General features: G+C 71.1%; 97 protein-coding genes (2 of these 97 cut by a window edge). 67 read left to right on the top strand and 30 right to left on the bottom strand.

Features of this window, described 5'->3' with window-relative positions; all coding sequences use genetic code 11:
• Positions 1 to 777: the 5' portion of an Fpg/Nei family DNA glycosylase gene (locus ACQ5BE_RS00275; protein WP_430294991.1), read on the bottom strand. It extends 147 nt beyond the left edge of the window; the window shows 777 of its 924 coding nt (coding positions 1-777); it begins with the start codon at positions 775 to 777; its stop codon lies off the left edge, out of view.
• Positions 778 to 923: 146 nt separating this feature from the next.
• On the opposite strand from ACQ5BE_RS00275, the gene gcvH reads away from it, so the two are divergent.
• From gcvH to ACQ5BE_RS00300, 5 genes are all read left to right on the top strand, one after another.
• The gene (gene gcvH / locus ACQ5BE_RS00280) at positions 924 to 1,310 is read left to right on the top strand and encodes a glycine cleavage system protein GcvH (protein ID WP_208712321.1); all 387 of its coding nucleotides are present in this window, start codon (positions 924 to 926) and stop codon (positions 1,308 to 1,310) included.
• Positions 1,311 to 1,343: 33 nt separating this feature from the next.
• The gene (locus ACQ5BE_RS00285; protein WP_208712322.1) at positions 1,344 to 1,829 is read left to right on the top strand and encodes an FHA domain-containing protein; all 486 of its coding nucleotides are present in this window, start codon (positions 1,344 to 1,346) and stop codon (positions 1,827 to 1,829) included.
• A gap of 11 nt (positions 1,830 to 1,840) precedes the next feature.
• Complete coding sequence (locus ACQ5BE_RS00290; RefSeq protein WP_413250660.1) at positions 1,841 to 2,566, top strand: MerR family transcriptional regulator; 726 nt, start codon at positions 1,841 to 1,843, stop codon at positions 2,564 to 2,566.
• Positions 2,566 to 3,069 carry a bifunctional nuclease family protein gene (locus tag ACQ5BE_RS00295; RefSeq protein WP_208712324.1) on the top strand — a complete coding sequence of 168 codons (504 nt, stop codon included), beginning with the start codon at positions 2,566 to 2,568 and terminating at the stop codon, positions 3,067 to 3,069. The genes ACQ5BE_RS00290 and ACQ5BE_RS00295 overlap by 1 nt, the downstream gene beginning before the upstream one ends.
• 233 nt (positions 3,070 to 3,302) lie before the next feature.
• Complete coding sequence (locus ACQ5BE_RS00300) at positions 3,303 to 3,896, top strand: MerR family transcriptional regulator (protein ID WP_208712325.1); 594 nt, start codon at positions 3,303 to 3,305, stop codon at positions 3,894 to 3,896.
• A 103-nt stretch (positions 3,897 to 3,999) separates the two neighbouring features.
• On the opposite strand, the gene ACQ5BE_RS00305 is transcribed toward ACQ5BE_RS00300, so the two are convergent.
• Positions 4,000 to 4,827, bottom strand: a complete 828-nt coding sequence (locus tag ACQ5BE_RS00305) for a ParA family protein (protein ID WP_430294992.1) — start codon at positions 4,825 to 4,827, stop codon at positions 4,000 to 4,002.
• A 192-nt stretch (positions 4,828 to 5,019) separates the two neighbouring features.
• Between ACQ5BE_RS00305 and ACQ5BE_RS00310 the strand changes: the two genes are divergently transcribed.
• Both ACQ5BE_RS00310 and ACQ5BE_RS00315 read left to right on the top strand, forming a co-directional pair.
• Entirely contained in the window at positions 5,020 to 8,421 is a 3,402-nt protein-coding gene (locus ACQ5BE_RS00310; protein WP_430294993.1) for a pyruvate carboxylase, read from the top strand.
• Positions 8,422 to 8,578: 157 nt separating this feature from the next.
• Positions 8,579 to 10,045, top strand: a complete 1,467-nt coding sequence (locus ACQ5BE_RS00315; RefSeq protein WP_430294994.1) for a MinD/ParA family ATP-binding protein — start codon at positions 8,579 to 8,581, stop codon at positions 10,043 to 10,045.
• A 27-nt stretch (positions 10,046 to 10,072) separates the two neighbouring features.
• On the opposite strand, the gene ACQ5BE_RS00320 is transcribed toward ACQ5BE_RS00315, so the two are convergent.
• Positions 10,073 to 11,896 (bottom strand): AMP-dependent synthetase/ligase, encoded by a 1,824-nt coding sequence (locus ACQ5BE_RS00320; RefSeq protein WP_430294996.1) that lies wholly within the window; start codon positions 11,894 to 11,896, stop codon positions 10,073 to 10,075.
• A gap of 147 nt (positions 11,897 to 12,043) precedes the next feature.
• Here ACQ5BE_RS00320 and ACQ5BE_RS00325 point away from each other — a divergent pair, with 147 nt between their 5' ends.
• Positions 12,044 to 13,069: an ROK family glucokinase gene (locus ACQ5BE_RS00325; protein ID WP_430294997.1), complete on the top strand. Its 1,026-nt coding sequence runs from the start codon at positions 12,044 to 12,046 to the stop codon at positions 13,067 to 13,069.
• Between the two features lie 9 nt (positions 13,070 to 13,078).
• On the opposite strand, the gene ACQ5BE_RS00330 is transcribed toward ACQ5BE_RS00325, so the two are convergent.
• Both ACQ5BE_RS00330 and ACQ5BE_RS00335 read right to left on the bottom strand, forming a co-directional pair.
• On the bottom strand, positions 13,079 to 13,624 hold the full coding sequence (locus ACQ5BE_RS00330) for a hypothetical protein (protein ID WP_430294999.1): 546 nt from the start codon (positions 13,622 to 13,624) through the stop codon (positions 13,079 to 13,081).
• Positions 13,621 to 14,382 (bottom strand): alpha/beta hydrolase, encoded by a 762-nt coding sequence (locus ACQ5BE_RS00335; RefSeq protein ID WP_430295000.1) that lies wholly within the window; start codon positions 14,380 to 14,382, stop codon positions 13,621 to 13,623. Before ACQ5BE_RS00335 ends, ACQ5BE_RS00330 begins: the two co-directional genes overlap by 4 nt.
• 161 nt (positions 14,383 to 14,543) lie before the next feature.
• Between ACQ5BE_RS00335 and ACQ5BE_RS00340 the strand changes: the two genes are divergently transcribed.
• On the top strand, positions 14,544 to 15,269 hold the full coding sequence (locus ACQ5BE_RS00340; RefSeq protein WP_430295001.1) for a lysophospholipid acyltransferase family protein: 726 nt from the start codon (positions 14,544 to 14,546) through the stop codon (positions 15,267 to 15,269).
• A gap of 62 nt (positions 15,270 to 15,331) precedes the next feature.
• Positions 15,332 to 16,729 (top strand): class II 3-deoxy-7-phosphoheptulonate synthase, encoded by a 1,398-nt coding sequence (locus ACQ5BE_RS00345; RefSeq protein WP_344298149.1) that lies wholly within the window; start codon positions 15,332 to 15,334, stop codon positions 16,727 to 16,729.
• Positions 16,730 to 16,753: 24 nt separating this feature from the next.
• On the opposite strand, the gene pknB is transcribed toward ACQ5BE_RS00345, so the two are convergent.
• On the bottom strand, positions 16,754 to 18,733 hold the full coding sequence (gene pknB, locus ACQ5BE_RS00350) for a Stk1 family PASTA domain-containing Ser/Thr kinase (RefSeq protein WP_430295003.1): 1,980 nt from the start codon (positions 18,731 to 18,733) through the stop codon (positions 16,754 to 16,756).
• 55 nt (positions 18,734 to 18,788) lie between these two features.
• Positions 18,789 to 19,946, bottom strand: coding sequence for a LysM peptidoglycan-binding domain-containing protein (locus ACQ5BE_RS00355; protein WP_430295004.1), 1,158 nt, complete (start codon positions 19,944 to 19,946; stop codon positions 18,789 to 18,791).
• A 229-nt stretch (positions 19,947 to 20,175) separates the two neighbouring features.
• Between ACQ5BE_RS00355 and ACQ5BE_RS00360 the strand changes: the two genes are divergently transcribed.
• A complete protein-coding gene (locus tag ACQ5BE_RS00360) occupies positions 20,176 to 20,529 on the top strand; it encodes an Rv2175c family DNA-binding protein (protein WP_430295005.1) in 354 nt (117 codons plus the stop codon).
• 3 nt (positions 20,530 to 20,532) lie between these two features.
• On the opposite strand, the gene ACQ5BE_RS00365 is transcribed toward ACQ5BE_RS00360, so the two are convergent.
• Positions 20,533 to 21,639 (bottom strand): polyprenyl synthetase family protein, encoded by a 1,107-nt coding sequence (locus ACQ5BE_RS00365; protein WP_430295006.1) that lies wholly within the window; start codon positions 21,637 to 21,639, stop codon positions 20,533 to 20,535.
• 6 nt (positions 21,640 to 21,645) lie between these two features.
• Complete coding sequence (locus ACQ5BE_RS00370; RefSeq protein WP_208712338.1) at positions 21,646 to 21,969, bottom strand: hypothetical protein; 324 nt, start codon at positions 21,967 to 21,969, stop codon at positions 21,646 to 21,648.
• Between ACQ5BE_RS00370 and ACQ5BE_RS00375 the strand changes: the two genes are divergently transcribed.
• The 28 genes from ACQ5BE_RS00375 (at position 21,968) to nrdR (ending at position 52,713) form a co-directional block, all read left to right on the top strand.
• The gene (locus ACQ5BE_RS00375) at positions 21,968 to 22,255 is read left to right on the top strand and encodes a hypothetical protein (RefSeq protein WP_344297716.1); all 288 of its coding nucleotides are present in this window, start codon (positions 21,968 to 21,970) and stop codon (positions 22,253 to 22,255) included. The genes ACQ5BE_RS00370 and ACQ5BE_RS00375 overlap by 2 nt on opposite strands.
• Before the next feature lie 45 nt (positions 22,256 to 22,300).
• On the top strand, positions 22,301 to 23,536 hold the full coding sequence (gene dinB / locus ACQ5BE_RS00380) for a DNA polymerase IV (protein ID WP_430295730.1): 1,236 nt from the start codon (positions 22,301 to 22,303) through the stop codon (positions 23,534 to 23,536).
• A gap of 213 nt (positions 23,537 to 23,749) precedes the next feature.
• Complete coding sequence (locus tag ACQ5BE_RS00385; RefSeq protein WP_413250674.1) at positions 23,750 to 24,115, top strand: DUF3040 domain-containing protein; 366 nt, start codon at positions 23,750 to 23,752, stop codon at positions 24,113 to 24,115.
• A gap of 471 nt (positions 24,116 to 24,586) precedes the next feature.
• Positions 24,587 to 25,018: a division/cell wall cluster transcriptional repressor MraZ gene (gene mraZ / locus ACQ5BE_RS00390; protein ID WP_413250977.1), complete on the top strand. Its 432-nt coding sequence runs from the start codon at positions 24,587 to 24,589 to the stop codon at positions 25,016 to 25,018.
• Between the two features lie 160 nt (positions 25,019 to 25,178).
• The gene (rsmH, locus tag ACQ5BE_RS00395; RefSeq protein WP_430295007.1) at positions 25,179 to 26,168 is read left to right on the top strand and encodes a 16S rRNA (cytosine(1402)-N(4))-methyltransferase RsmH; all 990 of its coding nucleotides are present in this window, start codon (positions 25,179 to 25,181) and stop codon (positions 26,166 to 26,168) included.
• Positions 26,169 to 26,170: 2 nt separating this feature from the next.
• Entirely contained in the window at positions 26,171 to 26,842 is a 672-nt protein-coding gene (locus tag ACQ5BE_RS00400) for a hypothetical protein (RefSeq protein WP_430295008.1), read from the top strand.
• Positions 26,843 to 26,984: 142 nt separating this feature from the next.
• Positions 26,985 to 28,772 carry a peptidoglycan D,D-transpeptidase FtsI family protein gene (locus ACQ5BE_RS00405; RefSeq protein ID WP_430295732.1) on the top strand — a complete coding sequence of 596 codons (1,788 nt, stop codon included), beginning with the start codon at positions 26,985 to 26,987 and terminating at the stop codon, positions 28,770 to 28,772.
• Positions 28,773 to 28,871: 99 nt separating this feature from the next.
• Positions 28,872 to 30,554, top strand: a complete 1,683-nt coding sequence (locus tag ACQ5BE_RS00410; RefSeq protein ID WP_430295733.1) for a UDP-N-acetylmuramoyl-L-alanyl-D-glutamate--2,6-diaminopimelate ligase — start codon at positions 28,872 to 28,874, stop codon at positions 30,552 to 30,554.
• The gene (locus ACQ5BE_RS00415; protein WP_430295009.1) at positions 30,551 to 32,050 is read left to right on the top strand and encodes a UDP-N-acetylmuramoyl-tripeptide--D-alanyl-D-alanine ligase; all 1,500 of its coding nucleotides are present in this window, start codon (positions 30,551 to 30,553) and stop codon (positions 32,048 to 32,050) included. The genes ACQ5BE_RS00410 and ACQ5BE_RS00415 overlap by 4 nt, the downstream gene beginning before the upstream one ends.
• A 1-nt stretch (position 32,051) precedes the next feature.
• Positions 32,052 to 33,161 carry a phospho-N-acetylmuramoyl-pentapeptide-transferase gene (gene mraY, locus ACQ5BE_RS00420; RefSeq protein ID WP_430295735.1) on the top strand — a complete coding sequence of 370 codons (1,110 nt, stop codon included), beginning with the start codon at positions 32,052 to 32,054 and terminating at the stop codon, positions 33,159 to 33,161.
• The gene (gene murD, locus ACQ5BE_RS00425) at positions 33,158 to 34,687 is read left to right on the top strand and encodes a UDP-N-acetylmuramoyl-L-alanine--D-glutamate ligase (RefSeq protein ID WP_430295010.1); all 1,530 of its coding nucleotides are present in this window, start codon (positions 33,158 to 33,160) and stop codon (positions 34,685 to 34,687) included. Before mraY ends, murD begins: the two co-directional genes overlap by 4 nt.
• A gap of 35 nt (positions 34,688 to 34,722) precedes the next feature.
• Positions 34,723 to 36,168 (top strand): putative lipid II flippase FtsW, encoded by a 1,446-nt coding sequence (gene ftsW / locus ACQ5BE_RS00430; protein ID WP_430295011.1) that lies wholly within the window; start codon positions 34,723 to 34,725, stop codon positions 36,166 to 36,168.
• Positions 36,169 to 36,206: 38 nt separating this feature from the next.
• On the top strand, positions 36,207 to 37,310 hold the full coding sequence (gene murG, locus ACQ5BE_RS00435; RefSeq protein ID WP_430295013.1) for an undecaprenyldiphospho-muramoylpentapeptide beta-N-acetylglucosaminyltransferase: 1,104 nt from the start codon (positions 36,207 to 36,209) through the stop codon (positions 37,308 to 37,310).
• Positions 37,307 to 38,719, top strand: coding sequence for a UDP-N-acetylmuramate--L-alanine ligase (gene murC, locus ACQ5BE_RS00440; protein ID WP_430295015.1), 1,413 nt, complete (start codon positions 37,307 to 37,309; stop codon positions 38,717 to 38,719). The genes murG and murC overlap by 4 nt, the downstream gene beginning before the upstream one ends.
• Entirely contained in the window at positions 38,709 to 39,827 is a 1,119-nt protein-coding gene (locus tag ACQ5BE_RS00445) for a cell division protein FtsQ/DivIB (protein ID WP_430295017.1), read from the top strand. Before murC ends, ACQ5BE_RS00445 begins: the two co-directional genes overlap by 11 nt.
• A gap of 183 nt (positions 39,828 to 40,010) precedes the next feature.
• On the top strand, positions 40,011 to 41,246 hold the full coding sequence (gene ftsZ / locus ACQ5BE_RS00450) for a cell division protein FtsZ (protein ID WP_430295018.1): 1,236 nt from the start codon (positions 40,011 to 40,013) through the stop codon (positions 41,244 to 41,246).
• Positions 41,243 to 41,968: a polyphenol oxidase family protein gene (locus ACQ5BE_RS00455; RefSeq protein ID WP_430295019.1), complete on the top strand. Its 726-nt coding sequence runs from the start codon at positions 41,243 to 41,245 to the stop codon at positions 41,966 to 41,968. Before ftsZ ends, ACQ5BE_RS00455 begins: the two co-directional genes overlap by 4 nt.
• On the top strand, positions 41,961 to 42,683 hold the full coding sequence (locus ACQ5BE_RS00460; RefSeq protein WP_430295021.1) for a YggS family pyridoxal phosphate-dependent enzyme: 723 nt from the start codon (positions 41,961 to 41,963) through the stop codon (positions 42,681 to 42,683). Before ACQ5BE_RS00455 ends, ACQ5BE_RS00460 begins: the two co-directional genes overlap by 8 nt.
• A gap of 80 nt (positions 42,684 to 42,763) precedes the next feature.
• Positions 42,764 to 43,279 (top strand): cell division protein SepF, encoded by a 516-nt coding sequence (locus tag ACQ5BE_RS00465; protein WP_413250687.1) that lies wholly within the window; start codon positions 42,764 to 42,766, stop codon positions 43,277 to 43,279.
• 8 nt (positions 43,280 to 43,287) lie between these two features.
• Positions 43,288 to 43,575, top strand: coding sequence for a YggT family protein (locus ACQ5BE_RS00470; protein ID WP_208712354.1), 288 nt, complete (start codon positions 43,288 to 43,290; stop codon positions 43,573 to 43,575).
• A gap of 138 nt (positions 43,576 to 43,713) precedes the next feature.
• A complete protein-coding gene (locus ACQ5BE_RS00475) occupies positions 43,714 to 44,358 on the top strand; it encodes a DivIVA domain-containing protein (protein WP_430295022.1) in 645 nt (214 codons plus the stop codon).
• Between the two features lie 71 nt (positions 44,359 to 44,429).
• Positions 44,430 to 44,993 carry a signal peptidase II gene (gene lspA / locus ACQ5BE_RS00480; RefSeq protein ID WP_430295023.1) on the top strand — a complete coding sequence of 188 codons (564 nt, stop codon included), beginning with the start codon at positions 44,430 to 44,432 and terminating at the stop codon, positions 44,991 to 44,993.
• The gene (locus ACQ5BE_RS00485; protein WP_430295024.1) at positions 44,986 to 45,912 is read left to right on the top strand and encodes an RluA family pseudouridine synthase; all 927 of its coding nucleotides are present in this window, start codon (positions 44,986 to 44,988) and stop codon (positions 45,910 to 45,912) included. Before lspA ends, ACQ5BE_RS00485 begins: the two co-directional genes overlap by 8 nt.
• Before the next feature lie 78 nt (positions 45,913 to 45,990).
• Positions 45,991 to 46,575, top strand: coding sequence for a hypothetical protein (locus tag ACQ5BE_RS00490; RefSeq protein ID WP_430295025.1), 585 nt, complete (start codon positions 45,991 to 45,993; stop codon positions 46,573 to 46,575).
• Between the two features lie 69 nt (positions 46,576 to 46,644).
• Positions 46,645 to 50,196 (top strand): DNA polymerase III subunit alpha, encoded by a 3,552-nt coding sequence (gene dnaE, locus ACQ5BE_RS00495; protein ID WP_430295026.1) that lies wholly within the window; start codon positions 46,645 to 46,647, stop codon positions 50,194 to 50,196.
• Entirely contained in the window at positions 50,189 to 50,767 is a 579-nt protein-coding gene (locus ACQ5BE_RS00500; protein WP_430295027.1) for a hypothetical protein, read from the top strand. Before dnaE ends, ACQ5BE_RS00500 begins: the two co-directional genes overlap by 8 nt.
• Before the next feature lie 9 nt (positions 50,768 to 50,776).
• Positions 50,777 to 52,138, top strand: a complete 1,362-nt coding sequence (gene hisD / locus ACQ5BE_RS00505) for a histidinol dehydrogenase (protein WP_430295028.1) — start codon at positions 50,777 to 50,779, stop codon at positions 52,136 to 52,138.
• 110 nt (positions 52,139 to 52,248) lie between these two features.
• On the top strand, positions 52,249 to 52,713 hold the full coding sequence (gene nrdR / locus ACQ5BE_RS00510) for a transcriptional regulator NrdR (protein ID WP_208712361.1): 465 nt from the start codon (positions 52,249 to 52,251) through the stop codon (positions 52,711 to 52,713).
• Positions 52,714 to 52,821: 108 nt separating this feature from the next.
• Here the strand turns inward: nrdR and ppgK are convergent, their stop codons facing one another.
• Positions 52,822 to 53,631 carry a polyphosphate--glucose phosphotransferase gene (ppgK, locus tag ACQ5BE_RS00515; protein ID WP_430295029.1) on the bottom strand — a complete coding sequence of 270 codons (810 nt, stop codon included), beginning with the start codon at positions 53,629 to 53,631 and terminating at the stop codon, positions 52,822 to 52,824.
• A gap of 47 nt (positions 53,632 to 53,678) precedes the next feature.
• Positions 53,679 to 54,557, bottom strand: coding sequence for a type I methionyl aminopeptidase (gene map, locus ACQ5BE_RS00520; RefSeq protein WP_208712363.1), 879 nt, complete (start codon positions 54,555 to 54,557; stop codon positions 53,679 to 53,681).
• A 52-nt stretch (positions 54,558 to 54,609) separates the two neighbouring features.
• On the opposite strand from map, the gene ACQ5BE_RS00525 reads away from it, so the two are divergent.
• The gene (locus tag ACQ5BE_RS00525) at positions 54,610 to 54,798 is read left to right on the top strand and encodes an SPOR domain-containing protein (protein ID WP_208712364.1); all 189 of its coding nucleotides are present in this window, start codon (positions 54,610 to 54,612) and stop codon (positions 54,796 to 54,798) included.
• Positions 54,799 to 54,814: 16 nt separating this feature from the next.
• On the opposite strand, the gene panB is transcribed toward ACQ5BE_RS00525, so the two are convergent.
• Positions 54,815 to 55,699 (bottom strand): 3-methyl-2-oxobutanoate hydroxymethyltransferase, encoded by an 885-nt coding sequence (panB, locus tag ACQ5BE_RS00530; RefSeq protein WP_430295030.1) that lies wholly within the window; start codon positions 55,697 to 55,699, stop codon positions 54,815 to 54,817.
• A 73-nt stretch (positions 55,700 to 55,772) separates the two neighbouring features.
• Here panB and glnA (ACQ5BE_RS00535) point away from each other — a divergent pair, with 73 nt between their 5' ends.
• Genes glnA (ACQ5BE_RS00535) through ACQ5BE_RS00545 form a run of 3 tightly spaced genes read left to right on the top strand, consistent with a single transcriptional unit; the run spans position 55,773 to position 60,510 of the window.
• Positions 55,773 to 57,113, top strand: coding sequence for a type I glutamate--ammonia ligase (gene glnA, locus ACQ5BE_RS00535; protein WP_208712366.1), 1,341 nt, complete (start codon positions 55,773 to 55,775; stop codon positions 57,111 to 57,113).
• Between the two features lie 9 nt (positions 57,114 to 57,122).
• A complete protein-coding gene (locus tag ACQ5BE_RS00540) occupies positions 57,123 to 60,158 on the top strand; it encodes a bifunctional [glutamine synthetase] adenylyltransferase/[glutamine synthetase]-adenylyl-L-tyrosine phosphorylase (protein WP_430295031.1) in 3,036 nt (1,011 codons plus the stop codon).
• A gap of 22 nt (positions 60,159 to 60,180) precedes the next feature.
• The gene (locus ACQ5BE_RS00545; RefSeq protein WP_430295032.1) at positions 60,181 to 60,510 is read left to right on the top strand and encodes a cupin; all 330 of its coding nucleotides are present in this window, start codon (positions 60,181 to 60,183) and stop codon (positions 60,508 to 60,510) included.
• 125 nt (positions 60,511 to 60,635) lie between these two features.
• On the opposite strand, the gene glnA (ACQ5BE_RS00550) is transcribed toward ACQ5BE_RS00545, so the two are convergent.
• Complete coding sequence (gene glnA, locus ACQ5BE_RS00550; protein ID WP_208712368.1) at positions 60,636 to 62,060, bottom strand: type I glutamate--ammonia ligase; 1,425 nt, start codon at positions 62,058 to 62,060, stop codon at positions 60,636 to 60,638.
• A gap of 235 nt (positions 62,061 to 62,295) precedes the next feature.
• Here glnA (ACQ5BE_RS00550) and ACQ5BE_RS00555 point away from each other — a divergent pair, with 235 nt between their 5' ends.
• Positions 62,296 to 62,730, top strand: coding sequence for an RDD family protein (locus ACQ5BE_RS00555; RefSeq protein ID WP_344297774.1), 435 nt, complete (start codon positions 62,296 to 62,298; stop codon positions 62,728 to 62,730).
• 120 nt (positions 62,731 to 62,850) lie between these two features.
• Here the strand turns inward: ACQ5BE_RS00555 and ACQ5BE_RS00560 are convergent, their stop codons facing one another.
• The 3 genes from ACQ5BE_RS00560 to lipB form a co-directional block, all read right to left on the bottom strand.
• Positions 62,851 to 63,576, bottom strand: a complete 726-nt coding sequence (locus ACQ5BE_RS00560; RefSeq protein WP_430295033.1) for a DUF4191 domain-containing protein — start codon at positions 63,574 to 63,576, stop codon at positions 62,851 to 62,853.
• A gap of 88 nt (positions 63,577 to 63,664) precedes the next feature.
• Positions 63,665 to 64,675: a lipoyl synthase gene (gene lipA / locus ACQ5BE_RS00565; protein ID WP_344297778.1), complete on the bottom strand. Its 1,011-nt coding sequence runs from the start codon at positions 64,673 to 64,675 to the stop codon at positions 63,665 to 63,667.
• Positions 64,672 to 65,355, bottom strand: coding sequence for a lipoyl(octanoyl) transferase LipB (lipB, locus tag ACQ5BE_RS00570; protein ID WP_413250700.1), 684 nt, complete (start codon positions 65,353 to 65,355; stop codon positions 64,672 to 64,674). The genes lipA and lipB overlap by 4 nt, the downstream gene beginning before the upstream one ends.
• Positions 65,356 to 65,501: 146 nt before the next feature.
• On the opposite strand from lipB, the gene ACQ5BE_RS00575 reads away from it, so the two are divergent.
• Both ACQ5BE_RS00575 and ACQ5BE_RS00580 read left to right on the top strand, forming a co-directional pair.
• Positions 65,502 to 67,166: a protein kinase domain-containing protein gene (locus tag ACQ5BE_RS00575; protein WP_430295034.1), complete on the top strand. Its 1,665-nt coding sequence runs from the start codon at positions 65,502 to 65,504 to the stop codon at positions 67,164 to 67,166.
• A gap of 85 nt (positions 67,167 to 67,251) precedes the next feature.
• Positions 67,252 to 70,896, top strand: coding sequence for a S41 family peptidase (locus ACQ5BE_RS00580; protein ID WP_430295035.1), 3,645 nt, complete (start codon positions 67,252 to 67,254; stop codon positions 70,894 to 70,896).
• A 68-nt stretch (positions 70,897 to 70,964) separates the two neighbouring features.
• On the opposite strand, the gene ACQ5BE_RS00585 is transcribed toward ACQ5BE_RS00580, so the two are convergent.
• From ACQ5BE_RS00585 to ACQ5BE_RS00605, 5 genes are all read right to left on the bottom strand, one after another.
• Positions 70,965 to 71,390: an OsmC family peroxiredoxin gene (locus ACQ5BE_RS00585; protein WP_430295036.1), complete on the bottom strand. Its 426-nt coding sequence runs from the start codon at positions 71,388 to 71,390 to the stop codon at positions 70,965 to 70,967.
• 135 nt (positions 71,391 to 71,525) lie between these two features.
• Positions 71,526 to 71,894 carry a hypothetical protein gene (locus tag ACQ5BE_RS00590; RefSeq protein ID WP_430295037.1) on the bottom strand — a complete coding sequence of 123 codons (369 nt, stop codon included), beginning with the start codon at positions 71,892 to 71,894 and terminating at the stop codon, positions 71,526 to 71,528.
• A 130-nt stretch (positions 71,895 to 72,024) separates the two neighbouring features.
• Complete coding sequence (gene sucB, locus ACQ5BE_RS00595; RefSeq protein WP_430295038.1) at positions 72,025 to 73,785, bottom strand: 2-oxoglutarate dehydrogenase, E2 component, dihydrolipoamide succinyltransferase; 1,761 nt, start codon at positions 73,783 to 73,785, stop codon at positions 72,025 to 72,027.
• A 51-nt stretch (positions 73,786 to 73,836) separates the two neighbouring features.
• Positions 73,837 to 75,219, bottom strand: a complete 1,383-nt coding sequence (gene lpdA / locus ACQ5BE_RS00600; RefSeq protein ID WP_430295039.1) for a dihydrolipoyl dehydrogenase — start codon at positions 75,217 to 75,219, stop codon at positions 73,837 to 73,839.
• A gap of 217 nt (positions 75,220 to 75,436) precedes the next feature.
• Entirely contained in the window at positions 75,437 to 76,972 is a 1,536-nt protein-coding gene (locus tag ACQ5BE_RS00605; RefSeq protein WP_430295040.1) for a leucyl aminopeptidase, read from the bottom strand.
• Between the two features lie 190 nt (positions 76,973 to 77,162).
• Here ACQ5BE_RS00605 and ACQ5BE_RS00610 point away from each other — a divergent pair, with 190 nt between their 5' ends.
• From ACQ5BE_RS00610 to ACQ5BE_RS00625, 4 genes are all read left to right on the top strand, one after another.
• A complete protein-coding gene (locus tag ACQ5BE_RS00610) occupies positions 77,163 to 78,122 on the top strand; it encodes a proteasome assembly chaperone family protein (protein WP_430295041.1) in 960 nt (319 codons plus the stop codon).
• Between the two features lie 34 nt (positions 78,123 to 78,156).
• Positions 78,157 to 79,470, top strand: coding sequence for an MFS transporter (locus tag ACQ5BE_RS00615; protein WP_430295042.1), 1,314 nt, complete (start codon positions 78,157 to 78,159; stop codon positions 79,468 to 79,470).
• A gap of 91 nt (positions 79,471 to 79,561) precedes the next feature.
• Positions 79,562 to 80,962 carry a DUF4192 family protein gene (locus ACQ5BE_RS00620; protein ID WP_430295043.1) on the top strand — a complete coding sequence of 467 codons (1,401 nt, stop codon included), beginning with the start codon at positions 79,562 to 79,564 and terminating at the stop codon, positions 80,960 to 80,962.
• 337 nt (positions 80,963 to 81,299) lie between these two features.
• Positions 81,300 to 82,613: an RNA polymerase sigma factor gene (locus ACQ5BE_RS00625; RefSeq protein WP_430295045.1), complete on the top strand. Its 1,314-nt coding sequence runs from the start codon at positions 81,300 to 81,302 to the stop codon at positions 82,611 to 82,613.
• 73 nt (positions 82,614 to 82,686) lie between these two features.
• Here ACQ5BE_RS00625 and ACQ5BE_RS00630 read toward each other — a convergent pair whose 3' ends face one another.
• A complete protein-coding gene (locus ACQ5BE_RS00630) occupies positions 82,687 to 82,905 on the bottom strand; it encodes a DUF7455 domain-containing protein (RefSeq protein ID WP_430295047.1) in 219 nt (72 codons plus the stop codon).
• A gap of 260 nt (positions 82,906 to 83,165) precedes the next feature.
• On the opposite strand from ACQ5BE_RS00630, the gene ACQ5BE_RS00635 reads away from it, so the two are divergent.
• Complete coding sequence (locus tag ACQ5BE_RS00635) at positions 83,166 to 85,271, top strand: DNA gyrase/topoisomerase IV subunit B (protein ID WP_430295048.1); 2,106 nt, start codon at positions 83,166 to 83,168, stop codon at positions 85,269 to 85,271.
• 63 nt (positions 85,272 to 85,334) lie between these two features.
• Here the strand turns inward: ACQ5BE_RS00635 and ACQ5BE_RS00640 are convergent, their stop codons facing one another.
• Both ACQ5BE_RS00640 and ACQ5BE_RS00645 read right to left on the bottom strand, forming a co-directional pair.
• On the bottom strand, positions 85,335 to 86,321 hold the full coding sequence (locus ACQ5BE_RS00640; RefSeq protein ID WP_430295049.1) for a M56 family metallopeptidase: 987 nt from the start codon (positions 86,319 to 86,321) through the stop codon (positions 85,335 to 85,337).
• A 19-nt stretch (positions 86,322 to 86,340) separates the two neighbouring features.
• On the bottom strand, positions 86,341 to 86,703 hold the full coding sequence (locus tag ACQ5BE_RS00645; RefSeq protein WP_208712387.1) for a BlaI/MecI/CopY family transcriptional regulator: 363 nt from the start codon (positions 86,701 to 86,703) through the stop codon (positions 86,341 to 86,343).
• 231 nt (positions 86,704 to 86,934) lie between these two features.
• On the opposite strand from ACQ5BE_RS00645, the gene ACQ5BE_RS00650 reads away from it, so the two are divergent.
• Genes ACQ5BE_RS00650 through cydC form a run of 3 tightly spaced genes read left to right on the top strand, consistent with a single transcriptional unit; the run spans position 86,935 to position 92,990 of the window.
• Positions 86,935 to 88,566: a cytochrome ubiquinol oxidase subunit I gene (locus ACQ5BE_RS00650; protein WP_430295050.1), complete on the top strand. Its 1,632-nt coding sequence runs from the start codon at positions 86,935 to 86,937 to the stop codon at positions 88,564 to 88,566.
• A gap of 11 nt (positions 88,567 to 88,577) precedes the next feature.
• Positions 88,578 to 89,636 (top strand): cytochrome d ubiquinol oxidase subunit II, encoded by a 1,059-nt coding sequence (gene cydB, locus ACQ5BE_RS00655; RefSeq protein ID WP_430295051.1) that lies wholly within the window; start codon positions 88,578 to 88,580, stop codon positions 89,634 to 89,636.
• Between the two features lie 3 nt (positions 89,637 to 89,639).
• A complete protein-coding gene (gene cydC / locus ACQ5BE_RS00660; protein WP_430295052.1) occupies positions 89,640 to 92,990 on the top strand; it encodes a thiol reductant ABC exporter subunit CydC in 3,351 nt (1,116 codons plus the stop codon).
• A 97-nt stretch (positions 92,991 to 93,087) separates the two neighbouring features.
• Here cydC and ACQ5BE_RS00665 read toward each other — a convergent pair whose 3' ends face one another.
• Positions 93,088 to 93,606, bottom strand: coding sequence for a DinB family protein (locus tag ACQ5BE_RS00665; protein ID WP_430295053.1), 519 nt, complete (start codon positions 93,604 to 93,606; stop codon positions 93,088 to 93,090).
• Positions 93,607 to 93,860: 254 nt separating this feature from the next.
• The gene (locus ACQ5BE_RS00670) at positions 93,861 to 96,389 is read right to left on the bottom strand and encodes a DNA gyrase/topoisomerase IV subunit A (RefSeq protein ID WP_430295055.1); all 2,529 of its coding nucleotides are present in this window, start codon (positions 96,387 to 96,389) and stop codon (positions 93,861 to 93,863) included.
• A 53-nt stretch (positions 96,390 to 96,442) separates the two neighbouring features.
• Between ACQ5BE_RS00670 and ACQ5BE_RS00675 the strand changes: the two genes are divergently transcribed.
• From ACQ5BE_RS00675 to ACQ5BE_RS00690, 4 genes are all read left to right on the top strand, one after another.
• Positions 96,443 to 99,187: a GNAT family N-acetyltransferase gene (locus tag ACQ5BE_RS00675; RefSeq protein WP_430295056.1), complete on the top strand. Its 2,745-nt coding sequence runs from the start codon at positions 96,443 to 96,445 to the stop codon at positions 99,185 to 99,187.
• 78 nt (positions 99,188 to 99,265) lie between these two features.
• Positions 99,266 to 99,955 carry a DUF5998 family protein gene (locus ACQ5BE_RS00680; RefSeq protein ID WP_208712393.1) on the top strand — a complete coding sequence of 230 codons (690 nt, stop codon included), beginning with the start codon at positions 99,266 to 99,268 and terminating at the stop codon, positions 99,953 to 99,955.
• Complete coding sequence (locus ACQ5BE_RS00685) at positions 99,956 to 101,152, top strand: alkaline phosphatase family protein (RefSeq protein WP_430295057.1); 1,197 nt, start codon at positions 99,956 to 99,958, stop codon at positions 101,150 to 101,152. It abuts the gene before it with no gap.
• Positions 101,145 to 101,819, top strand: a complete 675-nt coding sequence (locus ACQ5BE_RS00690; protein ID WP_430295058.1) for a thymidine kinase — start codon at positions 101,145 to 101,147, stop codon at positions 101,817 to 101,819. Before ACQ5BE_RS00685 ends, ACQ5BE_RS00690 begins: the two co-directional genes overlap by 8 nt.
• Positions 101,820 to 101,852: 33 nt before the next feature.
• Here the strand turns inward: ACQ5BE_RS00690 and sepH are convergent, their stop codons facing one another.
• Positions 101,853 to 103,322: a septation protein SepH gene (gene sepH, locus ACQ5BE_RS00695; RefSeq protein WP_430295059.1), complete on the bottom strand. Its 1,470-nt coding sequence runs from the start codon at positions 103,320 to 103,322 to the stop codon at positions 101,853 to 101,855.
• A 309-nt stretch (positions 103,323 to 103,631) separates the two neighbouring features.
• Here sepH and ACQ5BE_RS00700 point away from each other — a divergent pair, with 309 nt between their 5' ends.
• On the top strand, positions 103,632 to 103,931 hold the full coding sequence (locus tag ACQ5BE_RS00700; protein ID WP_208712396.1) for a DUF4193 domain-containing protein: 300 nt from the start codon (positions 103,632 to 103,634) through the stop codon (positions 103,929 to 103,931).
• 131 nt (positions 103,932 to 104,062) lie between these two features.
• On the opposite strand, the gene ACQ5BE_RS00705 is transcribed toward ACQ5BE_RS00700, so the two are convergent.
• A complete protein-coding gene (locus ACQ5BE_RS00705; RefSeq protein ID WP_430295060.1) occupies positions 104,063 to 104,545 on the bottom strand; it encodes a DUF3093 domain-containing protein in 483 nt (160 codons plus the stop codon).
• Positions 104,546 to 104,606: 61 nt separating this feature from the next.
• Between ACQ5BE_RS00705 and dut the strand changes: the two genes are divergently transcribed.
• From dut to ACQ5BE_RS00725, 4 genes are all read left to right on the top strand, one after another.
• Positions 104,607 to 105,107 carry a dUTP diphosphatase gene (gene dut / locus ACQ5BE_RS00710; RefSeq protein ID WP_430295061.1) on the top strand — a complete coding sequence of 167 codons (501 nt, stop codon included), beginning with the start codon at positions 104,607 to 104,609 and terminating at the stop codon, positions 105,105 to 105,107.
• Between the two features lie 74 nt (positions 105,108 to 105,181).
• Positions 105,182 to 105,904 carry a DUF3710 domain-containing protein gene (locus ACQ5BE_RS00715; protein ID WP_430295062.1) on the top strand — a complete coding sequence of 241 codons (723 nt, stop codon included), beginning with the start codon at positions 105,182 to 105,184 and terminating at the stop codon, positions 105,902 to 105,904.
• Entirely contained in the window at positions 105,897 to 106,214 is a 318-nt protein-coding gene (locus tag ACQ5BE_RS00720; RefSeq protein ID WP_430295063.1) for an OB-fold nucleic acid binding domain-containing protein, read from the top strand. The genes ACQ5BE_RS00715 and ACQ5BE_RS00720 overlap by 8 nt, the downstream gene beginning before the upstream one ends.
• Complete coding sequence (locus ACQ5BE_RS00725) at positions 106,211 to 106,927, top strand: DUF3159 domain-containing protein (protein WP_430295737.1); 717 nt, start codon at positions 106,211 to 106,213, stop codon at positions 106,925 to 106,927. The genes ACQ5BE_RS00720 and ACQ5BE_RS00725 overlap by 4 nt, the downstream gene beginning before the upstream one ends.
• A gap of 6 nt (positions 106,928 to 106,933) precedes the next feature.
• Here ACQ5BE_RS00725 and ACQ5BE_RS00730 read toward each other — a convergent pair whose 3' ends face one another.
• Positions 106,934 to 107,659: a potassium channel family protein gene (locus ACQ5BE_RS00730; RefSeq protein ID WP_413250726.1), complete on the bottom strand. Its 726-nt coding sequence runs from the start codon at positions 107,657 to 107,659 to the stop codon at positions 106,934 to 106,936.
• Entirely contained in the window at positions 107,660 to 108,331 is a 672-nt protein-coding gene (locus ACQ5BE_RS00735; RefSeq protein WP_430295064.1) for a potassium channel family protein, read from the bottom strand.
• 56 nt (positions 108,332 to 108,387) lie between these two features.
• Between ACQ5BE_RS00735 and ACQ5BE_RS00740 the strand changes: the two genes are divergently transcribed.
• The 4 genes from ACQ5BE_RS00740 to dxs form a co-directional block, all read left to right on the top strand.
• The gene (locus tag ACQ5BE_RS00740) at positions 108,388 to 110,361 is read left to right on the top strand and encodes an APC family permease (RefSeq protein WP_430295066.1); all 1,974 of its coding nucleotides are present in this window, start codon (positions 108,388 to 108,390) and stop codon (positions 110,359 to 110,361) included.
• Positions 110,358 to 111,737 carry a class I SAM-dependent RNA methyltransferase gene (locus tag ACQ5BE_RS00745; RefSeq protein ID WP_430295067.1) on the top strand — a complete coding sequence of 460 codons (1,380 nt, stop codon included), beginning with the start codon at positions 110,358 to 110,360 and terminating at the stop codon, positions 111,735 to 111,737. Before ACQ5BE_RS00740 ends, ACQ5BE_RS00745 begins: the two co-directional genes overlap by 4 nt.
• Before the next feature lie 136 nt (positions 111,738 to 111,873).
• A complete protein-coding gene (locus tag ACQ5BE_RS00750) occupies positions 111,874 to 114,711 on the top strand; it encodes an aconitate hydratase (RefSeq protein WP_430295069.1) in 2,838 nt (945 codons plus the stop codon).
• A 139-nt stretch (positions 114,712 to 114,850) separates the two neighbouring features.
• Positions 114,851 to 115,343, top strand: partial view of a 1-deoxy-D-xylulose-5-phosphate synthase gene (gene dxs / locus ACQ5BE_RS00755; RefSeq protein ID WP_430295071.1) — the 5' end (the start) only. 1,490 nt of this gene lie beyond the right edge of the window; only the first 493 of its 1,983 coding nucleotides appear in the window; the start codon lies at positions 114,851 to 114,853; its stop codon lies beyond the right edge, outside the window.

Genomic DNA, 115,343 nt, shown 5'->3' on the forward strand with positions numbered 1-115,343 from the left:
CACCCGCATGGTCCGCCGCTTCTCGTCCTTGAGCTCCTCGGGCGCGTGTCCCATCGCGTCGTCGACCGCGTCGGAGAGGACCCGGCGGAGCGCCTCGTAGAGGCGTTCCGCGGTGGCATCGTCCAGCGTGGAGGCGATCGCGAATGGTGACAGCCTGGCCGCGTGCAGGATCTCGTCGCTGTAGGCGTTGCCGATCCCCGCAATGGCCTTCTGGCTGCGCAGGAGGCCCTTGATCTGCTGCTTGTGCGAGGCCAGGATCTTCCGGAAGGCCTCGAAGGTGAAGGTGTCCTCGAGCGGCTCCGGGCCGAGCTCGGCGACCGCCAGCACGTCTTCGAGCCGCCGGACGATGTACACGGCGAGCCGCTTCCACGTGCCCGCCTCGGTCAGCTCGATTCCCGTCTCCTCGCGCCCGGCACCGGTGTCCCGGACGAACCCGAAGCGCGCCGCGATGTACCCCTTGCCCCGCGGCATCGTCGGCTCGGGAAGGTGGTCCAGCACGCGCACCCACCCGCTGAGGGAAAGATGCACGACGACGGCGACCGGGCCGGCGTCGTCCGCCACGCCGCCTGCGGCGCCCGGGCCGGGCGCGGTGAGCACGACGAGGAGCTTGCCCCGCCGCGCCACGCCCTCGACACGCCGGCCGAGGAGTGAGGCGTACGGCGGGTCGGCCGTCTTGAGGGCGTTGACGGAGCCGATGGAGACGTGTTCGATCACCGACCCGGCGAGGCGCTCGTCGAGCGCTGCTGCCAGTGCTGTGACCTCGGGGAGTTCCGGCACGGTGCCTCCTGGTGCCCGGCGGTGGGGGACCCCTCCATGGTGGCAGCAAAACGCCACGGGGCAGGGGAACACTGTGCCTATACTTTCAGCGACACCGCACCCAGGGGCTCCGGCAGCGGGGCCCGACGCCGACGAAAGGGCTCCTCATGAGCAACGTCCCCTCTGAGCTGTCGTACACCGCCGAGCACGAGTGGATCTCCATGGAACCCGGCGACGGGGTGGTGCGCATCGGCATCACCGACTTCGCCCAGGACGCCCTCGGGGACGTGGTCTACGTCCAGATGCCCGAGGTGGGCACCGAGGTGAGCGCCAACGCCGTCGTGGGCGAGGTCGAGTCGACCAAGAGCGTGAGCGACATCTACGCCCCCGTCTCCGGCAAGGTCGTGGCCCGCAACGAGGCGCTCGACGGCGATCCCGCCCTCGTGAACTCGGATCCCTACGGCGAGGGCTGGCTCATCGAGGTGCAGCTTTCGGACGACTCCGAGACCGACAAGCTGCTCAGTGCCGCCCAGTACGAACAGCAGGTAGGGTAGTTTTCTGAATCCGGGACGAGCGAGGAGGAACCGATGGTGAGCGACGAGCGTCGAGACATCGGCGCCGACGAGGCAACGCAGCGACAGGAAGCGGCGAACGAGACGACGTCGATCCAGCTTCCACCCATCTCGGGGGAGCCGACGATGGCGCCTGCGCTGAGCTCCGAGGAGGCAGGTGCTGTTGCGGCACTGCCCTTCGGCTCCGCTCTCCTCGTTGCCCACAGCGGCCCCAACTCCGGCGCCCGGTTCCTCCTCGACTCCGATGTCACGACGGTGGGGCGCCACCCGGACGCGGACATCTTCCTCGACGACGTCACGGTGTCCCGCCGCCATGCGGAGTTCCGGAGGGTCGGGCGCGGGTTCGAGGTCGTGGACGCCGGCAGCCTCAACGGGACCTACGTCAACCATGACCGTGTCGACCAGGTGACGCTGCGCAACGGGTCGGAAGTGCAGATCGGCAAGTTCCGGCTCACGTTCTATCTCAGCCCCGCACAGAACCCGGTGCGGCCAACCGCCTAAGGGGGCGGAGCATGGCAGCTGCGCAGACCGAGCGGAGGAGCTCGGGCGCCCTCAACATCGGCGAGGTCCTGGCCACCCTGGCGGAGGAGTTCCCGTCGATGACGGCGTCCAAGATCCGCTTCCTCGAGGACAAGGGGCTCATCGCCCCGCACCGCACGCCCGCCGGGTACCGGCAGTACAGCCAGGGCGATGTCGAACGGCTGCGCTTCGTGCTGGCGCTCCAGCGGGACCAGTACCTCCCGCTGAAGGTCATCAAGGACTACCTCGATGCGATCGACCGCGGCGAACGGCCCGAGGGCCTGCCCCCGGGGGTGAGCGTGGCGCCGCGTGCGGTCTCGGAGGAGCTCTCCGCGCACCTGAGCACGACGCGTCCGCGCTCCCTGTCCGAGGCACAGCTGCGGGCAGAGTCAGGGGCCAGCGTCGCCCTCGTCGAGGCGATGGTCAGCTATGGCCTCGTGGAGTCGGCCGACGGCCGCTTCGACGAGCACGCGCTCCAGGTGGCCCGCGCGTGCGTCGCGCTCGAGGACCACGGTCTCGAGCCGCGCCACCTGCGGCCGTTCCAGGCCTCGGCTGAGCGCGAGGTGGGACTCATCGAGCGTGTCGTGGCTCCGATGGCCTCGCGCCGGGACACCGATGCGCGGGCGAGGGCGGCCGAGGAGGCCCGCGAGCTCAGCGAAGTGTTCCTCACCCTGCACCGCGCCCTCGTGCACGGTCTCATCACGAGGATGGATGGCTGATGATCGAAGTCGAAGTCGTGGGAGTGCGCATCGAGCTCCCCTCCAACCAGCCCCTCGTGCTCCTGAAGGAAGCCCACGGGGAACGCCATCTGCCCATCTGGATCGGCACGGCGGAGGCCAGCGCCATCGCCCTCGCGCAGCAGCACGTCGTCCCCCCGCGCCCGTTGACGCATGACCTCCTCGTCAACGTGGTCCACGGGCTCGGCCGGCAGGTGGTCAGTGCGACGATCGTCGCGGTCGAGGACAGCGTCTTCTACGCCCAGCTCGGGTTCGACGACGGGACGACCATCGAGTCCCGCGCCTCCGACGCCCTCGCCGTCGCGCTCCGGGTGAACTGCAGGATCTGGTGCGCCGACGCTGTCCTCGAGGAGGCGGGGGTCCAGCTCGCCGAGGGCAGCGAGGAGGGAACCGAAGAGGCCGCACCGACCGTTGAGGAGGAGAGTGAGCTGCGCCGCTTCCGCGAGTTCCTCGCCGATGTCGAGCCGGAGGACTTCGACGAATGACCCCCCTCCGCTCCCTCCCCGGGGCGGAGGCCCCGACACGCCCCCGCCCGTGAGCCAGATGTCTTTGCTTTCGCCCCGGCGCAGTTCTAACGTCGGTAGAGACAGGTTCCCATTGCATCCCGGGCGGCCAGAGGCGACACTGGAGACTGCACTCCGACTGTAATTACAGTAGTGCGCTTATGACGATCCCCTCGGTGTGGCGATTCCCCAGGGGAGCCGTGAAGGAGGGTTTTGTGAGTCCCAAGGGAGAGCACGGAGAGCTCGGGCAGATACACGCCCCGGGCGCGGACGTGCCGGTTGGCACGCAGGGTCTCCTCTTCGACGATGACCTGCCCGAGCTTGACGAAGAGGCGGGCTACCGCGGCCCCACGGCATGCAAGGCGGCCGGCATCACCTACCGGCAGCTGGACTACTGGGCCCGCACGGGTCTCGTCGAGCCGACCGTCCGTGGGGCCGCGGGGAGCGGCTCCCAGCGGCTGTACGGCTTCCGCGACATCCTCGTCCTCAAGGTGGTCAAGCGCCTCCTCGACACTGGCGTGTCGCTCCAGCAGATCCGCTCCGCCGTCGGCCACCTGCGGGAGCGGGGCGTCGAGGACCTCGCGCAGATCACGCTCATGAGCGATGGCGCCTCGGTCTACGAATGCACCTCCGCCGACGAGGTCATCGATCTGGTCCAGGGCGGCCAGGGCGTCTTCGGCATCGCCGTGGGCCGCGTGTGGCGTGAGGTCGAGGGGAGCCTCGCGGAACTTCCGAGTGAGCACGCTGCCGACCAGACGTTTCCCGGTGATGAACTGAGCAAGCGCCGCGCGGCGCGCAAGACCGGCTGAACCAACGCTCCGACGCACGACGCCGAAGGGTCGCCTCCCGCAGGAGGTGACCCTTCGGCGTCGTACGTGTGGGGGCAACAGGCCCGTGCGCGCCCCGTGGAGACTAGCGCATCGCCGCCCGCGGGCGGAGTTCCCGGCCGGGGGAGAGGATCGAGGTGAGGAGCTCGTCGTAGATGGCCGCCGTGCCGCGCGCCGCTTCCCCCGGCCAGTGGTGGACGGCGTGGGCGGCCCCCTGGATCTGCTGCCAGTTGGCGAGCTCGGGGACATGCGGGCTCAGGAGCAGCGGCCCGAACATCTGCCTCATCTCCTCGAGCCGGTAGCCGTGCTCAGTGGAGGATGGGCGCACGCGGTTGGCGACGATCCCGGCCGGCGAGAGCCGCGGCGCGTACTCCTGTTTGAAGACCTGGATCGCGCGCAGGGTGCGCTCCGTCCCGGCGACCGAGAACAGGCCGGGCTCGGCGACGAGGAGCACGCGGTTGCTCGCCGACCACGCCATGCGGGTCAGGCCGTTGAGCGACGGCGGGCAGTCCACGAGGACCAGTCCGTAGCCCTCGACTCCGTTCAGCACCATGTCGAGCCGGCGCAGGTCCCTGCGCCCGAGGTCGGGACGGTCGTAGACGGAGCTGAGCGAGCCGCCGTACGCGACGTCGAGCACGCGGTTCTGGCGGCCGGCCAGGGCGGCCGCGCGCCGGACCCAGGCGCTGGGGACCACGTTGTCCTCGAGGAAGGCCCTCCGCGGCGACTTCAGCATCCTGCCGATCTCGAGCTTGCCGTCGGCCGCGACTCCCAGCGCGGTGGAGGCATCAGCATGCGGGTCCAGATCCACCACGAGGGTGGGGATGCCGGCTGCGAGGGCCGCCGAGGCGAGCCCTGTCGTCACCGAGGTCTTCCCGACTCCGCCCTTGAGGCTGCTGATGCTGACTACTTGCACTGGAGGATCCACTACCTTTTCGCTCGCCGACTCCCCATCATCTTAGTGGGACCACTCCGGGCTTTCGGGCCGTCCCACACCATGAGATATGACGTAGCGTGATTCAGGGCACAGAACGTTGTCCTGATACTTTGACCGCATAGACACTAGGCACCACCTAGACCAGTCCTGCGTTGCGACAACAGGAGTCCCATGTTCTCCAAAATTCTGGTAGCGAACCGCGGTGAAATCGCCATCCGCGCGTTCCGTGCCGGCTACGAGCTCGGTGCCAAGACAGTTGCGGTATTCCCCCACGAGGACCGCAACTCCATCCACCGCCAGAAGGCGGACGAGGCCTACCTCATCGGTGAGGAAGGCCATCCAGTCCGTGCGTACCTCGATGTCAACGAGATCGTCCGCGTGGCCAAGGAGGCAGGCGCGGACGCCATCTACCCCGGCTACGGCTTCCTCTCGGAGAACCCCGAGCTCGCCCGTGCAGCCGAGGGCGCTGGCATCACGTTCGTCGGCCCGCCGGCTGAGGTCCTCGAGCTCGCCGGCCACAAGGTCCATGCTCTGGAGGCGGCCCGCAAGGCCGGCATCCCGGTGCTGCGGTCCTCGAAGCCGAGCTCGGACGCCGAGGAACTGCTGAAGGAGGCCGACGAGATCGGCTTCCCGATCTTCGTCAAGGCCGTCGCGGGCGGCGGCGGCCGAGGCATGCGCCGCGTCGACACGCGGGAGGCCCTGCCCGAATCGCTCAACGCGGCGATGCGTGAGGCCGACGCCGCATTCGGCGACCCGACGGTGTTCCTGGAGCAGGCCGTCCTGCGCCCGCGGCACATCGAGGTGCAGGTGCTGGCCGACGCCGAGGGCAACGTGGTGCACCTGTTCGAGCGCGACTGCTCGCTCCAGCGCCGCCACCAGAAGGTCATCGAGATCGCCCCCGCACCCCAGCTGGACGAGTCGATCCGCCAGGCGCTCTACGCGGACGCCATCAAGTTCGCCAAGGCCCTCGGCTACGTCAACGCGGGCACGGTCGAGTTCCTCGTCGACACCGTGGGCGAGCGGGCGGGCCAGCACGTGTTCATCGAGATGAACCCGCGCATCCAGGTCGAGCACACCGTCACCGAGGAAGTCACCGACGTCGACCTCGTCCAGGCGCAGCTCCGCATCGCGTCCGGGGAGACGCTCGAGGACCTCGGGCTGACCCAGGACAAGATCCACCTCAAGGGCGCCGCCCTCCAGTGCCGCATCACGACCGAGGACCCGGCCAACGGCTTCCGCCCCGACGTCGGCAAGATCACCGGCTACCGCTCCGCGGGCGGGGCCGGCGTGCGCCTCGACGGCGGCACGATCTACCAGGGCGCCGAGATCAGCCCGCACTTCGACTCGATGCTCGTCAAGCTCACCTGCCGCGGCCGTGACTACGCCACCGCCGTCAAGCGCGCCCGCCGCGCCCTGGCAGAGTTCCGCATCCGCGGCGTCTCCACGAACATCCCGTTCCTCCAGGCGGTCCTCGACGACGACGACTTCGTGGCCGGCAACGTCGCGACGTCGTTCATCGACGAGCGCCCGGAGCTGCTGAAGGCGCGTTCCTCCGCGGACCGCGGCACCAAGCTGCTCACCTGGCTCGCGGACGTCACCGTCAACAAGCCCAACGGCGAGGCCCGCGTCCTCACCGACCCGCGGGACAAGCTCCCCAAGGTGAACCTGTCCGAGGCGCCGGCCGGCTCCCGGCAGCGGCTCCTCGAGCTCGGCCCTGAGGGCTTCGCCAAGGCGCTGCGCGAGCAGAACGCCGTCGCCGTCACCGACACGACGTTCCGCGACGCCCACCAGTCGCTCCTGGCCACCCGCGTCCGCACCCGTGACCTGGTGGCTGCAGGCCCGGCCGTCTCGGTGCTCACCCCGCAGCTCCTGTCGGTCGAGGCCTGGGGCGGTGCGACCTACGACGTCGCGCTCCGCTTCCTCGGAGAGGACCCTTGGCAGCGCCTCGCCTCGCTGCGCGCCGCGATCCCGAACATCTGCATCCAGATGCTCCTGCGCGGGCGCAACACGGTCGGGTACACCCCGTACCCCGAGGAGGTCACGGTCGCCTTCGTCAAGGAGGCCGCCGCGAGCGGCATCGACATCTTCAGGATCTTCGACGCGCTCAACGACGTGAACCAGATGGCCCCGGCGATCAAGGCTGTGCGCGAGACCGGGACCGCGGTGGCCGAGGTCGTCCTGTGCTACACGGGCGACCTGCTCGACCCGGCCGAGGACCTGTACACGCTCGAGTACTACCTCGACCTCGCGCAGAAGATCGTCGACGCCGGCGCGCACATCATCGCGATCAAGGACATGGCCGGGCTCCTGCGCCCGGCCGCTGCCGCGAAGCTTGTGACCGCCCTGCGCGAGCGGTTCGACCTGCCGGTCCACCTGCACACGCACGACACGGCCGGCGGCCAGCTCGCCACGCTGCTCGCGGCGGTCGAGGCAGGAGTCGACGCCGTCGACGTCGCCTCGGCGCCGCTCGCCGGCACGACGAGCCAGCCCTCGGCCTCGGCGCTCGTGGCGGCCCTCGCGCACACGCCGCGCGACACGGGCATCTCGCTCGCCAACGTCGACGCTCTCGAGCCGTACTGGGAGGCCGTGCGCCGCGTGTACGCCCCGTTCGAGTCCGGGCTCCCGGGCCCGACGGGCCGGGTGTACCAGCACGAGATCCCCGGCGGCCAGCTCTCGAACCTCCGCCAGCAGGCCATGGCCCTCGGCCTGGCCGAGCGCTTCGAGGCCATCGAGGACATGTACTCGGCTGCGGACAAGATCCTGGGCCGGCTGGTGAAGGTCACGCCGTCCTCCAAGGTCGTGGGCGACCTCGCCCTCCACCTCGTGGGCCTCGGCGCGGACCCGGAGGACTTCCGCGAGAACCCGCAGAAGTACGACATCCCGGATTCCGTCATCGGGTTCCTCGGCGGCGAGCTCGGCGACCCGCCCGGGGGCTGGCCCGAGCCGTTCCGCACGAAGGCGCTCCAGGGCCGCACGGTGAAGGTGCGCGAGGAGACCCTCAGCGAGCAGGACTCCGCGGCCCTCGCAGGCGACTCGGCCTCGCGCCGGGCAACGCTCAACCGGCTGCTGTTCCCCGGCCCGACCAAGGAATACCTGTCGAACCGTGAAGCGTACGGCAACCTCGCCGTCCTCGACACGCGCGACTACCTCTACGGGCTGCAGCGCGGCCGCGAGCACGTGATCGAGCTCGAGAAGGGGGTGCGCCTCATCGCCCAGCTCGAGGCCATCTCCGAGCCGGACGAGAAGGGCTTCCGCACGGTCATCGCCACGCTCAACGGTCAGTCGCGGCCCGTCGCGGTGCGCGACCGCTCCGTCCAGAGCAACGTCAAACAGGCCGAGAAGGCGGACTCGACCAACCCGGGCCACGTGGCCGCGCCGTTCGCCGGCGCAGTGACGGTGACGGCGAAGGAAGGCGACATCGTCCAGGCCGGCGATTCCGTCGCGACGATCGAGGCCATGAAGATGGAGGCCTCGATCACCACTCCGGTCGCCGGCAAGGTGGCTCGCGTCGTCGTCGGCGGTGTCGAGCAGGTGCAGGGCGGGGACCTCCTCCTCGTCGTCGGCGCCGAGTAGCACAGGAGAAGGGCGGCGCTGAGCGCCGCTGGACGGAACCGCGGACCGGGCCCCAGTGGCCCGGTCCGCTGCCTGTTCCTGCCCTGAGGCTAGACTGGGGCGCGTTCCGAGCGCGGGCGGCGCTGCCGCCTGCCAGCCACGAGTCGAACGGGAGCCCATGACCGAGCCGAGCAAGCCCCAGACGGCCGAGCACGCCGAGACGCCCGCTGAGGCCGACGCCCAGCCCAGTACAGGCGCACCCGCCGCTGACGCCCGCCCCACCGCCGACGCCCAGCCCACGCCGGACGATGAGTCGATGCGCGGGGGCGAGGCTCCGGCGGCCGTGGAGGACGCAGAGGAGAGCGCGGCGGAGGCGGGGCCCGGGGGAGAGCCCGCCCCTGTGGACGTTGTGACGGTGGCGGACGCCCAGGACAGGACGAGCGCGGAGTCGCTCACGGCGCTCACCGCCCTGACGACGGCGCCGGCCACGGTCGCCGTCCCGCCCGTGCCCACGCAGCCGCCGGGCCAGCGCGACGAGCAGGAACGGGCGACGGCGACGGCGGCCTGGCTCGCGGAGCACCCGCTCGTCACCGCGGGCACCGCCCCCGCTGCGCCTGAGGACCTCGCCCCCGGCTTCGTGCCCACCGGCAGCCAGGACGAGGCCGCCGAACCCGAACAGCCTGCACAGGTTAGCGAGCGGCGGGCCCGCGCGGAAGGGCCGGAGGTGGCCGCGTCGCTCACATCGGACCGGCTCGTGACCAGGACCGCTGCCCCTCCGGCGTCGGGGTGGCGGCGGTGGCTGTACTACGCGACGCTCGGCTCCGTGAACGTGGGCGACTCGGACGCCGTCCGGCTCCAGCGCGCCCTCGAACGCCGGATCGCTGTCCGGCTCGGCGACGAGACCCGCTACGTGCCGATCCTGTCGCGGAAGGGCGGCGTGGGGAAGACGACCGTCACGACGCTCCTCGGGATGGCCCTCGCGGACCTCCGCGAGGATCGGGTGATCGCGATGGACGCGAACCCGGATCGGGGCACCCTCTCGGACCGCAACCCCGGCCGCGCCACCCACACGGCGCGCCAGCTCGTGAAGGACCGCTTCGAGGTGAACTCGTTCACGCAGCTCTCGACCTACACCGCCCGTGAGGGCTCACGGCTCGACGTCCTCGCCTCCGATTCAGACCCGATGGTCGCGCATGCCTTCAACGACGCCGACTACCGGGCGGTCACGGACATCCTGGGCCGCTACTACTCGATCGTCCTGACCGACTCGGGCACGGGCATGGTGCATTCGGTCATGCAGGGGACGCTCGAGAAGGCCGACGCCGTCGTGCTGGTCTCCGGGGGCAGCGTCGATGAGGCGAGGCTCGCCTCGGAGACGCTCTCGTGGCTCGAGGCACATGGGCGGGACGATCTCGTGCAGAAGGCGATCGTCGTCGTGAACATGTCCGCGGGGGACGGGACGCGCGTCAACGTCGACGAGATCGAGGACCACTTCCGCACGCGGGTCAGGGATGTGGTGCGGATCCCGCACGACCGGCACCTCGCCGAAGGGTCGCAGGTCGACTTCGCCAAGCTCCGGCCGGCCACCCGCGAGGCCGCTGTGGAGCTCGCGGCGCTCGTCGTCGAACGGCTCGCCGCCGCGTAGCCGGGGCTGCGCGGCGGCGGGGCCAGCTCAGACGGCGGTGGGCTTGGGCGCGGAGTAGATCTCCTCGACGTACTGGCCGAAGTCCTCCATGACCTGGGCGCGCTTGACCTTGAGCGACGGCGTGAGGTGGCCGGAGTCCTCGGTGAAGTCCGTCGGCACGACGCGGAACGACTTGATCGCCTCGGCCTTCGACACGCTCGCGTTCGCCCGGTCGATCACGGACTGCACGTGTGCGAGGACGGCGGGATGGGTCGACGCCTCGACGATCGAGAGGGCGGCAGGCTGCCCGTTGCGCTCGAGCCAGCCGGGGAGGGCATCGGCGTCGAGCGTCACGAGTGCGCCGATGAACGGCCGGTTGTCGCCCACCACGACGACCTGTGAGACGACGGCGTCCGCGCGGATCTGGTCCTCGAGGTGCGCCGGCGCGACATTCTTGCCGCCTGCGGTCACGATGATGTCCTTCTTGCGGCCTGTGATCCGGAGGTAGCCGTCGCCGTCGAGCTCGCCGATGTCCCCCGTGCGGAACCAGCCGTCGGTGAAGGTCTGCGCATGGAGCTGGGGGAGATTGTGGTATCCCCGCATGACGCAGACTCCCTTGGCGAGGATCTCGCCGTCGTCGGCGATCCGCACCGCGTTGCCGGGCAGCGGGGCGCCTACGGTGCCGATCTTGATGAGTCCGGGTGTGTTGACCGTGATCGGGGCGGTGGTCTCGGTGAGGCCGTAGCCCTCGAGGACCGTGAGCCCGATCCCGTGGAAGAAGTGGCCGAGCCGCTCGCCGAGCGGGCCGCCGCCGGAGACGGCGTACCTGATATGGCCGCCCATAGCGGCGCGCAGCTTCCGGTAGACCAGCAGGTCGAAGGCCGCGTGCTGCAGCCTCAGGCCGAGCGAGGGCCTGCCGTTGTCGGCGTGGGCCTTGGACCAGGCGATCGCGGTGTCGGCCGCCCGGTGGAAGATCTTGCCCTTCCCGCCGTCCTCGGCCTTGGTCAGCGCCGAGTTGTAGACCCGTTCGAAGACGCGCGGGACCGCGAGGATGAACGTCGGCTCGAAGCTCTGGAGGTCGGCCAGGAGGTTCTTGATGTCCGGCGTGTGGGCCACCTTGCACCCGGCCGCGACGCTGAGCACGGAGATGAACCGGGCGAAGACGTGGGCCAGGGGCAGGAACATGATCGTCCTGGCGCCGGGCTGCTGGACCACCTCGGAGAGCGCCGCGGCCGAGTTCTCGGACAGCGCGACGAAGTTGCCGTGGGTGAGCTCGCAGCCCTTCGGCTTGCCGAGTGTCCCCGAGGTGTAGATGATCGTCGCCACGCTGTCCAGCGTCGCGGCGCTGCGGCGCGACTCGAGCTCGTCGTCCGAGACCTTGGCCCCCGCGGCCCTCAGGGCGTCAAGACTTGCCGGCGTCAGCTGCCACACGTGGCGGACCGCGTCCAGCCCCTCGGACTCGACGGCCTGCCGGATCGCGTCCTCGTGGTGGGCGGTCTCCCCGAAGGCAGCGACTGCCGCTGAATCGCCGAGGTTCCATGCGATCTGCGTGGGCGAGGACGTCTCGTAGATCGGGACCGACACGGCCCCTGCGAACCAGATGGCGAAGTCGACGAGCGACCACTCGTAGCAGGTGCGCGCCAGGATGCCGACCCGGTCTCCGGGCCCGATCCCCTCGGCGATGAGGCCCTTGGCAATCCGGGACACGTCCTCGCGGAATTCACGGGCCGAGATGTCCTGCCACACCCCCTGCGCGTCCCGCGTCGCGAAGAGCGGCGGGTTGGCGGGCTTCTCGGCCTGCTCGACCACGAAGTCGGTGATGTTGGCGGCAACGGGCTGGGGGATGAGGGGAGCTACGGTCTTCTCGCGCACGATTTCTCCTTTGTGTCTCCCGGTGCGTGGGAGATGGCTTAACCATATCCAAGGCCCTCAGACGGGTTGTGCCGTGGATCACGGTGTTTTGCTACTGGCGAGTAACTTTAGTCGGGGACGACCCTTCGCGCCACTACAATGGCGCTCGTGCCCAGGCCCCGCTTCGCCCCGACCTTCCGACCGCACGACCCTCGGCTGAGGCGGCGGGGCCTCGCCATCGGGATCGACATCGGAGGGACCAAGGTCGCCGCCGGGGTGGTCGACGCCGAGGGGCACGTGCTGAGCCGGGCGCGTCGGGCCACCCCCGGTTCCCAGCCCCGGGAGGTCGAGCGGGTGATCGCCGAGCTCGTGGACGAGCTGAGCGCGGACCACCGCATCTCGTCGGTCGGAATCGGCGCCGCCGGGTGGATGGACCTCGGCGGGGGGACTGTCCTCTTCAGCCCTCACCTCGCGTGGCGCAACGAGCCGCTGCGGGACAACCTCGAGAAGCTCCTGCGCCGCCGCGTCCACCTCGCCAACGACGCCGACGCCGCCGCCTGGGCGGAATGGCGCTTCGGGGCCGGCCGGCACGAGAGCCACCTCGTGTGCATCACGCTCGGGACCGGGATCGGCGGCGCCATGGTGCTCGCCGGGCGCCTCGAGCGCGGCCGCTACGGGGTCGCCGGCGAGTACGGCCACCAGATCATCGTTCCCGGAGGCCACCGCTGCGAGTGCGGCAACCGCGGGTGCTGGGAGCAGTATGCCTCCGGGAACGCCCTGGGCCGCGAGGCGCGTGAGCTCGCACGTGCGAACTCCCCGGTCGCGCAGGAGCTCCTGCGCGCCGTCGGAGGAGTCCCCGATGCCATCACGGGGGCGGTGGTCACTCAGCTCGCGCGCGAGGGCGACGCCGCCTCCCGGGAACTGCTCGAGGATGTGGGGGAGTGGCTCGGGCTCGGACTCGCGAACCTCGCTGCCGCCCTCGACCCGGGCACCTTCGTGATCGGCGGGGGCCTGTGCGACGCGGGTGAGCTGCTTCTCGCACCGGCCCGGCGGGCGTTCGCCCGCAACCTCACCGGTCGTGGGTTCAGGCCCCCCGCGCGGATCGAGCGGGCCGCCCTCGGCCCGGAGGCGGGACTCATCGGCGCCGCGGACCTCTCACGGGTGAACCTCCGCTCCCACGGCGGGGTGCGCTGAAGCCGCGCCTCAGACGCGCGCCCCGTCGTCGCCGTCGTCCTCCTTGTGCCGCGGCAGCCGCATGATGAGCACGCCGACCCCGGCCACGAACGCCGCGATGAGCAGCGCGATCACGAACCCGGGCACGGCGCGCCACACGAGCGCGAACACGAGGAGGGCTAGCGGGCCGCCGAGCGCACCGCACCAGGCGAGCACGACAGCGGGATCGGCCCCGGCGAGGATGGGCTTCGGTTCCTCCGGCACGAAGTCGCCCACCACGTGCTCGTCCGGTTCCTCGCCGACGGGACCCCGGCCGAGCCGGTGCACCGCGGAAGGCCGTGAGAGCCCGAGCGGATCGAAGTCGCTGAACTGCGCCGGGTCCGCGGCCTTGCCGGCTCGGCCGGCCTCGAGGCCTGCCTCGGCCGCCGCGGCCCGCTCGGCAGCAGAGGGCTCCGCGGGGGCGGGACCGTCGGCCTCGAGGCCGGTCTCCCCTCCGCGAAGGCGCGACACGAGGTCACGCCACGCGTCGTCGTCGGCGGCGTGGTCGGCTCTGTCTGGATCCGGGCGGCCGTTCACGCGCTGCTCCCCGCGGCGTCGGCGTGTCCCGTCGGCGCGGCGAGCCCGGCGACCTCGCGGATGAAGTCGACCGAGCGCCTGAAGACTGTGGGGGCGTCATTGTCGAGCGTCGCCACGTGGTAGCTGTCCCGCAGCCGGACAATGCGGATGTCGTCGCCGCCGTACAGGCGCGCGATCGCGGCAACGCTGCGTTCGCTCGTCACGACGCGGTCGACCGTGGAACGGAAGACGAGCAGGGGAGCACTGGCGCTCGGAAGCGAGGCCACGGTGTCCCTGAACATCAGCTTCATCTGGTGCGCGGCCCGCACGGGAAGGCGGGCGTAGGCGCCCTCGTCGGCCCCGGCGAGCTTGATGTCGTTGGCGATCCCCGGCACCGAGCGCAGCGCGTGCTGGAGCAGCACCGAGACGTATGACCGGGGGTCGTCGACCACGAGCGCGGGGTTGACCACGACGGCGCCCCCGACCTTCTGGCGCGCGGCGAGGCGGAGCGCGAGCGCGCCGCCCATGGACAGCCCGGCGGCGATCACGGTCGAGCAGTCCTGGGCGAGTTCGTGATACGCCGCTTCGTAGGCCTCGTACCACTCGCCCCAGGACCGGGTGGCGAGATCCTGCCACGACGTTCCATGTCCGGGCAGGAGCGGCGCGGAGACGCGGAAGCCCGCTTCCTGCAGGGCGTCGGCCCACGGCGCGACGCCGGCGAGGCTGCCGCCGAACCCGTGGCTGAGCGCGACCCCGATGGGGCCCGAGGGGCTGTCCATGCCATGCATTATGCCCCGATCACGGCTGGCGCCTCCCGTGGGGCACCCTGTGCGCGTCAGAAGAGACCATGGGTCCATCGTGACACTCCGAGTGTGCGGGTGCACGCGCTCCCGTGACACTACAGTGAGAGCAGCACCGGCCCACGGCGGAAGGCCCATCCTTGGTCTACTGGATCCTGAAGCGGATCTTCATCGGTCCGATCGTCAAGCTGCTCTTCCGTCCCTGGATCAAGGGACTCGCGAACGTTCCCGGCGAGGGGGCCGCCATCCTGGCCTCCAACCACCTCTCGTTCTCCGACTCGATCTTCCTGCCGGTCATGGTCCATCGCCCCGTGGTGTTCCTCGCCAAGCAGGAGTACTTCACCGGCACCGGACTCAAGGGGCGGCTCACGGCGCTGTTCTTCCGGGCGACGAACCAGCTGCCGATGAACCGCTCGGGCGGCGAGGCCTCCACGGCCTCGCTCGACGCCGGGGGCGGCGTGCTGCGCTCGGGCGGGCTCCTCGGCATCTACCCCGAGGGCACCCGGAGCCCGGACGGAAGGCTCTACCGGGGAAAGGTGGGCGTGGCGCGGCTCGCGCTGACGGCCCGGGTCCCCGTGGTCCCGGTGGCCATGATCGGCACCGAGAAGGTCCAGCCGATCGGGCAGCGCTTCCCGTCGATCCGCAGGGTCGGGATCGTGATCGGCCGCCCGCTCGACCTCTCGGAGTTCTACGACAGGGCCGAGGACCGCGGGGTGCAGCGCGAGGTCACCGACCGCATCATGCGCCACATCCAGCAGCTCTCGGCGCAGGAGTACGCGGACGTCTACGCCGCCGTCGTGAAGGCCCAGCTGGCCGAGCAGGCGTCGCATGCGAAGCACCGCACCAGGGGAGGCCACGACGCATAGGCGTCAGGCGCGACGCATAGGGTCCAGGACAGTACCGCGATCCGCGGTGGGACTAACCTTGGATCGTGACTGATCTCTCCGTATCGCCCGCGGCCCGCTTCACCAGCACAGCGCAGAGCGGCGCAGCCGACTACCCCGGCCTCGACAACTGGCGTTCCCTGCCGATCTCCCAGCAGCCCACGTGGGCGGACCCCGGGGCCTTCGACCGCGCGGTCGCCGAACTGTCGATCCTCCCGCCGCTCGTGTTCGCCGGCGAGGTCGACGTCCTGCGGGAGCGGCTCGCGGCCGCCGCCGAGGGGCGCGCGTTCCTGCTCCAGGGCGGCGACTGCGCCGAGACGTTCGGGGCGGCGACTGCCGACAAGATCAGCGCCCGCGTGCGCACCATCCTCCAGATGGCCGTGGTCCTGACGTACGGCGCACAGCTTCCGGTCATCAAGATGGGGCGCATGGCCGGGCAGTTCGCCAAGCCCCGCTCGTCCAACGATGAGACGCGCGACGGCGTGACCCTGCCCGCCTACCGGGGTGACATCGTCAACGGCTACGACTTCACTCCGGAGTCCCGGGCCCACGACGCGAACCGCATGCTCCGCGCCTACCACACCTCGGCCTCGACCCTGAACCTCATCCGGGCCTTCACGCAGGGCGGATTCGCGGACCTGCGCCTCGTCCACATGTGGAACAAGGGCTTCACCGAGAACCCCGCCCACGCCCGCTACGAGTCGCTCGCCCGCGAGATCGACCGGGCGATCAAGTTCATGGACTCCTGCGGCGCGGACTTCGAGGCGCTCAAGCGGGTCGAGTTCTTCGCGAGCCACGAGGCGCTCCTGCTGGACTACGAGCGGCCGCTCACGCGCATCGACTCGCGCACGGGCCTGCCCTACGATACCTCCGCCCACTTCCTCTGGATCGGCGAGCGCACCCGCGAGCTCGACCATGCCCACGTGGACTTCCTCTCGCGGGTCCGCAACCCGATCGGGGTCAAGCTCGGGCCGTCGACCACCGGCGACGACGCCCTGCGCCTCATCGACCGACTCGACCCCGAGCGCGAGCCCGGCCGGCTGACGTTCATCACCCGCATGGGCGCAAAGAACATCCGCGAGAAGCTTCCGCCCGTGATCGAGAAGGTCACCGCCTCCGGCGCGCGGGTCCTCTGGGTCACCGACCCGATGCACGGCAACACGGTCACGAGCCAGAACGGCTACAAGACCCGCCGCTTCGACGACGTGGTGGACGAGGTCCGCGGTTTCTTCGAGGTGCACGAGGCCCTTGGCACGATCCCTGGCGGCCTGCACATGGAGATGACGGGCGACGACGTGGCCGAGTGCCTGGGCGGCTCCGATCCGATCGACGAGGACGCGTTCGCCGACCGCTACGAGTCGGTGTGCGACCCGCGCCTGAACCACATGCAGTCGCTCGAGATGGCCTTCCTCGTAGCGAGCGCCCTCTCCAAGAGGGCCTGAGGGAGGCGGTCCCGGCCAAGCCGCTCAGACGACGGTGAGCGTCACGGTGCTGCCCTCCGGCACGTCCGCGTCCGCAGGGTCCTGGGCGCGGACCGTGCCGAAGAAGCCACCGAGCACCTTCTCGATGCGCACGTCGAAGCCCAGCTTCCTCAACGCGTCAGCGGCCTGGTCGGCCTGCTTTCCCACGTAGTTGGGGACCCTGACCAGCTTGGGGCCCTTGGAGATGGTCAGCGTGACCTTGCCGCCCTTCGTCAGCGCCGTTCCGGCGCCCGGGGACTGGGCGGCCACGGCGCCCTTCGGTATGCTGCGGTCGTTGACCTCGTCTGCGCTCACCACCGGGTCCAGGCCGGCCGCGCGCAGCGCCGCAAGTGCCTCAGACTGGCTCTTGCCGACCACTTGCGGGACCGGGATGGGCTGCGGGCCCTTGGAGACCGTGAGGGCGACGGCGGCGCCCCGCCTCAGCGGGGTGCCGGGACCCGGGTCCTGGGCGGTGACGGTCCCCGCGGCCGCGGTCTCGCTGTAGGCCTCGGTCACCGCGCCGAGAGCCATCTGGGCGCGCGCGATGCTCGCCTTGGCCTCGTCGAGGGAGCGGCCGCGCAGGTCCTCGAGCGGGAACAGCTGCGGTCCCTTCGACACCAGGAGGCTCACGCCCTGGAACCTGCGGATCTCGGTTCCCCCGGGGGGCGTGCTTCCGACGATGAGGCCGGCCGCCACACCGTCGTCGAACACGTCCTGGGTCGAGAAGGCGAGCCCGGCACTGTCGAACAGGGGCGTTGCCTGGGCCACCGTGAGCTCCTTGACGCTTGGCACGGTGGCGGCGGCTCCCGGCCCCACGCCGAAGAACCAGCCGGCGAGGGCGGCGATGAGGGCCAGGACGATGACGATGAGCGCCCAGACCACTCCTCGCCGCCGCCCTCCGGGAGCGAGTGTCTTCGTGGGCGTAGCGGCCGCGGCAGCGGCCTCCCGAGCGGCGTCGCGTTCTCGCTTCCGCGCCTGGCGGGGAGTCGCAGGGGCGGGAACCGCCGCATGCGGCATCACGGTGGTGTGGTTGGCTGACACGGCGCCGATGACCTCGGTCCGCGCCGCCGGAAGGACGTCGGTCCGCGTGGAGCCGGTCTGTGGGAGGTGCTCCGTGGAGCCCGCGCGGAGGTCGAGCTGCGCATCGCTCAGGTGGGTGCGGATGTGCCGGATCTCACCGAGGAGAGCCTCTGCATCGACGGGCCGGTCCTCGGGATCCCTCGCCGCGGCCCACTGCACCAGTTCGTCGAGCTCCGGGGACAGCCCGGGAACGAGCTCGGAGGGGGGCGGCACGTCCGCCGTGAGGTGCTGGTAGGCGATCTGGTCCGGAAGGTCGCCGCGGAACGGCTGGCGTCCCGTGAGGAGCTCGTAGAGCATGATCCCCACGGAGTAGAGGTCGCTGCGGGCGTCGCCCCCAGTGCGCTGTACCAGCTCTGGGGCGATGTACGCCACGGTCCCCAGAGTCAGGCCGGTGCTGGTCGACGCCGTCGCAGCCCGCGCCAGGCCGAAGTCCGCGACCTTGATCTGGCCGGAGTCGCCCAGGAGCACGTTCTCAGGCTTGATGTCGCGGTGCACCAGCCCGGCGGCATGGGCCGCTGCGAGGCCCTCGACGACGGCATAGATGAGCGCGAGGGCCTGCTTCGGGGCGAGCGGGCCGGACTCGTTGAGGAGCTGGCGCAGGTTCCTGCCCGGGACGTACTCCATGACGAGGAAGAAGACGTCCCCGTCGTGCCCGCGGTCCAGCACCGACACGACGTGGGGGTGGGACAGCCGCGCCGCGGCCTTGGCCTCGTGCTCGAGGCGCTCCGCGAAGCTGGGGTCCTGGCTCAGGTGGGGATGGAGGACCTTGAGGGCCACCTCGCGCTCGAGGTTCGTGTCGCTGGCCACGTACACCGTTGCCATGCCGCCGATCGCAAGGCGCGACTCCACGCGGTACCGGCCGCCGACGAGCGAGCCGACGAGCGCGTCGCTCAGCTTTCCGTTCACCCCTCGATCCTATGCCGTGCCCGGCGTCCGGCGGCGGCTGGGCTCGATGGCCGCCTCAGCGGAACGTGTCGCGATGGGACTTGATGGCCGCGACGTACGCCTTCGTGTCGTCGTACATGCCGTGCTTGCTCACGGAGTACTGGCCCTGGTAGTAGCCCGCGATGGCAGTGTCCTCGTCCTTGCTGGTGCGCAGCAGGGCCCGGATGATCGCAATGCCGGCCGTGGCGTTGTCGCGCGGGTCGAGCAGGTTGAGCCTGCGCCCGACGAGGTCCGACGCCCAGGTCCCCGAAGACGGCACGATCTGCATGGCGCCGATCGCGTTGGCAGGGGAGACAGCCCGCTGGCTGAAGCCGGACTCCTGGTACGCGAACGCGAGCGCGAGGGCCGGGTCCACGCCCATGGAGCGCGCGGTGCCAGCGATGATCTGCTTCATCTCCTCCCGCCCCGGCACGGGTGCGGCGTTGAGCAGCCGCTTGTTCTCATTCGCCGAGGCGACGACGGCGTCCGGGTACTTGTAGCCGAGGAACGTGTCGCCGACGAGTGGCTGAGGGGCCGCGGACGATGCCGGCGCGACCGCGGCCGCGGGCTGGGCGGTCCCCGGGATCTGGAGCGGCTTGCCCGCGTAGATGACGCTCGTGAGGCTCAGCCGGTTGGCCGCGAGGAGGTCGCCGATGGGCACGTTGAGCCGCGCGCTGATCCCGTAGAGCGTGTCGCCCGGCTTGATCGTGTAGGTCGTGCCAGCGGCCGTGGAGGGCGCCGGTGCCGGCTGGCGCTGCGCCGCGGGCACCTCCGGTGCTGTGCCCGTGAGCCGGAGCTTCTGCCCGGGGTAGATGACCGTGGAGGGGGTGAGCCTGTTGAGCGCAAGCACATCCGCCACCTTCAGCCCGTACCGTCCTGCGATCGACGTCACCGTGTCGCCGCTGCGGATGGTGTAGTCGCTCGGCGCGGCCGTCTGAGCGGGTGCCTGGGCTGGCGCAAGCCGCGATGGAACGAGGGCTGCGATCTCGGACGCGGGGACGACGGCGGCCTGCTGGCCTGCGCGTTCCATCGCAGCGGAGAGCGCCCCGGGGACGTGCACGGCCGGGGACGCCGAGGCGGGAGCCGCGAGCGCCAAGGACGAGAGTGCGACGGCGGGAAGCACCGCAGTGGTCGCGGCGACGAAGGGGAAGGTGGGCTTGGCAGCGGTCGTGCTGGTCGTGCCTGACGTGCTCATCGGTCGTCCTCCTGGAGCGGCGGATGGTGTGTCACTCCTGTGAAAGGAGGTACACCTGATAAAGACGTTTTGTTTGTGAATTCTCTGACTGATGTTACGGGAGTGACGATTGCGAATCTCTCACGAATTACCAAGCGGCACAAGATAAGGCGTCCCAGGCTAAGGTCGCGGCCCTTTTCGGCGGTGGGGCGACTAGGTGCGCGGCGCCGCGTCATGGCACGCTAATGGCGTGAGTGATATTGAGAACCTGGTGTCGGAATGGCTGCCCCTGCCGGGCGTCGCGGAGCGGCTGGGCTGCACGGTCACCAAGGTGCACGGGCTCCTGGACGAGCGCGCCCTCGTGGCGCTTCGCATCGGCGAGCGGAAGATCCGATCGGTCCCCGCCCTCTTCCTGGAGGGGGACCACGTAGTGGACAGCCTCAAGGGCACGATCGCCGTCCTGGCGGACGCCGGCTTCAGTGACGAGGAACTCGTCGCCTGGCTCTACACGCCGGACGAGTCCCTCCGCGGCCGCCCGATCGACGCGCTGCGCGAAGGCCGCAAGACCGAGATCCGGCGCCGGGCCCAGATCCTGGCCTGGTAGGCGTCAGGAAGCCCTGCGGACCGCGGCGCGCCCGAGCGCCTCGAGTGCGCCGCGGACCAGGCCGTCCAAAGGGAGCCTGTCGAGTGCCGAGAAGGCGCGCTCGGCCAGTTCGTCGATGAGCCGCTCGGTGGACTCCAGGGCTCCCGTGGCCGCGACCACGTCGCGGAGCCGGTCGACCTCGGCGAGGGTGAGGGACGCGTTGCCGAGCCCGTGCTCGAGCTCCGTGCGGGCGGCCTCGCCCCCCGCATCGAGGGCGAGGGCGACCAGCACGGTCCGCTTTCCCTCCCGGAGGTCGTCCCCGGCGGGTTTGCCTGTAGTGAGAGGGTCCCCGAAGACGCCCAGGACGTCGTCGCGCAGCTGGAACGCCTCCCCGAGCGGCAGGGAGAACTCCGAGTAGCCCCGCAGCAGGGCCTCGTCCGCCCCGGCGAGCGCGCCGCCGATCCCGAGGGGATGCTCCGTGGAGTACTTCGCAGACTTGTAGCGGATCACCGTCCGGGCCCGCTGCACGGCATCCTCACGCGGCCGGACCGGCCCGGCGACCTCCTCGAGCACGTCGAGGTACTGGCCGGCCATCACCTCCGCCCTCATCGCGTTGAAGAGGCGCCGCGCGGACGAGCCCGACGCCGCCGCCAGGCCCACCGCCGTGAAGGCCTCTTCGCTGAAGGACAGGCACAGGTCGCCCGTGAGGATCGCGGCGGCCTGGCCGAAGCGCTCGGGGTCAAGCGCCCATCCCGAGTCCCCGTGCAGGTTCGAGAAGCGGCGGTGCACGCTCGGGGCACCGCGCCGGGTGTCCGAACGGTCGATGATGTCGTCATGGATGAGGGCCGCGGCCTGGAACAGCTCGAGCGCCGCGCCCGCCCGGACGGGTTCCGCGGCGAGCTCCGCGCCCCCGGCGCCCCGCCACCCCCAGTAGGAGAGCATGGCCCGCAGCCGCTTCCCGCCGGCCACGAGACCCGAGATGGCGTCCATGAGCGGCGCGACATCACCGGACACGCCGGCCATGCTCTGCCGCTGCTCTTCGAGGAAGGCGCCGAGCTCGGCATTCAGTGCTTCGCGGTAGCGCGCCTGCTCGGCCTCGTGGACGGCGGGAGCGGTGCTGGGCTTCTGCATGTGGGCCTACTTGAACGCCGACTGGTTCACAGAGATGCCCACCGTGGCGACAGCCTGGCCGTTCGCCGTCACGACAGTGATGGTCGCGGTCTCCTTGCCGCCCGAACGGACGAAGTCCCGCACCAGTGTCCCTGCGGCGGCGAGGGCCGACGCGGTCCCCGCCGAGGCGCTGGCCGCCGGCACGGCGGTGAAGCCCTGCCGCGTGAGCTCCTGCGTGTAGTACTCGAGCATCTCGTTCGCCGAGGACTTGCTGCTGCCGGCGACGAGGGACGCGACGGCTGGGTCCGTCGAGCCGTCGAAGCTCGTCGCCAGGGGGGTCGCACCGGGCATGAGCGGGATGAGCTGGGACGGGAAGCCGGGCGCAATCGCACTCACGGTCGCGCTCGGCGTCGTGCTCGCTGAAGGCGAGGCGGACGACGACGGCGACGCAGCCGAGGCCGAGGGGCTCGCTGTCGCGGAGGTGCTCGAGGAGCTGCCCCCTGCCTGCGCCCCCGTCGAGCAGCCCGCGAGCGCGAGTGCTGCCGACGTGCAGACGCCTGCCCAGACGAGTCCGATCTTCCTGCCGGTTGTGATCACCGTGTCCCTCTCTTCAGCTGTCAGGTCCCGCCCAGTCTAGTCGGCGGCCACGCTCCGCCCGGCCTACGATGGGTCAGTGGAGACGCTGGGAGAAGCCCCCCGGGGCGAGCCGCTCGAGTCCCAGCGGCAGCGCGGGATCCTCCACGTGGACATGGATGCCTTCTTCGTCGCGGTGGAGCAGCGCGAGCGCCCCGAGCTGCGCGGCCGCCGCGTGATCGTCGGCTTTCCCGCGGAGCGCTCGGTCGTCCTGTCCGCGAGCTACGAGGCACGGGCGTTCGGCATCCGCAGCGCGATGCCGATGTCCGCAGCGCTGCGGCAGTGTCCGGACGCGATCGTGGTGGAGCCGCGCCACCGCCTCTACTACGCGGTCTCCGCGCAGCTCATGGGCATCTTCCGGGACTTCACCGACCTCGTGGAGCCGCTGAGCGTCGACGAGGCCTTCCTCGACGTCTCCGGTGCCGTGCGCCGCCTGGGGCCGCCCGAGCGCATTGCGGCGATGGTGAAGGAGCGGATTCGCGCCGAACTCGGCATCACGGCCTCGGTCGGGGTCGCAGCCACGAAGTTCGTGGCGAAGATTGCCTCGGCACGGTCCAAGCCGGACGGCCTCCTCGTCATCAGGCCGGAGAGGACCATCGAGTTCCTCCACTCCCTGCCCGTCGGAGCGTTGTGGGGAATCGGGGGAAAGACGCGCGAGGTCCTCGCGCGCTTCGGGATCCACACCGTCGAGGATCTGGCGCACACCCCCGAGTCGACCCTCAAGCGCGTGCTCGGCGCCTCGGGCCTCCACGCGAGGCAGCTCAGCTGGGGCATCGATGCCCGGCCCGTCACGCCGGTCCGGCTCGAGAAGAGCCTGGGCGCCGAGGAGACGTTCGCGGTCGACGTGTGGGACGACGGCGACCTGCACCGGGAGCTCCTGCGGCTCGCCCACCGCGTCGCAGGACGACTGCGCGCCGGTGGTCTCGCGGCGGGGACGGTGGCGCTCAAGCTGCGCTACTCCGACTTCTCGACACTCAGCCGCTCCCACACCCTGAGCGTGCCGACTGACAGCGCACAGCAGCTCTACTCTGCAGCGCGGACGCTGCTCGGGGGTCTAGGCCCGCGGCCCTTGGCCGTCCGCCTCATCGGCATCCGGGGGGAGCGGCTCGCCGCCTCGGCGGGGTCCCCTCGGCAGCTGAGCCTCGACCGGTCGGAGGACAACTGGCGCACCGCCGAGCAGGCGCTGGATCGGGTCAGCGAGAAGTTCGGTTCCGGTGCCCTGCGGCCGGCGCGCCTCCTGGCGGCTCCCGATCCGCCCGAAGCCCGCCCACGCGAGGGTGACTAGCTCGGCCCGCGGGTGGGTATCAAGTCTCTGTTGGAACCTACTGGGACGTTCTATCCTTAAAGGACCTCGAATATTGGTTGCAGTGAGTCGGCTGGAGGTTCCCGGTGGGCGGTCGGGTCCGCATCGGCTCGTCCGGCAGGGAACCCAACACCGGATCAGTGCGTTGATGCAGTTGATGGGGCCGTCATCGGCTGTATGCGTGAAGGAGTCGCCATGCCTCTGTCGGAGCACGAACAGAAGATGCTGGAGCAGCTTGAGAAGCAGCTCCATGAGGAGGACCCGAAGTTTGCGGACTCCATGGGCGCGGATGCCCTCCGGACCTTCTCGACGAAGCACATCGTGCTCGGGGTCCTGGGGGTCATCGTCGGCATCCTGGTGCTGCTCCTCGGGGTGAATCTGCAGAACATCTTCGTGGGGGTTCTCGGATTCCTGCTCATGGGAGCCAGCGTCTATTACGGCACCCTGCGTCGGCCCGGGCGGCGACGCAGCGGCCCGGGAGCGTCCAAGAGGACTCGGAACGGCGGGTTCCTGCAGCGGCTTGAGGCCCAGTGGGACGAGCGTCGCCGGGACGAGGCCTGACCCGAGCGACTCCCTGCATGCGGCCGATGGTGCATGCCTACACGCAGTTCGACCTGACTCCTGACTGCCTGGCCTGTTTCCTTACTGCCTGACGCACGCGGTGAACGAGCGCCCCGGACCTGATCGGTCCGGGGCGCTTCTGCGCGCACTCCGCGACCCCTCCACTTTGCTCCCCCCAGGTGCCGGCACCCGCTCGGAGCGGGCTGCCCGGTGGCCTAAACCGATGCTCAGGGCCGTTGGCGGCTCCGCGGCCCCCCACCGCCCTCCACCTGCTGCCAGGCCCGCGCCGCCATCCGTCGCTGCCCGGAATCCCCGAGATTCCGGGCTTTTCTGCGCGAGTTATTTGCACGCTTGGTGCGACATCCGTGTCGCTCCTCGTTGACGGGGGAGGGGAGTGGAGTAAAGTGGGGGATGTTGGAGGGAAGTGGCGGATAGGGACGTTCAGCCTCGAACGGACGGGTGGTGGTGCCGGTGTTGCTCGGTACGTATTCGCCGCGTCTGGACGAGAAGGGGCGCCTGATCCTCCCGGCCAAGTACAGGGACGAACTGGCCGAAGGGCTGGTTCTGACCAGGGGCCAGGAGCGCTGCATCTACGTCTTCAGCCAGAAGGAGTTCGAGAGAGTCCACGAGCAGATGCGGGAAGCCCCTATCTCCTCCCGCCAGGCGCGTGACTACTTGAGGGTCTTCCTGTCTGGGGCCTCCGACGAGGTGCCTGACAAGCAGGGGCGCGTCACGATCCCCCCGAACCTGCGGAAGTACGCGGGTCTGGACCGGGACCTCGCCGTGATCGGCGTGGGGACCCGGGCGGAGATCTGGGACGCCCAGGCCTGGGAGGACTACCTGGCCGAGAAGGAATCCGCCTTCTCGGAGACCGACGACGACGCAATACCCGGGATCCTCTGAATCCCCCGGCGGGCTGAGATCTCCAGCCGCCCGGACGCCCTCCTGGCTCTCCTTCCCCGGAGCCAGGCGGCGATACCGGCGCGGAGGGGGATCTGGGCTCCGCCGGAGCCCGGCCACCGGCCAGCACTGCACGTACGAACCACGACGGAAGGAGCGACGGGTGCCGCAGCACGAGGACAGGCCCACGTCCGAGCGCCACGTTCCAGTGCTCCTCGATCGCTGCGTGAACCTGCTCGCGGGGGGCATCGAGGCCGCGCACGACGCCGGTCGCTCACCTGTTGTCGTCGACGCGACCTTGGGCATGGGCGGGCACAGCGAGGCCATCCTGGCGCGCTTCCCGGACGTGACGCTCGTCGGTGTCGACCGCGATGAGCAGGCGCTCGCCCTCGCCGGGGCCAGGCTGGCTCCCTTCGGCGCGCGCGCCCGGCTCGTCCACGCGGTCTACGACGAGATCCCCGAGGTGCTCGACAGCGTGGGCCTTCCCGGGGCGGACGGCATCCTCATGGACCTCGGGGTGTCCTCCCTCCAGCTCGACGAGCGCGAGCGTGGCTTCGCCTACTCCTACGACGCTCCGCTGGATATGAGGATGGACACGAGCCGCGGCCACACCGCGGCGGACGTCGTGAACACCTACAGCGTGGAAGACCTGACCCGCATCATCCGGGCGTGGGGCGAGGAGAAGTTCGCGGGCCGGATCGCCCGGAACATCGTCGCGGTGCGGGCCGGGAAGCCCATCGAGACCACGGGCGAGCTCGTCGAGGCGATCCGCGCCGTCGTGCCGGCGGCTGCCGCCCGCTCAGGCGGCCATCCCGCCAAGCGGACCTTCCAGGCCCTGCGCATCGAGGTCAACGAGGAACTCGACGTGCTCGAACGCGCTGTCCCCGCCGCCGTCGATTCCCTGCGGCTCGGCGGCCGGATTGTCGTGATGAGCTACCACTCGCTCGAGGACAAGATCGTCAAGGCAGCCCTGCAGGCGCGCAGCCGCTCGTCGGCGCCTCCGGGCTTCCCTGTGGAGCTCGAGGAGCACAAGCCAGAGCTGAAGATCCTGACGAAGGGAACCGAAGTGCCCACCGCCGAGGAGATTGCAGAGAACCCGCGGGCTGCGTCGGCCCGCCTGCGGGCAGCACAGCGCATCAGGGAGAGGAGCTGACGATGAGCGCAGCACAGCGGAAGACGGCGGTTGCGGGCACCTCAGCGCTTGCGTTCCCCGCATCCACCAAGCCTCAGGCTCCGTCGCGGAGGGCGCCGCTTGCGGTCGTGCGCACCCTTCCCGCGCGCCGCAGGGCGCCGTTCGCGATCTTCTGCCTGGGCGTCCTCGCCGCGGCACTCGTGACTGTCCTCATCCTGAACATCTCGGTCTCGACCGGGCAGTACCAGCTCGTCCAGCTCCGGAATGAGCAGCTGACCCTCCAGAAGCAGAACCAGGACCTGACACAGCGTGTCCAGAACTACGAGGCTCCCCAGAATCTGGCTGCGCGTGCGGCACAGTTGGGTATGGTCGCATCGACGTCGAAGGGGCAGATTGACCTGAAGACGCTCGCGGTCACGGGGGAGGCCAAGGCCGCGCAGAAGGGTGGCAGCCAGATCGCCGCGATTGCGGCACCGGCCGTCCCTGGGCAGATTGCGGTCACCCCGGCGCCGGACAGCAAGGACCCGCTCGAGGCCCGGGCTGCCGCGAACGCTGCGGCCTCCGGGACCGCCGCGGCACCCGGCGCAGACAAGGCTGCTGCGGACAAGGCTGCTGCGGAGAAGGCGGCCGCTGCGGCCAAGGCCCTCAACGGCGGCAGCATTCCGGCGCCGGCCCAGCGCGAACCCACGCGCTAGGCCAAGGCAGCCGGCAACCCCGGCCGGCTCGGCAACCCCGGCCGGCCCGAGAGAACGGAAGCCGAGGAAGAGCGTGGCATCGAGCAGCAGGCCGACGGGTCGGAACGCACCGAGCGGTGCGGCACCCCGGGAAGGCGTCGGGATCGCGAAGCGCGCGGCGAAGGGAGCCCTGCGGCTGCGGCTCGGCCTGGCGGTCATGCTCGCCTTCCTCGTGGTGCTCGGGGGCAGGCTCGTGCTCGTCCAGGGCTTCGATGTCGGCGGCCTGGCCGAGGCGGCCCTGAACAAGCGCCTCCAGACCACGGTGCTCCCAGCCCAGCGCGGGCAGATCGTCGACTCGCGCGGCACCGTCCTGGCCACCAGCGTCATCCGCTACAACATCACGGTCGACCAGAGGCTTGCATCGGCGCCTGACTTCACGGAGATCGAGCGCCGCGTCGACAACCCCGACGGCGGCTGGAAGATCGTCAAGGTCTCCCGAGACCAGGCGCTGCAGGAACTCGCCGACGCGCTCGGGAAGCCGGTGGCGGACGTCTCGGCCGCGATCACCGGCGACAAGCCGTTCAACTACGTCGCGCGGAACGTCACGCCGGACACTGAGGACCGGGTGATGGCCGTCGGCTTCCCCGGGATCCTCTCCGAGGGCGTGACCCAGCGCGTGTACCCGAACGGAGCGGTGGGCGGCAACGTCGTCGGCTTCCTCGGCTCCGATGGCAGCGCCCTCGCCGGAGTCGAGCAGACCCAGGACGGCGAGCTGACCGGCAAGGACGGCTCGCGCGTCTACGAGATCGGCGCCGACGGGCTCCGCATCCCGGTGGCGACCGACAAGCTGACGGAAGCGGAGGACGGCAAGACGGTCCGGCTCACGCTCAACTCCGACCTCCAGTACTTCGCCCAGCAGGCCATCCAGACCCAGACGAACAAGTACAGCGCGGAGTGGGGCATCGCGATCGTCATGGATGCCAAGACGGGCAACATCCTCGCCATGGCCGACTCGAACTCGGTCGACCCCAACGACCCCGGCAAGACAGCGGCCAAGGATCGGGGGGCCCGAGCCGTCTCGGCCGCGTACGAGCCGGGCTCGGTGCAGAAGACCCTCACGCTCGCCGCCCTCATCGAGGAGGGCAAAGCGAACCCGCTGAGCCGGTACACGATCCCGCCCACCTACACGATTGACGGCGAGACCTTCGCCGACGCCTTCACACACGGCACCGAGCAGCGGACGCTCGCCGGCATCCTCGGGTACTCGATGAACACCGGAACCGTGATGGCAGGCAAGGAGCTCTCACCGCAGCAGCGCTACGACTGGTTCAGCAGGTTCGGGATCGGCCAGCCGGTGGACATCGGGCTCCCCGGCGAAGCGCAGGGCATCCTGCACACCCCCGATGAATGGGACACCCGCCAGCAGTACACGGTCCTGTTCGGGCAAGGCGTCACCCAGTCCACGCTGCAGACCGTGCGGGCCTATCAGGCCATCGCGAACAACGGTTCCATGCTCCAGCCACGCCTCATCGACGCGTATGTGGACAAGGATGGGCACACCGAGTCGCCGCAGGCGGCGGCGCCCACCCAAGTGGTCAGCAGGGACACCGCGCAGCAGGTCAAGGACATGCTGGAGAGCGACGTGACCGAGGGCGAGGTCAAGCCCGCCGCGATCGACGGCTACCGGGTGGGAGCGAAGACGGGGACCTCGGAAGCTCCCCGCGAGGATGGGGTGCCGGGCTACAGCGGCGTCACGTCGTCCCTGGTGGGCATGGCGCCGATGGAGGACCCAAGGTTCGTCGTCGCCGTCGTGATCCAGAGGCCCAAGGGCGACATCTTCGGCATCGGCAACGCGGACGTCTTCCGCTCCGTGATGAGCCAGGCCCTCCGGCTGTACAACGTCCCGCCGTCCACTGGCACCCCTGCGCGGCTTCCCCAGTACGCGCAGTGAGCGGCCCGGTTCCTGCGGCCGGCGGCCGACGGCGGACGCGTCCGAGCGACTACAGTTGGAGACTCCCGAGCAGTGAAGGTAAACGTGAGCGAGCAGCCCATGCCCACGGGCAGGAAGCCCATTCCAGGCGACTCCCAGCCGGGAGGCGACACCCAGCAGCGCGCCCAGTCCCCGCGTGACCAGGCGGCCGCGTTCCGGCCGGCCAGGGTGGCGCCGATTCCCCTCACCCAGATCGCCCGGCTCCTGGGGCTCCCCGAGGAGACGATCGACCCTGAGGTGGAAGTCACGGGCGCGAGCCTCGACTCGCGGGCAGTGCTCCCGGGCGATCTCTACTTCGCGCTGCCCGGCGCGACCCGCCACGGCGCCGACTTCGCCCACCAGGCGGTCGACGCCGGCGCAGTCGCGGTCCTGACCGACGACCAGGGCGCACGGCAGCTCGCCCTCGACGACGCCCTCGAGCGCGTCCCGGTCCTGGTCCTCGACCGGCCCCGCGCGGCCGTCGGTCCGGTCTCCGCACGGGTTTACCGCAGTCAGGACTCCGGCGATCCCATGCTCCTGATCGGCGTCACCGGGACCAACGGCAAGACGACCACGACCTACTTCGCCAACGCCCTCCTGAGCGCCTTGGGCCACCGCACCGGGCTCATCGGGACGATCGAGATCTCGGCCGGCGGAACGCCGATCCCCAGCCGCCTCACGACCCCCGAGTCGACCGACGTGCACGCGCTCCTCGCCCTGATGCGGGAACGCGGGGTCACTGCGGCGTCGATGGAAGTCTCGTCCCACGCCATCGAGTTCGGCCGGGTGGACGGCGTGCGGTACAGCGCCGTCGGATTCTCCAACCTCACGCAGGACCATCTCGACCTCCACGGCACCATGGAGGAGTACTTCCTGGCCAAGGCGGCCCTGTTCACACCCGAACGCGCCGCCCGGGCGGTGGTGACGGTCGACGACGCGTGGGGACGCCGCCTCGCCGCTGAAGCACCGATCCCGGTCACCACGCTGAGCGTCTCGCCCGACATCCCGGGCACCGGCGCCGACTGGACCGTCGCCGCGGTGCAGCGCCGGGGACTCGGGACAGCCTTCGAGCTGCGCCACCGGGACGGCGACACCCTGCGGGCCCACACGGGCCTTCCGGGGGGTTTCAATGTGGCCAATGCCGCGCTTGCGACCCTGCTGGTGGTCTCCGCGGGAGCAGCCCTGGCGGACGTCCAGTCTGCGCTCGACGCCGCGGACCCGTTCTCGGTCGACGTACCCGGCCGCATGCAGCTCGTGGGAACCGAGCCCGCCGCCGTCGTGGACTTCGCCCACAACCCGGATGCCCTCGAACGGGCGCTCGAGGCCGTGCGCCCGGCCGCCCCCGGCCGCCTCATCGTCGTCTTCGGCGCGACCGGGCAGCGCGATGTGGGCAAGCGCCCCATCATGGGCGCGGTCGCAGCGCGCGGCGCCGACGTCGTCGTCGTCACGGACGACGACCCCCACGACGAGGACGCAGCGGGGATCCGCGCAGAGGTCCTCGAGGGCGCGCGGGCCGAGGACAGCGCCCATGGTCTGGGCCGCCGGATCGACGAAGTGGCGCCTCGCGCCGAGGCGATCCGGCACGCCGTCTCGCTTGCGGCGCGTCAGGACGTCATCCTCGTCGCAGGGCGCGGCCATGAGACCGTCCAAGAGGTGAGCGGGGTGGACCACGCCCTCGACGACCGCACCGAACTGCGGGCCGCCATGGTCGCGCACGGATTCACCGCGGTGGGTGCCGAGCCTATAGAGTCCGGTAAGGAATGATTGACTTCACTGCGGCGCAGATCGCCGAGATCACCGGCGGTCGCCTTGTAGGCGACCCAAGCACTGTCCCCCTTTCCGTCGTCACTGATTCGCGCGAGGCCACACCGGGCGCGCTCTACGTGGCCAAGCCCGGCGAGACCGCAGACGGCCACGCCTTCATCGGGGCGGCCTTCGCAGCGGGCGCCGTGCTCGCCCTGTGCGAGCGGGAGGTGTCCGACTCCTCGGGCGCTTCCTTCCCCTGCGTGGTGGTTCCCGACGCCGTGCTCGCCATGGGAGCGCTTGCCCGCGAGGCGGTCCGGCGCATCAGGGCCGCGAGGGCCGCTCGCGGCGAGCAGCTCACCGTCGTGGGCATCACGGGTTCGGCGGGCAAGACGACCACGAAGGACCTTGTCGCCGGCATCTTCCGTTCCACCTCCGAGGGCTCGGCCACGCCGTCCTCGACGGTGTCCCCCCAGGGGTCGTACAACGGCGAGGTCGGCGTGCCGCTCACGGTCTTCCGAGCGGACGAGCGGACCCGCTACCTCGTCATCGAGATGGGCGCGACCGGCATCGGCCACATCGAGTACCTGGCGCAGATGGTCAAGCCGGACATCGGCGTCGTCCTGTTCGTGGGCACGGCCCACGCCGGGGAGTTCGGCGGCGTCGAGAACATCGCGTTGGCCAAGGGCGAGCTTGTCGAGGCGCTCGCTCCCGAGGGCACGGCCGTGATCAACATCGACGACGCGCGGGTGCGTGCGATGGTGTCCCGGACCGCCGCCCGTCTGGTCCTCTTCACCCAGCACCCCGAGAACGCCGCAGAGTGGTCGGCCCGCGGGACGGTCGTCGCCGCGCACGGCGTGACGGTCGACGCCGGGGGCTCTCCGGCATTCGACCTGGCAGTGGGCGCGGAGGAGCGCGTGCACGTGGCCAGCAGGCTCATCGGCGCGCACCACACGTCCAACCTGCTTGCGGCCGCGTCCGCGGCGTATGCCGCGGGCGTCCCTGTGGCGACGATTGCGGCCTCCCTGTCCGCCCAGGGCCCGGGAAGCCGCTGGCGCATGGAGCGCACCGAGCGCGCGGACGGCGTCACAGTCATCAACGACGCCTACAACGCGAACCCCGAGTCCATGCGCGCCGCGCTCCAGACCCTCGCGGATCTGGGCCGGGGGCGCCGCACATGGGCGGTCCTGGGCGCCATGCTCGAGCTCGGCGAGGAGTCCATCCCCGCGCACACCGCAGTCGGGACGCTCGTCGTGCGGCTCAACATCGACCGCCTCGTGGTGGTCGGCCGGGAGGCGCGCCCCCTGTACGTCTCGGCCGTGAACGAGGGCTCGTGGGGGGATGAGTGCACGTTCGTCGAGGACTCGGACGCGGCCTTCGAGCTCCTCGAGCGCGAGCTCGAACCCGGTGACCTCGTCCTCTTCAAGTCGTCCAACGGCGTCGGCCTGCGGCACCTCGGCGATCGGATAGCATTGGCCGGGCATGGCCGGGCCCACGACACCCAGGATCGAGGCTGACGTGATCTCACTGCTGATCGGCTCCGGCCTGGCCCTCGTCTTCGGCCTCGTCGGAACGCCCCTGTTCATCCGGCTCCTCGTGCGGAAGGGCTACGGGCAGTTCATCCGGGACGACGGGCCCACCACCCACCACACCAAGCGCGGCACCCCCACCATGGGCGGCGCGGTGTTCGTGCTGGCGTCCGTGGTCGCGTACTACCTCACGCACCTCCTCAGCTGGCTCATGAACCCGGGCAGCACGGGGCCGAGCATCTCCGCCGCGCTCCTGCTGTTCCTCATGGTCGGCATGGGCCTCGTGGGCTTCCTCGACGACTTCATCAAGATCTCGAAGCAGAGGAGCCTCGGGCTGTCCGCGCGGGCCAAGCTCATAGGACAGGGACTCGTGGGCGTCGTCTTCGCACTCCTCGTGCTCCAGTTCCCCGACAGCAGGGGCCTCACGCCGGCATCGACGCACATCTCGTTCCTCAGGGACGTCCCCTGGCTGGACCTCGCGTTCGGCGGGACGGTCCTCGGCGCGATCCTCTTCGTGATCTGGTCCAACCTCATCGTCACGGCCGCGAGCAACGGGGTGAACCTGACGGATGGACTCGACGGCCTCGCCGCGGGCGCCGCGATCATGGTCTTCGGCGCGTACACGCTCATCGGGATCTGGCAGAGCAACCAGGCATGCGACTCCCCGCGCGTCGCGGGAAGCGTCTGCTATGAGACCCGTGATCCCCTGGACCTCGCGCTCCTCGCGGCCATCATGAGCTCGGCGCTGGTCGGCTTCCTGTGGTGGAACACGTCGCCGGCCAAGATCTTCATGGGGGACACGGGCTCGCTCGCCATCGGTGCGGCGGTCGCCGGTTTCGCCATCCTTACCCGCACCCAGGTGCTGCTCGGCATCATCGGCGGCCTCTTCGTGCTCATCACCCTTTCGGTGATCCTGCAGGTCGGGTACTTCAAGGCCACGCACGGGAAGCGCCTCTTCAAGATGGCGCCCCTGCAGCATCACTTCGAACTCAAGGGCTGGGCCGAAGTGACGGTCGTGGTCCGCTTCTGGATCCTCGCCGGGCTCTGCGTTGCCGGAGGCCTGGCCGTCTTCTATGCAGAGTGGGTGGCAGGACTGTGACACGGACTTCCTCTGAATCGGCCGAGCGGCTCGCGTCCTTGACCTCGTGGGACGCCGACTGGTCGGGCCTGCGGGTCGTCGTCGCCGGCATCGGCGTCTCGGGCTTTGCCGCGGCGGACACGCTCATCGAGCTGGGAGCCTCCGTCGTCGTCGTCGACGCGGCGACGAGCGAACGCGCCCACGCACAGGCGGAGACGCTGCGGATCGTCGGCGCGGAGGACGTCCTCCTCGGCCCCGATGCCGTCGGACGGCTCCCGAAGGTCGACGGCGCGTGGCCGGAGCTCGTCGTGACGTCGCCCGGGTGGCGTCCCGACCAGGCCATGCTCGCCGAGGCCGCCCGCCGCGACATCGCGGTATGGGGCGACGTCGAGCTCGCGTGGCGGGTGCGGACGCGCCGCGGCAGGAAGACGGCCGACTGGCTCACGATCACCGGGACCAACGGCAAGACGACGACGGTGGGCATGGCTGAGTCGATGCTTCTCGCCGCAGGGCTCAAGGCCGTGGCCGTGGGCAACGTCGGCAAGCCGATCCTCGATGCGATCCGCGAGCCCGTCGAGTACGACGCGTTCGCGGTGGAGCTCTCGAGCTTCCAGCTGCACTGGGCCAATTCCCTCTCGCCGGTCGCGTCAGTGGTGCTCAACGTCGCCGAGGACCACGTCGACTGGCACGGGTCCTATGAGAGCTACCTGGCGGACAAGGCCCGCGTCTACGCGAACACGCAGAAGGCCTGCATCTACAACGCCGAGCAGATCGAGACGGAGCGCATGGTCGAGGACGCCGACGTCGTGGAGGGCTGCCGCGCCGTCGGGTTCACCACCCAGACCCCGGCGGTGAGCATGCTGGGCGTCGTCGACGGGCTCCTCGTGGACCGGGCGTTCATCGAAGAGCGCCGCGACCACGCTGCCGAACTCGGCGCGATCACTGACATCGGGCCGGTGGCCCCGCGGCACATGGTCGCCAACGCGCTTGCCGCCGCGGCGCTCGTGCGGGCGTACGGTGTCGAGCCGGCCGCGATCAAGCGCGGCCTCCAGTCCTACATGCCCGGCGACCACCGCATCCAGAAGGTCGCCGAGGCGGCCGGGGTCACGTGGGTCAACGACTCCAAAGCGACCAACCCGCACGCGGCGTCGGCCTCGCTCGCATCCTTCGCCAGCGTCGTGTGGATCGCAGGCGGCCTCTCGAAGGGAGTCGCCTACGACCAGCTCGTCGCGGAGCACGCGCGGCGCCTCAAGGCGGTGGTCCTCATCGGCGCGGACAGCTCCGAACTCGCCGAGGCTCTCGCGCGACACGCGCCCAGCGTCCCCGTCCTGCCCGTCCCGGCACGGGAGACTGGAGGAAACGGCGGTGCCATCGCCGGCGACGAGGTCATGGCCCAGGCCGTGGCCCTCGCTGCAGAGCGTGCGGCCGACGGCGATACGGTGCTGATGGCCCCCGCGGCGGCGTCGATGGACCAGTTCGACTCGTATGCGCACCGGGGCTCAGCATTCATGGTGGCCGTGCGGGAGCATCTCTCCAAGCATGGCTGAGCCTGAGGCAGGAACGTAGAAGGACGGAGCACGGCATGGCGGGCACAGCGCAGCGGGACCGGGGCGCACCCGCCCCCCTGCAGGGCGCAGCGCGGCTGTGGCTCCGCCTGGTCAAGCCCACGGGGTCCAGCTCCGGCGCGAGCTACTACCTCATCCTCGCGGCCACGCTCGCGCTCACCGCGATCGGGGTCATGATGGTGCTCTCCGCCTCGAGTGTGGAGAGCATCGCCGCGGGGGAGAGCCCCTACACCGCGGCCCTCAAGCAGAGCCTCTTCGGCCTCGCTGGCCTTGCGGGGATGATGGTGCTCTCGCGGATCAACGTCCGCTGGCTCAAGCGGCTGGCCTGGCCCGGCATCGGCGCGACGGTCGTGCTCCTGGTCCTGGTCCAGGTCATTGGACGCCGTGTGCTCGGAAACCGGAACTGGATCGACATCGCCGGGTTCAGCCTCCAGCCGTCCGAGTTCGCGAAGCTCCTGCTCGCGCTCTGGATGGCCACCATCCTGAACAAGAAGGCCGCGCTCCTGGACAACTGGGTCCACGCGCTCGTGCCCGTGGTGCCCGTGGGGCTGGCGGTCGCGCTGCTCGTCATCTGGGGCCATGACCTCGGCACGACCCTCGTCATCCTGTTCGTGGTGATGGCTGCGCTGTTCTATGCCGGGGTGCCGACCAAGCTCTTCGTAGCGTCCGGGCTGCTCCTCGCTGTCGGGGCCGCCGGCTTCGCCGTCACCAGTCCCAACCGCATGTGCCGGATCTACAACTGGGTCGGCCAGAACCCCGACTTCTGCACGGCCGACGGCGGGGACTTCGGCTACCAGGTGCAGAACGGCCTCCAGGGCCTTGCCTCGGGCGGATGGTTCGGGGTGGGGCTCGGCCAGAGCAGGCAGAAGTACAGCTGGATCCCGGAGGCGCACAACGACTTCATCTTCGCCGTGCTGGGCGAGGAGCTGGGACTGGTCGGCACCATCCTCGTCCTCGCCCTCTTCGCGGTCCTGGCAGTGTCGGTGTTCCGCGTGGTCTCGCGGCAGGACGAGCTGTTCCCACGGGTGCTCGGGGGCACCATCATGGCCTGGATCCTCGGCCAGGCGGCGATCAACATGGCCATGGTGACCGGCATCGCGCCCGTGATCGGCGTGCCACTGCCGTTCATCTCCTCCGGCGGCTCGGCGCTCGTCAGCTGCCTGTGTGCGATCGGCGTAGTGTTGTCCCTGGCCCGCGAGGACATGCGTCTTGCGAAGGCCGCTCGGACGCCCCGCGGCCGGACGAGGTCCAAGGCTAAGGGCGGCGCCCTCGCCCGTGACCACCGCGCAGACGCTCCGAGGGCGTCCTCGGCCCGGTCTGCTCCGGTCTTCACGGGCGCGCGGGGACGGGCTGCCGCAGCCTCTCCCGGCAAGCTCCGGCAGCAGGAGAAGCCGGCGCAGAACGAAAAGCCAGCGCATGGCAAGAAGCCAGCGCAGTACGAGAAGCGGAAGGCCACCAGGTAGTCATGCCCCCCGAGGATCCGTCAGGGACCCCCGCCCAGATGTCCGCACGCACTGGTCTGTCCGTGGTGCTCGCCGGCGGCGGGACCGCCGGGCACATCAGCCCCCTCCTCGCGATTGCGCGCGCAGTGGCGGAAGCCGCTCCCGACGCGAGGCTCCTCGCCGTCGGCACGGCGACGGGCATGGAGACCCGGCTCGTGCCGGCCGCAGGGCTCGAGCTCGCGACGATCGACCGCGTGCCCCTGCCCCGCAGGCCCACGCTCGACCTCGTCCGGCTCCCGGGGCGCCTCGCCCATGCCGTGCGCCAGTCCGAGTCCGTCCTCGAGCGCGCCCAGGCGGATGTCCTCGTCGGCGTCGGCGGGTACGTCTGCACACCGATGTACCTGGCTGCGCGACGCAGGCGCTTGCCCATCGTCATCCACGAGGCGAACACCCGTCCGGGCCTCGCGAACCGTGTCGGTGCCCTCTTCACCCGGTGGGTCGGCAAGGCGTTCGAGGCAACGAAGCTGCGCCACGCGAGGCTCGTCGGGATGCCGATGCGCCGCGAGGTCTCCGCGCTCGACCGCGCGGCTGCGCGCCCGGCGGCCCGGAAGGCCCTCGGCCTCGACCCGGAAAGGCCTACCCTCGTCGTGACGGGCGGGTCCTCCGGCGCGGCGAGCATCAACGCGACGTTGGGTGCCTCGCTCGCGGCGCTCGCCGCTGCCGGAATCCAGACCCTGCACATCACCGGGCGCGGAAAGGCCGTCACGGGCGGCGACGGCAGGCTCCTGGAGGCACCCGGCTACCACCAGGTCGAGTACGTCGATGGCATGGAGACCGCCTACGCCGCCGCCGATCTGATCCTGTGCCGTTCGGGAGCGGGAACCGTGTGCGAGGTCGCGGCGGTCGGCCTGCCGGCGGTCTTCGTCCCGCTGCCGGTCGGCAACGGCGAGCAGGCACTCAACGCGCGGGGCCTCGTCGAGGCAGGAGCCGCGCTCCTGGTCCGCGACTCGGAGCTGACGCCGGACTGGCTCACCCGTGAGGTACTGCCGCTCCTGGGCGACCCGGGCAGGCTCGACGAGATGGCCCGGCGGGCCCAGACGCTCGGGGTACGGGACGCTGACAGGACGATGGCACAGATGGTGATGGAGGCGGCACGCGGATGAGCGGCACGAACACGGAACAGGGCGCGGGGGCGACCGGCCTCGACGCGCTGGGCAGGGTCCACTTCGTCGGCATTGGCGGCGTCGGGATGTCGGCCGTCGCCCGTGTCATGATCGCCCGGGGCGTTGCGGTGAGCGGGTCGGACGCGAAGGACCTGCCGGTCATGGCGGACCTTGCCGGCCTCGGCGCCCGGGTGGCCGTGGGGTACAGCGCCGAGAACGTGGGCGACGCCGAGACGGTCGTCGTCGGCTCGGCGATCCGTCCGGACAACCCCGAACTCCTCGCTGCCCGGGCCCGCGGCCTTCGGATCCTGCACCGCTCTGAGGCGCTCGCCGCCGCGATGGAGGGCAGCCGCGTCGTCGCCGTCGCGGGCACGCACGGGAAGACGACGACGACTTCGATGACCACCTGGATGCTCCGTGGGGCGGGTCTCGACCCGAGCTTCGCGATAGGGGCCAACATCCCCGCGCTCGGCGTGAACGCGGCCTCCGGGGAGACTGACATCTTTGTCGCCGAGGCCGACGAGTCGGACGAGTCCTTCCTGAACTATCGGCCGCTGATCGAGATCGTGACCAACGTCGAGGCCGACCACCTCGACCACTACGGGACGGCCGAGGCCGTCCACGCGGCCTTCGATGCCTTCGCGGCGCTCCTGCCCGCGGACGGTGCGCTCCTGGCGTGCGCGGACGACGCCGGCGCCCGCGCCCTCGCCGAGCGTCTCCGGTCTGCTGCGAACGCCCCGAGGGTCATGCTGTACGGTACGTCACCCGACGCCGATGTCCGGGTCCGCTTCGACCCGGCCGGCTCCGTGGTCGACTTCGCCGGAGCCACCCATGCGCTTCCCCTGACCGTCCCGGGACTCCACAATGCCCTGAACGCGGCCGGTGCCTTCGCGGCGGCGGTGATCCTGGGCGCGGATGCCGGAAAGGCCGCCGCCTCCCTGGCCGGCTTCAGCGGCGCCGCGCGGCGCTTCGAGTTCAAGGGCGAGGAGGGCGGGGTGCGCGTCTTCGACGACTACGCCCACCACCCCACCGAGGTGCGCGCCGCGCTCGCGGCGGCCCGCGCCGTCGCCGGAGGACATGGGGTGCACGTCCTCTTCCAGCCCCACCTGTTCTCCCGGACCCGAGAGTTCGCGGCCCAGTTCGCCGAGGCGCTCTCGGCCGCGGACACCGTGCGCGTGCTCGACATCTACCCGGCGCGCGAGGACCCCATCCCGGGGATCACGAGCGAGCTCGTGACCTCGAAGCTGCCCACGGGCTCGTACGCGTCGGATGCCGGCCGGGCCGTCGCGGAGCTCGCGGGCGCGGCCGCGGCAGGGGACATCATCCTCACCGTCGGCGCCGGCGATGTGACGGCCCAGGGCGAGGTCCTGCTCGCGGCGCTGCGGGAGAAGGGCAGCCGTGCCCGGTAGCGGCCGGATCCCGCGCGTTCCGCGGGTCGCGCGCCCCTCGGCTCCGGCCGAGGGGCAGCAGGGCGACGCCGAGGAGGCCCGCGTCCGGCTGGGCCGCGGCGCCAAGGTGACCGTCCTCGGTGCGGCGGCCCGGGGGAGCGACGACTCCCAGCCGCAGACAGGCGCTGATGCGCCCGGGACGCCGCAGGGCTCGCAGGCGCCGTCCGCGGGAGCGGATTCCCCGAGCGTGCGGGAGACGCCGCCGTCGCGCGGACGCCCGTGGTTCCCCGGGCGGGGGAGTGGCACGCCTGCCCGGAAGCCGGCCGGCGCGTCTCCGTCTCGGGTGGCACCGCGCGAGCCAGCACGCGACGATGCGCCGGGAGCAGCGGGATCCACTGCGGACGTCCTCGCGTTCCCGGAGCCGCCGCGCCGGCGCCGACGGCGGCGGACGCTGACCGCGGCGGCCGTCGCGGTGGTGCTCGTGGCCGGTCTCATGGCGCTGGTGCTGTTCACGCCGCTCATCGCGGTGCGTTCGGTGGTCGTCCAGGGCACACACCTGCTCTCGGTCCAGCAGGTGGAAGCGGCCCTGGCGCCGGTCATGGGGCGGCCGCTGGCGCAGGTCGGCGACGACCAGGTGCGTTCGCTCGTCTCCCCGCTCGTGCAGGTCAAGGCCGTCTCGGCCCGGGCCGTGCCGCCCGACACGCTCGTCGTCACGGTCACGGAGCGCGTGCCGGTGGCGCTGGTGAAGAGCGAGGGCAAGCTCCTCGTCGTCGACGGCGACGGCGTGGTCCTGGGGGAGGCATCGGACACGTCCCAGTACCCCGTGCCCGTGATCGACGGCGCTGCGATGCCTCTCGGCCAGGAGGTGTTCAAGGCCGTCACCGCCGTCCTGGCCGCGCTGCCCGCGGACGTCCTCGGCCAGTTGGCGACCGCGACGGCGCAGTCGGTAGACTCGGTCGAGCTGCGGCTCACGGACGGCCGCAGCGTCGTGTGGGGGAATGCCCAGGAGCGGGAGCTCAAGGCGACGGTCCTCGCGGCCCTCATGAAGGCCGCCGAGAACCCCCAGAAGGGCCAGGCCCCTGCTCGGGTCTTCGATGTGAGCGCGCCCCGCCACCCGGTGACGCGCTGATGCGCAGGCCTCACAGACCGGCGGATTGCCGCGACACACCATCACGGTCGTTGCGCGGTCCAAACGCGACCCATACCGTCGAGGGCAGAAGCTACTTGACATAACATTAACCTTCAAGTGGAGGGTTAAGGTTAGGCTCCCGGCTTCTCGCACACAGCAGGCTTCGAACAAGGGACACTCAACGTGGCAGCACCGCAGAACTACTTGGCCGTCATCAAGGTCGTCGGCATCGGCGGCGGTGGCGTGAACGCAGTCAACCGCATGATCGAAGTCGGTCTGCGAGGGGTCGAATTCATCGCCATCAACACGGACGCCCAGGCGCTGCTCATGAGCGACGCGGACGTCAAGCTCGACGTCGGCCGTGAGCTCACGCGCGGCCTCGGCGCGGGTGCCAACCCTGAGGTCGGGCGCCAGGCGGCAGAGGACCACGCGGACGAGATCGAAGAGGTCCTGCGTGGGGCCGACATGGTCTTCGTCACCGCTGGCGAGGGAGGCGGCACCGGCACCGGTGGTGCGCCCGTCGTCGCTCGGATCGCCCGTTCGCTCGGCGCGCTCACCATCGGCGTCGTGACCCGCCCGTTCACGTTCGAGGGCCGCCGCCGCGCGACCTCGGCGGAGAACGGCATCGAGGCGCTGCGCGACGAGGTCGACACCCTCATCGTCATCCCGAACGACAGGCTGCTCTCGATCAGCGACCGCAACGTCTCGGTGCTCGACGCCTTCCGCTCTGCGGACCAGGTCCTGCTCTCCGGTGTCCAGGGCATCACGGACCTCATCACGACTCCTGGCCTGATCAACCTCGACTTCGCGGACGTCAAGTCCGTCATGCAGGGCGCGGGCTCCGCGCTCATGGGCATCGGCTCGGCGCGCGGAGAGGACCGCGCCGTCAAGGCCGCCGAGCTCGCCATCGCCTCCCCGCTCCTCGAGGCCTCGATCGACGGCGCCCACGGCGTCCTGCTGTCCATCCAGGGCGGCAGCGACCTCGGCCTCTTCGAGATCAACGAGGCCGCGCGCCTCGTCCAGGAGGTCGCCCACCCCGAGGCCAACATCATCTTCGGTGCGGTGATCGACGACGCGCTCGGAGACGAGGCCCGCGTCACGGTGATCGCGGCGGGCTTCGACGATGTCAGGGCGACCTCGCCGTCGCTCGAGGACGTCAAGTCAGCGCAGGCGCAGGCGTCCCAGTCCGCCGCAGCGCCCCAGCAGCCGGCTGGCCCGTCTGCCGTGCCTGCCGCCCCCGTGTCTGCCCCGCGCTCGTCCCAGCCTGCCCCCGCGCATGCCGGCCTGAGCCAGTGGAGCCAGGGCCGCACCGGCATCCCCGCCGACACGGGCTTCGACGTCGAGCTCCCCGCCGTGGTCGAGCCGGACCTGTCCGGGGCGCGGAACGACGACCTCGACGTGCCCGACTTCCTCAAGTGAACAGCAGCACGGCCGAGTCCCCCTCTGCGCTGGGGCTCTTCTGGTGGCGCCGGGACATCCGTCCCGGCGTCACCGCCGCGTTCACCCGCGTGGAGGCGGGGAACCTCGCCTTCCATGTGGGCTCGGACGACGACGCCGTGGCCCGCCACCGGGCGGCGCTTGCGGAGGCGGCCGGGGTGGGGTCCTTCCAGTACATGAGCCAGGTGCACGGTGCCCAAGCCGCGTGGGCTGGGGAAGAGCCCGCCCCCACCGCGGACGCGCTCCTGTCGCGCGGCGAGCCGCTGGCGGTCATGGTGGCGGACTGCGTCCCGATCGTGGTCGCCGGGTCCTTCGACGACGGGACCCCGGCGCTGGCCGCCGTGCACGCAGGGCGCCCCGGCCTTGTCGCCGGCGTGGTCCCCTCTGCTGTCAGGCGCCTGAGGGACGCCGGCGCACGGGGCCTCGAGGCATGGATCGGACCGAGCATCTGCGGCGGATGCTACGAAGTGCCCGAGGCGATGCGCTCCGAGGTGGACGCCGTGGTGCCCGGGACCGCGGCGGAGACGCGCTGGGGGACCGCAGCGCTCGACCTGCCCGCCGGCGTCGTGCGCCAGCTCCGTGAGGCCGGGGTGCCCGTGCACACCGAGGCGTGGGCCTGCACCTACGAGCACGACGAGCTGTTCTCCCACCGCCGGGCGCCGGGCGTGGGGCGCTTTGCGGGCCTCGTGTGGACCCATGGCTGAGGAGCCCGGGACCGAGGCAAGGCGCCGTCAGCTTTCGGGCAGTCTCGAGCGCGTCCGCGAGCGCATCCGCCGTGCGACCGAGGCCGCGGGAAGGGACTCTGAGCCGGCGCTCATCGTCGTGACGAAGTTCCATCCCGCATCCGACGTCCGCCTGCTCGCCGAGCTCGGCGTCCGTGACGTCGGGGAGAACCGGGACCAGGAAGCCGCCGCGAAGGCCGCCGAGCTCGAGGAGCTGCCGCTCGCGTGGCACTTCATCGGCCAGCTGCAGACGAACAAGGCCAAGAGCGTGGTCCGCTACGCGGATGCCGTGCACTCTGTGGACAGGGCATCGCTGGTGTCCGCGCTTGGGAAGGCCGTGGCGGCCTCTGGCCGAGGCCGCGCGCTCGACTGCCTCGTCCAAGTCAACCTCGACCCCGACGCGGCGCCGGGACGCGGCGGTGCCCTTCCTGAGGAAGTCCCCAGGCTCTCTGACCTCCTGGCCGGGACCGAGGGGCTTCGTCTGGCGGGGGTCATGGCGGTCGCGCCGCTCGGGGAAGACCCGGCGGAGGCGTTCGCCCGACTGGCGTCAATCGCGGAGCGGATGCAGCGGCGCCACCCCGGCGCGGACATGGTCTCTGCGGGCATGAGTCAGGACCTCGAGCAGGCCGTCGCCGCGGGTGCGACACACCTGCGGATTGGCACCGATGTCCTCGGCAGGCGACCGCGCGTGCGATAGCTTCAGTAGCGCCGGGACCTTCTGGGCCGAGCGACCCGGCGCTGCGGTGCACCCAGCCCGGCCCGAGGACAGGAGTCGAGATGGCTGGCGCTCTGCGCAAGACGATGATCTACCTCGGTCTGGCGGACGGCGAGGAGCAGTTCGAGACCGAGGCCACCCACGCACGCACGGAAGAGGAACAGCCTGTGCACACCGAGCGCGAAGAACGCCGTCAGGCCCTGGCCACCCGCGAGCCGTCCCCGGCCGAGGTCGAGGAGTACCGGGCGCCCGTGACTCCCATCAAGCGGGCAGCGTCGGTGCGCGAGGACGGCGCCCTGCGGCAGATCACCACGGTCCACCCGCGCTCGTACAATGATGCCAAGGTCATCGGCGAGAGCTTCCGGGAGGGGATCCCCGTGATCATGAACGTCACGGACATGGGCGAGGCGGACGCGAAGCGTCTCGTCGACTTCTCCGCGGGCCTCGTCTTCGGGCTCCACGGAAGCATCGAGCGGGTGACCAACAAGGTGTTCCTCCTGTCGCCGTCCAACGTCGAGGTGCTGGGCGAGGACAAGAAGGTCGCCGACAGCCAGACCACCTTCTTCAACCAGAGCTGAGGGCCTCGATGGGCATCCTGTTCGCACTTCTATACCTGCTCCTCGAGGTGTTCTTCATCGCACTCGTCAGCAGGCTCGTGTTCGACTGGGTGCAGTCCTTCGCGCGCACGTGGAGGCCGCGCGGTGCCTCCCTCGTCGCGGCCAGTGCCGTGTATTCGGTCACGGATCCGCCGATGAGGCTCTCGCGCCGCTGGTTCAAGCCGCTCCGCATGGGTGCGATGAGCCTCGACCTGGCGTTCATCATCCTCGTGATCGCGGTTGTCATCGCTATGGCGATCGTCAGGAATCTCGCGTAGGTTCGAGGCCAACAGCACCGGCCGGGCCACGCTGTCAACCCCGTAGGCGGGCGTCAGGTGGAGCGGCGGGTAACAAATTCGATACGGTAGACACGGTGGCGGTAGCTGCCTGACTGACTAGACCAATGAGGTGAGCAGATGGCTCTGACGCCAGAAGACGTTGTCAACAAGCGCTTTCAGCCGACCAAGTTCCGCGAGGGCTACGATCAGGATGAAGTCGACGACTTCCTGGACGAGATTGTCATCGAGCTGCGCCGCCTGAACCAGGAGAACGACGAGCTCCGCAAGAAGGTCGCCGAGCTCACGGGGAAGCAGGGCGGCCCGCAGGCCGCCGAGAAGCCGGCCCAGGCCGCTCCGGTCCGCGAGGAAGCCAAGCCCGAGCCGGTCAAGGAGGTCGCTCCGGCTCCTGCCCCCGCCGCTCCGGCCGCGCCGTCCGGGGCCGGCCGCTCGTCGGTGGCCGAGTCGGCCGCAGGCCTGCTCGCCATGGCCCAGCAGATGCACGACAAGCACGTGCAGGACGGCCTCGACCAGCGCGACAAGATCATCGCCGAGGCGCAGATCGAGGCCAGCAGCCTCGTCAACGACGCGCAGGAGAAGTCCCGCAAGACCCTCGGTGCCCTTGAGCAGCAGCGCTCCGTGCTCGAGCGCAAGGTCGAGCAGCTGCGCGGGTTCGAGCGCGACTACCGCTCGCGCCTCAAGGCCTACATCGAGGGCCAGCTCCGCGACCTCGAGGCCCGCGGTTCCGTGGCCGCCTCGGAGATCACCGACAACGCAGAGGTCTGAGCCGCCTCAGCACGCGACGCCGGTGGCTGCCTCGAGCAGCCGCCGGCGTCGTCCTGCCACCGGAAAGAAGCATGGAACCCACCTCTCCAACACCGGGGCCGGTCACGCCGGCCCGCCGCCGCATCGGGCTGCTGGGCCTCCTCGCGGCGGCCGCCTACGTCCTTGACCAGCTGACGAAGCTGTGGGTGACGGGGACGATGGTCGAGGGCGAGCGGATTCCTGTGCTGCCGCCGCTGCTGCAGTGGTACTACATCCGCAATTCGGGTGCGGCGTTCTCCATCGGCGAGGGCGTCACGTGGGTGTTCACCATCATCATGACCGTCGTGTCCGTGGCCATCGTCGCCTACGCGCGGAAGATCCGGTCGGCCGGGTGGGCGGTGGGCCTCGGACTCGTGCTGGGCGGCGCTCTGGGCAATCTCACTGATCGGCTCTTCCGCGAGCCGTCCTTCGGCATGGGGCACGTGGTGGACTTCATCTCCCTGCCGAACTTCGCGATCTTCAACCTCGCCGACTCCGCTGTGGTCGTCGGGGTCTCCCTCATCTGCCTCCTGACGCTGCGGGGCATCTCCCCGGACGGCACGCGTGCGGCCAAGAAGGCCGTCACGGACGAGGCCCCGGGGGACGGGCGTGCCTGAGCGCGCCGTCGTCCCGGAGGGACTGTCCGGTGCACGTGCCGACGCCGTGCTCGGAGAGCTGCTCGGGCTCTCGCGCTCCGCGGCGGCAGCCCTGCTGGCGGCCGGCCATGTGACGCTGCGGGGCAAGGCGGTCGCGAAGTCGACCAAGCTCGCCGCGGGCGATGCGCTCGAGATCGAGCGCCCAGCGGTACGCGATCCCCTGGAAGTGGTGGTGGAGAAGGTGGACGGACTCGACATCCTCATCGACGACGAGGACTTCGTGGTCGTCGACAAGCCCGTGGGCGTCGCCGCGCACCCCTCACCGGGCTGGGTGGGCCCCACCGTCGTCGGCGGCCTCGCCGGTGCCGGCTTCCGCATCTCGACCTCGGGGGCGCCCGAACGCGCGGGAATTGTCCACCGGCTCGACGTCGGCACGTCCGGCGCGATGGTGGTGGCGAAGACCGAGCACGCCTACACCGTGCTGAAGCAGGCATTCAAGGACCGCACCGTCGAGAAGGTCTACCACGCGGTGGTTCAGGGCATGCCCGACCCGCTCGAGGGCACCATCGATGCTCCGATCGGCCGGCACCCGGGCTACGACTGGCGCTTCGCGGTGGTCGAGGACGGACGCCCGTCTGTCACCCACTACGAGGTCATCGAGGCGTTCGGGCGGGCCAGCCTCGTGGAGATCCACCTCGAGACCGGCCGCACACACCAGATCCGTGTCCACTTCGCCGCCCTGCACCATCCATGCGCGGGTGACCTGACGTACGGCGCGGACCCGCGCCTCGCCGCCGACCTGGGCCTCACCCGCCAGTGGCTGCACGCGTATCGGCTCGCCTTCGCGCACCCGCGCACCGGCGAGCGGGTCGAGGCAGTGAGCCCGTATCCCGTGGACCTCCAGTACGCGCTCGAGACGCTGCGCGGAGGCCACGTCTAGCGCTTCGCGGGCCGTTGACCCGGCGCACATCGCGCCCTACCCTCTGGGCAGGAGCGGCCATGCCGGGGCGGAGGAGTGATGGACCCGAGGGAGCGGAACCGTCGGAAGGCGGCACTCGTCGCGATGGCCGGCGGCGTGGTGTGGGGGATAGGCATCAGTCCCGTGCCCACGGTGTACACCGAGCCGGACGCGGAACGGCGGCTCGAACTCCTCAGCGCCGGCCGCCGCTCCTGGACTGTGGGGGAGCACCTCGCAGCCGCGGGCACCGCAGCGGTCCCAGCGGCCTTCGTGCGTCTGGCGCAGTCCCTGCCGCAGGGCCGCGCGAAGACACTGGTCGCAGTCGCCGCGGGCGCCCTGACCGCGGGAGCGCCGTTCTTCGTGTGGGAGCTCGCCGTGCGCACCTCGGACATCGAGCGCTTCGCGTATCGCCGCCTGCCGGCCTGGCCGTTCGCGACGTACGCGTGGCTCCATGTGGCCGCACTGGCCTCCCTGGCCGGGGCCCTCGCGACCCTGCGGGGCCACGGGAAGGAGGCTGCCGTTGTCGGACTGGTCGGCCTCGTGAGCGCCGGTGCCCTCGTGAGGACCGGGGACATGGTCCCCGCGGTCTTCTACCTGGCGGAGGAGGTCGCCGCGGCGAGCTTCGCCCGGCGCACGGTGCGCTGAGCGCACGACGGCGCGTCCCCGCCGTCGTGCCTCACGGAACCTCGGCGGGGCGGCGCCTACACTGGTTCGGTGACATCCAGCGGTTCGTTCGTCCATCTCCACACCCATACCGAGTACTCGATGCTCGACGGCGCCGCGAAGCTCGGCGAGCTGTTCGCGGAGACGAACCGGCTCGAGATGCCCGCCCTGGCGATCACCGACCACGGCTACCTGTTCGGCGCCCACGACTTCTGGCAGAAGGCGACCAACGCGGGCGTGAAGCCGATCATCGGCGTCGAGGCGTATGTGGCCCCGGGGACCCACCGCACCGACAAGGGGCGCGTGCGCTGGGGCGACGAGTCGCAGCGGTCCGACGACGTGTCGGGCGGCGGCGCGTACACCCACATGACGCTCCTGAGCTACAACAACACGGGCATGAGGAACCTGTTCCGTGCCTCCTCCCTCGCCTCGCTCGACTCGGTGTTCGGCAAGTGGCCCCGGCTGGACCGGGAACTGCTGAGCACGTATTCCGAGGGCCTCATCGCCACGACGGGCTGCCCCTCCGGGGAGGTCCAGACCCGGCTGCGCCTCGGCCAGTACCGCGAGGCGCTCGAGGCCGCTGCGGAGTTCCGCGACATCTTCGGGGCGGAGAACTACTTCTGCGAGCTCATGGACCACGGCCTGAGCATCGAGACGCGGATCCGTGAGGACCTCCTGCGCCTCGCCAAGCAGCTCAACCTCCCGCTCGTCGCCACGAACGACCTCCACTACACCCACGAGCACGATGCCAAGGCGCACGAGGCCCTCCTCGCGATCCAGTCCGGCTCCACGCTGCTCGAGCCGAGCTACGACAACGGTGGCTCGCGGTTCGCATTCTCGGGCACGGGCTATTACCTCAAGTCGCCCCAGGAGATGCGCGAGCTGTTCCGCGACGTGCCGGAGGCCTGCGACAACACCCTGCTGATCGCCGAACGCTGCGACGTGTCCTTCACCAAGGACAACTTCATGCCGCGGTTCCCCTGCCCGCCGGGGGAGGACGAGGACTCCTGGCTGGTCAAGGAGGTCGAGGGCGGGCTCCGCTACCGCTACCCCAACGGCGTCCCCGACGACGTGCGCAAGCAGGCTGACTACGAGCTCGGCATCATCAGCTCGATGGGCTTCTCCGGCTACTTCCTGGTGGTGGCCGACTTCATCAACTGGGCCAAGGACAACGGCATCCGTGTGGGGCCCGGCCGCGGTTCCGGTGCCGGCTCGATGGTCGCGTACGCGATGCGCATCACCGACCTCGACCCGCTGCGGCACGGCCTGATCTTCGAGCGCTTCCTCAACCCGGACCGCGTGTCCATGCCCGACTTCGACGTCGACTTCGATGACCGCCGCCGCTCGGAGGTCATCGACTACGTCACGCGCAAGTACGGCGACGAACGCGTGTCGATGATCGTCACGTACGGCACGATCAAGACCAAGCAGGCGCTCAAGGACTCCGCCCGCGTGCTGGGCTACCCGTTCTCCATGGGCGAGACCCTGACCAAGGCGCTCCCGCCGGCCGTCATGGCCAAGGACATCCCGCTCGCGGACATCTACAACACCAAGGCCAAGCGCTACGGGGAGGCCGGCGACTTCCGGCAGCTGCTCGAGACGGACCCCGAGGCCCGCAAGGTCTTCGACACCGCGATCGGCCTCGAGGGCCTGAAGCGCCAGTGGGGCGTGCACGCGGCCGGCGTGATCATGTCCTCGGAGCCGATCATCGATGTCGTCCCGATCATGCGCCGCATCCAGGACGGCCAGGTCATCACGCAGTTCGACTACCCGACCTGCGAGGGCCTCGGCCTGATCAAGATGGACTTCCTCGGCCTGAGGAACCTCACGATCATCTCGGACGCGATCGAGAACATCAAGCGGAACCGGGGCGTCGACCTCGACCTCGAGCGGCTCGAGCTCGACGACGCGGCCTCCTACGAGCTCCTCGCCCGCGGCGACACGCTCGGGGTCTTCCAGCTCGACGGCGGCCCCATGCGCTCGCTGCTGAAGCTCATGAAGCCGGACAACTTCGAGGACATCTCGGCCGTCCTGGCGCTCTACCGTCCCGGCCCCATGGGCGCGAACGCCCACACCGACTACGCGCTGCGCAAGAACGGGATCCAGGAGGTCATCCCGATCCACCCCGAGCTCGAGGAGCCCCTCAAGGACATCCTCGGCGGCACGTTCGGCCTGATCGTGTACCAGGAGCAGGTCATGGCGGTCGCGCAGAAGCTCGCCGGCTACTCGCTCGGACAGGCGGACATCCTCCGCCGCGCGATGGGCAAGAAGAAGAAGGAGGAGCTCGACAAGCAGTTCGCGGGCTTCTCCCAGGGCATGCAGGACAACGGCTATTCCATGGAGGCCGTCAAGACCCTCTGGGACATCCTCCTGCCCTTCTCCGACTACGCCTTCAACAAGGCCCACTCCGCGGCCTACGGCGTCGTCTCCTACTGGACCGCGTACCTCAAGGCGCACTACCCGGCCGAGTACATGGCCGCGCTGCTGACTTCGGTCGGCGACGACAAGGACAAGTCGGCGATCTACCTCAACGAATGCCGCCGCATGGGGATCACCGTCCTGCCGCCGGACGTGAACGAGTCCGAGCTGACCTTCACCCCGGTAGGCGACGACATCCGCTTCGGCATGGGTGCGATCCGCAACGTCGGGGCGAATGTGGTCAAGGCGATGGTCGAGACGCGTCAGGAGAAGGGCTCCTACACCTCCTTCGCGGACTTCCTCCAGAAGGTCCCGGCCGTCGTGTGCAACAAGCGCACCATCGAATCGCTGGTCAAGGCCGGCGCCTTCGACTCCCTCGGTGCCACCCGTCGGGCGCTCGCCCTCGTCCACGAGGAGGCGATCGACGCCGTCATCACCCTCAAGCGCAACGAGGCGAACAACCAGTTCGACCTCTTCAGCGCCTTCGGGGACGACGCTCCCACGGCCGGTCTGGCGGTCGAGGTGCCGGACCTGCCCGAGTGGGAGAAGAAGGACAAGCTCGGCTTCGAGCGGGAGATGCTGGGACTGTACGTGTCCGACCACCCGCTGCAGGGGCTCGAGGGCGTGCTGGGCGCGAGTGCCGAGGTCGACATCTCGACCCTCATCGCCGACGACGGGCCGTCCGACGGCACCATCGTGACCATCGCCGGAATGATCACCTCGCTGAGCCGCCGCATCTCCAAGTCGAGCGGCAACCCCTACGCCCGGGCGGAGGTCGAGGACCTGGGCGCCTCGATCGAGGTCATGTTCTTCGGCCAGGTCTACGGCCCGATCGCCGCGGTCCTCGCCGAGGACCTCATCGTGGTCATCAAGGGTCGGCTCCAGCGCCGGGACGACGGCACGGTGACCCTCAGCGCCATGGAGCTGAGCATCCCGGACCTCTCCAGTGCCGAGGGCGGTCCGGTGGACATCAGGATCCTCGAGCACCGCGCGAGCGAGGAGCGCATCGGGCAGCTCGGCGAGATCCTGCGCGGGCACCACGGCAATTCCGAGGTCCGGCTCCACATCCGGGAGCGGGACAAGGTCGCCGTCATGAGCCTCCCGCACCATCTCCGGGTCAACCCCAACCCCGCCCTGTTCGGCGACCTCAAGGTCCTCCTCGGGCCCGCGTGCCTCGATGCCTGAGGCACTGGGGACCGGGAACGACGCGGCTGGCGGGGGGGCGGGCGAACCGACGACGGCGTCGCTCGCCCGCTGGTCGCTCCTCCCCGTAGCGGCGGGGCCCGTGCTCGGGACCGTGTGGTGGCTGGCCGCGCCCGGCGGCCGGCTCTACGGGGAGGGGAGCAACTACCGCACCTGGGACGAGCGGGACCTCGTGTTCGCCGCCCTCGGCGCCGTGGCCGGCGTCGTGCTCGCCGTCCTCCTCTCGCTCAGCCGCCGGCGGCCGGGCCTGCCGGCGCGGGGCCTCGCGGCACTGGCCGGCAGCGTCGGCGGAAGCGCCCTCATGTGGGGAACGGGCCTCCTGCTGGGACGGATCGGCGGTGCGCGCGGTGTGGATCCGCGGCTGGCCGAGTCGGCCTTCGGGCTGCAGTCCCTCAGCGCGGTCGCCGTCTGGCCCGCCATTGCGGCGCTGACGGTCCTCGCGCTCACGACCCTGTGGTGGGTTCCGCCCCGCGGTCCCGGCGGCGATCCGGCAGAGGGCCCGGAGGACGACGACGGGAGCAGCGGCGCGAGAGGCCAGGGTGCCGCCGCGTAGACTGGACGGGTGACTTCCGACGCCCCGACCCTGACGTTCCGCACCACCGACCTGCGCGGCCGAAGCCTCGGCCTGGCCGAGCTGCGTGCTGCCGTGCCGCGTCTCGCCGCCGGCGACGGGTCGGGAGTCGAGGACGTGGTGCGGGGCATCATCGCCGACGTCCGCAGCCGCGGCTTCGGCGCGCTCCGAGAGCTTGCCCATCGCTTCGACGGCGTCGAGCAGCGCCACCCGCGGGTACCGGCGGAGGCGCTCGCCGCGGCCCTCGAAGGGCTCGACGCCGGGGTGCGCGATGCGCTGACCGAGTCCATTGCCCGCGCCCGGGCCTTCGCGGGGGCGCAGCGCCCCCAGGATGTGACGGTGCGGCCCGCCGAGGGCGCCTCGGTGACGCAGCGGTGGGTCCCGGTGGGCCGCGTGGGCCTCTACGTGCCGGGCGGCCTCGCCGTCTACCCCTCGAGCGTGGTGATGAACGTCGTCCCGGCCCAGGCCGCCGGTGTGCAGTCGATCGCGCTCGCGTCGCCGCCCCAGAAGGACAACGGCGGCCTTCCGCACCCGACCATCCTCGCCGCGGCCGCGCTGCTCGGCATCGAGGAGGTCTATGCGATCGGCGGCGCCCAGGCGGTCATCGCCTTCGCCTACGGCGTCCCCGCCGGAGCGGACGAGCGGGGAGATCTGGCGCCGATCGAGCCGGTCGACGTCGTGACCGGTCCGGGCAACATCTTCGTCGCGACGGCGAAACGGCTCGTGAAGGGCGTGGTCGGCATCGACGCCGAGGCGGGGCCCACCGAGATCGCGATCCTCGCCGACACGACCGCGGACCCTGCGCTCGTCGCCGCCGACCTCATCAGCCAGGCCGAGCACGACCCGCGTGCCGGGTCCGTCCTGGTGACCGACTCCGCCGAGCTCGTGGAGCGTGTCCGCGGGGAGCTCGCCGCTCAGACCTCCCGGACCAAGCACCGTGACCGGGTGCTGACGGCGCTGGCGGGGGAGCAGTCCGGGGCCGTGCTGGTCGACAGCCTCGACGCCGGCATCGCGGTCTGCGACGCCTACGCCGCCGAGCACCTCGAGATCATGACGGCGGACGCCCCGGCCGTCGCTGCACGCATCCGCAACGCGGGGGCGATCTTCGTGGGCGACTACAGTCCGGTGAGCCTGGGCGACTACTGCGCCGGGTCGAACCACGTCCTTCCCACGAGCGGGACCGCGGCCTTCTCGTCCGGCCTGAACGTCGCGACGTTCCTGCGCGCCATCCAGGTCGTCGACTACAGCGAGTCTGCCCTCCGAGGAGTCGCCGGGCACATCCGGAGCCTCTCCGATGCCGAGGACCTCCCTGCGCACGGCGACGCCGTGGACGTCCGCTTCGCCGGCCGCTGAGGAGGGTGACCTGCGCATGTACCGAGTGCGCACTACAAGTAGTGTCAGGTACTACTACATGTAGTGTTACAGGCTTGTGGTTCCGGACACGTCCTCAGTACACTTGACGGGTGTACTGCCCGTTCTGCCGTAATCCCGACTCGCGCGTCGTCGACAGCCGCATCCAGGACGACGGGGCCGCCATCCGGCGCCGACGCCAGTGTCCCGAGTGCGGCCGCCGGTTCACTACCCTCGAGACGACGAGCCTGACCGTCATCAAGCGCTCCGGCGCGGGGGAGCCCTTCAGCCGCTCCAAGGTCATCAACGGCGTGCGCAAGGCGTGCCAGGGCCGTCCGGTGACCGACGACGACCTCGCGCTCCTTGCCCAGGAGGTCGAGGAAGCCATCCGCGCCGCCGGGTCCGCCGAGATCCAGGCCAATGAGATCGGGCTCGCCATCCTCGGGCCCCTCAAGCGGCTGGACCAGGTCGCCTACCTCCGCTTCGCGAGCGTCTACCAGGACTTCGAGTCCCTCGAGGACTTCGAGTCGGCGATCAGCGTGCTCCGCGCGGAGCAGGCCAAGGCCGCGGGAGCCTGACGCCGCTGAACTCCGCCTGGCGCCCCGACACTGCCCGAGCACGACGCCGAGGGGCGGACAGCGCGTCCGGGCCCCTCGGCGTCGTGCGTGGGTGGTCTGGTGTGAGGGCTACTTCGCGAAGCCGTGGTCGATCGCGACCTGGAGCGCGGCGCCCACGATCCCGGCCTCGTTCTTGAGCTTCGCGGGAACGATCGGCGTGCGGAGCTTGAGCCGCGGGAGGTACTCGTCCGCGCGCTTCGAGATGCCGCCGCCCACGATGAACAGCTCGGGGGAGAAGAGGAACTCGACGTGGGAGAAGTAGCGCTGGAGGAGCACTGAGTACTCCTCCCAGCTGAGCCCGTCGCGCTCGCGCGCCACCGCGGAAGCCTTCGTCTCGGCGTCGAAGCTGTCGATCTCGAGGTGGCCGAGCTCAGCATTGGGCACGAGGCGGCCGTCGAAGACGAACGCCGAGCCGATCCCCGTGCCGAGCGTGATGACGAGGACCGTCCCGCCTACGCCCTTGCCGGCGCCGTAGCGGACCTCTGCGAGGCCGGCTGCGTCGGCGTCGTTGATCACCTCGACCGGGCGGCCGAGCCGTTCGGTGAAGTGCTTGTCCACCTCGTAGTCGATCCACGACTTGTCCACGTTCGCAGCAGAACGGGCGATCCCGTGCTGGATGATCGCCGGGAAGGTCACGCCCACCGGCGTGTCCTTGGTGGGCGCGCCGTCACGGGCGCTCAGCTCGTCCACGATCAGCGCGACGACGTCGGCCACGGCCTCGGGCGTGGACGGCTTCGGTGTGTCGATCCGGTAGCGGTCGCCGACGAGCTTGCCCTTCTTGAGGTCGACGATGCCGCCCTTGATGCCGGTGCCGCCGATGTCGATGCCGATCATGCGGGTCGACTCCTTGGAGTCCTTCTTCTTCTCGCTCTTGGCCATGCGTGGTGCCTCTCGCGGGTCAGGGGGATGCCAGGGCCGTGTGAGGCCTAGGGGAGAGTGAGGATCTCGGCGCCGCTCTCGGTGACGACGAGGGTGTGCTCGAACTGGGCGGTGCGCTTCCGGTCCCGGGTGACGACGGTCCAGTCGTCCTCCCACATGTCCCATTCGATCCCGCCGAGGGTCAGCATCGGCTCGATCGTGAAGACCATCCCCGGCTCCATCACCCTGCTGTAGGCGGGTGCGGCGTCGTAGTGCGGGATGATCAGGCCAGTGTGGAAGGCCTCGCCCACGCCGTGCCCGGTGAAGTCACGCACCACGCCGTAGCCGAAGCGCTTGGCGTAGGAGGAGATGGCACGGCCGATCACATTGATCTCGCGTCCGGGGGCGACAGCCTTGATGGCCCGGCGGAGGGACTCCTGCGTCCGCTCCACGAGCAGCCTCGACTCGTCGTCCACGTTCCCCACGAGGAAGGTGTAGTTGGTGTCCCCGTGGACACCGTCCTTGTAAGCAGTGATGTCGATGTTGATGATGTCGCCGTCGGCGAGGACCGTGGAGTCCGGGATGCCGTGGCAGATGACCTCGTTCAGCGACGTGCACAGCGACTTCGGGAAGCCGCGGTACCCGAGCGTGGACGGGTAGGCGCCGTGCGCGACGAGGAACTCGTGCCCGACCCTGTCGAGTTCATCGGTCGTGACGCCGGGCCGGATGTGCCGGCCCACCTCGGCAATCGCCTGCGCGGCGATCTTCCCTGCGGCGCGGACGCGCTCGATCTTCTCGGGGGAGAGGACGTCGGAACCCTCGAACTTGGCGGGGGCCTTCTTCCACGCGTACTCGGGTCGCGGGATGGACTCCGGGACCGGGCGGACAGGCGTGACCGCCCCGCGGACGAGCGTGCCCACGGGTGCCGTGGCGGGGGAAGAAGGCATAGGGTGAGTGTACTAGGCCGAGTGACGGCCGGGCCGTCAGGAAGGGACTCAGATGGTCGAGTACTGGTACAACGTCGTCACCCACCAGGTCGAGGAAGATGCCCAGAGCGACTGGACGCAGCTCATCGGCCCCTACAAGACCCGAGCGGAGGCCGAGAAGGCCCTCGAGAAGGTCAAGGAGCGCAACCGCGCGTGGGACCCGTCGGATGCCAACGGCGACGGGTGGAGCGACAACGACTGATCAGGCGCCCGGCTGATCAGAAGCTGTGCTCGGGGCCGGGGAACTGGCCCGACCGGACGTCCTCGCGGTAGGCCCGCGCCGCGTCCAGGAGAATGGTGCGCAGGTCCGCGTACTTCTTCACGAACTTCGCCACCCTGACTCCCTCGCCGCCCCTCAGGCCGGCCATGTCCTGCCACACGAGGACCTGTCCGGTCGTGGCGTTGCCCGCACCGATGCCGATGGTCGGCACGGTGAGCGCGGCGTCCACCGCGGCGGCAGTGGCGGCCGGCACCATCTCCATGAGCACGCAGAACGCCCCCGCGGACTCCAGGGCCCTCGCGTCCTCGATGAGCCGCTCCGCGTCCTCGCCGCGGCCCTGGACGCGGTATCCGCCGAGGGCATGCTCGCTCTGCGGCGTGAAGCCGATGTGCGCCATGACCGGCACGCCCGCCTGGACCATGGCCCGGACCGTGTCGGCGTAGTACGCGCCGCCCTCCATCTTCACCGCGTGGGCGAGACCCTCCTTGAGGAAGCGCACCCCGGTGGCCACGGCCTGCTCCGAGGAGACCTCGTAGCTGCCGAAGGGGAGGTCCGCGACGACGAAGGCCCGCTTCGCTGAAGTCGCGACGGCGCGGACGAGGGAGATCATCTCGTCGACCGTGACGGGCAGGGAGGTGGCGTGCCCGTAGACATTGTTCGCGGCGGAGTCCCCCACGAGCAGCACCTCGATGCCCGCCTCGTCGAAGATCTGCGCCGTGTACTGCTCGTAGGCTGTGAGCATGGCGAACTTCTCGCCGCGTTCCTTGGCCTGTGCGAGGTGGTGGATGCGCACGCGGCCGGCCGGCCTGGGCGAGGCCGGGCCGGTCCCGTAGGGAGCAGCCGGCTCGTCCGGGCGCGCCGGCTCAGAAGTCGTGGGGGCCATACCGACGAGACTAGTCGATGCTTCAGTAGAGTGGGGGGAGTGCGGCCCAACGTCGTTAGGAACTGAAGAACCCATGAACCGTCAGCAGGAATTCGTGCTCCGCACCATCGAGGAACGCGACGTCCGATTCGTCCGCCTGTGGTTCACGGACGTGGTCGGCTCCCTCAAGTCCGTCGCGCTTGCCCCGGCCGAGGTCGAAGGTGCGTTCGACGAAGGGCTGGGCTTCGACGGGTCCTCGATCGAGGGCCTGGCCCGCGTCTCCGAATCGGACATGCTCCTCCAGCCGGACCCGTCGACCTTCCAGATCCTCCCCTGGCGAGGCGAGACCGAGCCGACGTCGCGCATGTTCTGCGACATCCTCACGCCCGACGGCGAGCCCTCGCCCGCCGACCCGCGCAACGTCCTCAAGCGCACCCTCGCCAAGGCGGCGGAGATGGGCTTCACGTGCTACACCCACCCCGAGATCGAGTTCTACCTCCTGGAGTCGGATCGGCTCGGACCGGACGGCGCCCCCGTGCCGGTGGACCAGGGCGGGTACTTCGACCACGTTCCCGGCGGGGTCGCCCAGGACTTCCGCCGCACGGTGGTCAACATGCTCGAATCCGTGGGCATCTCCGTCGAGTTCTCCCACCACGAGGGCGGGCCGGGCCAGAACGAGATCGACCTGCGCTACGCCGACGCGCTCCAGACGGCGGACAACATCATGACCTTCCGCACGGTCGTCAAGGAGGTGGCACTCCAGCAGGGTGCCTACGCGACCTTCATGCCCAAGCCCTTCACGTCCCACCCCGGCTCCGGCATGCACACCCATTTCTCGCTCTTCGAGGGCGACTCCAACGCCTTCCACGAGCCCGGGGCCGAGTTCCAGCTGTCCAAGACGGCGCGCCAGTTCATCGCCGGCCTCCTGCGGCACGCGAGCGAGTTCACCGCAGTGACGAACCAGTTCGTCAACTCCTACAAGCGCCTGTGGGGCGGTGGAGAGGCGCCCAGCTACCTCAGCTGGGGCCACAACAACCGTTCGGCGCTCGTGCGCGTGCCCCTGTACAAGCCGGGCAAGGCCCAGAGCGGCCGCATCGAGTACCGCGGGATCGACTCGGCAACGAACCCGTACCTCTCCTACGCGGTCCTGCTCGGCGCCGGGCTCAAGGGCATCGAGGAGGGGTACGAGCTCCCGCCGGCGGCCGAGGACGACATCTCCTCGCTCACCACGGCCGAGCGTCGGGTCATGGGGCATTCGCCATTGCCAGCGAGCCTCCACGACGCGATCAACGCGATGGAGGACTCAGAGCTCATGGCCGAGATCCTGGGCGAGCAGGTGTTCGAGTACTTCCTGCGCAACAAGCGCCAGGAGTGGAACGAGTACCGCCTCGAGGTGACGCCCTACGAGCTCTACCGCAACCTCGGGATCCTCTAGGCACCTCCCGTGGCTCCCAGCCTGACGCGGCGGCTCATCGCCCTCGGCTCCTCCGACCCGGACCGGGCCGAGCGGTTCCTCGGCGCGAGGGAGCTCGAGGGCATCGGCGTGGAGGTCCTCCTCGAGGGGCTCGCGGTGGCCCCCGACCCGGACGTCGCGCTGCTCGCCCTCGTCCGGCTCCTCGAGAAGGAGCCCAGGCTGCGGGAGCTTGTGGAGGCGGGACCCGCGCGGAGCGAGCCCCTGTTCCGGCTTCTGGGGGCCTCGGAGGCGCTGGGGGAGTTCCTGTACCGGCGGCCCGAGCACCTCGATGTCGTCACGGTCCAGCCGTCCGCCGAGCCGCAGGGAGCTGACCCCCGCGAGCTCCGCGAGACCCTGCTGCGTTCGGTGGGTGCCGATCCGCAGTCGCCGCGGCCGGTGGCAGCCGTGACCGGCGCCCAGGCCTACGAGGCACTCCGGGTGGCCTACAGGAGAAGGCTCTGCGAACTCGCGCTCAGGGACCTTCTCTCCGCCTCGCCCACCGACTTCCTCCCCACGGCGGCCGCCGAGCTCTCCGACCTCGCCGGAGCAGCGCTCGAGGCCGCCCTCGCCGTGTCCCGGGCGGAGGCGGAGGCGACGTTCGGCCGCGAGGACGTCGCCGCCGTCGGGCTTGCGGTGATCGGCATGGGCAAGTGCGGGGCGCGGGAGCTCAACTACATCTCCGACGTGGACGTCGTGTACGTCATCGAGGCGGACGGCGCGCGGGCCAGCGAGCTCGACGATGCCCGCGCGGTCCTGATCGGCACGCACCTTGCGACCGGCCTGGCCCGGGCGGTGTACTCGACGGGCCGGGAGCCCGCGCTGTGGCAGGTCGACGCGAACCTGCGGCCGGAGGGCCGCGACGGCCCCCTCGTGCGGACCCTCGACTCCCATCTGGCCTACTACGCCCGCTGGGCCCAGAGCTGGGAGTTCCAGGCGCTCCTCAAGGCCCGCTGGATCGCCGGGGACCGCGCGCTCGGGGAGCGCTACGAGCAGGCCATCGCGCCCCTCGTCTGGTCCTCGGCGGGACGCGAGGGGTTCGTGGAGTCGGTCCAGGCGATGCGCCGGCGGGTCACCGAGAACATCCCCGCCGCCGAGGCCGATCGGCAGATCAAGCTCGGCGCCGGGGGGCTGCGCGACGTCGAGTTCACCGTCCAGCTCCTCCAGCTCGTCCACGGCCGGTCGGACGAGAACCTGCGGGTGCGGGACACCACCTCGGCCATCGCCGCCCTCGCCGAGGGCGGCTACATCGGGCGCCGCGATGCGGACGAGTTCGACTCCTCCTACCGGTACCTCCGCCTCCTCGAGCACCGCCTCCAGCTCTCGAGGCTGCGCCGTACCCACCTCATGCCGGTCAAGGACGATGCCCTGCGCGCGCTGGCCCGTGCAGCCCAGGGGATCCTCGAGATCGGGAAGTCCTCCCCGGAACAGCTCCTGGAGACCTGGCACCGGACCAAGCGGCGCGTCCGCGAGCTCCACGAGCGCATCTTCTACCGGCCGCTGCTGAACACCGTGGCCAACCTGAGCCCCGACGAGGCGCGTCTCACGCCGGAGGCGGCGCAGGCACGCCTGGCCGCGCTCGGGTACCGCGACCCCCAGGGCTCCATGCGGCACATCGAGGCCCTGACAGCTGGCGTGAGCCGCCGGGCCGCGCTCCAGCGGCAGCTCCTCCCCGTCCTGCTCGGCTGGCTCGCGGAGGGCGTGGATCCCGATGGCGGCCTCCTCGCCTTCCGCCGGGTGAGCGAGGCCCTGGGGACCTCACCCTGGTATCTCGGCCTCCTGCGCGACTCTGCCGCGGCGGCCGAGCGGCTGTGCCACGTCCTGTCCGACTCTCGGCTCATCGCAGACCTCCTCGAAGTCTCGCCCGAATCAGTGGCGTGGCTCGGCAACGACGCCGACCTGCGGCCCCTGGCGCTCGAGGCGCAGTGGAACGAGATCCAATCCAAGCTGTCGCGGCACGCCGATCCTGCCGCCGCCATGCGCCTGGTGCGCCTCATCCGGCGCCGAGAGATCCTCCGCGTGGCCCTCGCCGACCGCGCGCACATCGTCGACACCCAAGGAGTGGGCCGGGCGCTGGCCGACGCGGACCAGGCGGCCGTGCTCGGGGCGCTGCGCGTGGCGGAGGCGGCGGCGGCCGCAAAGGCGCCGCTCGTGACCCAGGTCCTGGTCGTCGCGATGGGGCGCCAGGGGGGCCGGGAGATCGGCTACGGCTCGGACGCCGACGTGATCTACGTGCACCGGCCGCTGCCGGACGCTGATCCCGGAGCCGCCCAGAAGCAGGCCCTCGAGATCGTCGGCAGCCTCTCGGCACTCCTCACCCAGCCGCTCAAGCCGCCCGTCCTCGCGGAGCGAGTCCTCACACTCGATGCCGACCTGCGCCCAGAGGGGAAGAACGGCCCGCTCGTGCGGTCCCTCGACTCGTTCGCCGAGTACTACCGCCGGTGGGCCCTGACGTGGGAGGCCCAGGCGCTCCTGCGCGCACGGCCCCTGGCAGGGGACGACGGCCTCGCGAAGGAATTCATGGCGCTCGTGGACACTGTGCGGTACCCCGAGGAGCTGCCGACGGCGGAGATCCGGGAGATCCGGCGCATCAAGGCCAGAGTGGAGTCCGAGCGGCTCCCGCGGGGCGCGGACCCGTCGCGGCACGTCAAGCTCGGCCGCGGCGGCCTGAGCGACGTCGAGTGGCTCGTCCAGCTGCTCCAGCTCGAGCATGCGGCGCAGCACCCACAGCTCCGCACCACCGAGACGCTCCCTGCGCTCTCTGCGGCGGCGGACCTCGGCCTCCTGACGAAGGCCGACGCCGAGCTCCTCGCCGAGGCGTGGATCCTCGCGAGCCGCGTCCGCAGCGCCAACGTCGCCTGGTCCGGCCGGGCCTCGGACGTGCTGCCCACCTCTCGGCGCGATCTCGAGGCGGTCGCCCGCTGGTGCGGCTATGCCCCGGGGAATGCCTCCGCGCTGGAGCAGCACTACCTGAACCTCACCCGCCGGGCGCGCCAGGTGTTCGAGCGCATCTTCTACGGCACCCACTGACGAGCAGGAAAGGAACCCGAGCATGATGCACGGAACGATCGACGTGTCCCAGGCGGCCGCCGAGGAGCTTCAGAAGGCGCGCACCAGCCCGCACGGACGGAGCGCGCGGGCGCTCCTCCATGACGGCCATCTGCGCCACACGCTGCTGGCCATCCTCGATGGGGAAGTCCTCGGGGACCACCTCAAGCCGCCCGCGGCGACGCTCCACGTGCTCTCGGGCACCTTCGTGGTGCGTTCCGACGGACCCGAGCTCAGGCTCGACGCCGGCCAGCTCGCAGTGCTCCCGGGCCCCCGGCACGATGTGACCGCCGAGGGCGACTCGACCGGCATCCTCACAACGCTCGCGGACTAGCCTCGCCGCTCCCGCGCCACCGGGACCACGCGCACCGTGCCCACGCACGACGACGCCCCCCACCCTCCGCAGGCTGGCTGCGGGAGGCGGGGGGCGTCGTCGTGCGTGCGGGCTCTCTGGGAGGCTCAGCAGCCGAAGTAGAGCTCGAACTCGTAGGGGTTCGGGCGCAGCGAGAGCGGCATGATCTCCTTCTCGCGCTTGTACGCGACCCAGGTGTCGATGAGGTCCTGGGTGAAGACGCCACCGGCCTGGAGGAACTCGTTGTCCGCCTCGAGGGCCTCGAGGGCCTCCTCGAGGGAGCCGGGCGCCTTGGGGATGTCGCGGGCCTCCTCGACAGGGAGCTCGTAGAGGTCCTTGTCGATCGGGGCGGGCGGCTCGATGCGGTTGCGGATGCCGTCGATGCCGGCCATGAGCTGCGCGGCGAACGCGAGGTACGGGTTGGACGAGGGGTCCGGCGCGCGGAACTCGATGCGCTTGGCCTTCGGGTTGGAGCCCGTGATCGGGATGCGGATGCCGGCGGAGCGGTTGCCCTGCGAGTAGACCATGTTCACGGGGGCCTCGAAGCCCTTCACCAGGCGCTTGTACGAGTTCACGGTCGGGTTCGTGAACGCGAGGACGGCCGAGGCGTGCTTGAGGAGGCCGCCGATGTACCAGCGGGCGAGGTCGGACAGGTTCGCGTAGCCCTTCTCGTCGTAGAAGAGGGGCTCGCCGCCGTTCCAGAGCGACTGGTGGCAGTGCATGCCCGAGCCGTTGTCGCCGAAGATCGGCTTCGGCATGAAGGTCACCGTCTTGCCCCACTCGAGCGCGGTGTTCTTGATGATGTACTTGAACTTCTGCAGGTCGTCCGCAGCGCGCACGAGGGTCGAGAACCTGTAGTTGATCTCGGCCTGGCCGGCGGCGCCGACCTCGTGGTGCGAGCGCTCGACCTCGAGGCCCGCGGCGTCGAGGGCGAGGCACATGGCGTCGCGGAGGTCAGCCTGGTGGTCGACCGGCGCCACCGGGAAGTAGCCGCCCTTGAACGGGGTCTTGTTGCCGAGGTTGCCGCCCTCCTCCTCGCGGCCGGAGTTCCACGGGGCCTCGATGGAGTCGACCTTGTAGAAGGAGCCCTGCGGGGAGGACTCGAACTGGACGTTGTCGAAGACGAAGAACTCGGCCTCGGGGGCGAAGAACGCGGTGTCCGCGATGCCGGTGGAGGCGAGGTAGGCCTCGGCGCGCTCAGCCACGCCGCGGGGGTCGCGGTGGTAGGGCTCGCCGGTGCGCGGGTTCACGATGGAGAAGTTCAGGGCGAGGGTCTTCTCGACGCGGAACGGGTCCACGAACGCCGTCGTGACATCCGGGATGAGCTGCATGTCGGACTCGGCGATGCCCTGGAAGCCGCGGATCGAGGAGCCGTCGAAGAGCTGCCCGTTCTCGAAGAAGTCGGCGTCGACCGTCTTGGCAGGGATGTTGAAGTGCTGCTGGACGCCGGGCAGGTCGGTGAAGCGGATGTCGACGAACTTGACGTCTTCGTCCTGGATGTACTTGAGGACTTCGTCCGCAGACTTGAACATCGGTGCTCCTAACACATGGGGTGGCAGTCGGGCCGGGCGGGAACGTGGCGCGCACGGGCAGCGCGGGGCGCCGTACGCCTCGCTGCAACGGGTATCAGACTACGAACGGAGGGTTTCCCGTCCGTGTCCGCTTTGTTTCGGCGAGGTTACATGCGGCGGTTCCGTGTAAACGCTAGCCGCAGGGGACGGCTGAGGCCAAGAGCCGGCAAGGAGGCCGCCCGCCTAGAATGGAGCGGTGATCGACCGGAAAGACCTTGGTTCCTGGCTCAGCGGGCCGCCCACCGCCGAAGGCGACTACCCGGGGCGGAGGCTGGGACGCCCACGCACCGGACCGGGCTCCGTGGGGCGACCCGGCAGGCGCGTGCTGGCCCTGTGCATCGACTGGGCGGCCTGCTATGCCATCGCCGCGGCGTTCTTCGGCGGCAACCAGCTGGCGATCCTCGCCGTCTTCGCCGTGGAGCAGACCCTCCTGGTGGGACTTGCCGGCTTCGGCCTGGGCCACCGCCTCGCCGGCCTCCGCGTCGAGGGCGTCGACGGGCGTCCGGTCGGCATCCTTGCCGCGGCCATCCGGGCCGTCCTCCTGTGCCTCCTCATCCCCGCCGTGATCTTCGACGTCGACCAGCGGGGACTGCATGACAAGGCCGCGCGCACCGTCGTCGCCCGTCTCTGAGCCGAGTCCCGCTTGGACGCCACGAGGCCCCCGGGGAGGTGCTCCCCGGGGGCCTCTTGCTGTCCTTCGCCGCCCTCGTGTCAGGAGAGGCTGCGTGTCAGAAAAGGCTGGCGGACCGCATCAGCGTCCGCGCATCGCGCGACGGTCCGGGCGCACGCGCGTCGGGTCAATGCCCTTGGGGATCGGGAGGCGCGGCCCGAGCGAGCCGATGCGCTTGTTCACGGCGGCGACCTCGGTCTTGGTGAGCTCGCCCTTGAGCTTGTTCATCGCCTTCGCGACGTTCCGCAGCTCGGTCTGGCCCTCCTCGCGACCCGTCTCGACGACGTGGATCGGGACGTTGGGCAGGATGCGCGACAGGCGCTTGCGCTCGCCGTCCACGAGGGAGCGCACGCGGGTGCTCGGGCCCTCGGTCACGAGCACGACGCCGGGCCGCCCGATCGCGCGGAACACGACGTCCTGGGTGCGCGGGTTGACGGCGACCGGCTGCTCCTCGACGATCCAGCCGCGCCGCAGGGCGCTCAGCGCGGCGCCAGCCGCCCCCGGCTGGCCCTCGATCTGGGCGAAGGCCGCGCGCTCGGCGCGGCGGCTCAGGATGTACACGGCACCGAGGAGGCCGAGAAGGATGCCGATGATGAGGCCGGTGATCCAGTTGTCCAGCAGGAAGCCGATGAGGAGGCTGACCGCGGTCACGCCGAGGAAGACGAGGACCATGAGCCAGACCGCGTTCGGGTCGGCCCTCCGCGTCATCTGGAAGACCTGGATGAACTGCTGGAACCCGTTGGGCTTCTTCGCCTTCTTCGGAGACTTGTCCGAGGGCGTGCTGGAGGTGTCGGTGCGCTTGGCCATAGTCCCTCAATTCTAAGTCACGCCCCGGCCATCCAGAACGCCGAAGCGCCCGACCTCGGAAGGGCGGGCGCTTCGGGCCGGCGTCGGTTCAGCCGTGCCGTGAGGCGAGGAGGGTCGCAGCCTCCTGGCGCGTCGAGCCGGAGGACTCGATGTGTGCCAGCTGCGGCGGGATCTCCCAGCCCTTCTTGCGCATGGCGGTGGCCCAGAGCCGTCCGGCGCGGTACGAGGAGCGCACGAGCGGTCCGCTCATGACGCCGAGGAAGCCGATCTCCTCGGCCTCCTGGGACAGCTCGACGAACTCCTCGGGCTTGACCCAGCGCTCCACGGGGTGGTGCCGCTCCGAGGGCCGCAGGTACTGGGTGATGGTGATGAGGTCGCACCCGGCCTCGTGCAGGTCGCGCAGCGCCTGGGAGATCTCCTCGCGGGTCTCTCCCATCCCGAGGATGAGGTTCGACTTCGTGACCATGCCCTGGTTCCGGCCCTGGGTGAGCACGTCGAGGGAGCGCTCGTAGCGGAAGGCGGGGCGGATGCTCTTGAACAGGCGCGGGACGGTCTCGACGTTGTGCGCGAACACCTCGGGCCTGGCCTCGCAGATCGCGGTGATGTGCTCGGGCCTGCCGGAGAAGTCCGGGATGAGGATCTCGACGCCGGTGCCGGGGTTGAGCTCGTGGATCTTGCGGATGGTCTCCGCGTAGAGCCACACGCCCTCGTCCTCGAGGTCGTCGCGGGCGACGCCGGTCACGGTTGCGTAGCGCAGGCCCATCGACTGAACGGAGCGGGCCACCTTGGTCGGCTCGAAGCGGTCCAGGGGGGAGGGCTTGCCCGTGTCGATCTGGCAGAAGTCGCAGCGGCGCGTGCACTCGGAGCCGCCGATGAGGAAGGTGGCTTCCTTGTCCTCCCAGCACTCGAAGATGTTGGGGCAGCCGGCCTCCTCGCACACGGTGTGGAGGCCTTCCTTCTTGACCTGGTTCTTGAGCTGGACGAACTCCGGGCCCATCTGGACCTTGGCCTTGATCCAGTCGGGCTTGCGCTCGACGGGGACCGCGGAGTTGCGCTGCTCGATGCGCAGCATGCGGCGGCCTTCGGGGGCGAGGGTCACGTCAGTGCTCCTTCGGAGAGGTCGGCTTCGGTCTGGGCCACGAACTCGCCTTCGCGGCGGGCGAGTTCCTCGGTGATGCGGCCGACGATGTCGCGGGGTCCGACCTCCCTGCCGCATTCCGCGGAGATGGTGGTGGTTCCGGCGTCGGTGATGCCGCACGCGATGATCTGGGCGTACGGCTCGAGGCTGTTGCTGCAGTTGATCGCGAAGCCGTGGCCGGTGACCCCGTCGTGGACGCTGATGCCGATGGCAGCGATCTTGCGGTCGCCGCCGCGCTCGTCCGCGCGGACCCACACGCCGGACCGTCCGTCGACGTGCTCGGCCTTGATTCCGTACTCGGAGATGACCGTGATCATGACATCCTCGAGCAGCTCGACATAGGCACGGATCCCGCGGGGCTGGGCGAGCCTGACGATGGGGTACCCCACGAGCTGGCCCGGGCCGTGCCAGGTGAGCTTGCCGCCCCGGTCCACGGGGACCACCGGCGTGCCGTCGAGGGGACGCTCGTGGTCCTCGGTGCGCTTCCCGGCCGTGTAGACGGCGGAGTGCTCGAGGAGGAGTACGGTGCTGGGCGCGGAGCCGGCGACCACGTCGTCGTGGAGCTGTCGCTGCGCCGCGAGGCCGGCTTCGTAGTCGACGAAGTCCGGCGCGAACCCGAGGTGGGTGAACGCAAGAGTCATGCCGACCAGCTTAACCCCGGCCTCCCCGCCGGCCCCCGGAGTGTGGTCAACGTCGCATTGACGTGGGGGACGCCACATGCTGCCGCCTCAGCTCGGACCTGTGGATAACTTCTGCAGCATCCGCCGCCCTGCGGTAGACATGAGCCATGGAACCTCTGCCCGAGATCCACCCGTCCGGCCCTTCGCCCGAGACCGGAGCGCCCGCCCTGCCCGGCTATGAGGTCGTGCGCCTTCTCGGCCGCGGCGGGTCGGCCAGCGTGTGGCTCGTCCGCGAGGCGGATGGTGGCCGGATGCTGGCCGCCAAGGTCCTCGCGCCCGGGCCGGATGCGGGGGGCGGCGCAGCTGCCCTCGCGCTCGCGCGGCGCGAGCTGCGGCTGTCGAGGTCGCGGGAACACGAGCACCTCCTCCCCGTGCGCGCTGCCATGACGGCCGACGGCGACGCCGGCGCCGTGGCCCTCCTGATGGACTACGCCCCCGGCGGCTCGCTCGGGAACCTCGTCCGCGTGCGCGGCCGGCTGGGGGTCGGGGAGTGCGTGACCGTGGTGACGCCGATCGCCCAGGCTCTCGCAGCGCTGCACGCCGAGGGGAGCACGCACGGAGACGTCTCGCCCGGCAACATCCTGTTCACGGCACAGGGCAAGCCGCTGCTGGGCGACTTCGGGCTGGCCCGCATGGTCGGGGACGTCTCGACGGGAGCGGGCGGCACGCCGGGGTTCCGTGACCCGGCGTCGCTGCCGGGCGGCGTGTCGACCCTCACGGCGGACGACGGCGGCCCCCGCGCCGCCGGAACCGCGTTCAGGCCGGCCGCGCTCTCCGCTGCGGGAGACGTGTTCTCCCTCGGCGCCGTTGCGTGGTTCGCCCTCACGGGGGAGCCTCCGCAGCCCACAGTGCAGCGCCCACCGCTCGCGCTCGTCGTCGAGGACGTGCCCGCGGAGCTCGCGGCCGCCATCGAGGCTGCGCTGCGCGACGATCCACGGGAGCGCATCTCGGCCGCGGAGCTCGCCCGGGCGGTCTTCCGCAGTGCCCGCGCCGAGCGGGTGGACCTCGCCCCGGCGGTCGAAGAGGAGGTCATCCCGCACCTGCTCACCCGGCTCGGTCCCGAATCCGGGCGCCGACGGCGCGGGCCGGGCCGCCGCCGGCGCCCACCAGTGGCCGCCGGGGCTCGGCCGGCGGGAGTGCGCGCCAGGGCGCGGCGGCTCTGGGGTGCGGCTGCGGTTCTGGCCGCCACCGCCGCGCTGGGGGCGATCTGGTGGCCCCATGCCCTCGCCCCCCGCAGCGCTGCCACGGTTTCCGTCCCCGAGGGGATGGGGCGGGGGCCCGCAGTGGCAGCCGCTGCGTGGGCGGGGCTCCCGGACCAGCTGCGCCGCGGCGCGGAGTCGGCAGACCCCGTGCAGGCCGTGCAGGCGCTGTCGGAGATCCGCGCACACGCGATCGCGGCGAAGGACCGGGAGCTCCTGGCGGCGGTCAACGTGCCCGCCTCCGAGACGGCGGCTGCGGACGCCGCGCTGCTGGATCGCCTCGACTCGGCTGGGCGGCGGCTCGAGGGGTTCAGCGCCCGCGTCCTCTCCGCGGCGCGGGATGCAGCCCCTGCGGTTCCCGCCGATGCCGCGCGATCCGCGGAGGGCGCCGTGCCCGCGGGCGGTGACCGGGGCGCCGTCGTGCGTGTCCGGATCGTCACGAGCGGCTACACCGTGCGGGACAGTGCGGGTGCGACCGTAGGCGAGCGGGCGGCCGGCGTGGACCAGGAGCTTCGGATCGTGCTCGGGCGTGAGGAAGGACGCTGGCAGGTAGCGCGCATCCTGCCTGCCTGAAGTGCCGCTGCGGCGTGCGTCACACAGCTGTGCCGCGCTGGCGGCACGCCCTGTCGTGCCCGGGCCGCCTGCCTATGATCGGAGGATGACTGGCTCCAGCTACTTCCGCTATCCCCACGTGCACGGGGACCTCGTGGCCTTTGTCGCCGAGGATGACGTCTGGCTCGCTCCCGTCGCCGGGGGCCGGGCGTGGCGGCTGTCCGCCCTGCGGCTGCCGGCACGGAACCCCCGCTTCACGCCCGACGGCACCAAGGTCGTCTGGACGGTGGTGCAGGGGAGCGCGCCCGAGGTCGTGTCCGCGGATGTGGACGGCGGCGGGTTCCGGCAGCTGAGCTGGTTCGGGCACTCCACGACCCGGGTGCGCGGCTTCGACCCCTCTGGGCGCGTCATCGTCACGAGCGCCCACAACCAGCCCGACGCCCGCCACACCCATGCCTACACGATGCCGGTCGAGGGCGGATGGCTCGAGGAGCTCCCGTACGGGCCGGTCGACTCGGTGGCGTTCGGGCCCAGCATCGGCGACGAGAGGCCGGTCGTGGTCAGCAGCGTCCTGACGCGCGACCCGGCTTCCTGGAAGCGCTACCGCGGAGGCGCGGCCGGCAAGCTCTGGATCGACCCCGACGGCGGCGGCGAGTTCCGCCGGCTCGTCCCAGAGCTCGACGGCAACCTCTGCGACCCCCTCTGGGTGGGAGGCCGGATCGCGTTCCTCTCCGACCACGAGGGCGTGGGCAACCTCTACTCGGTGGACCGCTCCGGGCGCGACCTGCGCCGCCATACCGACTCTGACCGCTTCTACGTCCGGCACGCGAGCACCGACGGCGTCCGCGTCGCCTTCGAGTCGGCGGGTGAGCTCTGGCTCCTGGACTCGCTCGACGCAGAGCCCCGTCGCCTCGACATCGCACTGGCCTCCGCTTCGACCTCGCGGCGCTCCATGCCGCTCGCCGTCGCGCGCCACCTCGGCGATGTCGTCCCGACGCCGGACGGGCGCGCGAGCGTCGTCGAGTCGCACGGGACCGTGCACTGGCTGACCCATCGGGACGGCCCCTCGCGTGTCGTCGAGGCCACGCCCGGCGTTCGGGCGCGCCTCGCCCGGCCCCTGGGAACGGACTCCGTGGTGTTCATCGCCGACCACGAGGGGGAGGAGGGCCTGTTCATCAAGCGGCTCTCCGGCGCCGAGGAGGCTGCCCTCGCCGCAGCGGGCCGCGCAGTGGGCCGTACCGAGGACGGGACCGGGGCCGCGGCCACCGCGTCCGACGACGGCCTTCCCCGCCCGGTCTCGGCTTTCACGGGGGCTCCCGCAGACGAGCGGCCCGGCGCCGGCGTGCAGGGCCAGACCTATGGGCTCTCCGACGACAGTCGTCCGCAGCCCGTCCCGGCGGGCCTGCCGGCAGCGTCGGCGTCGGCGGCCCGCGCGCCGCGCTCGTACGTGGTCCCCGGCCGCCGCACCGTCCCGGTCGACGTCGAGGCCGAGGCGGACGCCCTGCCGCGCCTGCGCCGGGTCGCCCTGCCGAGTGCGAGCCGCGTCGCGGAACTCCTCCCCAGCCCCGACGCCCGATTCGTCGCGGCGGGAACCGCCTTCGGCGAGGTCCACCTTGTCGATGTGGACGCCGGCACGGCGACGACGCTGAGCACGGTGAACGAGGGCAGCATCGAGCAGCTTGCCTGGAGCCCGGACTCCCGCTGGCTCGCGTGGAGCGAGCCCGTGACGGCGTTCGGCTCGCGCTCGAGGATCCGCCTTGCCGAGGTGGGCACGGGCCGGGTCGCCGAGGTGACCGACGGCCGCTTCTGGGACGCCTCCCCGGCCTTCACCCCGGACGGGAAGTACCTCGCGTTCCTCTCCGGCCGGAGCTTCGACCCCGTCTACGACGGCCACTCCTTCGACCTGTCCTTCCCGAGCCCCATCAAGCCGTACATCCTCCCGCTCGAGGCCACGGCCGCGAGCCCCTTCGGGCCCCGCGTGGCCGACTTCGCCGCGTCAGGCCCCGCCTCGTCGGACGGCGGGGACGCCGCGGACGACGCCGGGGCCAGCCGCGCGCCGTCGTCCTCCACCGCCGGGAGCGCGGGGAGCGCGCCGTCGGTGACGGTCGACCTCGAGGGGATCGCGCACCGCATCGTGGCCCTTCCGGTGCGGCAGGGAAACTACTCGCGCCTGACGGCAGCGAAGGACGCACTCCTGTGGCTCTCCCAGGACCTCGTCGGGGCGACAGGCGACGGCAAGGCCAAGCCGGGCGACAAGGACACCCCGCCCACGCTGCAGCGGCTCGACCTGGTCACGGGAGCCGAGACGACCCTCGTCGGGGCCCTGGACAGCTACCGGATCAGCGGGGACGGCGGCCGGGTCGTCTACATCCGCGACCGTGCAGTCCACTGCGTCCCGAGCGACCGTCCCGCCGAGGACGGCCACGGGGACCACATCACGGTGGAACTGGACCGCATCCGCGTCCGCCTCGACCCGGTGTCCGTGTGGGGTCAGGCGTTCGAGGAGGCCTGGCGGCTCCAGCGCGACTTCTTCTGGACCGCGGACATGGCCGGCGCCGACTGGGAGGAGGTCCACGACCGGTACCGCCCGCTCGTGGAGCGCCTCGGCTCCCACGATGACCTCGTGGACCTCCTGTGGGAGATGCACGGTGAGCTCGGCACGTCGCACGCGTTCGTGACGCCTGCGCTCGTGACGGAAGCGGGAGCCGGCGGCCAGGGGCGACTCGGCGGCGAGTTCGACTTCGACGGCGGCTGGGTGGTGCGGCGGGTCCTCGCGAACGAGTCCTCGGACCCGCTTGCCGCGTCCCCTCTCGCGTCGCCGGGCGCGGGCGTCCGCGCGGGTGACCGCCTCCTCGAGATCGACGGCGTGCCGCTCACGGCCGAGTTCGGTCCCGCGCTGGCACTCGCGGGCGCGGCCGGGAAGACCGTCGAGCTGACCATGCTCAACGGTCCCGCCCACGGCGACGCGGCCGGCACGAGCCGGCGGATCGCCGTTGTGCCCATCCGCGACGAAGAGCGGCTGCGCTACCAGGACTGGGTCCAGGCGAACCGGAGACTCGTGAGGGAGGCCTCCGAGGGCAGGTTCGGCTACCTCCATGTCCCCGACATGGGCGCGCGCGGCTGGGCGCAGCTGCACCGGGACCTCGACACCGAGACCGCGCTCGACGCCCTCGTGGTCGACGTGCGGCGGAACCGCGGCGGCCACACGTCCCAGCTCGTGGCCGAGCTGATCGGGCGCCGGGTCACGGGCTGGAGCATGCCGCGGGGCGAGCAGCCGCGGACCTACCCGCGCCATGCGCCACGCGGCCCCGTCGTGATCCTGGCCGACGAGTTCGCCGGGTCCGACGGCGACATCATCACGCAGGTCAGCAAGCTGCGGGGGATTGGCCCCGTGGTCGGCACCCGGACGTGGGGCGGCGTCGTCGGGATCGACAACCGCTTCAAGCTCGCCGACGGCACGTCGGTGGCGCAGCCACGCTACGCGACCTGGTTCGAAGGCGGGATCGGGTGGGACGTCGAGAACCACGGCGTGGACCCGGACATCGAGGTCCCGTACCCTCCGCACGCCTACGCGGCCGGCATCGACCCGCAGCTTGAGCACGGCATCGGGGTGCTCAAGGAGATGCTCGTGGAGATCCCCACCCAGCGCCCGCCCGCGCGCAGGGGCTACCGGTCCGTGCGCCCCGCGCCGCTGCCCCCGCGTCCGCAGGACCTGGCCGACGCCGAGGCGGTTCCGGCGTACGAGGGCTGAGGCGCCGCCAGCACGAGAAGGCCCCCTCCCGTTGCGGGAGGGGGCCTTCTCGCACTACGGCTCGCGGATCAGGACTCGAGCGCTGCCGAGAGCGTGATCGGGATGGAGAGGGCCTGGCTCACAGGGCAGCCGGCCTTCGCCTTCTCGGCGATCTGCTGGAACTCGTCCTCGGAGATGCCGGGGATCCTGGCGGTCAGGGTCAGGTTGCTGCCCGTGACACCCTTGCCGGGCTCGAAGCCGACCTCAGACTTCGCCTCGATCCGCTCGGCCTTGTAGCCGGCGCTGTCGAGCTCGTTGCTGAACGCCATCGAGAAGCAGGCCGAGTGGGCGGCCGCAATGAGCTCCTCCGGGCTCGTCTTGCCGTTGGCCTCCTCGCTGCGGGCCTTCCAGGTGACGTCGTACGTGCCGAGACCCGAGGTGTCGAAGGTGGTCTGGCCGGCGCCCTCGAAGAGGTTCCCCTGCCAGACGGTGTGGGCGGTGCGGATGGTAGCCATGCGTCCTCCTTGAGTTCGTGGTCAATGCGTTCCGACGCCGTCGCAGGACGGCGCCGTCCACGACCATCCTAGGCACAGGACAGGCCCGCTGGCCGGGCATGACGCCGGCTGGCGGGCCTGCAGGACGGGAGGGGACTACTTCCAGAGCGTGGCGATCGCGACGTTGAGGAGCGCGAGGCCGCCTACGGAGTGCGCGAGGCCGGGCGCGACGACGGACCCGGACTTCCGTTGGCGGTTGCCCACGAACGCGAGGGCCCCGATCACGACGGCGACCACGAACTTGGTGATGAGCTTGGGGTAGTTCGGGTTCGCGAAGTCCTCGTCGGTCTGCCCGAGCACGGGGATGAGGCCCATGAGGATGATGCCCGTGACGAGCTGGGTCATCGCACCGTCGAACTGCCGGGGGCCGACGGTCGGCTGCTTCATGTTGGCGATCCAAGGGCCGAGGATCATTGCCGCACCGACGATGTGCAGGAAGACGACGATGTTGTAGACGACAGACATGCCCCGAGTCTATCGGCGCGTGGCGGGCCGACAGGACCTATGCGGCCGGCGGCGGAATCCCAACTGGATAACGATGCAGGACGGCGCCCGCCACGACCGTGGCGGGCGCCGTCCTGCGGAGGCGATCCGGTCAGAGGCCGAGGTCGGCCTCGAACGCACCGGCCTCGAGGCGGGCACGGAGCGTCTGGAGGAAGCGCCCGGCGTCCGCACCGTCGACGAGGCGGTGGTCGTAGGTGAGCGAGAGGTACATCATCGAGCGGATCGCGATGACGTCGTCGCCGTCGGCGTTCTGGGTGACCCACGGACGCTTCACGATCGCACCCGTGCCCAGGATCGCCACCTGCGGCTGGTTGATGATCGGCGTGTCGAAGAGGGCGCCGACCGAGCCGATGTTGGTAATGCTGAACGTGCCGCCCGAGAGCTCGTCCGGGCCGATCTTGTTGCTGCGCGTGCGCGAGGCGACATCGGCGATGCGGCCGGCGAGGCCCGCGAGGTTGAGGTCGCCGGCGTTGTTGATCACGGGGACGAGGAGGCCCTTGTCCGTGTCCACAGCGATCGCGAGGTGCTCCGCGTTGTGGTAGGTGATCTGCTGGGCTTCCTCGTCGTACTCCGCGTTGAGCTTCGGGTGCTGCTTGAGCGCCTCGGCCACCGCCTTGGCAATGAACGGCAGGAAGGTGAGCTTGACGCCGTTCTGCGCCTGGAACTGCGCCTTGGCGCGGTCGCGGAGCTTGGCGATCTTGGTCATGTCGACCTCGTGCACCTGCGTGAGCTGCGTCGAGACGTCCAGCGACTCGCGCATCCGCCGCGCGATGACCTGGCGGATCCGCGGGGCCTTCTCCGTCGTGCCGCGCAGGCTCGACGCTGCCGGAGCCGGCTGCGCCTGTGCGGGGGCGGAGGGGGCTGCCGCCGGAGCCGCGGCGGGGGCCTGCTGGCTCGCGGCCTTCTTCGCCTCGGCCGCATCGAGCACATCCTGCTTGCGGATGCGGCCGCCGACGCCGGTGCCGGTGAGGGTCGTGACGTCGATCCCGTGCTGGTTGGCGAGCTTGCGCACGAGCGGGGTCACATAGCCGGACTCACCGCCGGACGGGGCTGCTGCCGGAGCCGGTGCGGCCTGTGCGGGCTCAGCAGCGGGCGCCGGTGCGGCCTGTGCGGGCTCAGCAGCGGGCGCCGGTGCGGCCTGCGCGGCGGGTGCGGGCTCGGCGGCCGGCTCGGGCTGCGCGGCGGGCGCGGGCTCGGGCTCAGCCGCCGGGGCGGGGGCGGACCCGGACCCGACCACGGCGAGGACAGCCCCAACCTCGGCGGTCTCGTCCTCGCCGACGCGGATCTCGAGGAGCGTGCCGGCGACCGGCGAGGGAACCTCGGTGTCCACCTTGTCCGTCGAGACCTCCAGGAGCGGCTCGTCGACCTCGACCGCGTCGCCCACGGCCTTGAGCCAGCGGGTCACCGTGCCCTCGGTGACGCTCTCGCCGAGCGCCGGAAGCGTGACCTCGTGCCCGTCGGGCGCAGCCTGTGCCACGGAAGGCTCCGCAGGCTCGGGCGCGGGCGCCTGCTCGGGGGCCGCAGCGGCGGGCTCGGCCTGCGGCTGCGCGGCCGGCTCGGGCGCTGCCTGCGCAGCCTCGGCCGCGGGTGCGGCGGAGGAGTCGCCGGACCCGGTGCCGTCACCGATGACGGCCAGGGGGGCTCCGACCTCGGCGGTCTCATCCTCGGCCACGAGGATCTGCTCGAGGACGCCCGCGACGGGGGACGGGATCTCGGTGTCGACCTTGTCGGTGGACACCTCGACGAGCGGCTCGTCGATCTCGACCCGGTCGCCGACCTGCTTCAGCCAGCGGGTGACGGTGCCTTCGGTGACGCTCTCACCGAGGGCTGGAAGGTTGACGGATTCAGACATGGATCCCCGTGCTCCTTAGTTCTCTGCTCTGCGAATCGTGGCGGCGGCGTGTCAGCCGTGCAGCGGCTTGCCGGCCAGTGCGAGGTGGGCTTCGCCGAGGGCCTCGTTCTGGGTCGGGTGCGCGTGGATGAACTGCGCCACGTCCTCCGGGTACGCCTCCCAGTTGACGATCAGCTGTGCCTCGCCGACCTGCTCGCCCATGCGGGCGCCGATCATGTGGACGCCGACGACCGGGCCTTCCTTCTGGCGGACGATCTTGATGATGCCCGAGGTGCCGAGAATGGAGCTCTTGCCGTTGCCGGCCAGGTTGTACTCCTGGGTCTGGACCTGGTCCTCGCCGAACTTCTCCTTGGCAGCCTTCTCGGTGTAGCCGACGGTGGCGATCTCCGGGTCGCAGTACGTGACCTTCGGGATGTTGACGTCCTCGACCACGACCGGGTTGAGGCCGGCGATCTCCTCGGCGACGAAGATGCCCTGCTGGTAGCCGCGGTGCGCGAGCTGGACACCGGGGACGATGTCGCCCACGGCGTAGATGTTGCCGACGCCCGTGTGGAGGCGCTCGTTGGTGATGACGAACCCGCGGTCGATCGTGATGCCCTGCTCCTCGTAGCCGAGGTTCGCCGTGACGGGGCCGCGTCCGACGGCGACGAGGAGGAGCTCGGCCTCGAACGTCTTGCCGTCGACGAGGGTGACCTTGACGCCGTTCTCGTCCTGCTCGACGCCCTGGAAGAACGTGCCCGTGTTGAACTTGATGCCCCGCTTCTTGAAGGCGCGCTCGAGCTGCTTGACGATCGCAGCATCCTCGTTCGGGACCAGCGAGGGCAGGCCCTCGACGATGGTGACGTCGACGCCGAAGGACTTCCAGACCGAGGCGAACTCCACGCCGATCACGCCGCCGCCGAGGACGATCACGCTCTTGGGGATGTAGTCCATCTCGAGCGCCTGGTCCGAGGTGATGACCCGGCCGCCGATCTCGAGGCCGGGGAGGCTCCGGGAGTAGGAGCCCGTGGCGAGGACGATGTTCTTGCCCTTGTATGCCGTGCCGTTGACCGTGACGGTGTCCGGACCCGTCAGCCGGCCCTCGCCCTCGATGACTGTGATGCCCTTGGTCTTGATGAGCCCGGTGAGGCCCTTGAACTTCCCGGCAACGACGCCGTTCTTGTAGGCGTTGACCGCCGTCATGTCGATGCTCTCGAGAGAGACGTTCACGCCGTACTTCGCGGAGTCCCGGGCGTGGTCGGCGAGTTCGGCCGAGTGCAGGAGCGCCTTGGTGGGGATGCAGCCGTTGTGGAGGCAGGTGCCCCCGAGCTTGCCCTTCTCCACGAGTCCGACGCTCAGGCCGAACTGGACGGCGCGCAGAGCGGTCGCGTACCCGCCGCTTCCGCCGCCGAGAACCAAGATGTCGAATTCCTGCGCAGTTGCCTGGTCGGCCACGTGGACGCTCCCTCGCCGTTGGGGACGGCGTGTTCCGCCGTCGGTTTGACTGGTTGCCTGCGCGATCCGCACAGGCCCGGGTATCAGGGAAACCCTATATCCCCGGCTGACTATGCTCCACCTCTGCGGAACGAATGTCCCGGCCTTGTGTCAAGAGTCACGGGAACTCTAGCACTTTCGTTGAGTGGACTTTAGTTCTCATATCGTGAAATTGGACTCAGGACTGAGTGGCGCCCGACGCATCCTCGAGATAGGAGACGAGCGTGCGGACGATCGCCCCGGTGCCCTGCTTCGGGGTGTGCCCGTAGGCCGACCCGGTGTTGAAGGCCGGCCCCGCGATGTCGAGGTGCGCCCAGGGGATCGCGGAGCCGTCGGGGCGCTCGCCGACGAACTCCCGGAGGAAGATCGCGGCGGTCAGCATGCCGCCTGGCCGCTCGCCGACGTTGGAGAGGTCGGCCGTGGCCGAGTCGAGGCCGGCGCGCAGTTCCTCCGGCAGGGGCATGGGCCATGCAGGCTCGCCCGAGGCGCTGGCGGCGGCGAGCAGCGGCTGGGTCACCGCGTCGTCGCCCATCAGACCGGCGGTGCGGGTCCCCAGCGCGATCAGCGCGGCACCGGTGAGCGTCGCCACGTCGATGATCGCGGCCGGGTTCTCCTCGCTCGCGGCGGCGATGCCGTCCGCCATCACGAGCCGTCCCTCCGCATCGGTGTTGAGCACCTCCACCGTCTTGCCGCCCCGGATGGTGATCACGTCCGCCGGGCGCTGCGCGCTTCCCGAGGGCATGTTCTCCGCAATGCACAGCCAGGCGGTGACCTTGACGGGGAGATTGAGCCTGGCCGCGGCGAGCAGTGAGCTCAGGACCGTGGCTGCACCGGCCATGTCGCTCTTCATCTGGTCCATCTGGGCGGCGGGCTTGATCGAGATCCCGCCAGTGTCGAAGGTGATGCCTTTGCCCACGAGGTGGACGCCGGCGCCGGGCCCGGCCTTGGCGGGCGAGTATTCGACCTTGACCAGACGAGGCGGCCGAAGCGAGCCCTGCCCGACCGCCAGGATGCCCCCGAAGCCCTCCTTCGCGAGCCGCTTCTCGTCATACACCGTGACCTTGACGGGCATCCCCTTGGCGAGGTCCTTCGCGGCGTCGGCGAACGTCTCCGGGTAGAGCTGGCTCGGAGGCATGTTGACCAGCGTCCGGGTGGTGTTCACCGCCCACCCCAGGACGGCGGCCCGCGCCAGCGCGCCGTCGGCGGCCGGCGTGCCGGCGGCGGGCGAGTAGACGACGGCGCGGCGCACGTTGCCCTTCGCCTCGTCGGCCGCTGACTTGTGCTCGGTGTAGGCATAGGCGCCGAGCGCGGCCCCCTCGGCGACGGCTGCCACGGATGCTTCGTCGGGGGCCGGGAGGGCGAGGACGACCGTCTCGCTCCCGGCGAGCTGGCGGATGGCAGAGCCGGCGGCGCGGCGCAGCTGCTCGGCGCTCGGTGAGGCGCCGCCGTCGAGCTTGCCCACGCCCACGAGGGCGAGGACGTCGGTGCCGAGCTCGGGCAGGCCGGGGAGGCGGTGGAGCTGGTCCGCAGCGCCCGTCACACCAAGGGCAGCGAGCGTCGAGCCGACGGCTTCGGCGCTGCGTCCGGTGAGGGGACTGTCGAGGAGCCGAGGCCCGTCACCGTCCTGGGCGACGCCGACGACGAGGACCTGGCTCGGGGTCCTGCGGAGGTCCTTCGACGTGGCGCTGAGGGTGACTTCTCTGTTGGTGAACACTTGGTGGCCTCGATTCTGGGCGTGTGCCGGCGCCGAACGCCCGGGCTGGACAGTGTGCTGCGCTTGCTTCAGGTCTCTCCGATGGTAGTCCCGGTGGAATGATGGGGTGCGCCCGCGCGTTGGACACTGCAGCCCCGCCGCCCGACCGGGATCCGATCGGGGCAGGGCGCCGACAGAGAGGACATCCGACGTGCTAGACCCCGTGTCCGGGCCGCTCCAGGATCCGGCCGGCCTGTATACCGCCGCGGCAGAGCTGGACCAGGACGACCTCCGCGGCCTGCCCCTGATCATGGGCTTCACCGGCTTCGCCGATGCCGGCCATGCGGTGCGCCAGATCACCGATGAACTGGTCAGCGTCCAGTCGCAGGGCGCGCTGGCGGCGTTCGACGTCGACCAGCTGATGGACTACCGGTCGCGGCGTCCCCGGATCCGCTTCGTCGAGGACCACCTCGAGGACTACGAGCCGCCGAGGCTCGCCCTGTACCGCCTCGAGGACGGTCTCGGCCGCCCCTACCTCCTCCTGGCCGGTCCGGAGCCGGACCTCCAGTGGGAGCGGTTCGCCCACGCCGTCGTGGGCCTCGTCGAGCGGCTCGAGGTGCCCCTCACCCTGTGGGTCCACGCGATTCCAATGCCTGTGCCGCACACACGGCCTCTCGGTGTGACTGTCCATGGCAACCGGCCCGAGCTCGTCGAGGGCATATCGCGCTGGAAGCCGACGGTCGAGTTCCCCGCAGCGATCGGCCACCTCCTCGAGCTCAGGCTCGTCGCCGCGGGCCACGACGTCACCGGGTTCGTCGTCCACGTCCCGCACTACCTTGCCGAGTCGGAGTACCCGGCAGCTGCCGTCACAGGGCTCGAGCACCTGGGCGCGGCGTCCCACCTGATGCTGCCCAGCGACCGGCTGCGTGAGGCTGCCCGGGAGGTGGGGCGCCAGGTGGCCGAGCAGGTCGAAGCGTCTGAGGACGTCCGGGAGCTCATCGAGGGCCTCGAGGAGCGCTTCGACGACCGCTCGGCCGATCACCCGCGCCGTTCGCTCCTCGCCGGGCCGGCCGACAGCCTGCCCACTGCCGAGGATCTCGGCGCGGCCGTGGAGGCCTACCTTGCCACGCACGAGGGCGGCGAGGCCGGCCGCCACGACGGGCCGCTGTGAGCTGACGCCCGACGGAGGCCACTAGGATCGGGGGGTGAACAGCTGGCGGGCGTGGACAGTGTGGGGGATCGGGGTCTTCGCCTACCTCGTCGCGGTGGTCCAGCGCACGTCCTTCGGTGTCGTCGGCCTCGAGGCCACGGAGCGGTTCTCCGCGGGCGGCACCCTGCTCTCGGCCTTCACCGTCGTCCAGCTGGTCGTGTATGCGTCGCTGCAGATTCCGGTCGGGCTGCTCGTGGACCGGTTCGGCACCCGCATCATGGTCAGCGTGGGCGCGACGTTCATGGCGCTCGGCCAGCTCCAGATCGCGGTCGCCGAAAGCGTGGTGACCGGCATCATCGGCCGCATGCTGGTGGGCATGGGGGACGCGATGACGTTCGTGTCGGTGCTCCGGCTCGTCCCCGTCTGGTTCGAGGGCCGGAAGGCCCCGCTCCTGAGCCAGCTCACGGGCATGATCGGGCAGGTGGGCCAGCTCGTGAGCGTCATCCCCTTCCTCGCGCTCATGCACGCCACCGGCTGGACGCAGGCGTTCCTCAGCCTCGCAGCCCTGTCGGTGCTCGTCATCGTGGTGGTGCTCGCCCTCCTCCGGAATGCCCCTCCCGGCGTCTCGGCGCCCAGAGAGGGACCGACCGAGGGGACACGGGAGGTCCTCGCGGCGGCCTGGCGGCAGCCCGGGACGCGGCTCGGGCTCTGGAGCCACTTCACGGTCCAGTTCAGCGGGAACGTCTTCGCCCTCGCCTGGGGCTTCCCCTTCATGGTCGCCGGCCAGGGGTACGACGCCTCCACGGCCGCGGGCCTGATGTCCTTCTTCGTCGCGGTCGCCTTGGTCGCGGGGCCGCCGATGGGCCGGTTCGTCGCACGGCACCCGCTGCGCAGATCCACGCTCGTCCTGGCTATCACCGGGCTCACGGCGGTCGCGTGGGCTGCGGTCCTGCTCCTCCCCGGCGGCGCGCCCGTCTGGCTCATGGCGATCCTCGTCGCGGTCCTGGCGCTCGGCGGCCCGTGCTCGATGATCGGGTTCGACTTTGCCCGGACGTTCAACCCGTCGCACCGGCTCGGAACCGCGACAGGAATCGTGAACTCGGGGGGCTTCGTTGCGGCGCTCCTGACGATGTTCCTCATCGGCTACCTCCTGGACGTCCAGCACGCCCTCGGCCTCTCACCGGGCGGCCTCTACAGCCTCGATGCATTCCGTGTGGCGCTCGCGGTGCAGCTCCTCGTGATGGCCGGAGGAACTCTCGCGCTCCTCGGCGTGCGGCGGAAGGTGCGCCGCGACCTCGCGGCCCAGAACGTCCACGTGCCGCCGCTGCGCGAGGTCTGGGCCCAGTTCCGGTCGCGCCGACGGCGCTGACTGCTCCTCCACAAGGCCTGTCCACGTCGAGTTGTCCACATGGGCGGGATAGGGGCCGCCGCGTGCGGGATCTCGCGGCGAGACTGACGCCATGGACGACATGCAGCCAATTCCCTCCCAACCGTCGGCCGAGGAGCCAGCGACGGCACCGGATTCCCGGCCGTCGGACGGCCTCGGCGACGGCCCCATCACCATCAGGTCCGCGGAGGACATCCTCGCCTACATCCCGCATGCGCTCGGTGACTGGCCCCGGGAAAGCCTCGTCGCGGTGGCCCTGTGCGACGGGCAGCTCGGCGCCTCGCTCCGGATCGACCTGCCTGCGTCCCTCCGGCCGGCCGCGCTCGAGCGCTTCGCAGGCACTGTGGCCCGGTACCTAAGCCAGGACCCCCGGGTGGCAGGAGCAGTCCTCGCCCTCTACACCAGCGAGCCCTGGCACGATCCTGCGTATCCTCCCCACTCCGCTGTCCTGGACGCGGTGCGGTCCTCCCTGTCCGATGCCGGGCTTCCGGTCCTGGACGTGTGGATCGTGGGGGAGCAGCACTGGCGCACTGCCAGCTGCGCTGTGCCCACGTGCTGCCCGTGGCCGGGCGCCCCTACGGGGCAGCTTCGCATGGGCAGGATCAGCGCCGAGATGGTGTTCCGGGGAAGCTCCTATGGAAAGGCCCCGGCGCTGCCCGTCCCCCGTCCCACGGCGCCGCCGGCCGCCGCCACCGCCGCGGCACTCGAGGCGTACCGCGAGAACCCGGACCGGTGGTGGGAGCCGTATGCCTTCACCGCGGCGCTCGCCGCCTGGGACGACGCGCTCGCGGAATCGGCAGTGCCCAGTCCTGATCGGCTCCGCCTCCTGGGGGTGACGCTCATCCGGCCCGCGCTCCGGGACGCCGTCATGGTCTCGGCGGCAGCAGGCGCGTCGACCGCGTGGCTGGGCAGTGCGGCGACGGCCCCGCTGCGCGCCACCCGCCCCGGCGGGTTGCCGCCGGCGCTCCCCGGAGGGCTGCCCGCTGCCGAGGTCGCGGCAGCCCTTGACAGCTGGTGGGACGGCGAGGGAGCGATGCGAACCAACGGGCTGCCGGTCGCGCCGGGCGGGGGAGTGGAGGCGATCGCCGTTCCCGTGGACCGGGCGTCCGGCAGTCCGGCGCCCTTCACCCCGGTGGCGTCGTCGCCCCTGTTCGGCCGGGTCCTGCTCGGGGCAACGGCTTCCGCCCCGGATTGGGGCCGCATCGCGGTCCTCGATCGCGTCGTGCAGGCGCTCGCGGAGACGGAGGCGCCGGAAGTGCGTGCGCCCGCGCTGACCATCCTCGCGTGGATCCAGTGGATCCGAGGCCGAGGGAGCCGCTGCCACAAGCTTCTCGAGCGCGCCCTGAGCGCCGATCCCGACTACCGGCTGGCGCAGCTGCTGCGCAGGGTGGTCGAGCACGGCGAACTCCCGGCCTGGGCGCGAAGCCGGGACACCGCCTGGCAGCGGCCCACCGGCACCGCCGATGCCGCGTGAGGCTCGGTGCCCGGGCGGGGCGAGGAGGAGGCGCGCCTCGGTCGTCCAAGCCCGTGCTCCGCATTTTTCTGCCACTCCGGGCGCGTTTGCGGCGCGATGCGCTCGTTCGTGCGAGAATGGATGCCCAGACCCGGTTGGGTCCGAGCACCGGAATGCGCAGCACACCGCCCGGGGAGAAATTCAATGGTCTCCGACGGGAACGAATGCGGCCGCCGAGGGGTTGTACATTCAGACCCTTCTGTCCGGTGATGGCTGCGCTAGACGCTCCTCGGACTTGACAGGGTCATAGTGGTGTTGCGCTCCAGTGCGGCACCGGCACTGCGGCAGGAAGGTAATCGTGACGCCCCCCACGGAGAATAGGACCGCTGAGACGGCGACGGCCGAGGACACCTCGACCCAGAGCGCTCCCGCCTCGAGCGCGGCCAAGCGGTCGACGACCCAGGCAGCGTCCAAGGCGAAGCCGGCGGCTCGCAAGTCCTCGGCGAAGGCTGCGACCAAGGCCGCACCGAAGGGCAAGGCAGCTGCGAAGAAGGCCGGCGAGGAGGCCGCCGAAGCTACCACCGAGGACGAGGCCACCGAGGAAGACCTGGACTCGGTTACCCCCGACGAAGGCGAGATCGCCGCCGAGGACGAGGTCATCGAGGCTGACGGCAAGCAGACGAAGGCCACCGGCTCGGCGATGGTGATCTCCGACGCCGACGAGGACGACGCCCCCGTCCAGCAGGTCACGAGCGCCGGCGCGACCGCCGACCCCGTCAAGGACTACCTCAAGCAGATCGGCAAGGTCGCGCTCCTCAACGCCGAGCAGGAGGTCGACCTCGCCCTGCGCATCGAGGCAGGCCTCTTCGCCAAGCACAAGCTCGACGAAGAAGGCGACACCTACGACGCCCAGTACAGGCATGACCTCGAACGGATCGTGCACGACGGCGAGCGGGCCAAGAACCATCTGCTCGAGGCCAACCTTCGCCTCGTCGTCTCGCTCGCCAAGCGCTACACGGGCCGCGGCATGCTCTTCCTCGACCTCATCCAGGAAGGCAACCTCGGGCTCATCCGCGCGGTGGAGAAGTTCGACTACACGAAGGGCTTCAAGTTCTCCACGTATGCGACGTGGTGGATCCGTCAGGCCATCACGCGCGCGATGGCGGACCAGGCCCGCACCATCCGCATCCCGGTCCACATGGTCGAGGTCATCAACAAGCTTGCCCGCGTCCAGCGGCAGATGCTCCAGGACCTGGGCCGCGAGCCCACCCCGGAGGAGCTTGCCAAAGAGCTCGACATGACGCCCGAGAAGGTCGTCGAGGTCCAGAAGTATGGCCGCGAGCCGATCTCCCTCCACACGCCTCTGGGCGAGGACGGCGACTCCGAGTTCGGCGACCTCATCGAGGACTCCGAGGCGGTGGTTCCGGCGGACGCGGTGAGCTTCACGCTCCTCCAGGAGCAGCTCCACTCGGTGCTGGACACGCTGTCGGAGCGGGAGGCCGGCGTCGTGGCCATGCGCTTCGGTCTCACCGATGGGCAGCCCAAGACCCTTGACGAGATCGGGAAGGTCTACGGTGTCACGCGCGAGCGGATCCGCCAGATCGAGTCGAAGACGATGTCGAAGCTCCGCCACCCGTCGCGCTCGCAGGTTCTGCGCGACTACCTGGACTGAGAGCCGGTTCATGACGGAGGGCCCGGACACCATGGTGTCCGGGCCCTCCGTCATGCTGGAGCCTGCCGCGCGCTCAGTCTGCGACGGCGGCCTTCTCGGTCAGCCGGCCCGACTCGTCGTGCCAGACCGAGGCGAGGGGACGAAGTGTCTCCTCGAGGGCGCGTGCGTGGTGCGCGCAGAACTGGAGCTTGCCGCCGGACGCTTCCAAGACCACGAGAACGTAGGCCTGGGCGCCGCAGCGATCACAGCGATCCGTAGCGGTCAGGGTGCGCTCCGCGAGTGCTGCAGTCATCTGAGGCCTCCTTCTCAAGTAACCGGTAGGGCTTGCGGTTCACTCCATCTAACACCGAGGACTCGAATAATGGAGTCAGGAATAGGCAACTTTCGCTCGGGGCGTATTGCGGTTCGGCAACGCAGTGCGGCGGGCTGAGCCTCATTCCGGCCACCGCCGGAGCGCCGGTGGGGCTCGGCGCCCCATCAGTGACTACCCTTGGCCTGTACCCTGCCCTCGTCGCAGGAACCAATGCAGCGTCCCGAAGGAGTTCCCCGCGCGTGGCACCGAGTTCTGAATACACCGCCCGGCACCTGTCCGTCCTCGAGGGTCTCGAGGCCGTCCGGAAGCGCCCGGGCATGTACATCGGCTCGACGGATTCGCGCGGCCTCATGCACTGCCTCTGGGAGATCATCGACAACTCCGTCGACGAGGCTCTCGCCGGCTTCGGTCACGAGATCGCGGTCATCCTCCACGCCGACGGGTCGGTGGAGGTCCACGACGACGGCCGCGGTATTCCCGTGGACGTCGAACCCAAGACTGGGCTCACCGGCGTCGAAGTCGTGTTCACGAAGCTTCACGCGGGGAGCAAGTTCGGCGGCGGCTCCTACACCGCCTCGGGAGGCCTGCACGGTGTCGGCGCGTCCGTGGTGAACGCTCTTTCCGCGCGCCTCGACGTCCAGGTGGACCGCGGCGGCAAGACCTACCAGATGTCGTTCAGGCGCGGGGAGCCCGGCCGCTTCAAGGACGCGGGCCGCCTGAGCCCCACCGCGTCCTTCGAGCCGTTCGTCGACGACTCCGTGCTCGACGTCGTGGGCAAGGCCAAGCGCGGGGTGACGGGCACTCGGATCCGCTACTGGGCCGACTCGCAGATCTTCACCCCGGACGCGAAGTTCTCCTACGACGACCTCGTGGGGCGCGCCCGCCAGACCTCCTTCCTCGTCCCGGGTCTTCGCATCACGGTCCGCGACGAGCGGCGTCTGCCGGGCACTCCGGGCGCCGACGGGCCGCACGAGGAGGTGTTCCACCACGACGGCGGCATCTCGGAGTTCGTCGACTTCCTCGCCATCGACGCGCCCGTGACGGACGTCTGGCGCCTGCACGGCGCGGGCACGTTCACCGAGACCGTCCCGGTGCTCGATGAGCGCGGCCACTCGCGCATCGCCGAGGTGGAGCGCTCCTGCGAGGTCGACGTCGCCCTGCGCTGGGGCGTCGGGTACGACACCACGATGCGGACGTTCGTGAACATCATCGCCACTCCCAAGGGCGGCACCCACCAGTCCGGCTTCGAGGCGGCGCTGCTGAAGGTCTTCCGCAAAGCCATCGAGTCCAACGCCCGCAAGCTCAAGGCCGGCAACGACAAGATCGAGAAGGACGACGTGCTCGCGGGCATGACCGCGGTCCTGACCGTGCGTCTCGCCGAGCCCCAGTTCGAGGGGCAGACCAAGGAGATCCTCGGCACGCCCGCCGTCCGGCAGATCGTCTCGCGGGTGGTCGAGAAGGAGCTCGGCGCCAAGCTCGGCTCCACGGCACGCGGCGACAAGAACCAGAGCTCAGTGCTGCTGGAGAAGGTCGTCAACGAGATGAAGTCGCGCATCACCGCGCGGGTCCACAAGGAGACCCAGCGGCGCAAGACCGCGCTCGAGTCCTCGACGCTGCCGGCGAAGCTCATCGACTGCCGCACGGACGACACCCAGCGCTCGGAGCTGTTCATCGTCGAGGGCGACTCCGCGCTAGGCACGGCGCGGCACGCGCGCTCGAGCGAGTTCCAGGCGCTCCTGCCCATCCGCGGCAAGATCCTCAACGTCCAGAAGGCCTCGGTGGGGGACATGCTCTCGAACGCCGAGTGCGCAGCACTCATCCAGGTGATCGGGGCGGGGTCCGGGCGCAGCTTCGACCCGGCGGTGGCCCGCTACGGCAGGGTCATCCTCATGACCGACGCCGACGTCGACGGCGCGCACATCCGCACGCTCCTGCTGACGCTGTTCTTCCGCTACATGCGCCCCATGATCGAGCAGGGCCGCGTCTTCGCGGCCGTGCCGCCGCTGCACCGGGTCGAGGTGGTGAACCCGGGCGCCAAGGCCAACGAGATGGTGTACACCTACTCCGACAGCGAGCTGCACCGGCTCCTGAGCAGGCTCGAAGCCGACGGGCGAAGGTACAAGGAGCCGATCCAGCGCTACAAGGGCCTCGGTGAGATGGACGCCGACCAGCTCGCAGAGACGACGATGGACCCGCGCCACCGCAGCCTGCGCCGCGTCACGATCGAGAGCGCGCAGCGGGCCGAGGAGATCTTCGAGCTGCTCATGGGCTCGGACGTCGCCCCGCGCAAGGACTTCATCGTGGCGGGGAGCGCCCAGCTGGACCGCGAGCAGATCGACGCCTAGCGCTGCTCCGGGGCAGGCCGGGAGCCCCTTCGGCCAGCACAGCCCTCGCTAGAACAGCCCTCGCTAGAACAGCCCTGGCGCGATGAGGAGCGCGGTGGGGACGGCGAGGAGCATCAGGGCCGCGGCGAGGACGACGGCGGTGGCTCCCCTCCCCAGCGGAGGCCTGGGCGTGAGGAGGCGGCTGAGGCGGGCTGCGATGCCGGCGTCGTCCGGATCCCCCCGGTCGGGGACCAGCCCTGCAGGCGCGCCGCCCGCCCGCGAGCCGCCGTCGTCGCCCGCCACGACGTCCGGGGCGGTCTCCCCGCCGACGGCGACGAGCGCGATCGCGCGCACGAGGACGTCGTCCGGCGTCGAGCGACGCGCGACGTCGTCGGCCAGCATCTCGACGAGGGAGTTGACGGCCTGCCGTGCGAGCCGGCTCGTGGGCAGCCAGGGGAGTGCCGCGCGCCAGGCCTCGAACGCCCACAGGAGCAGGTGGTGCCTCTGGGTGAGGTGCGCCTTCTCGTGGCGCACGACGGCGGCGAGCTCCTCGGGCGCGAGGGTCTCCATGAGGCTGTCCGAGAGGACGGTCACGGACCTGGAGCCGCCGGGGAGGCAGTAGGCGACGGGCGCTGGATGGTTGATCACCCAGGTGCGCTCGAGGGCGCCGGAGGGGGAGCTCAGCAGCGAGAGCAGATCGCGGTGGCGGCGGCGCTGGCTCACGATGCGGGCGTAGGTCAGCAGCAGGGTGAAGAGGAGATGGACCGTCAGGAGCGCGGCCGCGCTGAGGGCGAAGAGGTGCCAGAAGTGCAGTTCGTCCGCAGACTCATTGCCCAGCACGATGGTCGCGGCCCGGCACAGGGCCCCGACGAGAGTGCCGCCGAGGGGCTCGAGCCCGTAGACGAGCATCGCCCCGATCATCGACAGCCCACCGGCGAGCGCGATGGCCTGCCAGAGGACCATGGCGGCGAAGGGGGAGCGGGAGGTCCAGCGCGCACGTGAGAGCGCCACCGGCACCGGCCACGCGAGCAGCAGTGCCAGCAGCGCCAGCAGGTAGGCGGTCACGAGCACGCGCGTGCCCCGCTGCGGCTCAGCCGCGCGCCAGGAGCCTGCGCAGCGTCGCGGCCTCTGCCTCGGTGACGGAGCCGATGAACCGGGCCAGGACGGCCTCGCGGTCCGGCGCGGTGCCGAGGGCCTCGTGCATCAGGCGCGCGGTGTGGTCCTCGCGGGTCGAGACGGCGTGGTAGCGGTGGGGACGGGTCCCGCGCTCGCGCTCGACCAGCCCTTTCTTCTCCAGACGGGACAGCACGGTCAGGACGGTGGTGACGGCCAGGTCCTTGGCCTCCTGCCCGTTCTGTGCCAGACGGTCGCGCAGATCATTGGCGGTGGCCGCTTCCGGTGCGGACCACAGGAGGTCCATGACCGAGCGCTCGAGTTCACCCAGGCTTGCCATCGTGTCGAGAGTCCTTTGCGTACACCGGCACTGCGCCCGACTGGCGCGGTGCGGGGGTTCGTACACCCACGTTCATTCTACGTGAGGTAGAACAATTCTGTCGCGCTGTGCCGCGCTGTTCGCTCAGGGCGTTCGTGAGGCCGTGGGGGTGTCCACGAATGTTCTACACTTTGTAGAAGTCAGATCTTCTACGCGGAGTAGAAGATCCCGCACAAGCAACCGGGAGCATGCGTGGACGCACTCGAGATAGCACGCTGGCAGTTCGGGATCACCACGGTCTACCACTTCATGATGGTTCCCCTCACCATCGGGCTCGGCCTCGTGGTCGCCATCCTGCAGACCGTCTGGCACCGCACGGGCAAGGTGGAGTTCCTCAGGATGACCAAGTTCTGGGGGAAGCTCTTCCTCATCAACTTCATCATGGGCGTGGCCACCGGCATCGTCCAGGAGTTCCAGTTCGGCATGGCCTGGAGCGAGTACAGCCGGTTCGTCGGCGATGTCTTCGGAGCCCCCCTGGCCATGGAGGCCCTGCTCGCGTTCTTCGTCGAGTCCACCTTCCTGGGCCTGTGGATCTTCGGCTGGAAGCAGCTGCGCCCGGCCCTGCACCTCACGGCGCTGTGGTGTGCCGTGATCGGCTCGGTCGTCTCCGCCTACTTCATCATCGTGGCCAACAGCTGGATGCAGCACCCGGTCGGCGTCACCGTGGTCGACGGCCGCCCCGTCATGACTGACGCATGGGCCGTCTTCACCAACAACACGGCGCTCGTCGCATTCCCGCACACCGTCATGGGAGCGCTCGGCGTGGCCGGGGCCTTCCTGCTCGGCATCGCCTGGTACCACCTGTGGCAGCGGCGGCACGACGGAATCGACACGGTCGCCGTCGTGGACGGCACAGCCAAGAGGGGCAAGGCCCGCGGCAAGGAGCGCGTCGTCGTCGGCGAGGCACCCGGCGTGCCCGGCCGCGACCGCACCGACCACGCCGTGTGGCTGAAGTCCCTGCGGATCGGCGCCGTCGTGGCGATGATCTCCTTCGCGGGCACAGCCATCACGGGCGACCTCCAGGGCAAGCTCATGTTCGAGCAGCAGCCCATGAAGATGGCCGCCGCTGAGGCCGCGTGCCACGACGGCACGGGCTTCTCGATCCTGTCGGTCGGCAACGTCGGCTCGCGCAACTGCGACGACGTCGTGGCCGTCATGGAAGTCCCCGGGCTCCTGTCCTTCCTGGCCAAGGGCGACTTCACCACCGAGGTCAAGGGCGTCAACACGCTCATCCCCGAGTACGAGCAGGCCTACGGCACGAACCTGCCCGACAACCCCCTGTATGGCGACCGCGCCGGCCGCGACGTCCAGTACGTCCCCGTCATGGAGGTCACCTACTGGGGCTTCCGGGCGATGATCGGCTTCGGCGGGCTCGCCGCGGCGGCCGCCGCCGTCGCCCTCTGGCTGACCCGCAAGGGGACGGTCCCGCAGTCGCGCTGGCTCATGCGGCTCGCCGTCGTCGGGATCCTCGCCCCGTTCGGAGCCAACGCGGCAGGCTGGATCTTCACCGAGATGGGCCGTCAGCCCTTCGTCGTCGCCCCGAACCCGGCCATGGCCGGAAGCGTGGACCAGGTCTTCATGTTCACCGCCGCGGCCGTCTCGCCCGGGGTGAGCGCGGGGGAGATCCTGACCTCCCTCATCGTCCTGACGCTCATCTATGCGGCGCTCATGGTGGTCGAGGTCCGCCTCCTGTGGACCTACACGCGCGGCGGCGTCGCCTCCGCGATGCCTGAGCTCGCCCACGGGGCGGATCACGGGACGCACGACGACGAGTCCCACCCGGGCGGCAAGGCCGCCGACGACGTCCTGGCCTTCGCCTACTAGGAGCGCGCACCATGGAAACCCTTCCCACTGTCTGGTTCTGCGCCGTCGCCGTCCTCTGGGTCGGCTACCTCTTCCTCGAGGGCTTCGACCTCGGCGTCGGCATGCACATGAAGCTCTTCGCCCGCGGCGAGGCGGAGCGCCGCGTCCTGCTGAACACGATCGGGCCCGTGTGGGACGGCAACGAGGTGTGGCTCCTCACCGCGGGCGGGGCAACGTTCGCCGCGTTCCCCCTCTGGTACGCCTCCCTGTTCTCGGCGCTCTACCTCCCGCTCACCCTCGCCCTCGTCGCGCTCATCTTCCGCGCCGTCGCCATCGAGTACCGCGGCAAGGTCCACTCCGACCGCTGGCGCAGCGCCTGGGACTGGGCGCTCGCACTCGGTTCCGGCGTCGCCGCGTTCTGTGTCGGCGCGATGCTCGCCCTCACCACCACGGGCCTGCCGCTCAACGCGAACGGCGACCGGGTGGGAGGCCCCTTCGCCTGGCTCAACGGGTACGCGCTCCTCGGCGGGGCCGCCGTCGTCGGCTTCGCCCTCGTCCACGGCCTCGCGTTTCTCGCCCTCAAGACGGACGGCGGGATCCGGGCCCGAGCCCACGCAGCCTTCGTCCGCTGGCTGCCGCTCGCCATCCTGCCCCTCGTGGCGTGGGTCCTCGCCGTCCAGCTGCACACCGGCGAGTGGTGGAGCTGGGCCCTCACGGCCGTCGCCGCGGCAGCGGCGCTCGTCGCCTGGGCGCTCGGCCGGGCCGGGTCGGAGGGGCGTGCCTTCATCGCCCTCTCGGCGTTCCTCGCCACGGGCGCAGCCGCCCTCTTCTCCGCGGTGTACCCCGTCGTGCTGCCCTCCACCCTCGACTCGGCCTACAGCCTCACGGTGACCAGCGCGTCGTCGTCCGACTACACGCTCGGACTCATGACCTTCGTCGCGCTCATCGGGCTCCCGCTCGTCCTCGCGTACCAGACGTGGACATACTGGGTGTTCCGCCGGCGCCTGAGCGTGGGCAGCATCCCGACCGCACATTCGGTCATCCCGGCGACGGTGTCCCGCCTCGTGAGCGGCCAGCCGGCCGGGAAGTAGCCCATGAAGCCCGACATCCCCCTCGGCCCCGCGACACGGCGGGCCCTCGCCCTCCTCGGCGTCCTCGCGGTGGCCAAGGCCGCAGGCCTGGTGCTCATGGCCCAGGGGATCGCGGCAGGCCTCGCCGCGATCGCGGCAGGGGGCGCCGGCGGCGTTGGACTCACCGGCGCCACGGGGCTGGCCGCCGCGGGCATCCTGATCCGCGCGGCAGCACAGTGGGGAGCTGCGGCGGTGGGCCGCTGGGCTGCCGTCGGGGTCAAGGAGGAGCTCCGCGGTGAGCTCATCGAGGCCGGGCTCGCCGTCAACAGCGGGGGCGGCGAGCACGATGGCGAGGCGCGCGTCGCGTCGTCGGCCGCCGCGACCGCCGTGCTCGCCGGCCGCGGGCTCGACGCCCTCGACTCGATGTACACCCAGTACCTGCCCGCGGTCGTCCAGAGCGCGGCCGTCCCGCTGCTCCTCGGCGCCCGGATCCTGGGCGCAGACTGGGTGAGCGCGCTCATCGTGGCACTGACCCTCCCGCTCGTGCCCCTGTTCATGGTCCTCATCGGACGGCACACGCTGGAGAGGGTAGCCGACGCCCAGCAGTCGCTCCTGCGTCTCGGCTCGCACCTCGTGGAGCTGGCCCAGGGCCTGCCGGTCCTGGTCGGGCTCGGCCGGGCCGCGCAGCAGCGTGAGGCGCTCGTCGGGCTGTCGTCTGCCTACAAGGGGCGCACCATGGCCACGCTCAGGATCGCGTTCCTGTCCGCCATGGCGCTCGAGCTCATCTCGACGATCTCCGTTGCGGTGGTCGCGGTGTTCATCGGCGTCCGCCTCGTGGACGGTTCCATGCCGCTCGAGGCAGGGCTCGTCGCGCTCATCCTCGCGCCCGAATGCTTCCAGCCCCTGCGCGACCTCGGCGCCGCCCACCACGCGAGCGAGGACGGGGCGGAGGCGCTGCGCCGCGCCCGCGAGCGCATCGCCGCTGCCCGCGGCGCGTCCGTGGTCACCGGCGATCGCGATGCCGCGGGTGACGCCCCGGGTGGCACCCCGGCCGAGATCACCGTCGACGCGCTCGGGGTGAGGTACGACGGCGCCGCGCTCGACGCCGTCGGGCGCGTCTCCTTCACCGCGCCCGCCGGCGCGGTGACCCTGCTCGCCGGGCCGAGCGGCAGCGGGAAGACGACAGTGCTCGGCGTGATGGCGGGCCTCGTCCGCGACGGCGCGGGCGCGGCTGTCGCCGGCAGCGTCCGCGGGACGGGCGCCGGGATCGCGTGGGTCCCGCAGCACCCCCAGTTCACCGAGCCGAGCGTGGCCGCCGAGCTCGGGCTCTACGCGGGCGAGGCCGCCCGCCGAGACCCGGGACTGCCCGCTCGTCTCCTCGCCCAGCTGGGCCTGTCCGGCCTCGCAGACGCCGACCCCGCCGAGCTCAGCCCCGGACAGCAGCGCCGGGTGGCGGTGGCGCGGGGACTCGCGCGGGTCGCCGACGGCGCCGACGCGGTCCTGCTCGACGAGCCGACCGCGCACCTCGACGAGCGGTCCGCCGCGCTCGTCGAGTCGGCCCTGGCGTCCCTGAAGGGCCGCGCCACCGTCGTCCTCGTCTCCCACGAGCCGGGCACAGCCGCGCTCGCCGACCACGTCGTGGAGCTCGCACCATCCGGCGGCGTCCCCTCCGAGCGGTTCCGGGCGGACATCCCGGACACCGCCGCCCCGGCCCGGCGCACACCGGTGCGCGCCCAGGCCCCGCGCGCAGCCTGGGTGCGTGTCCTCGCGGGCCTCGTGCGGCCCGATGCCGGCCGGTACGTCCTCGCCGCGCTTGCAGGCCTCGGGACGGCGGCCGCCGGCGTCGCGCTGTCCGCGCTCTCCGGGTGGCTCATCGTGCGGGCGAGCGAGCAGCCTCCGATCCTGTACCTCCTGACGGCGATCGTGGGGGTGCGGTTCTTCGGGATCGGCCGCGCCGTGCTGCGGTACTGCGAGCGGCTCGCGCTGCACTCGGCCGTCCTCTCGACGCTGTCACTCCTGCGCGACCGGCTCTGGGGCCTCCTGGCCTCCCGTGGCCTCGCGGCGCGGCGGCTCCTCGTGCCCGGTGCGGCGCTCGAGGCCCTCGTCGGGGACGTCGAGGCGGTGAGGGACCAGCTCCCGCGCGTCCTCCACCCGATCGCCACCGCGGCGCTGGTCGCCCTCGGAGCGCTCGTCGCCGTCGGCGCACTGCTCCCGGGCCACCTGCCCGTCCTGGCCGCAGGGCTCGCCGTGGCGCTCCTCGTCGCACCCGCCGTCGCGCTGGTCGCGGACTGTCGGGCGGCCATGCGCGTCCAGACGGGCCGTGCGCGGTTCCTCGCCCGGATCGGCCAGGCGCTCGCCGCCGCGGGGGACCTGCAGGGCAACGCGCGCTCGGCCACGGTGCTGGCGCGGCTGCGCGCGCAGGACGCCGGCCTCACCCGGCTCGAACGCCGCGGCGCCGCGGCTGAGGGGCTGGCGCAGGCCATCGTCATCGCCGCATTGGGGGTCGCGGCCGCCCTCACCCTCGCAACTGCCCAGGCCGCCGGAGCGGCAGGCACGACGGCGGCCGCCGTCCTCCTGCTGCAGCTGGCCCTCGTGGAGCCCCTCGCCGCCGCGAGCACGGCCGTGCAGCAGCTGCCCGCCCTCCGGTCGGCGCTCGCGGGCATCGCGGCGGAGCAGGACGGGGCGGAGCAGGGGCGCGAGCGGATTCCGGGGCGGGCCAAGACGGACACCTGCGACCAGGGCGCCGGCAGTGTGCGGCTCGACGGCGTCACACTCGGCTGGCCCGGAGGACCGGACATCCTCACGGGAGTCGACCTCGAGGCGCACGCGGGGGACTGGGTGGTCGTGGCAGGGCCCTCGGGCAGCGGCAAGTCCACGATGCTCGCGCTCCTCACCGGGTTCCTGGCTCCGCGCGCCGGGACGGTCCGGATCGAGGGCGCGGTTGCCTGGTGCCCGCAGGAGTCCCACCTGTTCGACTCGACGGTGCGGGGGAACCTTGCCGTCGCGCGGGACCGCGACCACGCGCCGTCGGACGCGGAGATCGAGGACGTCCTGGGCCGGGTCGGGCTGCTCGAGCACGTCAGGTCGCTTCCCGGGGGGCTCGATGCGCGCATCGGCAGCCGGGGCTCGTTCCTCTCGGGCGGCCAGCGTCAGCGGCTCGCGGTCGCACGGACGCTCCTGGCCGGGGCGCGGGTTGTGCTCCTCGACGAGCCCACCGCGCACCTCGACCCCGAGTCAGGGCTCGAGCTGGTCGCCGCGCTCCACGAGGCGCTGTCCGACCGGACCGTGATCATGGTCAGCCATCACGCGACCGAGCTCATGCCCGGCGACCGTCTCGTGCAGCTAGGTGCCGTCCCTCTGGGGGTCACGTCCTGAGGGTCACATCCTGCGGGTGGGGCGGAGCCAGGGGTGACGTCGCACTCAGACGGGGTGGCGTCGGCGTCAGAGGGGGTGGCGTCGGCGGGGGTGGCGGTCAGCCGGCGACGTCGTGGAGGTGGTGCTCGACGTCGTGCAGGAAGTACCGGGCGAGCGTCACCACCGTGAACTCGCTCCCGTTGCTGCGCAGCCCCCGGCGCGCGAAGGCGTCCTGGGGCACGGCGCCGAACGCGTCGCGGGCCAGTGCACCCTCCTCGGCGAGCTCGGCCCGCACCGAGTCCGGGTCAGAGGCCGCGTAGTCCTTCTCGAGGGCTGTCGCGTCCTGGTCCCAGTCCGCGAACCGCGCGCCGTCCTCGGCGAGCATGAGCCCCAGCCTGGTCCGGAAGAGCCCGAACACGTCTCGTACATGGCAGCCGTACTCGAGGGGCGACCACGTCGACTCGTTCGGCCGGTCGCGCACGTCCGCCCGCCGCAGCGCCGTGTCCCAGCGGGGAAGCGCCGCGTCGAGGCGTCCTGCGACGTCCTGGGGCGTCAGCTCGTCCGGGTCGAAGCCGCACTCCGGGCAGGGCCGCTCGAGCACCCAGGTCCAGTCCTTCGTGTCAGGGGTGATCGCCATGGCCGCAGTCTAGCCCCGGCCCACGGGCACTGGCTCCCCAGGGCCACCTGCCTGAGTCTCGGGTACGCACGACGTCGGCGACGCGCCGTGCGCACGCCGCCCCCGCGCCGTCGTGCGTACCCGAGACGCTTCATGGGCGGAACTGGCGTACCCGTGACGCTTCAGGGGCGAGTTTCGCATACCCGAGATGGTCCTGCGGCGAAATTCGCGTACCCGAGATGGCGGTGGGGCGAGTTTCGCGTACCCGAGACGGGTCAGGCGAAGCTCGGGCCGACCTCGTCCACGGACTGCGCGAGCGGCACGCCGGAGCCGTCGCGGCGGCCGTGCTCGCTCGGCAGGGAGCGGGCCACGCCGGCGGACGACGAGGCCTTGGCCGGACCAGGGCCCACCCACGCCAGCACGAGCCGGTCCTCGCCCTTGAGGAAGCGGTGGGACCGGACCCCGCCGGTGGCGCGACCCTTGGCCGGGTACTCGTCGAAGGGAGTGACCTTCGCCGTTCCCGGGGACGTCCCGGGCAGCGCGGAGCCGCTTCCGGCGATCGTGACGACGACGGCGCTCCCGCCGCCGCCCTCTCCCGAGCCGTCGCCGGCGTCGGGAGCAGCGACGACGCCGAAGAAGACCGCCGAGTCGCCGGCTGCGAGCTTGACGCCCGCCATGCCGCCTGCGGCCCGGCCCTGTGGCCGCACCGACGAGGCGAGGTACCGCAGCAGCTGCCCCTGGGTGGTGACGAAGACCAGCGTGTCCTCGTCCGCCGCCGGAGCCGCGCCGATGACCCTGTCCCCGTCCTTGAGCGCGATCCCGTCCCAGTCTTCGCGGTTGAGCGGGTACTCCGGGGTCACCCGCTTGACGACGCCCTGGGCGGTGCCGAGGGCGATGACGGTGTCGAGCGGCACGAGGGCCACCAAGGACTCGTCCTTGGCGAGAGTCATGAACTCCTTGGCCGCGACGCCGCCGGCCATGTTGGGCAGGCCGGATGAGGGCTCGAGGAGCGGGAGGTCCACCGCCTGCAGTCGCAGCATGCGGCCGGTGGACGTCACGGCACCGAGCTCGCCGCGCGCCGTCGTGCGCACCACGGAGCGGAACACGTCGTGCCGGACGCGTGGCCCCGACTCGGCGAGCGGCTCGGCGTGCGCGGTCCGCGCGATGAGGCCGGAGGCGGACAGGATGGCCCAGCAGGGCTCGTCCGCGATCTCGAGGGCGAGCGGTGCGGCCTTCCCCTTCGGAGCCGGCAGGGCGGCGGCGGAGCCCTTGGGGGTGTCGTCCTCCTTCTCGAGGAGGACGGTGCGGCGCGGCGTGCCGTACTTGGCGGCGACCTCCCCGAGCTCGTCCGAGACGACCTGGCGCAGGAGCGTGTCGGAGCCCAGGATGGCTTCCAGCTCGGCGATCTCCCGGCGGAGCTCGTCCTGCTCCTTCTCGAGCTCGATCCGCGAGTACTTGGTCAGCTGGCGCAGGCGCAGCTCGAGGATGTAGTTGGCCTGGACCTCGGTCAGGTCGTAGATCGACATGAGCCGCTCGCGCGCCGCCGACGCCTCGTCCGAGGTGCGGATGATCTGGATGACCTCGTCGATGTCCATGATCGCGACGAGGAGGCCCTCGACCAGGTGCAGGCGGTCCTTCCGCTTCCCGAGGCGGAACGCGGTGCGGCGACGCACCACCGAGAGCCGGTGGTCCACGTACACGCGCAGCAGCCCCAGCAGGCCGAGGGTCTGCGGCTGGCCGTCGACCAGCGTGACGTTGTTGATGCCGAAGGAGTCCTCGAGGGGCGTGTAGCGGTACAGCTGCGCGAGCACGGCCTGGGGGTTGAAGCCGTTCTTGACCTCGATGACGAGCCGCAGCCCGTGCTTGCGGTCCGTGAGGTCGGTGACGTCCGAGATGCCGGCGAGCTTCTTCGAGCCCACGGCATCCTTGATCTTCTCGATGACCTTCTCCGGGCCCACCATGTAGGGCAGCTCCGTCACGACCAGGCCGGTGCGTCGGGCGGAGACCTGCTCGACCGTGACCTTGGCGCGCGTCTTGAACGAGCCGCGCCCGGTCCGGTAGGCGTCCCGGATGCCGTCCAGCCCCACGATGCGGCCGCCCGAGGGCAGGTCCGGCCCGGGGACGATCTCCATGACCTCCTCGAGGGTGGCGTCCGGGTTCGCGATCACGAGCTGGGCCGCGGCGACGACCTCGGTGAGGTTGTGCGGCACCATGTTGGTCGCCATCCCGACCGCGATGCCCGTCGTCCCGTTGACGAGGAGATTCGGGAACGCGGCCGGAAGGACCTCCGGCTGGGTGAGCTGGTTGTCGTAGTTCGGGACGAAGTCGACGACGTCCTCGTCCAGGCTGTCCGTGAGCGCGAGCGACGCCGCGGCCATCCGTGCCTCGGTGTACCGCGCGGCCGCGGGGCCGTCGTCGAGCGAGCCGAAGTTCCCGTGGCCGTCGATGAGCGGCAGCCGGAGCGCGAAGTCCTGCGCGAGCCGCACCATGGCGTCGTAGATCGCGGCGTCGCCGTGCGGGTGCAGCTTGCCCATGACCTCGCCCACCACCCGGGCGCTCTTCACATGCCCGCGGTCCGGGCGCAGGCCCATCTCGCTCATCATGTAGAGGATGCGGCGCTGGACGGGCTTGAGGCCGTCGCGGGCGTCCGGGAGGGCCCGGGAGTAGATCACGGAGTAGGCGTACTCCAGGAAGGAGGTCTCCATCTCCTCGGCGACATCGATGTCGGTGATGTTCTCCGCGAAGTCATCGGGTTCGGGGAGAGTGTCCGCACCGGTGGAGCGGGGAGATTGTCGACGTGCCAAGACTGGGTGGATCCTTCGCTTCTGCTGAGACGGGCCTGAACTAGGCTAAGCCTATGGCGGACCAGGGCTCTGACACCGGATTTCCTCTGCACAGCGTCGTTCCCCTGAACGGAGCATATCCGCACCACTGGGAGGCCGACGTGGTGCTCCGGGACGGCGGCACGGCCCATCTCCGCCCCATCAGGCCCGAGGACGCCGAGGCGCTCCAGGACTTCCACGTGCACCAGTCCGAGGGGTCGATCTACCTCCGCTTCTTCAGCTACAAGGCCCGCCTGACCGCCGCAGAGCTCAAGCGCTTCACCGAGGTCGACCACCGCGACCGCGTGGCCCTCGTCATCACGGTCGGCGACGAGATCATCGGCGTGGGACGGTACGACAGGCTCTCGGACCCGGCCGAAGCCGAGGTGGCCTTCAACATCTCCGACCGCCACCAGGGACGCGGCCTCGGCTCGATCCTGCTCGAGCACCTCGCCGCCGCCGCCCGCGAGAACCACATCCGCCGCTTCACCGCCGAGGTCCTGCCCGAGAACCGCAAGATGCTCACGGTGTTCGCGGAGGCCGGGTACGCCCTGAACCGGCACTTCGACGAAGGCGTCGTCAGCGTCGAGTTCGAGATCGACCCGACCGAGAAGTCGCGCGCGGTCATGGAATCCCGCGAGCACCGCGCCGAGGCGCGCAGCGTGCTCGGCCTCCTCGCGCCGTCGTCCATTGCGGTGATCGGGGCCAGCCGCACGTGGGGGACCCTGGGCTACCAGCTCCTCGAGCACGTGGTCGAGGGAGGGTTCGCCGGGCGCGTGCACGCCGTCAACCCGGAGGCGCTCGAGCTGGGCGGGATGATGGCCTACGGGACGATCGCCGAAGTGCCGGACCCGGTCGACGTCGCGGTCATCGCCGTGCCGTACGGGGAAGTCCCCGACGTCGTCGCGCAGTGCGGGGCCGCGGGCGTGAAGGGAGTCGTGATCGCCTCGGGCGGCTTCGCCGAGCGCGCGGAGGAGGGCCTCGCCGCGCAGCGCGAGATCGTCCGGCACGCCCGCTCGCAGGGAATGCGCGTGGTGGGTCCCGAGTCCCTCGGGATCGCCAACACCGACCCGGACGTGCGGCTCAACGCCTCCCTCGCCCCCCACCTTCCGCGCCAGGGCAGCCTCGGGCTGTTCAGCCAGTCGGCCTCGATCGGGGTCGCCCTCTACGCGGCCGCGGACCGGCGGTTCCTCGGCTTCTCCTCGATCGTCTCCGCGGGCAACCGCGCCGACGTCTCCGGCAACGACCTCATGCAGTACTGGGAGGACGATGTCGCCACGGGTGCGGTGGGCCTCTACCTCGAGTCGTTCGGCAATCCGCGCAAGTTCTCCCGGATCGCCCGGCGCCTCGCCCGCAGCAAGCCGGTCATCGTGGCCAAGAGCGAGGTGACGGGCCTGCGTCTGCCGCCGGGGCATTCGGTCCGCACGACCCAGGCGCCGCCCGGAGCCCTCGACGCGATGCTGCGCCAGGCCGGCGTCATCCGTGTGAGCACGGTCGAGCAGCTCGTCGACGTCGCCCAGATCGCCGTGGGCACCCTCCCGGCGGGCCCGAACGTCGCGGTGCTGTCCAACTCGCTTGCCCTGGCGCGTGTCGTGGCCGACGGTGCCGAGGCCGACGGGCTGCGCGTCGTCGCCTCCGAGGGCGACCTCGACCTGGCCCAGGGGCTCTCGCTGGCCCTGCCAGCGCTCAAGCGCCGGCTCGTGGCACTCGCCGCCCGCGAGGACGTGCACGCCGTCGTCGTGGCGATCCTCCCCGTCCAGGGGCTCCGCGTGCCGCAGGTCGCCGCGACGCTCGCCGAGGCGGCGGAGAGCTCGGGGACCACGGTCGTCGCGGCCTTCCCCGGTGTGCTGGACCGTCGCGTGGACACCGCCGGCCTCCTGCCCGCCCCGACCGGTGCCGCGGACGCCCCGCTCGGCGCGCCCCAGGTCCCCAGCTACTCGAGTGCGGGGGAGGCCGTCGCGGCGCTCGCCGCCGTCGTCCGCTACACCGAGTGGCTCGCCCGGGACCCCGGCGCCCCCTTCGAGGCGGAGCACGACGACGACGCCGCGGACGCGCTCATCGAGGCCCGGCTCGCCGGGGTCGAGGGGACGGAGCTCGTGCGCCTCGAGGCGGACGACGCCGCGCGCCTCCTCGGGTGCTACGGCATCCCCGTGCTGGCCGCCCGCCCCGTCACGAGCGCGGACGAGGCGGTCGCGGCCGCCGACGCCCTCGGCTGGCCGGTCGCCATCAAGTCCGCCGCCGCGAACCTCAGGCACCGGCTCGACCTCGGGGCGGTGCGCCTCGACATCACCGACGCGGACGCGCTGCGCGCCGCGTTCGCCCAGATGGGCCAGTCGCTCGCGCCGTACGGCGGCGGCCACTTCGAGATCCAGCGGATGGCGCCAGTGGGCCAGGCCTGCGTGGTGCGCGCAATCGAGGACCCGCTGCTGGGGCCGGTGCTCTCGTTCGGCCTCGCGGGGGACGCCGTGTCCCTCCTCGAGGACTGGGCGCACCGCATCACGCCGCTCACCAGCGGGGACATCCGCGAGATCGTCCGTTCGCCCCGCGCCGCCGTGAAGCTGTTCGGCCACGAGGGCCTCCCCGCCCTCGACGTCGCGGCCGTCGAGGACCTCGTGGGCCGCGTGTCCCTGCTCAAGGACCGGCACCCGGAAGTGTCGCTGCTCGAGCTCAAGCCCGTCGTCGTGAGCGAGGCTGGGCTCACGGTGCTCTCGGCGGAGGTCTGGGTCGGGAACGCCGCGCGGCGCATGGACAGCGCGCGGCGGGCCATGATCGCGCAGTAGCCCGCGCCGTCGTGCGCCGGAGGGGGAGACGGCGGGCGGTTTTGGGAAGCCCCGGAGGCGTCTGGGAGAATGTCGCCCATGACCCACAACGCGTCCGGTGGTCCCGCAGGCCAGCAGTTCCGCGGAACCCCGGGGGAGACCCTCACGTCTGCCCTCGAGAGGACGGGGTTCTACCCGCGCCTCGTCGGCGACGTCGTCGAGGACGCCCTCGGCGGCAGGGTTCCGCTGTCCCACCTGACCCACCTCGAGACCCACTTCGAGCGCTCCGAGGTCCGCCGCCACGTGACGGTGCTGGTCCTCACCGACGACATGCTCGTCGTGACCCATGTCGACGAGGCCCCCCTCGACGACGCGGGGCACCGCATGTCCGCGCAGGTCTCCACCGAGTCCGTTCCGGTCTCGCAGATCGCCACCGTCGTGCTCTCCTACGTCTACGCCCAGCCCGCCGAGTACGCTCCCGGGGACCCGGTGCGCGAGGTGACCCTTGCGATCGCCTGGAGCGGCGGCCAGCGAGTGGACCTCGTGCCCGCCGGGTGCGGCGACCCCCAGTGCGAGGCCGACCACGGCTACACCGGCACGATCGCCCAGGAGGACCTCGTCCTGCGGATCAGCGCCGAGGCGGACGGGCCGCGCGCCGTGGACGACGCCAGGGAGTTCGCGCGGCTCCTGCGCGCCGTCAACACCGGCACGCCCCCCGCTCCCGTGGGCCGCCCGCGGCTCGCCTCCCCGTTCTCCCCTCGGGGCCTGCGCGGCCACGGTGGCCGGTAGATGGCCGGAACACCGCTCCCGCCGCCTCCCGCCTACGGCTCCCGCTCCATCGCCGACCTCCTGCCCAGCTGTGCCGCCGCGCTCGGCGCCGAGGGCTTCGACAACGTCCTCGGCCTGCCCGGCGTGCCCCAGATCTGCCTCGTCATGGTGGACGGGCTGGGACGGGCCCTCCTGACGCGCAAGGCCGCGCACACCCCGTTCCTGCGCGAGAAGCTGGCCGCGGGGCAGGGCTCCATCCCCGCAGCGCTCGACGCGGCCTTCCCCTCCACCACGGCTGCCTCCCTCGCGAGCCTCGGCACCGGCGTCCCGCCGGGCCAGCACGGCATGGTCGGGTACGACGTGCTCGCCCCGCATCTCGACCGCGTGGTCAACCAGCTCAACGGCTGGGACCCGGAGGTCGACCCGGACCGCTGGCAGCCCTTCCCCACCGTGTTCGAGCGGCTCCACCCCGACATCCACGTCGCGACCGTGAGCCTGCCGCAGTTCGAGGGCTCGGCCATGACGCGCGCCGCGCTGCGCGGCGGCGAGTTCATCGGCGCCGGCAGCCTCCACGAGCGCACGACGGCGGCCGCCGGGGCCATGGCGCGCCACCCCCGCATGCTGGCCTACTTCTACCTCAACGAGCTCGACAAGGCGGGCCACCAGTTCGGCTGCGCCTCTCCCGAATGGGAGGTCGCCCTCGAGGAGGTGGACTCGTGCGTGCGGCGCCTCGACGCCCAGCTGCCCGCGGGCGCCCTCGTGCTCGTCGTGGGAGACCACGGCATGGTGGACATCGCCGCGCCGCGCCGGGTCGACTTCGGTGCCGAGCCGGAGCTCACGGCGGGGGTCCGGCACACCGCCGGGGAGCCACGCATGGTGCACCTCCACCTCGAGGACGGGACGGACGACGCCGCCCGCGCGGCGGTCGTGGGGCGGTGGCAGGAACGCTTCGGGAGCCAGGCGTGGGTGCTCACCCGCGACGAGGCGGTGGGACACGGCCTCTTCGGCGAGGTGTCCGAGACGGTGCTGCCCAGGATCGGCGACGTGATCGTGGCCGCGCACGGCGACATCGCGCTCTTCGACGGCCGCCGCGTGCGGCCTCAGGCCTTCGACATGGTCGGCCAGCACGGGTCGTGGACGAAGGCCGAGCGCCAGGTGCCGCTCGTGGCGTTCCGCGCGCGCGGTCCGCTCACGTCGAAGCGGAGGCGCCGTGGCTGAGCTCGTCTTCTTCACGGGCACGATGGACAGCGGCAAGTCGACCCTGGCCCTCCAGATGGACTACAACCACCGTGCGGGCGGCCGCCGGGGACTCCTCTTCACGAGCCGGGACCGCTCGGGCGAGGCGGTCATCTCGAGTCGGCTCGGGCTGCGCACCCCCGCCATCGAGGTCGCAGCGGCGACGAGCTTCTGGGACGAGGTGGTGCGGCGGCGCACGCATGCGGCCGAGGTCGACTACCTCATCTGCGACGAGGCCCAGTTCTACACCGCGGCCCAGGTCGAGGAGCTCGCACGGGTCGTGGACGAGCTCGAGGTCGACGTGTACGCGTTCGGGATCGGCACGGACTTCCGGGCGCGGCTGTTCGAGGGGTCGCGCAGGCTCGTCGAGCTCGCGGACCGCGTCGAGACGCTCCAGGTCCCGACGCTGTGCTGGTGTGGGCGGCGGGCGACGCACAATGCGCGCACCGTGGACGGGCGGATGGTCCTGACCGGGGAGCAGGTCGTCGTCGCCGACATCGCCGGTCGCGGACCTGCGCCTGCCGAGGCCGGTGACCAGGGCGCTGTCGGGTACGAGACTCTGTGCCGGCGGCACTACATGGCGGGCCGGACGGCGACGGACGCGAACCTCCTGGGGGAGGCGGAGCAGCTCCTGCCCTTCGGCGACTAGGCGCCTCGGTGGCTGGACATCAGTGGGCCGGCGTCAGTCGCCCTTGGTCCCGAAGACGATCTCGTCCCAGCTGGGGACCGAGGACCGCTTGGGCCGCGACGACCTGCGCGGCTGCGGCTCCGGGGGAGGGGCACCCGCGCTGCCCGCGGGCGCGGGACGCTCGGCGGGGCCCGATCGGCCGGCATCCGAAGGCCTCGGAGGTTCGGGGCGGCCCGGGGGCGCCGGGCGCATCGGGGGCTCCGTCCGACGGGCAGGCTCGTCGCGGCCGGGCGAGCGGGTGCTGACTGGGCCGTCCTCCGCATCGGGCGCGCTGCCCTCGGGCTCACCAGGCTCCGGGGTGCCGTTGCCCCGGGGCGGCGCGGTGGGGACGAGTGTGATCTCGCGCGTGGCGGTGCTCAGCCCGGGCCGGAGGCCGAGGTGCCCCTGGTCGTCCTCCGGCGCGCGGCCGTTGAGCCGCGAGAGCAGCGACGTGATGCCGCCCCGCTGGACCGGGGCGGGCTCCGGGGGCTCGGGTGTCGCGGGCTGCGGTGTCTGGCCGGCACCGGACGCTGCCTCCTCCTCCGGAGCCGCAGCGTGGGCGAGGCCGGCGCCGTCCCCGGCGCTCTCACCCTCGCCGGCGTCCCTCACCTCGGACGGCCGCGGATGGGCCGCTGGGATGCCGTGCGTGAGGAGCAGGGCGAGGGCATCGTCGGCGTCTTCATCCACGCCGAGCCGCTGGCCGCGTCGGGCGCGGAGCATGTCCAGGAGCTCTCCCTCGCGGTCCAGGGCCGGCTCGGCCCGCGGCGATTCGGGGGCCTCGACGTCGAAGGGGTGGTCGGAGACCGCGGACAGCCTGCGGCGCGGGGAGGGGCCATCGAGCGGCTCCAGCTCGCTGAGCTGCTGTGCCCAGCGGTTCGCGTTCGTGATCGTCCGGTGGACGGGATGGTAGGTCCACAGTGCGGGGGGCTCCTCGCCGATCGAGGCGGGCGCCCCCGCGGGCAGGGCGAAGCGGGCCACCACCGTCCACTGGCCGTCGGGACGGCGCCACGAGTCCCACTCGGCCTGGGCGGCGTCGACCCCGTGGAGCGAGAGCCGGTAGGCCACCATCTCCCCGAGCGTTGCCGGTTCGTAGGCGGCTGGGCCGCGCAGGGTGTCGTGGGAGGGCAGATGCCCCGGGACCTCAACCGCCTGGGCGCGGCGCACGATGTGCTCCCGCTCCGCCAGCACGGGCCCCTCGTAGCGCTGGACGCGGGCCAGCGGGACGCCTGAGCGCTCGGCGACCTCCTCGGCGGTCGCGCCGGCGCGGATCTCTGCCTGGATCTGGCGCGGCGAGAGGTCCGTGCCCTCTCCGCCCGCGCGCAGGGGCCGCTGGGGTGCGGGACGCGAGACGGCGCGGCGCAGGGCCTCGTCGAGGGAGAGCCGGAAGGTCTCCCCGTTCGCGCCGCTCAATATGAGGTGCGCGCCGTCCTCGTGGACGCCGACGAGCCGCAGCTCCTGCACATTCCCGTGCGCCAGGTCCCGCATTGAAGCCTCCACCCTTGCTCAGTCCTTGAGAAGAACTGTGCCATCCTGCCACGTGATTCCGAGGGTAGGTAGCCGGTGTGCCGCGAATTTCCGGCGCTCTGGCGCCTCCGGCGCGCGCTGTCCGGCACCGGGGGGCTCGGCCCGCGAGGAGTCGCGATCGGGAATGTTCCGGAGCGGAGTGGCGTTTTGGGCCGACATCGGGAACAATCTCCCCGTCACTGGGCACAAAACGGGGGCCGAGTGCGTTGGAACGGAACTACGTGGAATGCCACGTGACATTGCTAGCTACCGGAGCGTGAACGAAGAACTATGGCGACCGACTACGATGCGCCGCGCAAGAACGAGGAAGAGCTCAACGAGGATTCGATCGAGGAGCTGAAGACCCGCCGCACCGACAAGCAGTCTGCATCGGTGGACGAGGACGAGGCGGAGGCCGCGGACAGCTACGAGCTCCCGGGTGCCGATCTCTCCGGCGAGGAGCTCCTCGTGCGCGTGCTGCCGGCACAGGCAGACGAATTCACGTGTGCCTCGTGCTTCCTGGTCCGCCACCGCTCCCAGATTGCGAGGGAACGGAACGGGCTGCTGTACTGCAAGGAATGCGAAGGCTGACACTGCGCAGGGACCGCCCCCTGCCGGACAGAGCGGCCCCGGTGCTAAGCACCGGGGCCGCTCCTGTCTCCGGACCGCGTCCAATGCATACCGCGTCTGCTGCAGGCCGCGCCTCCCGCCAGCAGCGCGCGTCAGGCCGTGAGGGCGGCGACAAGCCTGTCCGGGTGGCGGGTCGAGACCAGCCAGTACGGAGTGGGGTCTTCCGGGTCTGTGAGCTCGACCCTGACGACGGGGGAGATCCACCCGCGGATGCAGAGGTAGGCGAGGGCGTTGAGCGCCGGCCCGCGCTGGGCGGTCGCGTCGTCGCCGTCGAACGCCTCCGCTGACCCGGCGAACTGCCGGGGGAGTGAGGCCCGCCCCGCCGTGAACGCCTCCGCTGTCACGGTGATGGCCGGGGTCGTGGCGATGAGCGCGGCCACGAGGACTGCAAGCAGGATCGCGGCCGCGGTGAAGCCGGCGGCGAGGCTGATCGGGGCGAAGACGAGGATTCCCGCTGCGGACACGCCCAGGGCCACGACCCAGACCCACCACGCCGGCCACAGCCGCTCCCTGTAGAGGACGGTGTCGGCAGGGCTCGGGCGGCCGCCCGGGGCGGGGGTGGTGGCGTCAGGCATGGATCCAGCTTTCCACCCGGGCGCCGCGGCGGCCAAACCGGTGCCCCGCTAGAGTGGACGGGTGAGCCAGGTGCACGAAACCACGCCGACCGTCCAGGACCCCGTCTGGGAGCCGACCCTCGACGTCCAGCTGAGGATGCTCGACGACGGGCTCGAGCCGCCGACGTACGCCCACCCCGGCGATGCGGGCGCAGACCTCCGTGCCCGGGTGGACGTCACTCTCGGCCCGGGTGAGCGCGCGCTCGTCCCGACAGGGGTCAGCATCGCGCTCCCGTTCGGCTACGTCGCGCTCATCCACCCGCGCTCGGGCCTCGCGACGAGGCACGGCCTCACCGTCGTCAACGCCCCCGGGACGGTCGACGCCGGATACCGGGGCGAGATCGCCGTGACCCTGCTCAACACCGACCTCGCCGCACCGGTGGCGCTGCGGCGCGGCGATAGAATTGCCCAAATGGTGATCCAGCGCGTCGAGCACGCGCGGTTCGTCCCTGTCGACGACCTGTCCGCGTCCGTGCGCGGCGAAGGGGGCTTCGGCTCGACCGGCGGGTTCGCGGCCATCTAGGCGCGCCCTGCACGAGGGACGCGATGGGGGCCGGCCCTGACCCCGCAGGGGCCGGCATGACTAAGGAGTATTGAGTGGCGCTGTTCGGACGTGGCAAGAACACCAAGCTGACGGCCGAGGACCCCTCGGTGCTTGGCCAGCCCAAGGACCGCCGTGCCGAGCCGGACAAGAGCGGCTACGGCAGGTCGCAGAAGGGCCCGTTCGATGCGAGCGAGGCCGACACGGACTCCGGCTATGTCGACCTCGGCTCGATCCTGGTCCGTCCGGCCGACGGGCTCCAGCTGCGCCTCGAACTCGAGGAGGCGACCCAGCGGGTGGTGGCCGTGACCATGGACCTCAACGGCTCGAGCCTCCAGCTCCAGGCCTTCGCGGCCCCCCGGTCCGAGGGGCTGTGGGGGGAGATCAGGGCGCAGATCGCCCAGTCGGTGGCCAGCCAGGGTGGCACCGTCGAGGAGGCCGAGGGCTCGTTCGGCACCGAGCTGCTCGCGCGGCTGCCCGCGGACGCGTCGGGCGGGAGCCGGTCGTACCGGGCCGCCCGCTTCATGGGGGTCGACGGCCCCCGCTGGTTCCTGCGCGGCGTGATCGGCGGTCCGGCTGCCGAGAACCGCGAGGCCGCAGCCCCGCTCGAGGAGCTGTTCCGCCACGTCGTGGTCGACCGCGGCGAGTCCCCGCTCCCGCCCCGCGAGCTCCTGCCGCTGCGGATCCCGGCCGACGCCTCGCCGAACGACGGCGGCGCAGCAGGGACCTCGGTTCCGCAGGCCCCGGAGCGCGGCCCGGAGATCACCCATCTTGGCTGACGGCGCCGGGCCGCGCTGGCTCGAGGACTTCGGCGACGCGCCGCATAGGGGGCTCGTGGCCGGGGAGGGCACCGTGAGGTCGCTCACGTTCGTCCCCGCGGACGCCACGCCGCGGCTGACCGCCATGCTCGAAGACGACCGCCATCGCCCCGGCCACGGCCGTGCGCTCCGCCTGATCTGGCTGGGCAGGCGACGGATCAGCGGCATCGCCGCCGGGACGCGCCTGCGGTTCTCAGGGATGCTCTCCCACGAGAACGCCATGCCGACCGTCTACAACCCCCGCTACGAGATCCTGGCCCAGGAGGACTGACGGTGAGCGCAGCCGACGACGACCGCCCGCAGAGGCCGGACCCCCGCCCGCAGGCGCCCAGCGCCGCGGACCTTGCCGCGGCCTACGCGGCGCAGGCCGGCCTGCACCGCCATGACGACGGCCGGATCGACGTCCTCCGCAGCGCGGGGGGCGCCCGGGGCCTCGCCGAGAGCATCCTGCCGGGCCTCGTGTTCCTCGTGGCGTTCACGGTTGCCCGTGACCTCGTGCTCTCGGCCGTGCTGGCCCTCGCGGTGGCGGCCGTCTTCGTCGTCGTGCGGCTCGTGGGACGCACGCGTCCCACCCAGGCGTTCGCGGGCGTGGTCGGCATCGCCGTCTCGGCGGCGCTCGCGCTGTTCACCGGGCGCCCCGAGGACTTCTACGTCACCGGGTTCTTCACGAACGCGGGATACGCGGCCGCGCTCGTGCTGTCGATGGCCCTCAGGTGGCCGCTCATGGGGGTCGTCTTCGGCTTCCTGCGCAACGAGGGCGTCCGGTGGCGGGACGACCCCGTCCGGGCCCGCCAGTACCGCCTCGCCACGTGGATCATGGCGGCCGTCCTCGCCCTGCGGCTCGTGGTCCAGGTCCCGCTCTACTTCATGGGCGACGCCGGTCTGGTCGCCCTCGGCACCACGCGGCTCCTCATGGGCGTCCCCCTGTACGCGCTCGGCGTGTGGGTGGCCTGGCTCGTGTCGCGGCCGATCCCGGGGCGGTAGGCGCACTCACCCGTCGAAGGCGTCGTCCTCGTCGGCCGTCTCCTCGGCTTCTCGGCCACGGACCGGGGCATCGGCGGCGGGCGCGAGCAGCGCCCGGAGCTCGTCCTCCGCCTGGATCGTGGTGAGGAAGAAGAGCTCGTCGCGGTGGTCGATCACGTCGTCGATGCTCGGCGCGATCGGCGCCTGGTCGCGCAGGATGGCCACGAGGGTGCAGTCCGACGGCCAGTCGATCTGCCCGACCGTGCTGCCGATGATGGCCGACCCGCCCGGGACGGTGAACTCGACGAGGGAAGAGACGCCGGTCTGGAGCGTGAGGAGGCGCACGACGTCGCCGATCTCCACCGCCTCCTCGACGAGCGCGGTCATGAGCCGCGGCGTGTTGACCGCGACGTCCACACCCCACGAGCCGTCGAACATCCAGTCGTTCTTCGGATTGTTCACACGGCCCACTGTGCGGCCCACCCCGAACTCCGTCTTGGCCAGGAGCGAGACGACGAGATTGACCTTGTCGTCGCCGGTCGCCGAGACCACGACGTCGGCCTCGTCGACGCGCGCCTCCTTCAGGGTCGACAGCTCGCACGCGTCGCCGATGAGCCACTTGGCCCCCCTCAGCCCGCTGCGGCCGATCACCTCGGGCTTCGGGTCGACGAGGAGGACCTCGTGGCGGTGCGCGAGGAGCTCCCGTGCGATCGAGCTGCCGACGCTGCCCGCGCCGGCGATGATGACCTTCACTTACGACTCCTTCACGGGGGCCATGGACAGGGCGCGGGTCACCTCTGCGGCATCCGCCATGTTCATCATGACGTGGACCGTGTCGCCCTCCTGGTAGCTGGTGGTCGGCGTGGGCAGCATGCCCTCGCCGAAGCGCGTGAGGTAGGCGACCCGGACGCGGGCCGCCCTCTCGATCGCCGAGAGCGGGTGCCCGAGCCATTCGGGCGCGAGGTCCACCTCGGTCAGCACCAGGCGGCCGGAGGGCTCGCGGAAGTCTCCGGAGACCCCCGACTCCGGGAGGATGCGGCGCAGGACCTGGTCGGCGCTCCAGCGCACCGCGGCCACGGTGGGGATCCCGAGGCGCTGGTAGATCTCGGCCCGGCCCGGGTCGTAGATGCGCGCGACGACGTGGGGGACGTGGAACGTCTCGCGGGCCACGCGGGTGGCGAGGATGTTCGAGTTGTCGCCGCTCGAGACGGCGGCGAAGGCGTACGCCTCCTCGATGCCGGCCTGCTTCATCGTGTCCCGGTCGAAGCCGATGCCCGTGACCTTGCGGCCCGCAAACGTTCGGCGCAGCCGCCGGAAGGCCCGGTCGTCCTGGTCGATGATCGCGACGGAGTGCCCGGAGTCCTCGAGCGTGTGGGCGAGCGTGACGCCGACGCGCCCGCAGCCCATGATCACGTAGTGCGCCATGCTGCCAAATCTACCGCGCCATGACATCCGCGGCCCTTTGCGCATAACGTGTCAGGGTGCTGACGATTCTCAACTCGGTCAAGCGCGTGATCGTCGGCCGCGCGCTGCGCAACGACCGGCTCTCGCACACCCTCCTGCCGAAGCGCATCGCGCTGCCCATCTTCGCCTCCGACGCGCTCTCCTCGGTCGCCTATGCGCCGGACGAGATCTTCCTCACCCTCGCCCTCGCAGGAGTCTCCGCCGTCGCGCTGTCCCCGTGGGTGGGGCTCGCCGTCATGCTCGTGCTGCTGACGGTCGTTGCGTCGTACCGGCAGAACGTCCACGCCTACCCGTCCGGGGGCGGCGACTACGAGATCGCCACCGAGAACCTGGGCCGGTTCGCGGGGCTGACCGTCGCGAGCGCGCTCCTCGTGGACTACGTGCTCACCGTCGCGGTGTCGATGTCCTCCGCAGCGACCTACCTGACCACCGCGATCCCGTCCCTGCACGGCACCCAGGCGATCATCGCCGTCGTGGGTGTCCTGGTCCTCGCGCTCGTGAACCTGCGCGGCATCAGGGAAGCCGGCACGGTGTTCGCCGTTCCGACCTACCTCTTCATGATCTCGATCCTGGGCATGACGGCCGTGGGGATCGTCCAGTGGCTCACGGGCACCCTGCGGCCCTCCCAGAGCGCCGACTTCACGATCGTGCCGGTGCCCGAGTTCGACCAGGGGCTCGTGGGCCTGGCCGGCGGGTTCCTGCTCCTGCGCGCGTTCTCCTCGGGCGCCGCGGCGCTCACCGGCGTCGAGGCGATCAGCAACGGCGTGCCGAACTTCCGCCCGCCCAAGAGCAGGAACGCCGCGACGACCCTCCTCATGCTCGGTGCCGTCGCCGCGTCCATGCTGGCCGGCATCATCTTCCTGGCCAACGCGACCCGCGTCCACGTCGTGCAGGATCCCGCCACAGAGCTGCTCCAGGACGGCAGGCCGCTCGCCGCCGACTACATCCAGACTCCCGTGATCGGCCAGATCGCCGACTCGGTCTTCGGGGCCGGCAGCATCGCGTTCTACATCGTCGTCGCGGCGACGGGCGTGATCCTCGTCTTCGCCTCCAACACGGCCTTCAACGGCTTCCCGGTGCTCGGCTCGATCCTGGCCCAGGACGGGTACCTCCCGCGGCAGCTGCGCACCCGCGGCGACCGTCTTGCCTTCAGCAACGGCGTGCTGGCGCTCGCGGCCGGCGCGATCATCCTCATCGTCGCGTTCGACGCCGATGTGACGCGGCTCATCCAGCTGTACATCGTGGGAGTGTTCGTCTCCTTCACCGCGAGCCAGCTCGGCATGATCCGGCACTGGACGCGCGAGCTCAAGCGGGTCAAGGACCGCGGGGTCCGCGTGCGGATGCAGCGGTCGCGCGTGATCAACACGATCGGCTTCGCGATGACGGCCACGGTGCTCGTGATCGTCCTCATCACCAAGTTCGAGCACGGGGCCTGGATCGCGCTACTGGCGATGTTCGCGCTGTTCCTGATCATGTGGAGCATCCACGCCCACTACGCGAACGTCGCGAGGGAGCTCGCCGTCGGCGACGACGTGTCGGCCCGTGCGCTCCCCAGCCGCGTCCACGCCGTCCTCCTCGTCTCGCACATCCGCAAGCCAGTGCTCCGTGCCCTCGCCTACGCCCGCGCGTCGCGGCCCTCGCGCCTGGATGCAGTCACCGTGGACATCAGCGCCGAGGAGACGGCCCAGACCGTGGCCGACTGGGAGAAGCTGGGGATCCCCGTCCCGCTGACCGTCCTCGCGAGCCCCTACCGCGAGACGATCACCCCGCTCATGGACTACATCCGCAACATCCACCGCGAGTCGCCGCGGGACCTCATCGTCGTCTACATCCCGGAGTACGTGGTGGGGAAGTGGTGGGAGCAGCTCGTGCACAACCAGACGGCGCTCCGGATCAAGGCGCGGCTGCACTTCGAGCCCGGGGTCATGGTGGCGTCCGTTCCATGGCAGCTGAAGTCGAGCGAGGAAGCCAGGAGGCTGCAGGAGCTGTGAGTGTGACCGAGACAGCACGGCAGGAGCGTGTCATCGAGCTGCGGCTGGGACCCGTTGCCCATGGAGGGCACGTCGTCGCACGGCACGAGGGGAGGGTGGTGTTCGTGCGCCACGGAATCCCCGGGGAGCTCGCGCGCGTGGCCCTCACCGATGCCGAGGAGGGCGCCAAGTTCTGGCGCGGGGACGTCGTCGAGGTCCTCGAGGCGTCCCCCCACCGGCGGGAGCACGTCTGGGACCTCGCCGACTCGCTGCGCGCCCACGCCGAGGGCCGGCTTCCCGTGGGCGGGGCGGAGTTCGGCCACATTGCCCTCGACGAGCAGCGGCGCCTCAAGGTCGCCGTCATCCGCGAGCAGCTCGAGCGGCTCGCCCACCTCGAGCGGGACATAGTGGTCGAGCCGGTGCCGCTCCGACCGGGTGCGGCGGACGACGGCGGCGGGCTGGCCTGGCGCACGCGCTGCAGCTTCGCCGTCACGCCCGAGGGGCGGCTCGCCATGCACGCGCACCGGTCGGAGGAGCTCATCCCGGTCACCGGGATGCCGCTCGCGACGGATGAGATCAATGCGCTCCGCCTCTGGGAGCTGGACCTGCGCGGCGTCGAACGCGTCGAGGTCGCGGCGCCGGCGTCGGGCACGGCGCCGCTGGTCGTGTTCACCCTTGCAGACGGCGTCGCGCCCGCGCGGCTCACGGAGATCCTGGACGGTCTCGACCCTTCCGTGTCGGCCAGCGCGGTCGGCTCCGCCGCCCTAGGACCCGGTGCCGCACGCTCGCCGCTCACCGTGCGGGGCCGTGGATCCGTCACCGAGCACGTCCTCGGCCACCACTACACCGTCACGGGAGAGGGCTTCTGGCAGATCCACCGCCGGGCCCCTGAGACGCTCGTCACGGCCGTCCTCGGCGCGCTCGACGGCGTGCTGGCGTCCGGCGGGCAGGTCGCCGACCTCTATGCCGGCGCGGGCCTCTTCACGGCGCCCCTGGCCGCCGCGGTGGGCCCCGGCGGCTATGTGCTCTCGGTCGAAGGGTCGCCGGGGACGAGCCGCGACGCGCGCCGCACGTTCAAGCGGCAGCCCGAGGTCGCCGTCGTCCAGGGCCGGGTGGAGCGGGTGCTGCGCAGCCACGGCGGGCCGGGGGCGTTCGACGCCGTCGTCCTCGATCCGCCCAGGGCCGGAGCGGGCCGGGAGGCGGTGCGGCAGCTGGTCGCGGCCGAGCCGAAGGCGATCGCCTACGTCGCGTGCGACCCGGCCTCGTTCGCGCGGGACCTCGGCTGGTTCCGGGACGCCGGCTGGATGCTCGGGAGCCTGAGGGCGTTCGACCTCTACCCCATGACGCACCACGTCGAATCGGTCGCACTCCTGCTGCCTCCGGGCGGGGCGAACTGAGGGCCGGCGAACTAGGATGGGCCGCGAGAGCCATCGCGGCCCAGGCTCGCATGCGCCGCCGGGGGGTAAGGCATGCCTAACTAGAACCTCGCTGGGGCCGGGACAAAGATGGCAGTGTTGCGAGAGGAGTCCTGCATTGAGCACTGTGGACAGCTTCGGAGCCAAAGGCGTCCTGAACGTCGGCGGAACCGAGTACGAAATTTTCCGGCTGAACTCCGTGGAAGGCGCCCAAAGCCTCCCCTTCAGCCTCAAGGTCCTGCTGGAGAACCTTCTCCGCACTGAGGACGGCGCGAACATCACCGCGGACCACATCCGCGCCCTTGCCGGCTGGGACCCCAACGCCCAGCCCAACACCGAGATCCAGTTCACCCCGGCCCGCGTCATCATGCAGGACTTCACTGGCGTGCCCTGCGTCGTTGACCTCGCGACGATGCGAGAGGCGGTCAAGGAGCTCGGCGGCGATCCCACGCGCGTGAACCCGCTGGCCCCCGCGGAGCTCGTGATCGACCACTCGGTCCAGATCGACGTGTTCGGCAACGCCGGCGCGATCGAGCGCAACATGGAGATCGAGTACCAGCGCAACGGTGAGCGCTACCAGTTCCTGCGCTGGGGCCAGACCGCGTTCGAGGACTTCAAGGTCGTCCCCCCGGGCATGGGCATCGTGCACCAGGTCAACATCGAGTACCTGGCCCGCACCGTGATGACCCGCGAAGTCAACGGCGCCCTGCGCGCCTACCCCGACACCCTCGTCGGCACCGACTCGCACACGACCATGGTCAACGGCCTCGGCGTGCTCGGCTGGGGCGTCGGCGGCATCGAGGCCGAGGCGGCCATGCTCGGCCAGCCCGTCTCGATGCTCATCCCGCGCGTGGTCGGCTTCAAGCTCTCGGGCGAGATCCCCGCGGGCGCCACCGCGACCGACGTCGTGCTCACGATCACCGAGATGCTGCGCAAGCACGGCGTCGTCGGCAAGTTCGTCGAGTTCTACGGCGAGGGCGTCGCGGCGGTGCCGCTTGCCAACCGTGCGACCATCGGCAACATGAGCCCCGAGTTCGGCTCGACCGCGGCGATGTTCCCGATCGACGGCGTCACGCTCGACTACCTGCGCCTCACCGGCCGCTCGGAGGAGAACGTCGCCCTCGTCGAGGCGTACGCCAAGGAGCAGGGCCTGTGGCATGACCCGTCGCGCGAGCTCCGCTTCTCGGAGTACCTCGAGCTCGACCTCGGCACCGTGGTCCCGTCGATCTCCGGCCCGAAGCGTCCCCAGGACCGCATCGAGCTCAGCGACGCGAAGGAGCAGTTCCGCAAGGACCTGCACAACTACGTCCAGGTCGGCAACGGCCGTCCCGAGGCCGGCAGCGTCGACGAGACGATCGACGAGTCGTTCCCGGCCTCCGACTCCCCGACCACGACCGAGGCCGACAGCCACGTCCACGAGACGGCCCGCCTGGCCAACCCGCTCGAGTCCGCGGCGTCGAACGCCTTCGGCCGCCCCTCGCAGCCCACCCATGTCTCCATGAGCGACGGCCGCGAGTTCGAGCTCGACCACGGCGCGGTCTCGATCGCCTCGATCACCTCGTGCACCAACACGTCCAACCCGTCGGTCATGCTCGCCGCCGCCGTGCTCGCGCGCAACGCCGTCGACAAGGGCCTCACCTCGAAGCCGTGGGTCAAGACCTCGGTTGCCCCCGGCTCCAAGGTCGTCACCGACTACTACGAGAAGTCCGGCCTCGTCCCGTACCTCGAGAAGCTCGGCTTCTTCACCGTCGGCTACGGCTGCACGACCTGCATCGGCAACTCGGGCCCGCTCGAGTCGGAGATCTCCGAGGCCGTCCAGGCCAACGACCTCTCGGTCACGGCAGTCCTCTCGGGCAACCGGAACTTCGAGGGCCGCATCAACCCCGACGTGAAGATGAACTACCTCGCGTCGCCGCCGCTCGTCATCGCGTACGCCCTCGCGGGCACGATGGACTTCGACTTCGACACGGACGCACTGGGCCAGGACCAGGACGGCAACGACGTCTTCCTCAAGGACATCTGGCCGAACCCGCGCGAGGTCCAGGAGGTCATGGACGCGTCCATCGACCAGGACATGTTCACGAACTCCTACGCGACGATCTTCGACGGCGACGAGCGCTGGCAGTCGCTCCCGACGCCGACCGGCAACACCTTCGAGTGGGACGAGAAGTCCACCTACGTCCGCAAGCCCCCATACTTCGAGGGCATGAAGGCGCAGCCGGACCCCGTTTCGGACATCTCCGGTGCGCGCGTCCTCCTCAAGCTGGGCGACTCGGTCACGACCGACCACATCTCCCCGGCCGGTTCGTTCAAGTCGGACACCCCCGCGGGCCAGTACCTCCTGGCCAACGGCGTGGAGCGCAAGGACTTCAACTCCTACGGCTCGCGCCGCGGCAACCACGAGGTCATGATCCGCGGAACCTTCGCGAACATCCGCATCAAGAACCAGCTCCTCGACGGCGTCGAGGGCGGGTTCACGAAGGACTTCACGCAGGACGGCGCCCCGCAGGCCTACGTCTACGACGCCGCGATGAACTACCAGAAGGCCGGCACCCCGCTCGTGGTCCTCGCGGGCAAGGAGTACGGCTCCGGGTCCTCCCGCGACTGGGCGGCGAAGGGCACCGCGCTCCTGGGCGTCAAGGCCGTCATCGCCGAGAGCTACGAGCGCATCCACCGCTCCAACCTCATCGGCATGGGCGTCCTCCCGCTGCAGTTCCCGGCGGGCGAATCCGCTGCGACGCTCGGCCTCACGGGCAACGAGGTGTTCTCCGTGGAGGGCATCACGGCGCTCAACGACGGCACGACCCCGGCCACCGTGAAGGTGACCGCGACGGCAGAGGACGGCTCCGAGAAGTCCTTCGACGCCGTCGTGCGCATCGACACGCCCGGCGAGGCGGACTACTACCGCAACGGCGGCATCCTGCAGTACGTGCTGCGCCAGATCTCGGCGAACTGAGCGGACTGACGCCCCTCGGGCGTCGGACCTGACCACGAAGGGCCCCCACCGTCTCCCGGTGGGGGTCCTTCGCCGTCCCGCAGGCCGAGCCGAGGAAGCGCTACAGTTGTTCGTGCACATTTCGAGCAAGGAGTCGCCCTTGGGCATCTTGGAGTCCATCGAGGGTCCGAAGGACCTCAACCGCCTCAGCGCGGCCGAGCTCGAGGACGCGGCCGAGGAGATCCGGCAGTTCCTGATCCGCACCGTGTCGCAGACCGGAGGCCACCTCGGACCGAACCTCGGCGTCGTCGAGCTCACGCTCGCGCTCCACCGGGTGTTCGACTCGCCGCGGGACAGCATCGTCTTCGACACCGGGCATCAGTCCTACGTGCACAAGCTCGTGACCGGCCGCAAGGACTTCTCCACCCTCCGCCAGCAGGGGGGCCTCTCGGGCTACCCCTCGCGGGCCGAGAGCGTGCACGACATCGTCGAGTCCTCGCACGCATCCTCCTCCCTGTCCTGGGCGGACGGCATCTCGCGTGCCCGCAAGCTCACCGGCGAGGGCGACCGCTACACCGTGGTCGTCATCGGGGACGGGGCCCTGACCGGCGGCATGTCCTGGGAGGCGCTGAACAACATCGCGGCGGACAAGG

Origin of the sequence: Sinomonas sp. B1-1 (assembly GCF_050474465.1) — a bacterium.
Classification (GTDB): domain Bacteria; phylum Actinomycetota; class Actinomycetes; order Actinomycetales; family Micrococcaceae; genus Sinomonas; species Sinomonas flava.

Coding starts and splice junctions, on each gene's coding strand:
- ACQ5BE_RS00620 (WP_430295043.1), top strand. CDS start 79,562: ATGGACGACATGCAGCCAATTCCCTCCCAACCGTCGGCCGAGGAGCCA.
- ftsW (WP_430295011.1), top strand. CDS start 34,723: ATGGCGGGCACAGCGCAGCGGGACCGGGGCGCACCCGCCCCCCTGCAG.
- ACQ5BE_RS00285 (WP_208712322.1), top strand. CDS start 1,344: ATGGTGAGCGACGAGCGTCGAGACATCGGCGCCGACGAGGCAACGCAG.
- cydC (WP_430295052.1), top strand. CDS start 89,640: ATGAAGCCCGACATCCCCCTCGGCCCCGCGACACGGCGGGCCCTCGCC.
- ACQ5BE_RS00465 (WP_413250687.1), top strand. CDS start 42,764: ATGGCTGGCGCTCTGCGCAAGACGATGATCTACCTCGGTCTGGCGGAC.
- glnA (WP_208712366.1), top strand. CDS start 55,773: ATGAACCGTCAGCAGGAATTCGTGCTCCGCACCATCGAGGAACGCGAC.
- ACQ5BE_RS00580 (WP_430295035.1), top strand. CDS start 67,252: ATGACTGGCTCCAGCTACTTCCGCTATCCCCACGTGCACGGGGACCTC.
- ACQ5BE_RS00315 (WP_430294994.1), top strand. CDS start 8,579: ATGACCGAGCCGAGCAAGCCCCAGACGGCCGAGCACGCCGAGACGCCC.
- ACQ5BE_RS00560 (WP_430295033.1), bottom strand. CDS start 63,576: ATGGCCAAGCGCACCGACACCTCCAGCACGCCCTCGGACAAGTCTCCG.
- lspA (WP_430295023.1), top strand. CDS start 44,430: ATGGAACCCACCTCTCCAACACCGGGGCCGGTCACGCCGGCCCGCCGC.
- ACQ5BE_RS00470 (WP_208712354.1), top strand. CDS start 43,288: ATGGGCATCCTGTTCGCACTTCTATACCTGCTCCTCGAGGTGTTCTTC.
- murG (WP_430295013.1), top strand. CDS start 36,207: ATGTCCGCACGCACTGGTCTGTCCGTGGTGCTCGCCGGCGGCGGGACC.
- ACQ5BE_RS00665 (WP_430295053.1), bottom strand. CDS start 93,606: ATGGCGATCACCCCTGACACGAAGGACTGGACCTGGGTGCTCGAGCGG.
- ACQ5BE_RS00590 (WP_430295037.1), bottom strand. CDS start 71,894: ATGTCTGTCGTCTACAACATCGTCGTCTTCCTGCACATCGTCGGTGCG.
- ACQ5BE_RS00415 (WP_430295009.1), top strand. CDS start 30,551: ATGATTGACTTCACTGCGGCGCAGATCGCCGAGATCACCGGCGGTCGC.
- ACQ5BE_RS00685 (WP_430295057.1), top strand. CDS start 99,956: ATGGCCGGAACACCGCTCCCGCCGCCTCCCGCCTACGGCTCCCGCTCC.
- ACQ5BE_RS00735 (WP_430295064.1), bottom strand. CDS start 108,331: ATGGCGCACTACGTGATCATGGGCTGCGGGCGCGTCGGCGTCACGCTC.
- ACQ5BE_RS00705 (WP_430295060.1), bottom strand. CDS start 104,545: ATGCCTGACGCCACCACCCCCGCCCCGGGCGGCCGCCCGAGCCCTGCC.
- map (WP_208712363.1), bottom strand. CDS start 54,557: ATGCCTTCTTCCCCCGCCACGGCACCCGTGGGCACGCTCGTCCGCGGG.
- ACQ5BE_RS00490 (WP_430295025.1), top strand. CDS start 45,991: ATGGACCCGAGGGAGCGGAACCGTCGGAAGGCGGCACTCGTCGCGATG.
- sepH (WP_430295059.1), bottom strand. CDS start 103,322: ATGCGGGACCTGGCGCACGGGAATGTGCAGGAGCTGCGGCTCGTCGGC.
- ACQ5BE_RS00525 (WP_208712364.1), top strand. CDS start 54,610: ATGGTCGAGTACTGGTACAACGTCGTCACCCACCAGGTCGAGGAAGAT.
- ACQ5BE_RS00680 (WP_208712393.1), top strand. CDS start 99,266: ATGACCCACAACGCGTCCGGTGGTCCCGCAGGCCAGCAGTTCCGCGGA.
- ACQ5BE_RS00585 (WP_430295036.1), bottom strand. CDS start 71,390: ATGGCTACCATCCGCACCGCCCACACCGTCTGGCAGGGGAACCTCTTC.
- ACQ5BE_RS00500 (WP_430295027.1), top strand. CDS start 50,189: ATGCCTGAGGCACTGGGGACCGGGAACGACGCGGCTGGCGGGGGGGCG.
- ACQ5BE_RS00475 (WP_430295022.1), top strand. CDS start 43,714: ATGGCTCTGACGCCAGAAGACGTTGTCAACAAGCGCTTTCAGCCGACC.
- sucB (WP_430295038.1), bottom strand. CDS start 73,785: ATGTCTGAATCCGTCAACCTTCCAGCCCTCGGTGAGAGCGTCACCGAA.
- ACQ5BE_RS00365 (WP_430295006.1), bottom strand. CDS start 21,639: ATGCAGAAGCCCAGCACCGCTCCCGCCGTCCACGAGGCCGAGCAGGCG.
- lipB (WP_413250700.1), bottom strand. CDS start 65,355: ATGACTCTTGCGTTCACCCACCTCGGGTTCGCGCCGGACTTCGTCGAC.
- ACQ5BE_RS00675 (WP_430295056.1), top strand. CDS start 96,443: ATGGCGGACCAGGGCTCTGACACCGGATTTCCTCTGCACAGCGTCGTT.
- ACQ5BE_RS00295 (WP_208712324.1), top strand. CDS start 2,566: ATGATCGAAGTCGAAGTCGTGGGAGTGCGCATCGAGCTCCCCTCCAAC.
- murC (WP_430295015.1), top strand. CDS start 37,307: ATGAGCGGCACGAACACGGAACAGGGCGCGGGGGCGACCGGCCTCGAC.
- ACQ5BE_RS00575 (WP_430295034.1), top strand. CDS start 65,502: ATGGAACCTCTGCCCGAGATCCACCCGTCCGGCCCTTCGCCCGAGACC.
- panB (WP_430295030.1), bottom strand. CDS start 55,699: ATGGCCCCCACGACTTCTGAGCCGGCGCGCCCGGACGAGCCGGCTGCT.
- ACQ5BE_RS00370 (WP_208712338.1), bottom strand. CDS start 21,969: ATGCCCGGTGCGACCCCCCTGGCGACGAGCTTCGACGGCTCGACGGAC.
- ACQ5BE_RS00700 (WP_208712396.1), top strand. CDS start 103,632: ATGGCGACCGACTACGATGCGCCGCGCAAGAACGAGGAAGAGCTCAAC.
- ACQ5BE_RS00355 (WP_430295004.1), bottom strand. CDS start 19,946: ATGAGCACGTCAGGCACGACCAGCACGACCGCTGCCAAGCCCACCTTC.
- ppgK (WP_430295029.1), bottom strand. CDS start 53,631: ATGGCCAAGAGCGAGAAGAAGAAGGACTCCAAGGAGTCGACCCGCATG.
- ACQ5BE_RS00645 (WP_208712387.1), bottom strand. CDS start 86,703: ATGGCAAGCCTGGGTGAACTCGAGCGCTCGGTCATGGACCTCCTGTGG.
- ACQ5BE_RS00335 (WP_430295000.1), bottom strand. CDS start 14,382: ATGGACAGCCCCTCGGGCCCCATCGGGGTCGCGCTCAGCCACGGGTTC.
- gcvH (WP_208712321.1), top strand. CDS start 924: ATGAGCAACGTCCCCTCTGAGCTGTCGTACACCGCCGAGCACGAGTGG.
- ACQ5BE_RS00545 (WP_430295032.1), top strand. CDS start 60,181: ATGATGCACGGAACGATCGACGTGTCCCAGGCGGCCGCCGAGGAGCTT.
- ACQ5BE_RS00375 (WP_344297716.1), top strand. CDS start 21,968: ATGAGCGGGATGAGCTGGGACGGGAAGCCGGGCGCAATCGCACTCACG.
- cydB (WP_430295051.1), top strand. CDS start 88,578: ATGGAAACCCTTCCCACTGTCTGGTTCTGCGCCGTCGCCGTCCTCTGG.
- ACQ5BE_RS00630 (WP_430295047.1), bottom strand. CDS start 82,905: ATGACTGCAGCACTCGCGGAGCGCACCCTGACCGCTACGGATCGCTGT.
- ACQ5BE_RS00460 (WP_430295021.1), top strand. CDS start 41,961: ATGGCTGAGGAGCCCGGGACCGAGGCAAGGCGCCGTCAGCTTTCGGGC.
- glnA (WP_208712368.1), bottom strand. CDS start 62,060: ATGTTCAAGTCTGCGGACGAAGTCCTCAAGTACATCCAGGACGAAGAC.
- ACQ5BE_RS00290 (WP_413250660.1), top strand. CDS start 1,841: ATGGCAGCTGCGCAGACCGAGCGGAGGAGCTCGGGCGCCCTCAACATC.
- ACQ5BE_RS00310 (WP_430294993.1), top strand. CDS start 5,020: ATGTTCTCCAAAATTCTGGTAGCGAACCGCGGTGAAATCGCCATCCGC.
- ACQ5BE_RS00385 (WP_413250674.1), top strand. CDS start 23,750: ATGCCTCTGTCGGAGCACGAACAGAAGATGCTGGAGCAGCTTGAGAAG.
- ACQ5BE_RS00410 (WP_430295733.1), top strand. CDS start 28,872: ATGCCCACGGGCAGGAAGCCCATTCCAGGCGACTCCCAGCCGGGAGGC.
- ACQ5BE_RS00400 (WP_430295008.1), top strand. CDS start 26,171: ATGAGCGCAGCACAGCGGAAGACGGCGGTTGCGGGCACCTCAGCGCTT.